Below are 111083 nucleotides of genomic sequence, written 5' to 3' on the forward strand. Positions count from 1 at the left end.
TGGAGGTGATGATGACGATCGGGCGCACCTTGGCGCCGATCGTCTCGCCGGTCTCGTAGACGAAGAACTCCATGCGATCGAGTTCCTGCAGCAGGTCGTTGGGAAACTCGATGTCGGCCTTGTCGATCTCGTCGATCAGGAGCACGACCTTCCTGTCGGCGGCGAAGGCGTCCCACAGCTTGCCGCGCTTGATGTAGTTCTTGATGTCGTTGAAGCGGCCGTCGCCGAGCTGGCTGTCGCGCAGGCGCGACACAGCATCATATTCGTAGAGGCCCTGCTGCGCCTTGGTGGTGGACTTGACGTTCCACTCGATCATCTCGAGGCCGAGGCCGGCCGCCACCTGGCGCGCAAGCTCGGTCTTGCCGGTGCCCGGCTCGCCCTTGACCAAAAGCGGCCGCTCCAGCGCGATCGCCGCATTGACCGCCACCATCAGATCCTTGTCGGCGACATAGGCCGACGTTCCTTCAAACCGCATGCGAAGCTCCAATCTTTCGCCGGAGACACTAGGGAGGTGCGGGCGGTGGGGCAAGCGCAGCATCCCGCCTCGCAAATATCATTGCGCCGGCGGCGCATGGCCATGGCGCATCGCCGCCACAGCGCCTATATTGGCGGGGACGGTCTGCGCCTCGCGGCAGGAGAGCAATATTCCCCGGGGCCTTAACGATCCTTAGGGAGCTGTCCCTGGGAGGACCCGTGGGTTCTTCCATACGGCGCCCACCTACTTTGTAGGTCTCCGGGATCGACTTCTTCACCGGTTGCGTGGATCGTCACCCTCCCCATCCAGATAGAACCTGCCTACCCAGGCCCGAAAAGCGGCGACTTGTGCGTTGCCGTGGCCGCAGCCGGTGTGCCAAACACCTGTGACGACAGGAGAATGGGGCGACCACCGGCATGACTTCCCACCGCGAGATCAAGAAGCAGTTGCGCAAGGAAGCGCTGGCCCGCCGCGACAGGCTCGACGAGTTCTGGCGCATCGAGGCTTCGCTGGAGATGGCCGAGACCGCCCGCGACAACATCCGGTTCGAGCCCGGCACGATCGTTTCCGGCTTCTGGCCAATGCGCTCGGAGGTCGACGTGCGGCCAATGATGTTTGCGCTGCGCGAGCATGGCGCGCGGCTCTGCCTGCCGGCGATCCTCGACAAGCACACCATCGTCTTCCGCGAACTTGTGCGCGGTGCGCCGATGGTCGACATGGGCTTTGGCACGGTCGGGCCGCATGCGGAGGCCGAGGTGCTCGACCCCAGCATCATGCTGGTGCCGCTGGCCGCCTTCGACGGGCGCGGCCACCGCATCGGCTATGGCGCGGGATATTACGACCGGGCCATCGCCAAGCTGCAGGACAAGGGCATCGAGCCGAGGCTGATCGGCATCGCCTTCGACTGCCAGCAGGTCGAGCGCGTTCCCGACGAGAACCACGACGTCATCATCCCCGAAATACTGACCGAAAGCGGGTTGCGCAGATTCGTCTCTGAATTGTAGATGATTTCATGAGACTTCTTTTTCTGGGCGACATGGTTGGCAAGGCGGGCCGCACGGCAGTGTGGGAGCAATTGCCCGGCCTTATTTCGGATTTCCGGCTCGATTTCGTCATCGTCAACGGCGAGAACGCCGCCGGCGGCTTCGGCATCACCGAAGAAATCTTCCGCGAAACCATCAATGCCGGCGCCGACGTCGTGACCACCGGCAACCACGTCTGGGACCAGCGCGAGGCGCTGGCCTTTGCGCCGCGCGAGGACCGCTTCCTGCGCCCGGCGAACTTTCCCAAGGGCACGCCCGGCCGCGGCTCGGGCCTCTACATCGCCAAGAACAGCGCCCGCGTGCTGGTGTCGAACATCATGGGCCGGGTGTTCATGCATCCCGAGCTCGACGATCCGTTTCAGGCCGGCGAGCGCGAACTGTCCGCCTGTCCGCTTGGCGAGCAGGCCGATGCGGTGGTGGTCGACTTCCATGCCGAGGCGACCAGCGAGAAGATGTGCTTCGCCCATTTCGTCGACGGCCGCGCCAGCCTCGTCGTCGGCACGCACACGCACCAGCCGACCGCCGACCACCAGATCCTCAACGGCGGCACCGCCTACCTGACCGACGCCGGTATGTGCGGCGACTACGACTCCTCGCTCGGCATGGACAAGGAGGAGCCGCTCAACCGCTTCCTCTCCAAGGTGCCGAAGGGTCGCTTCGAGGCTGCCAACGGCCCGGCCACCATCTGCGGCGTCGGCGTCGACATTTCCGACCGCACCGGCCTGGCCGAGCGGATCGCGCCGCTGCGCCGCGGCCCCCGTCTCGAAGAAACCGTTCCTTCCTTCTGGTCCTGACATTGACGAGGGGCCGGTGGATGCATACTTGCCCGCAACAAGTCAGCAAATGTTAGAGCGGCCTTCGCGCGGCCAGGTGGCACGCGCAAGGGCCGCTCCAACAATTTTCAGTTGCGCGAGAGCGGCCCACCAGCCGCTCGATTGACATTTAGAAGAACAACGGGGACACGCAGATGATCGAATTCCTGGCGCCATATTTCGCCTTCGTCAACGACCCCACCGCCTGGGTGGCGCTGTTGACCCTGATTGCGCTCGAGGTCGTGCTCGGCATCGACAACCTGATCTTCATCTCGATCCTGACCAACAAATTGCCGGTACACCAGCGCGCCAAGGCGCGGCGGCTCGGCATCGGCGCGGCACTGATCATGCGGCTGGTGCTGCTGGCCACGATTTCCTTCATCGTCGCGCTGACGGCGCCGGTGTTCAGCGCCTTCGGCCACGGCTTCTCCTGGCGCGACCTGATCCTGATCGCCGGCGGCCTGTTCCTGGTGTGGAAGGCGACCAAGGAAATCCACCACTCGGTCGATCCCGAAGACCACAAGGACGAGATGGTGTCGCGGACGCTGCAGCTCTCGATGGGTGCCGCGATCTTCCAGATCCTGGTGCTCGACCTGGTGTTCTCGATCGACTCGATCATCACTGCCGTCGGCATGACCGACGAGATCGGTATCATGTACATCGCCGTGATCGTGGCCGTGACGGTGATGCTGCTGGCGGCGACCCCGCTCGCCACCTTCATCGAGAAGAACCCGACCATCGTCATGCTGGCGCTGGGCTTCCTGCTGATGATCGGCATGACGCTGATCGCCGACGGCTTCGGCTACCATGTGCCCAAGGGCTACATCTATGCCGCCATGGGCTTCTCGGCGCTGGTCGAGGGCCTCAACATGCTGCAGCGGAATCGCCGCAGGCAACAGAACGCCGAAAAGCACTGACACCAAGCCAAACGGCGGGCCAAAAGCCCGCCGTTTTCGTTCCGCGCCAATTTCAGGCCACTGGATTCTGGGCTATGATCTGATTCTGGCGCAGCCCACGCCTCCCCCCTCCATCGGGAAAGTACAGTTCGTGCAGGGTGTCTCGATTTCCGAGCCAACTGTTCGAGCGCTTGCATAAGGAGGGGTTGCGACGACTGCTCGCGATAGGAGGTTCGCCGGATGAAACTTTCCGCACCCATACCGATGCTGAAGCGCAGGGCCAGGCTTCTCGCCAGGACCGGTCATATGCCATTGCACCAGGCGCTCGACCGCGTAGCGGCCGAGGAAGGCTTTGGCGCATGGAGCCTGCTCGCCGCAACGTCGGCGGCGACGCGGCCGGCAGGCAAGCTGTTCGCGCGGCTTGCACCCGGCGATCTGGTGCTACTCGGCGCGCGGCCGGGCCAGGGCAAGACGCTGATGGGGCTCGAGCTTGCCGTCGAGGCGATGAAGGCCGGCCGGCGCAGCAGCTTCTTCACGCTGGAATATACGGAAAAGGAGGTGCTGGACCGTTTCCGCGCCATCGGCGCCGACAGCGCGCAGTTCGGCGAGCTGTTCGACCTCGACAGTTCCGATGCCATCAGCGCCGGGCATATCGCCAGGCGCATGGCATCATCGCCGCGCGGAACCGTCGTGGTGGTCGACTACCTGCAACTGCTCGACCAGAAGCGCGAGAACCCCTCGCTGATGGATCAGGTGCGCATGCTGAGGTCGCTGGCACGCGACAGGGGACTGATCGTCGTCATGATCTCGCAGATCGACCGCTCCTATGATCCGTCGTCGAAATCGGTGCCGGACCTGGACGATGTCAGGCTACCCAATCCGCTCGACCTCAAGCTGTTCGACAAGGCGTGCTTCCTGAGCAACGGCGAGATGCGGTTTCACGCGGCCTGACGAGATCGGGCGGCGACGGGCAATCCCCGCCGCCCGAGACGCTGCCGCCATGCTCACCAGGCGTCGGGTTCGCGCACCATGTGCACGATGTTGGCCGGGTTCATGATCCAACCGCCGCGGAAGCTGTCGCCCAGCGGTTCGATCGGGTCGCAGCGCACCGCGCCCGCATCGCCGAGTTGCCTGAGCGTGCCGGCAAAATCTGGCGTGAACAGTTCCAGCCAGACCTCGGCCTGGCTCATGGTCGGCGCCTCATCGATCCACAGCTGGTTGGGGCCAAGCTTGAAGCCGACGGCCGGCGCCTTCTCCGGAATGCCCTCCAGGCCGACCACGTCGCGGTAAAAGGCAATCGTCGCCTGGTATTGATGGCTAGGCACCTTCATGGCGATGTTGATGCCCCCTTCGATCCTTGCACCCATTGTCTCGCTCCTCACTTGCGTTCGCTGGTCGTCGGCAGTTCGCCGCGCATCTCGGAGGGATAAAAACCCTCGCGCAGGTTGATGCCGTATTCGAGCCAGGCCTTCATCGCCGACAGCATCTCGGCCCAGCCCTCGCAATTGCCGTAGGACGCCTTGCGGCCGACCTGATCCTCGACCCAGCCCGATTCGCCGATGGTGACAAAGGTCGAGCCGTCCTCCAGCACCTCGAAGCCCATCTCGATCCTGGTCTTGTAGGCCGGCTGGCCCTCGGCCACCTCGGCGTCCCAGCGCAACACAATGCGCTTGTCTTGCTCGATCTCCTCGACCTCGACCGGCACCGAGCCCCACCAGGTGACCGTCGTGCCGGCGACCAGCGGCGCGCTGGCGCCGCGGATGGTGGTGAAATAGGCACTGAGCTTCGTCGGATTGACGACCGCGTCGAACACCTCATGGACGGGCTTGGCTATGCGCCCCGAAACCTTGAAACCAAGGGACATTATGATCTCCTCTGCTTGCATCTGGCGATAATGTGTTATAAAAACATAACATGTCAACCGATTCGAAAGACGATAATGTTTTCAAGGCCCTGGCTCATCCTCGCCGGCGCCTGATGCTCGATTGCCTGAAGGATGGGCCGCTTACCACGGGCACGCTGTGCGAACGCTTCGACGACATGGACCGCTGCACCGTGATGCAGCATCTGAAGGTTCTGGAGGAGGCGGAACTGGTGGTGGCGCGGCGCGAGGGGCGCGAGCGCTGGAACCACCTCAATTCGATGCCGATCAAGCTGATCCACGACCGTTGGATCAGCGGATATGCCGGCCACGCAATGAGCATTCTCGACCGGCTGAAGCAGAACCTCGAAGGTTGAGGCGTTCCTCAGCCTTGCAAGGGATGCCGCAAGCTAGGCAACCTTCGCCTTGCGCGCCTCGATGGCGGCGCCATGCGCCTTGCCCCAGTTGGCGAGCGGAACGAGGGCATCGTCTAGCGATTGCCCGAGCGACGTCGCCGAGTATTCGACCCGCGGCGGCACTTCGTGAAACACCTCGCGGTGGACCAGACCATCGGCCTCCATTTCGCGCAGCTGCTGGATCAGCATCTTCTCGCTGATATCGGGCACCAGGCGCTTCAACTCGCCGAAACGGCGCGGTTCGGTGTGCACGAGCCACAGGATCAGCGCCTTCCATTTGCCGCCGATGACCTGGAATGCGGGGCCGAGGCCGCAACTTTCTGGCTGCGTCTTTGCCATGGAATTCCTCAATTCTTACTTTGAAGTCAGTACCTTACAAAATTGTAGGTACTTGTTGGAATGAAAGCAATGCATAGGTTCTGCGGCACGCCGCGAATGCTTCGCGGCCCGATTTCGAAAGGACGAGAAATGGAACCTGTGCTCTTTTACGGCGTGCCCCACGGCTGCTCCTTCGGCTCGATCGTGGCCCTCGAATGGCTCGGCCAGCCCTACCGCCTGCACCGCATCGACATGCTGTCGAAACGCTCCGAAGGCTTTGCCAGGGTGAGCCCGCTCGGCCAGACACCGGCGATGATCGCACCGGACGGCAAGCCGCTGACCGAAAGCCTGGCAATCCTGCACAACATCGCCGCCCGCGGCCTCGACAAGGGGCTGGGCTTCGCCCAGGGCACCAGGGAGTTCGACGACCTCAACTGGATGCTCTCCTACCTGCACACGACCCTGCATTCGGACCTCGGCTATGGCTGGAACGCCTACAAGCTGGACCAGGACGACCATGCCGGCAAGGCGTTCCTGCGCCGCCTCGCCCGCGAAAAGTCGGCCGAAGCCTATGCCTATCTGCAAGGCGTGCTCGAAGGTCGGGAGTGGCTGGCCGGCAACACCAAGACGGTGGCCGACGCCTACTTCATCGGCATCGCGCGCTGGGGCGAGGACCTCGGCCTGTTCGACATCGCCAGGGACTTCCCCGGCATCCACAGGCACATGGCCAGGCTCGAGGCCGATCCGGCAGTGATCTTTGCCCACGCCATCGAGGACGAGACGCCGCATCGATCCTCCGGCGGCTTCCGCGGGCAACTGACCGCGCAGGATCTGGACGCACGACTGGCGGCCTGACCTTGCCTTGGAGACGCTCCCCACGAATCCCATCGGGGAGCGTCCCTGCTTTGGACGCAAGTGGAGCCGGCACCGCCGGGCACGGCGAACGCCCAAACCTGCAGACTCCGATATTCAACATTCCTCATATGCGTTAAGGCGTTTTGAACCCCTTGCTGCAACCATAGGCAACAAGGGACGTCGGCAACACGTATATAGGGTCCTATGTCTGCAACTGAGGCCAAAAGCCGGCTCGCCGCTCCGAACGCGGCGCAGCGGATGCCCGGCATATTGATTGTCGGTGGCGTGGTGTTCGCCGCCGCGCTGTTTGGGATCCTCACGCGGCCGGTAGGCTTTCTCGCCAGCTTCTGGCCAGCCAACGCCATCCTGCTCGGGCTGATGGTGCACAATCCCCGCTATGCCGGCCCGGCCGGCTGGGCGGCCGCCTTCGTCGGCTATGTCATGGCGGACATGCTGACCGGTGGCGGCTGGTACATCACGGCGTGGCTGACCGCGGCGAACATGTCTTCCGCCATCACGGGCTATCTGCTGTTCCGCCTCGTCAGCGACGATGACAGGAAGCTGCAGCGTCCTGTCTCGGTGCTCTACCTCTTCGGCATCTGCTGCATGGCAGCCGTGGCCGCCGCATTTGTGGGCGGCGGGGCGGCGGGCCTGTTGTTCGACCGCACCTTCGCGGTGGGCTTCAAGCTGTGGTTCGTCACCGAACTGGTCAACACCCTGGTGATCCTGCCGGCCATACTGACATTTCCCGGCATTCGGGCGCTCTCCGTCCGCTGGCCTTCCGACGGCCTGTCGCTGGAAACGGTGTTGCATGGCGCGCCATGCCTTGCCCTGATCCTGTCGGTCGCCGCAGGCGTCCTGATCGGCGGTCCAGGCGCGCTGGCGTTCCCGATCCCCGCCCTGCTGTGGTGCGCGCTCACCTACAGCCTGTTCACCACTTCGGTGATGACCCTGCTGTTGTGCATCTGGCTGCTGATCTCGATTCCCGCCGGGCTCGTCGATCTCGCGGCACCGGCGGACCCGATCCGCTCGCTCGACTCGATCCGCCTCGGCATCGCGCTGATGGCGCTCGGGCCGCTGACGGTGGCGAGCATCAATTCCGGGCGCAGGGACCTGATCGCCAGGCTGCAGCACACCGCCAACTACGATGCGCTGACGGGCGCACTGGCGCGCGGCGCCTTCTTCGAGCGCGGGCAAACACGGCTCGACGAACTCATCCAGGGCCACGGCAACATCGCCGTGCTGATGATCGACCTCGACCACTTCAAGCGCATCAACGACGAGCATGGCCACGGCGTCGGCGACGCCGCGCTGAAAGCGTTCTTCCCGCAGGCGGCGAAGAACCTGCGTGCCGGCGACCTGTTCGGGCGATTGGGCGGCGAGGAATTTGCCGTGCTGATGCCCTCGGCGGACATGATCGAGGCGGCGGCGCTGGCCGAGCGCATCCGGCTTGCGGTCGAGGCCACCAAGCTGTCCCTGCCCTCCGGCGAAGCGCTGGAGTTCACGGTGAGCATCGGCGTTTCGGCGCACCGGGCAGACTTCGGCACCTCCATCGATGCGATGCTGGCAGCCGCCGACCAGGCGCTCTACGAAGCCAAGGCCGGCGGACGCAACCAGGTCCGCGTCCGCAACTGAAAGCCCTCAGACGCCTTCCAGAACGATGATCGTTGGCCGCGCCGGCAGCGACCTCAGCGACACCTTGAGCGAGCGGCTGGGGCGGAACTCGACGGCGAACCCATCGCCCATCATGCCGGTGAACTCGCCGATGTCGGTGGAATGGCGGTGCATCGGCAGGATCATCGAGGAATAGAGCCGGGTGGTGATCTCGGTCATCGCGTCGATCGACAGCGTCATGCCGCCGTCGATCGGCACCATCACCACATCGAGCCGCCCGATGGCGCCATAGTGCGCATCCTCCAGCCGGTGGTGCAGGTGGCCGAGATGGCCGATGCACAGACCGGCGACCTCGAAGATGAAGATCGAATTGCCATCGCGTTCCATCTCGTCGAAGCGGCGGATGTCGGTCGGCACGTTGCGGACATAGACGTCGTCGACCACCAGCGCATGCCTGGCCGGGCCTCCGTCTGGGTTCCAGCCGCGCAACACGTGTTCGACGCCCTTGTCGGGGAAATCAGTGTAATGCGTGCGGTGCGCCTTGTTCATGGTGACGATGCGCGGCAGCGGGTTCGAGCCGTAGAGGCCGCTGTAGTCGGTGGCGATGCGCACGCCGCCCGGCGTCTCGATGACATAGGTCGAGTGGCCGGCATAGGTGATGGTGACGTCGCCGTCGACGAATGTCTGCGCCGGGGTGAAGCTGGCATAGCTGGCCCTGGGCAGCGCCTGGGCAATGGCCATGCATTTGCTGGGCACCGGGTCTTCGGCGGCAGCGGCAGGCCGGGCGAGCGCAAACAAGGCGAGCAGGCAGGCGGCGAACAGGCGAAGGGGCATGGCTCTCTCGTGCGTTCGGGGCGTGGCCGCACTATCTCAGCCGAGGCAGACGGCGCGTAGTCACGTTTTCGCGAGTGCCGGAAAGCCCTGATGTCTGGACGTATTGAGCCGATTTATCTATAACGCGGCCCATTCAAACACTGCCGAAGCGACAAACAGGGGTCCCATGGCCGGCCATTCACAGTTCAAGAACATCATGCACCGCAAGGGCCGCCAGGACGCGGTGCGGTCGAAGATGTTCTCCAAGCTCGCGCGCGAAATCACCGTTGCCGCAAAGACCGGCGTGCCCGACCCGACGATGAACCCGCGCCTGCGCCTGGCGGTCCAAAACGCCAAGGCCGTGTCGATGCCCAAGGACAACATCGCGCGCGCCATCTCCAAGGCCTCGATGGGCGACGCCGAGAACTACGAAGAAGTACGCTACGAGGGTTATGGCCCAGGCGGCGTCGCGCTGATCGTCGAGGCGCTGACCGACAACCGCAACCGCACCGCCTCCAACGTGCGCGCAGCCTTCACCAAGGCCGGCGGCGCCATGGGCGAAACCGGCTCGGTGTCGTTCATGTGGGATCGCGTCGGCGAGATCGTTTATCCGGCGACTGCCGGCGACGCCGACAAGGTCATGGACGCCGCCATCGAAGCCGGCGCCGACGACGTGCAGTCGGACGAGGACGGCCACACCATCACCTGCGCTTTCGAAAACCTCGGCGAAGTCTCCAAGGCGCTCGAAGGCTCGCTCGGCGACGCCGAGTCGGTGAAGATTATCTGGAAGCCCCAGAACAACGTGCCGGTCGACGAGGACCGCGCCCAGTCGCTGATGAAGCTCGTCGGCACGCTAGAAGACGACGACGACGTCCAGAACGTCTACGCCAACTTCGAAGTCGACGAAGAAACACTGGCCAAGCTCAGCGCGGCGTAAGCAACATTGCCTTTTCGCGGCGGATCGACTTTCGCCGCGAATGGCTCGCCTCCGAGATGGAGGCCAACACCAGCAAGCCACCGCTGCTCCTCGCCGGCCGGGCCGACAGGAGCGCGCAGCAAGCCAGAGAACAACCTTCGGTCTCGGAGCTGCTCATGACCAACGACACCCTTCCCCGGATCCGCATCACCTATTGCACGCAGTGCATGTGGCTTCTCCGCGCCGGCTGGATGGCGCAGGAATTGCTCTCGACCTTCGGGCAGGAGCTCGGCGAGGTCACGCTGGTGCCGGGCACCGGCGGCATCTTCACCGTCACCTGCAACGGCGAGCTGGTCTGGGACCGCAAGCGCGACGGCGGCTTCCCCGACGCGGCGCAGCTCAAGCAGCTGGTGCGCGACCTGATCGACCCCGAGCGCGATCTCGGCCATTCCGACCGCAAGGGCCACAAGGCCAAGGACCCGGCCTGAACGACCTGGCAGAAACAGGGCCGGCCGAGGGACAGCGCCACAGATAAGTTCCATTTGCTACGCAACCAGGCAGGGGGCCGCGCCGCGTGGTGCGTTTTGCCCGGAAATTCACAGGGACGGGACAGCATTCATGACCACCAGACCGCGCATTGCAGTTCTGTTCGGCGGACGTTCCTCCGAGCACGACGTTTCCATCATGTCCGCAAGCAACGTGGTCAAGGCGATCGACGCCTCCAGCTTCGAAGTCGTGCCCATCGGCGTCGGCCGCGACGGCCGCTGGTTCCTGGCCGAACTCGGCGAGGGCGGCGCCCTGCCCGCCGTGCCGCAAGGCGGCACCGAGGTGGCGCTGGTGCCCGGCGGCAAAGGCCGGCTTGTCGCGCTGCCCAGGGGCGAAGCGCCGTTCGAGCTGCCAGCCGTCGACGTGCTGTTTCCGGTGCTGCACGGACCGTTCGGCGAGGACGGCGCGGTCCAGGGCCTCGCCGAGGTCGCCGACATTGCCTATGTCGGCTCCGGCGTGCTCGGCTCGGCCAACGCCATGGACAAGGACACGGCCAAGCGGCTGATGAAGGAGGCCGGGCTGCCGGTGGCACGCGGATTGACCGTGCATGTCGGCCAGGTGCCGAGCTTCGAGGCAGTGAAGGCCGCGCTCGGACTGCCGGTCTTCGTCAAGCCGGCGCGCCAGGGCTCGTCGGTCGGTGTCAGCAAGGCCGAGACGGCCGCGCAGCTGGAGAAGGCGCTGGCCGAGGCCTTCAAATACGACCGCAAGGTGCTGATCGAGGAGTTCGTCGACGGCCGCGAGGTCGAGTTCGCCGTGCTCGAAGCGCCCGACGGGAAACTGTCCGTCTCCGTGCCGGGCGAGATCGCGCCGGCCGCGAGCCACGGCTTCTACACCTATGAAGCCAAGTACATCGACGCCGATGGCGCCGCACTGCGCATCCCCGCCGACCTGCCGGATGATGCCACCGCCAGGCTGCAGGAAGTCGCCCGCGGCGCCTTCCTGGCGCTGGGCTGCGAAAGCATGGCGCGCGTCGACTTCTTCGTGAAGGCGGATGGCACAGCACTGGTCAACGAGGTCAACACCATCCCCGGCTTCACCAACATCAGCATGTATCCGAAGACGATGGCGGCGTCGGGCGTCGCCTATCCCGACCTCGTCGGCAGGCTGATCGCGCACGCCGTGGCGCGGTGGAAGCGCCAGGCTTGAAGCAAAAAAGGCCGGGGCTGACCCCGGCCTTTTTCTTTCAGGCCGCCCGCGCGAAGGCCATGACGAAGGATGCCAGCGACACCAGGCAGGCGACCGTGCGCACATGGTTCCACGGCAGCCATTCCTGGAGGTAGCGCGCCCACAGGGCAGCACCGTCGGCGCTGGCCGGATCGGCTGCGGCGAGCGCGTCGTTGAGCGGCACGTTGAAGACCATCGTCACCAGGAAGCAGCCCAGGACATAGGCAAGGCCGCCGGCGAGCAGCCAGGCTGAGCCCGCCTCGGTCCAGCCGATGATCGCCTTGGCGCCAAGCGCCAGGGACAGCGCGACCATTCCCATGAACACCGTCATGAACAGCGGGTTGATGATGGTGACGTTGATTGACTGCATGGCGGCGATGCCTTGCGCCGCCGGCAACCTGGCGAACGAGGCCATGATCGTGTTGGAGAAGATAAGGAACAGGCCGGCGGCAACGCCGCTGCCCAGCACGGCGGCGAAGGTGAGCGCCGAAAACAGCATGCCGGTCATTTCGCGCCTCCCCAGACACCCGATGCGGCGGCGGCCCGGGCATAGTCGCGAAAATCGCGGGCCGGGCGGCCGAGCGCCCGCTCGACGCCGGCGCACACATGTTCGTTGCGGCCGTCGAGCACCTCGGTGAACAGCATCATCAGGAGCGCCACGAGATCCGGCGGCAGCCCTTCTGCGGCCGGTCCGGTGGCGAAGTCGGTTGCCGTGATTTCGGTGAAGCGGACGCTCCTCCCGCTGGCTGCGGCAATCTCGGCCACGGCGTCGCCAAAGCTGAGCAGGCGCGGACCGGTAAGCTCGTAGAGCTGGCCGATGTGGCGGTCGTCGGTGAAGGCGGCGACTGCGGCATCGGCGATGTCGTCGGCATCGATGAAGGGTTCGCGTACCGCACCGACCGGCAGTGCGACCTCGCCTGCCAGCACCGCGTCGAGCATGAAGCTTTCGCTGAAATTCTGCATGAACCAGCTGCAGCGCAGCACGGTCCAGTCGGCACCGGCGCGCTTGACCATGTCCTCCGCCCGCTGCGCTTCGGGTTCGCCGCGGCCGGACAGGAGCACCAGCCGCTTCACGCCCATGGCGACGGCGAGGTCGGCGAATGCGCCCACGGTCGCTGCAGCGCCCGGCGCGGCGAGGTCGGGATAATAGGACACATAGACGGCGGCAGCCCCTTCGAGCGCTCTGCCCCAGGTGGCGCGGTTCTCCCAGTCGAAAGCCGGGCTGCCGCCGCGCGATGCAATGCGGACAGCAAGACCTTGCCCCGAAAGCTGGTCGGCGATCCGTCGGCCGGTCTTGCCGGTACCGCCGAGGATCAGAATGGGCCTGGTGGTCTGTTGGAACGTGTTCACTTGGGCCTCCTCTACAAACATGAGCAATCCTCACATTTGCAAATGTGATAAACCCTCATATTATTGCAGTCAAGCGGATTCGCATTCGGACGGAAAGCCATGGACGCGACGGAAGACACAACCAGCCAGGCGCTGCGCCGCGCTCCGAGCCAGAAACGCAGCCAGGAGCGCGTCGAACGCATGTTGCAGGCGGCAAGCGCCCTGATCTCGGAGGGCGGCAGCGACGCGATGCGCATGGGCGAAGTGGCCGAACGCGCCGGCGTGTCGATCGGTTCGCTCTACCAGTACTTTCCCGACAAGGGCGCCATCATCCGCACGCTGGCCGAGCGCTACAACGCCGAAGGCCGCGCCTGCATCGCCGAAGGGTTGGCCGACGTGCGCGACATGGGCGGGCTTGTCGAGGCCTTCGGCGGGCTGATCGACACCTATTACGGCATCTTCCTCGCCGAACCGGTGATGCGCGACATCTGGTCGGGCACCCAGGCCGACAAGGCGCTGCGCGACATCGACCTGCGCGACTCCAGGGCCAATGGCGCGCTGCTGGCCGAAGCATGGCGGCGCGTCGCGTCCGGCGCCAATGCCGCCGAGATCGAACGCAAGGCGTTCCTGATCATGTCGCTCGGCGAAGCGACAATGCGGCTGGCGATTTCGGTCGAGCGAGCGGAGGGCGACGCGCTGGTGGCCGACTACAAGGCGATGGCGCTGCGGGAGATCGCGGCGGTTTAGAGCGTCCTTTGTGCGTCCGAACAGACGCACAAAGGACGCTCTAAGTCTTTGACTCTGCGCATCATGCTTTCCAAAAATCGATCCCGATTCTCGGGCCGATGCGCTATCCGGGCGACGCCGACGGCCACAGTCGGCCCGGAGCGACCATAACTCAGTGGAGCGTTACGGCTGGCCTAAGTATCCGAGTTAAGAAGTCCCGGAGGATTGGCGTGACTTGGTCACGGGGAAGGCGGTGGCCCCCTTCGAGTGTGTGAAGCGTGACTGGCACACCTGCCTGTTCAAGCGCCTTTGAAAATCGTTCCGCTTGATCGACGGATGCGCGATCATCGTACTTACCATGTAGAATTAGGGTTTCCGCTTCAACGCGGTGCGAATGATGGAGTGCGGAGCGATCCGAAAAGGCCTGGTTCGTAGTGCCTGCCTCTGTCTGAATGGCCTGTTGCAAGCCCCTCGGACTGCGTTCGTAGGCTTCTCGCAGATCGTAAACGCCCCCTGTCAGGATTAGCGCCTTAGCCCTTGGACTTTGGTGGCCACCATGGCGGATGCCACAGCCCCTCGACTGTTTCCATAAAGAACTATGCGTTCGGGATCGACCGACGGCTGCTGCTTCAGAAACTCCAAGGTGGCTACAATCGCTTGCTGAGTAGTCGGGCCGCAGAAATCGGCGGGACCGTCTGATGCACCAAAACCCGGTTGCGAGACTGCAGCCGCCGTGACACCGAGACGGGATGAGAAGCGAACCAGAGACCCGTCATCGACAGCCTCTTTTCCGCCTAAGAGAAGTCCACCCTGGTTGCCATGGACGAACAGTATCGCTCCATTCTTGGCCGCAGAGGGTCGAGACTGGAACAGTTCGACGCGAGCGCCATCGCCTCGATCAATGATATGTTGAGTTACCGCCAAGATGACCCCGCCCTCCTCGAACTTACAGGTGAGAATACGGGCGGGCACATTCCAGTCAATGTACGGTGTTCGCGCTTCCAGAGGAAACACAATGACGGTTCAGGCGCAAGGCTGCCACGATCGCGAACATCGTCAGCGTCATTACCGGAATTTTGGCTGGAGTTTCTATTCTAATTCGAATGCGTAAGACGGTTTTGGTGGTGTTCGCTACCTAATATAGGGCAATTGGTGCTCCTCGCATCTTACGGCGAACTGGCAATATACAGGCAGACAGCCCCTCCTTTTTCCCTCGCCACAAAGGGAGGGAGGGCATCGGCGCCATGCCCGTCTTCATGCGGTCGCCGACGCGTAACAAAAAAACCCGCCACGAGGGCGGGTTTTTCGTATTCCGTGACGCAGGGTCGGCTTAGATGCCGAGGCCTTCGTAGCGCTTCTTGAACTTCGACAGACGGCCGCCGCGGTCGAGCAGGGTCTGCTGGCCGCCGGTCCAGGCCGGGTGCGTGGTCGGGTCGATATCGAGGTTCATCGTATCGCCTTCCTTGCCCCAGGTGGAGCGGGTCATGTATTCGGTGCCATCGGTCATGACGATCTTGATGGCGTGGTAATCGGGATGGATATCGGCTTTCATCGCTCTGTTCCTGCTGTCGCGGCGCGGCTTGCGCAGGTATCCTGCGGCGATGCGCCTCTTTCGAAAATTCGAAGCCACGGCTAGATAGGCCACGGCTTCAGAAACGGTCGGCGTGCCTATACATCAGCCGATTTCGAATCACAAGGCCGCGCAGCCGGCAAATGGGCCGCCGCCCAGAGGGAAATATCATGGCGAACACGACAACGGCCGCCAACGAAGAGCGCCGGCGTTCGCTCCGCCCGCTGAGCCGGCTTTCGCCCTATCTCTACCGCTATCCCAGGCTCGTCGTCGGCGCCATCATTTCGCTGGTTGCGGCCGCCATCACCACGCTGACCCTGCCGCTCGCCGTGCGCCGCATGATCGACCACGGCTTCTCGTCGACCGACACGACCTTCATCGCCCAGTATTTCGGCATGCTGGTGGCCATCGCCGCCCTGCTCGCCCTCGCCTCGGCCTGCCGCTACTATTTCGTCATCACGCTCGGCGAGCGCGTCGTCTCCGACATCCGGCGCGACGTCTTCACCCACGTCACCCACCTGTCGCCCGCCTTCTTCGACACGGCGATGTCGGGCGAGATCGTGTCGCGGCTCACCGCCGACACCACCCAGATCAAGGCTGCCGTCGGCGCCACCGCCTCAGTCGCGCTGCGCAACCTGATCCTCTTCTTGGGCGCCCTCGCCATGATGGTGGTGACCAGCCCGAAGCTTTCGGGCCTGGTGATCGCCGCCATCCCGCTGATCGTGCTGCCGCTCGTCGCCTTCGGCCGCTCCGTGCGCCGCAAGTCGCGCACCGCGCAGGACACGCTGGCCGACGCCACCGCCTTTGCCAGCGAGCAGATCGGCGCGATCCGCACGCTGCAGGCCTTCACCAACGAACGCCTGGTCACCGGAAAGTTCGCCGCCGCGGTCGAGACCGCCTTCACCGCAGCCCGCGCCTCGGTGCTGGCGCGCGCGGTGCTGACCTTCTTTGCCATCTTCACCATCTTCGCCTCGGTCGTGGCGGTGTTGTGGTTCGGCTCGCGCGACGTGCTCGACGGCACGCTGTCGGCGGGCACGCTCGGCCAGTTCCTGCTCTACTCGGTCTTCGCCGCCGGCGCGCTGGGCAGCCTGTCGGAAGTGTGGGGCGAACTGAGCTCCGCCGCGGGTGCCGCCGAGCGCATCACCGAGATCCTTGCGGAAGAGCCGACCGTCGCCGCGCCGGCCTCGCCCGTCGCCCTGCCCGCAAAGAGCACCGGCGCCATCGAGTTCCGCGACGTGACCTTCTCCTACCCGGTCAGGCCCGATCGCGCCGCCGTCCATGGCCTAAGCTTTACCGTCAGGCCGGGCGAAACGGTCGCCATCGTCGGGCCATCGGGCGCCGGCAAGAGCACGGTGTTTTCGCTGCTGCTGCGTTTCTACGACCCCGAAAACGGATCCGTTCTGATCGACGGCGTCGACCTCAAGAAGGCCGATCCAGAGGCGGTGCGTGCGCTCATCGCCATCGTGCCGCAAGACGTGACCGTGTTCGCCAGCACGGCGGCCGAAAACATCGGCTTCGGCCGTCCGGGGGCATCGCGGACGGAGATCGAAGCCGCGGCCAAGGCGGCCCTTGCCGACGGCTTCATTGAAAAGCTGCAGGACGGCTACGAAACGCAGGTCGGCGAACGCGGCGTGACCCTCTCGGGCGGCCAGCGCCAGCGCATCGCCATCGCCCGCGCCATCCTGCGCGACGCGCCGATCCTGCTGCTCGACGAGGCGACCTCAGCGCTCGACGCCGACAGCGAAAAGCAGGTGCAGACGGCACTCGAACACCTGATGCAGGGCCGCACCACCATCGTCATCGCCCACCGGCTGGCGACGGTGTTGAAGGCCGACCGCATCCTGGTCATGGATGGCGGCAGCATCGTCGAGGAAGGCACGCACCAGAGCCTGGTCGCCAAGGGCGGCATCTATGCGCGCCTTGCCAGGCTGCAGTTCCACGCCGGTGCCGGCGCCTTCCAGGGCGCGGCGGAGTAGTTCAAGCACCGCCCTTGGCGACTTGCTCGGCAAGATATACATTTCAGTTGTATATCTTGGAGATCGTCATGCAGGTTTCGAAATGGGGCAACAGCCTCGCCATCCGCCTGCCGGCCCAGGTGGTCGAGGCGCTCGATCTCAAGGAGGGCGACGAGATCGACATTCGCGTCGCGGGTGAACGCGCATTCGACATCGAGCGCGACCGCAGCCTTGAGCGCGCCCTCGAACGCATTCGAGCGCTGCGCAAGCCTCTGCCCAAGGGCTGGAGTTTCGACCGCGACGAGGCGAACCTGCGCTAATGGCGGCGCCAGACGAACTGCTCGACACCAACATTCTCGTCTATGCATTCACCACCGACCCGCGCTGCGCGACGGCAGAGAAGCTTTTGGCCAAGGGCTGCCTCGTCAGCGTCCAGGGGCTCAACGAATTCGGGCAGCGGAACGGTGCGGTAGCTGTGGGCGGACGAGACGGTCATCGGGGTACTCTCGTTGCTTGATCGTGTTGGCGGACATTCGGGAAAATGGCTCATGCCGTCAATGGACGGACCTGATCATGGCGGTCAGCCTCGCGCGACGTGCCTTCCAGCGTTGCGGCCCGAGAAGATGCAGCCGCCGAGGAAGGTGCCTTCGAGTGCGTTGTAGCCGTGGTAGCCGCCGCCGCCGAAGCCTGCCACCTCGCCCGCCGCATAGAGGCCAGGGATGGGTTCGCCGGTGGCGTCCAGCACCTGACCGTCAAGATTGGTGTGCAGCCCGCCCAGCGTCTTGCGGGTCAGCACGTTGAGCCGCACGGCGATCAGCGGGCCGTTGTCAGGGTCGAGGATCTTGTGCGGCCTGGCCGTTCGCACGAGGCGGTCGCCGAGATAACGCCGCGCGCCATGAATGGCGGTGACCTGGGCGTCCTTGCAGAACGGATTGTCGATCTCGCGGTCGCGCGCCACGATCTGCGCGTGCAGCCGGTCGTGGTCGATGAGGTCGTTGCCGGCGAGCGCGTTCATGCCGGCAACGAGGTCTCGCAGATCGTCGCGCACGACAAAATCCTCGCCATGCCGCTTGAAAGCTTCGACCGCCGGCGGCGCGCCCCTGGCGCGGCGGCTCTTCAGCACCTCGATCCAGCGCCCGGAGGTGAGATCGGGGTTCTGTTCGGAGCCCGACAGCGCGAACTCCTTCTTGATGATCTTCTGGGTCAGCACGAACCAGGAATAGTCGTGGCCGGTGGACAGGATGCGCCGGAGCGTGCCCAGCGTGTCGAAACCGGGCAGGAACGGCGCCTCCAGCCGCTCGCCAGCCGCGTCGAACCACAGCGACGACGGTCCCGGCAGGATGCGGATGCCATGGTTCGGCCAGATCGGATTCCAGTTGGTCACACCCTCGGTGTAGTGCCACATGCGGTCGCGGTTGATGACGGTGCCGCCGGCGGCCTCGGTGATGCCGATCATGCGGCCGTCGACATGATGCGGCACGCCCGCCACCATCTTCTTCGGCGCCGGACCGAGGCGCTCGACCGGCCATGCCTTGCGGACGAGGTCATGGTCGCCGCCGATGCCGCCCGAGGTGACGATCACCGTGCCGGCGTGGAACTCGAAATCGCCGGTCGCCGCGCGTCCGGACTGCTGGCCGCGCTCGACGGTGGAGGGTTCGAGCATGTCGCCGGCAACGCCGGTGACGGCTCCATTGGTCTTGATGAGGCGACTCGCCCGGTGCCGGAACTTCAGCGCGATGCGGCCGGCAGCCGCGTGTTCGCCGACACGGCGCAGGAAGGGCACAAGCACGCCGGGCCCGGTGCCCCAGGTGACGTGGAAGCGCGGCACCGAATTGCCGTGGCCGTGCGCGCGATCCCCGCCGCGTTCGGCCCAGCCGACGACGGGAAACCAGCGCATGCCCTGGGCATGCAGCCATGGCCGCATCTCGCCGGCGGAAAAATCGATGAAGGCTTCGGCCACCTTGCGCGGCCAGTGGTCTTCCGGCCTGTCGAACTGCGCCGAGCCCAGCCAGTCCTGCAGGGCAAGTTCGCGGCTGTCCCTGATGCGCATGCGGCGTTGCTCGGGACTGTCGACGAAGAACAGTCCGCCGAGGGACCAGAACGCCTGGCCGCCGAGCGAGTTCTCGCCCTCCTGCTCGAGGATAACAACGCGCTTGCCGGCATCGGCGAGTTCTGCCGCGGCGACGAGGCCGGCGAGCCCGCCGCCGATCACGATCGCATCCGCAAGATCCGCCACCTGCCCCTCCCAAAGTCTTTTGGTGTTGCGCGGAGTTTCGGGCAAAGGCCGGCAAGATCAAGCGGAAAGTCGCGATAGTCTGGTACCGTTGGGGCAGTTGGAAGCCCCCTCTCCGGCCGCTTCGCGGCCACCTCTCCCCCACTATGTGGGGGCGAGGAAACCAAGTCTTGCGATGCTGTGCCCTGGCGGTTGGCGATGTTTCTCCCCGGACTTGCGGAGAGAAGTCATCAGCTATGCGCCGTAGCGCTTCTTGAGGTGGCTGGTGAAATACGCCGCGTTCAATCGCTCGCCCGTGGCGCGTTCGAGCAGTTCCGGCGTCGACCAGAGCGAAGCCTGCGACCAGATCTTGTCGCGGCGCCAGTCGTTGACCGTGTCGAAGTGGCCGCGCGCGATCTCTTCGTCGACGGCGGGATGCGCCTTGACGATGGCTGCCCATTGCTGCGCCGCCATCATCGCACCCAGCGTGTAGGACGGGAAATAGCCGAAGGCGCCACCCGGCCAGTGCACGTCCTGCATCGGCCCGTCGGCGGGATTGTCGATGGTCGAGAGGCCGAGATAGTCGCGCATCTTGGCGTCCCATGCCTCGGGCAGGTCCGACACCGCCAGGCGGCCCGAGACGAGCTCCTGCTCCAGTTCGTAGCGCAGGATGACGTGCAGCGGATAGGTGACCTCGTCGGCGTCGACGCGGATCAGGCCGCGCTCGACATGATGGACGTGCGGCAGGATCTCGCCGATCGTCCAGCGCTCGCCGAGATGCTGTTCGACCAGCGGCAACGCCCAATGCCAGAAGGCAGGATTGCGGCCGAGCTGCTTTTCGACGAACAGGCTCTGGCTCTCGTGCACGGCCATGCCGCGCGCCTTGCCGAGCGGCCAGTGCGCCCATGCCTCGGGCAGGTTCTGCTCGTAGAGCGCATGGCCGGTCTCGTGCAGCACGCCCATCAGCGCCGACAGGAAGTCGGTGGTCTTGTAGCGCGTGGTGATGCGCACGTCCGACGGCACGCCGCCGCAGAACGGGTGGTGCGATACCGACAGGCTGCCGCGGGTGAGGTCGAAGCCGACGGCGCCCATCATCGCAAGGCCAAGCTCGCGCTGGCGCTCGACGGCATAGACGCCCGACAGGGCGCGCGACGGGTTTTTGGCGCGGCGCTCTTGCTGCACTGCCAGTGCTTCCGGCACGAAATCCCTGAGGAAGGCCTTGAGGTCGGTGAACACGGGCGTGATGTCGGATGTGCGGTTGCCGGGATCGTACTGCTCCATCAGCGCATCGTAGGGCGCGAGTCCGAGCGCTTCCGAGCGCAGCGTGGCCTCCTCGCGCACCAGCGTGACGATGCCTTCCAGCGCCGGCTGGAAACCGGCCCAGTCGTTCTTGGCGCGCAGGTCGCGCCACAGTTGCTCGCAGCGCAGCCGCGCCGAGGTCTGGCGTTCGACGAACTCCGACGGCAGGCAGGTCATGTTGGTGTACTGGCGGCTGAATTCCCGCAGCGCCGCAGCCTGCTCGTCATTGAGCGTTTCCGCCTCGGCAGCAGCGATCCAGTCGGCGATCTCGGGTGCGGTCGCCTGGCGGTGATGCATGCCGGCGAGCGCCGACAGCGCCTCGGCGCGCTTGGCACCGCCGCCCACCGCCATGTGGGTTGCCTCGTCGGCGCCGAGAATGGCGAGCGCGTGCTCCAGCGCTTCAAGCTTTCGGCCGAGTGCATCGAGTCTTGCGAAGGACATTGCTTTTCCCCTGTCTCAAAATCGCGGCGAGAGGATACCAAACCGTGCCTGTTCGCAAGGCTGTTCAGTTGCTCCACCACTTGCCGGTGCGGCAGCCGGCATGCTCAAGTCGTCTGGAATCGAAGGGGACGGTCATGCTTGCGAACATCCTGGTCGGGCTGGTGGCGCTGATCCACCTCTACATCGTCTATCTGGAAATGGTGCTGTGGGACACGCCGCGCGGCCACAAGGCGTTCGGCCTGAAGCCCGATTTTGCCACCGCCTCGAAGGTGCTGGCCGCCAACCAGGGGCTCTACAACGGCTTCCTTGTCGCCGGCCTGATCTGGGGCCTGTGGCTGGGCACGGCAGGCTTCCAGGTGAAAATGTTCTTCCTGCTCTGCGTCGCCGTTGCCGGCCTTTATGGCGCGGCAACCGTCAGCCGCAAGATCCTCTACATCCAGGCCGTGCCGGCAGCACTGGCGCTCGCCGCGCTGTGGATCGGCTGGTAGCCGGACGCAAAGCCAGGCGCCCCCGACCGGGGACGCCCGACAAGAGCAACAGCAGGTCAGCCGCGGAAGGCGTCCTGGCCGACCTGATCGTCCAGGCCGGAGATCCGCGCCATCAGCTGGTGGTATTCGCCCGCCGGGATCATGCCGCCGTCATGCTTAGAACCTGCGACCGCTTCCTTGCGGATCGCCGCCGCCTGCGCTGCCAGACCGCGGGCCTGTGCCGGCGTGATCAGCTTCAGCTGGCGATCGGATGCGATGCGTGCGTCGGCGTCGCGCAGATCGTTGAGTACGGCGCTGAGCTGTCCGCCGATGGCATAGGTCGTGGGCGCAGGTGCGTCGCTGTCGTCATGGTCCGACGAACGGAAATGCGGCTCATGCATCGGCGCTGCCAGGGCCGAAGCGAAAGGAGCCGAGACGAGGAATGCGGCAAGCGCCGCCTTGAGGGTCAAAGAGCGCATGATTGCGTCTCCCGAACTTGCGGGACCCGCTAGCGCGCGGCGTCCCGTCGATCGCAGCCCGTCAAGTTCCGTCGTGTCGCGACTGGACGTCATCGCCGGCGGTTCCCGGACTGCGGCTGGAGTCTAGGTTCGCGCCGCCGGGAAGCCCAATTAAGAAAAGATAATCTTGGCCCGCCACAATCGCGCGGCCAATGCCGCACCGCCGCCCCGGATGAGGCAGGCTTTTCGCACACGAAATTTTGAGACCGAGCCCGCCTGCGGACTTACCGCTCGGTGAGCTTGAGCTCGATGCGTCGATTCCTGGAGCGCGCTTCGTCGGTGCCGCTTTCGTCCAGCGGCTGGAACTCGCCGAAGCCGGCCGCGACGAGACGATTGGCCGGCACGCCACTCTCGATCAGGAACTTCACCACCGACGTCGAGCGCGCCGAGGAAAGCTCCCAGTTGTCACGGTAGCGCCCGGTGCCGGACAGCGGGATGTTGTCGGTGTGGCCGTCGACGCGCAGCACCCAGTTGATCTCCGGCGGGATTTCCTTCTGCAGCTCGAGGATGGCATCGGCGAGCTTCTTCATCTCGCCCCGGCCCGCATCGTTGATCTGCTCGGACCCCGTCGGAAACAGCACTTCCGACTGGAACACGAAACGGTCGCCGACGATGCGGATGTTTTCGCGGTCGGACAGGATCTCGCGCAGGCGGCCGAAGAAGTCGGAGCGGTAGCGGTTGAGTTCCTGCACGCGCTGGGCCAGCGCCACGTTCAGGCGACGGCCGAGATCGGCGATCTTGGTGTTGGATTCCTTGTCCCGGGTTTCCGAAGCGTTGAGCGCTTCCTCGAGCGCGCCGATCTGGCGCCGCAGGGCGGCGATCTGCTGGTTGAGCAGTTCTACCTGGCTGAGTGCGCGCTGGCTGATCTGGCGCTCGCTGTCGAGCTCGCCGGTCAGCGAACCGATCCGCGCCGTAGCCTCGGCGCCGGCGCCTGATCCCTGGGACAACAGCTGTTCGAGCCGGCTCTTTTCGCTCTCGGCGGCCGACAGCGACGCCTGGAGATCGGCCAGCGTGTCCTCAACGTCCTGCGAGTTGGACTTTTCCAGCGCCAGCAGCTGCGTCAGCTCGTTGATCTGCGAGTTGAGCCGGGTCAGCACCTCGTCCTTGCCGGAGATCTCGCGGCTGAGCAGGAACTGCGCCAGCACGAAAACCGAGAGCAGGAACATGATCGCCAGAAGCAGCGTCGACAGCGCGTCGACGAAACCCGGCCAATAGTCGATGCGGCGGTCGCCCCGCCGCCCACGCGCCAGAGCCACTTAGTGGACTCCCTCTTTCTTGAGGGCGTCGGCGATCTTTTCGAGCGTGCTGCGCATCGCCTTCTGCTCGTCGGACTGGGCCTCGACCCAGTCGCGCATGATCTGCTGTTCGCTGCGCATGTTCTTGACCAGGCCGGAGATGCCGTCGGCGAGGCTGGCCATGGCGGCGGCGATGCGCGGGTTCGACCCACCTTGCTCCTGCATGTTGCGCAGGCGCTCGCTGAGCGCCCTGATCTCGTCCGTGGAGCCGTTCTTGGCGTCGGCGACGACGATGTCGGAGGACAGGTCGGTGACGGTCGACAGCCAGTTTTCCAGTTCGGTATAGAAACGCGTCTGGGCGCGGCCGGCCTGAAGGTCGAGGAACCCCAGCACCAGCGAGCCGGACAGGCCGAACAGCGACGACGAGAACGCCGTGCCCATGCCTTGCAGCGGCGCTGCGAGCCCCGCCTTCAGCGCTTCCAGCACAGCGGCCGCATCGCCCGTGCCGGGATCGAGCGACTGGATGGTGTCGCCGATCGAACCGATGGTTTCGAGAAGGCCCCAGAACGTGCCGAGCAGGCCGAGGAAGACGAGCAGGCCAACGAGATAGCGCGAGACGTCGCGGCTTTCGTCGAGGCGGGTGGCGATCGAATCGAGCATCGTCCGCATCGAACTGGTCGAGAACGCCATCGACGACGACCGGCCGAGCATCGCCTTCATCGGCGCCAAAAGCACCGGTTCGGTGACTTCCGAGCCGGCCCGGAAGGAATTGATCCAGCGCACTTCGCGGAACAGGCGTCCGACCTGGACGAAGGCGAGGCCGATGCCGACGACGAGCACGCCGATGATCAGCCCGTTGAGCCCGGGATTGGTGACGAAGGCGTTGGAAATCTGCCGTGTCAGGATCGCCGCGATGAAGGCGACGATCGCCAGGAAGATGATCATCGTCAGCAGGAACACCTGCGGACTGGACAGGCGATGCGGATCGTAGTTGAGCACATCGGAGCCCTTGCCTACTCCGAGAGATTTCAAGAATGACATCGGCGCCCCGGTTCCAGTTCCGCGCGACCAAGGCGTCGCACATCCATCCGGACACGCAAAGGACGCTTCGCCGCTTTCAATCCACGCATGGTGCTTTCGTGAAGTTGCACCGACGCGTTAGTGGACCACGACTGTAAGCGGAAATGTGACGAAAATGAAAGACGCTTGCGCTTCGTGGCGCGCATCGTCCCGCGATCACAGCCGCGCGACCACCAGAAGGTCGATCATCGCCGCGACATGCAGGCCCGCCCCGGTGATGACGAAGCCATGCCAGAGCGCGCTCTGGAAACGCAGCCGCTGCCAGGCATAGAAGATCACGCCGCAGGAATAGACCATGCCGCCGGCAAACAGCAGCCACAGCGTCGCCGAAGGCAGCGTTGCCACCAGCGGCCGCAGGATGACGACGCCGCTCCAGCCCATGGCGAGGTAGAAGGCGATCGCCAGCCGGTCGAGCCTGCCGGGCAGGAACAGCTTGATCGCCATGCCGGCGATGGCCGCCGACCAGACGATGCCCGCCATCCAGCCGGCCGTGACATGATCGTCGAGCTGGACGAGGAACGGCGTGTAGGTGGCGGCGATCAGCAGATAGATGCCGGCATGGTCAAAGCGGCGCAGCACCCACTTGGCCGGCGAGATCGGCCACAGATTGTAGGCGCACGACACCGAAAGCACGGTCAGCAGCGCCACGACGAAAACCACGGCGGCGAGGTACTCGCCGGTGGCAGTGTAGAATGCGGAGATCGAAAGCAGCACCGAACCGGCGCCGACGGCGAGCAGGATGCCGATCGCGTGGACCACGCCGTCGGCGATGAGTTCGGCACGCGAATGGCTGTAGCGCCCGATGAAGGGCACAGCTGTCTCAGGCTTGCGGAGATTGTCCGTCATCGTTCGTCCCTGCGCCCTCCCTAATATGGGCAGGCGCAGGCACGAAGCGCAAGCAGCGCGCCGCGCGGCGGATCAGCGCGGCGTGACCGGCTTCTTCAGGGTCTTGAGAAGCGCGCGGTGGATGGTCTCGTTGCCGACGACGATCGAGCCGCCATCGAGCATGTCCTGGCCACCCTTGTCGTCGGAGACGAAGCCACCGGCCTCACGCACCAGGAGGATGCCGGCTGCGACGTCCCAGGGCGACAGCGCCGTCTCCCAGAAGCCGTCCATGCGGCCGGCAGCGACATAGGCCAGGTCGAGCGCCGCCGAGCCGAGCCGGCGGATGCCCGCGACTTCGCCCATGACGTTGCGCAGTTCGAGCAGGAAGTTGCCGTGGTGGCCGCGGCCGAGATGCGGCACGCCGCAGCCGATGACCGCATCCGAAAGCTTAGTCCGGCCCGAGACGCGCAGGCGGCGGTCATTGAGGAAGGCACCGCCACCGCGTTCGGCGGTGTAGAGCTCGTCCATCGCCGGGTTGTAGACCACCGCGGCGACGATCTGGCCCTGGCGTTCCAGCGCGATCGAAATCGAAAACACCGGAATGCCGTGCAGGAAGTTGGTGGTGCCGTCGAGCGGATCGACGATCCAGCGGTGCTGGTCGTCCTCGCCGGCGACGACGCCACGCTCTTCCATCAGGAAGCCGTAGCCCGCACGGGCCTTCGACAGCTCGGCAAACAGGATGTCTTCGGCCTTGCGGTCGGCCTGGCTGACATAGTCGCCCGGGCCCTTGAGCGAGACCTGCAGGTTCTGCACTTCGCCGAAGTCGCGAGCCAGCGAGCGGCCGGCCTTCATGGCGGCCTGCACCATGACATTTAGGATCGCTGAACGCGCCATGATCTGGAACTCTCCGTTGCCGTGCTCAATCCGCGCGGCGGACGTAGGTGATCTCGTTGGTATCGACGATGATGCGCTCGCCCGACGAGATGAAGGGCGGCACCAGAACGCGGACGCCGTTTTCGAGCACGGCCGGCTTGTAGGACGAAGCGGCCGTCTGACCCTTCACCACCGGGTCGGCCTCGGTGATCGTCAGCGCCACCTGGTCGGGCAGCGCGATGCCGATCGGGCGCTCGTCATAGAGCTCGACCGTGACCATCATGCCATCCTGCAGGAAGGCGGCACGGTCGCCGACGAAATCCTTGAGCAGTTCGAGCTGCTCGTAGCTTGCGGTGTCCATGAACACCAGCGCGTCGCCCTGTTCGTACAGGAACGAGAAGTCCTTCTGCTCGAGGCGGACCTTTTCGACCGTCTCGGCCGAGCGGAAGCGTTCGTTGAGCTTGGTGCCGTTGATGAGGTTCTTCAGCTCGACCTGGTTGTAGGCGCCGCCCTTGCCGGGCTTGACGTGATTGGTCCTGACCGCCACCCAGAGGCCGCCGTCATGCTCGATGACGTTGCCGGGACGGATTTCGTTGCCGTTGATCTTGGCCATGATTGGATTCCGGAAGAGAGGTTTGCGCCGGAAGGGGCGCTATCGGCGCCTCCAAGACCACAAAATGGCTTTTTAGGCAAGAGAAGTCGCGATTATCGCTGATCTCAGCGGATGCGGTTGGCGCGCTCCAGCGCCTGTTTCATCTCGACGTCGGTCAGGCCGCGCAGGAAGTCGTCCATCTCGGGATCGTTGAGACCGGCGCGGCGGGCATTGATGTACCACGCCCCGGCGAGGATCGGATCGGGATCGATGCCGATGCCGCCCATGTAGAACTTGGCAAGCCGGTTCTGCGCCGCGACATTGCCGCTGTCGGCGGCGAGCTTCATCCAGCCGAAGGCCGACTTCAGGTCGCGGTCGCCGCCGCGACCGTCGGCCATCCACAGGCCAAGATCGAACTGGGCGGTGTCATAGTTCTGGCGCGCCGCGCGCACGAGCATCATGCGCGCCTGCTTGTCGTCGCGCAGCTTGCCGCCGACGCCGTTGGCAAGCACCTGGGCCATCGCATATTGCGCGTCGGCAAGTCCGGTCGCCGCGGCCCGTTCGTAATAGGGCACGGCCTTCTCCAGGCCCCGGCCGCCGGGCTCGCGCTGCACCAGCATCTGGGCATAGTTGAACTGGGCGAGCCGGTTGCCGGCCTCGGCCGCCGCCTGCATCAGCGCGTTGGCAGCCTTGTCGTCGCGGGTGACGTATTTTCCGTCGAGCAGCAGCAGCGCATACTGGAACTGGGCTTCGGGAACGCCCTGCTCGGCGGCGCGCTCGTACCATTTGGCCGCCTCGGAATCGTTGCGCGCCACGCCCAGGCCGCGCGACAGGATCTCGGCGATCAGCGTCTGGGCAGCGGAGTCACCCGCTTCGGCCCGCGGCAGCGCCAGATTGTAGGCCGTCTTGTAGAGCCCGCGCTGGAAGGCGCCATAGGCCTCGTCCGAGTGCTTGCCGCCGAAACGGTTGGGATCGATGCCGTCGGGCGCCCTGGTCGCCGGATTGGCGCCGAGATCCGGCACACCGGGAGCAGCGGGAGCCGGCTGCAAGGCAGGGATCGCCTCCGGCGTCGGCGCGGGTCCGAAGCGACTGGGGTCGACGATGTCGACAGGTTTGCCAAGCGAAGGAACCGCACCCTGGTCGGACGGTGTGACCGGCGCGCTTTCGACGGCAATCGCGGGCTCGAGCCCGAAACCCAGGCACAGAAGTGCGGCAAGGAAGCGCGAACGGTCCATCGTCAACCCTCGAAATGCGGCGCCGTCTCGTCGAGCAGCGCATTGGCGCGAGCCACCGCCTCGCGCGGATCGATGCCTTCGCCGAACACCGCCGACGACAGCGCGACGAATTCCACGCCCGTCGCAGCCACCACCCCGACGGAGGCGAGGTCCGAACCGGCCATGACGATGCACGGGATCTCGATCATCTCGGCCCACCACTGGCCAAGCGAGAGATTGCGCGAATGCGGGTCGGGCTTGTTGTCGTAGCCGAACCGCCCGAAGAAGATGTAGTCGGGACGCTCCTCGCCCAGTTCGAGCGCGTCGTCGCGCGTCTTGGCGCCGCCGACGCCGACCATCATGCGCTCCTGGTAATGCTCGACGGCCTCGGCGAGATCCGCCTTCTTGCCCTCGACATGGATGCCATCGGCATGGATGCGGCCGGCGACGCGGGTGTCGCCGGCGACGACCACGGCCACGCCGGCCTCGCGTGCCGCTGCGGCAACCTTTTCGGCGAAGGCCTGGAACGACACCTCATCGGCGCCCTCGGCGGGGAGAATGAGCGAAGCGACGTCGCCACCGGCAAGTGCGGCCTCGACATCCTGCGGCGGCACCGAGGGCGGCGCAATCAGCACGATGCGGCAGCGATTGGGCGGCGTGTTTGGGTTCATGTTCATCGATCCGGTGCTTGACGCCTATGCAAGGCGATCATGTTTGCATTGGGGCATAGAACAAAGTGCCGCCGTTGAACAGGACAGGCAGCTGAACCCAAGCATATGAAAAGATTGGCGCAGCACTCGCCAACACGCTGCCGTGCGGCTATTGCGGACGCGAAAGGCGGCTGTCCATGATTTCGCTTCTGCTCGATCCGTGGTTTTACGCGGCGGCGGTGCCGGCGGTGATTCTCGTCGGCTTGTCCAAGGGCGGCTTCGGCGGTGCCGTCGGATTCGTCGGCGTGCCGCTGATGGCACTGGTGATGTCGCCGGTGCAGGCCGCCGCCATCCTCCTTCCCATCCTCATCCTGATGGACGTCGTGTCGCTGTGGAGCTGGCGCGGCGTCTTCGACCGCACGATCCTCTGGCAGATGCTGCCGGGATCGATCGTCGGCATCGGCATCGGCTGGCTGATGGCTTCGGTGGTGACCGCCGACAACGTACGCTTCATCGTCGGCGCCATCGCCTTCATCTTCGTTGCCCGCTGGATCTACACCAGCCTGCGCCACGGCGCCGACCACAAGACCGAGCCGAATGGCATCGCCGGCGCCTTCTGGGGATTGATCGCCGGCTTCACCAGCTTCGTCGCCCATGTCGGCGGTCCACCCTTCCAGGTCTACACGCTGCCGCTGCGGATGGACCCCAAGGTGCTGACCGGCACCAGCGTCATCTTCTTCGCGGTGACCAACGCCATCAAGCTGGTCCCCTATTTCGCCCTCGGACAATTCGATACCGCCAACCTCACCGCGTCGCTGGTCCTCATGCCGATTGCCCCGCTGGCGACGCTTGCCGGCGCCTGGCTCGTCAGGCGGATGCGGCCGGAAATCTTCTATCCCTTCACCTACGCCACGGTGGCAATCGTCGCGCTGAAGCTGCTTTATGACGGGATCGCCGAATTCATTTGAGGGCGAAGCAGCCAGTCTCTTATCTTGATCCGGTAGATCAGGGAGAACACCGATGGGTCGGCCATACGAGGAAAACCTCGACAAGAACCCCGCCAATCACCAGCCGCTGACGCCGCTGACCTTGCTCGAACGTGCCGCCAAGACCTTTCCCGACCATGTCGCGATCATCCATGGCGGCCAGCGCCTGACCTACCGCGATTTCTGGCGCCGCTCGCTGAAGCTCGCCTCGGCCCTTGCAGCCAAGGGCATCGGCAAGGGCGACACTGTGACGGTGATGCTGTCCAACACGCCGCCGATGCTGGAAGCGCATTTCGGCGTGCCGATGACCAAGGCCGTGCTGCATTCGCTCAACACCAGGCTCGACGCGGCGATCATCGCCTTCCAGCTCGACCATGCCGAGACCAAGCTCCTGATCGTCGACCGCGAATTCTCCGGCGTGGTCAGGGAGGCGCTGGCGCTGGCAACCGTCAAGCCGCTGGTCATCGACTATGACGATCCCGAATATCCCGCCGATGCCCCCTACCCCAAGGGCGAACCCATCGGCAGCCTCGACTACGAGGCGTTCGTTGCCTCGGGCGAAGAGACCTTTGCCTGGTCGATGCCCGACGACGAGTGGGACGCCATTTCGCTCAACTACACCTCCGGCACGACTGGCAACCCCAAGGGCGTGGTCTACCACCATCGCGGTGCCGCGCTGATGGCCTATTCCAACACCATCCATGCCAGCATGGGCAAGCACTGCGTCTATCTCTGGACGCTGCCGATGTTCCACTGCAACGGCTGGTGCTTTCCCTGGACCCTCGCGGTCCAGGCCGGCACTCATGTCTGCCTGCGCTGGGTGCGCGCCGGGCAGATGTACGCGGCAATCGCCGACCATGGCGTCACCCATCTCTGCGGCGCGCCTGTCGTCATGTCGTTGCTGATCAACACCAGGGACGAAGAAAAGCGCAGCTTTCCGCAGGCGGTGACCTTCAACACGGCAGCAGCCCCGCCACCCGAGGCGGTGCTGTCTGGCATGGCCGATGCCGGTTTCGCCGTTACCCATCTCTACGGCCTGACCGAGACCTATGGGCCGGCCGTCGTCAACGAGTGGCACGGCGAATGGGACGGGCTGGACAAGGATCCGCGCACGGCGAAGAAGGCGCGGCAGGGCGTGCGCTATGCCGCACTCGAAGGCCTGACGGTCATGAATCCCGAGACGATGGAGCGGACGCCCGACGATGGCGAGACCATCGGCGAGGTGATGTTCCGCGGCAACATCGTCATGAAGGGCTATCTCAAGAACGCGAAGGCCACCGACGAGGCCTTCGCCGGCGGCTGGTTCCATTCCGGCGACCTCGGCGTGATGCATCCCGACGGCTACATCCAGCTCAAGGATCGCTCCAAGGACATCATCATCTCGGGCGGCGAGAACATCTCGTCGATCGAGGTCGAGGACGCGCTCTACAAGCACCCGGCTGTCGCCTCCTGCGGCGTGGTCGCCCGCGCCGACGACAAGTGGGGCGAGGTGCCCGTTGCCTATGTCGAGCTGAAACCGGGCAAGGTAGCGACGGAAGCCGAGATCATCGAGCACTGCCGCGGCCTGCTTGCCCGTTTCAAGGTGCCGAAGGCGGTGATCTTCGCCGAGATCCCCAAGACATCGACCGGCAAGATCCAGAAATTCCGCCTGCGCGACATGGCCAGGGGATGACCGGAGCCCCAGCGCCCAGCGCCGTTTCGCCCGTCAGGCCGAGACGGCGGGGGCCGGCCGCAGCCCGTCGAAAGCGGCCCACAGGCCAAGGCCGAGCACGGCGGCCATGGCGAGCAGGATCGGCACGTCCGCCGCTGTCGGCTTGAGCACCATGTCGGCGACGATGACCAGCATCACCGCATAATCGAAGCGCGCCACCTTGAGGATGCGCCGGCCCTGGTCGAGAACGGCGGGCGTGACGCCCTCGCGGGCGATGAGCGCCGACATGCGGTCGGCCGACGGCTTGAACACCAATGTACCGACCAGGAAGGTCGTTGCGTAGCCGGCAAGGCCGATGACGATCCAGAGATCGCGGAAGCCGACCCAGAACCAGCACATGACGAGCCCGAGCAGGAGCGTGACCAGCGATGCCGGCATGAACAGCCGGTTGCCGAGTTCGCCGACCGAACGCATCACCTGCAGCATGCCCTGGGTGTCGCCGGCACGGTCGGCCCGCGCCGCAAGCAGCATGAGCGCGAAGCCGCCGCCGACCCAGAGCACGGCCGCCACGACATGCAGCAGCTTGACGAGAGAATACAAATCCATCTCCGAACCTTTCCAATCCGGTTTCCCGAAAACGCGGCAACCCATCTCTCTGGCGACGCTGATTTTCGGCGCGGCAAATAGCACCGGCGCTGTTTCGCCATTGTGTCGGCGCGGATCGCCGAATGTTTCGGCAGACCCGTCCGAGAGGTTGACGCATTGGCTGATCCACATGACTGCCGGGCTCCAGGCGGACGAGTTGGAGGGGTCTCTACAGCACGGGCGCCGGCCGCTGGCCGGACTGAGGCGAAAGACCCCGGAAAACTGCGGAAATTCCAATCGCCGGACATGGCGACGGTTGGGCAACGGGCCGGAAGGCATGGTATGTTTCACATGCGCCATGGGGACGGCGCGCATCCGGAACCCGGCCGCGGGGAGGCAACGGCTGGCTGATCCAGCTTCCAATGTAACGAGACCGGAAGCATGCCGTGCAGCAGCGCGGCATGCGGCGGAAACACGGCCGGTGCTAATGCGCCGGCACCGACCTGTTCGTCGTCACCAACCCATTCCCTGCGGGGGGAAAAGGCAATCGGAGCAAGGATATGCAAGGGGTAGCACGGAATTTCTTCACGCTCGCCATCGTCTATGCGCTGGCCGGCATGGCGCTCGGCCTGCACATGTCGATCAGCCAGGACCACACGCAGATGCCGGTCCACGCCCACACCATGGTGGCAGGCTGGCTGATGTCGGCGGTGTTCGCCGTCTTCTATCATCTGTTCCCCGTGGCGCGGGACAAGATGCTGGCCAAGATCCATTTCTGGCTGACGGCCATCAGCGGCATCGGACTTCTGGTCGGACTGTTCTTCCTGCTCGGCGGCAATCCCGCGATCGAGCCTGTGGTCGCGATGTCGTCGATGGGCTTCTACGCGGCGATGTTGCTGTTTGCCGTCATAGCACTTCCGGTCGTCTGGAAGTCGTGAGTCGGCGCAGCACCGGCGGGGCGTTCTCCACGGCAGGGTTGTGCCGTGTCGGCACAGTCAACGACAAATCGGCAACGTCCTTAAGCGTCCATTAAGCATTCCAGTTGTTTACTGTGCGTATCCAGTCATCTGGATTCTTACCGAGTGGTTGGAGCCACTTTGTTTGACGCCTCCCTGTTAAACTCCTGAGAGCCGCGCTTTTCCGCGGCTCTTTTTTTTCGCGCGCAGGTCCGTGGAGCGCCCTCCAAAAGCGCTCCAATCCGCCGCGTTAACCCTTTGTTAAACATGCGCTTGCGTTCGCATGAGCGGAAGCGCATTTTCATCGGGCTTGGCGTATAGGAGCGGACCGCGCAGAATCCGTCGCCAAAGACGGGCAGTACGCGGATCAGGGTTGCAGGGTAGCGATGATGAACGAGCCTTCGAGGGAAAGCGGAAATACCATCAAGCTCGCCGAAAGGCGGGTGTTTTCGCCGTCCTTCAAGCCTCTCTACAACGAGGGCATGGGGCTGGTCGAACAGGCCGCCGAGTATCTCGACGGCGCCGGACGCGTCGAGGCCAAGAAGCTGTCGCGGCTTGCCGCCACGCTTTACGCCGCCGAATCGATGCGGCTGACCACGCGACTGATGCAGATCGCATCCTGGCTTCTGCTGCAGCGGGCCGCCAACTCCGGCGAGATGACCCGCGACCAGGTCGCCTCCGAGAAATCGAAGGTACGCCTCGACACCGCTTCCGCCCATGACGACGCCGCCGGCTGGAACGAATTGCCTGCCGATTTCGTCGACCTCGTCCGCCGCTCGCTTCGCCTGCAGGCGCATGTCCGCCGCATGGACGAGGAGATCTATGGCAACGGTGCTACCGTCGTGCCAGTGCAGGCGATGCGCCGCAGCAACCCCGTCTCCGACCAGATCAGCCTGCTCAACACTGCATTCGCCCGCAACTAGGCGCCGGCACAGTCCTCGCCAATGCGGGGATCGTTGCTATTTTGTTCACATTTTTCTGGCGTCCTGCATCCGTGGAGATAGAGTTCGCGGATGAGAGAGACGATTCGCATCATTGGCATCGACCCGGGCCTTCAGCGCACTGGCTGGGGCATCATCGAATCGCTCGGCAACTCGCTGCGCTTCGTCGCCTCCGGCACGGTGCGTTCCGACAGCAAGGCGGCGCTGGCCAGCCGGCTGTGCCAGTTGCACGACGGCCTTGCCGACGTGCTCCATCGCGAGATGCCGCATGAAGCAGCGGTCGAGGCGACCTTCGTCAACAAGGACGCCACCGCCACGCTGAAGCTTGGCCAGGCCCGCGGCATCGCCATGCTGGTGCCGGCCCGCGCCGGGCTGGCGGTCGCCGAATATTCGCCCAACGCCGTCAAGAAGGCGGTGATCGGCGTCGGCCACGGCGACAAGAAGCAGATCGCCATGATGGTCAAGGTACTGTTGCCCAAGGCCGGCTTCGACACCGCCGACGCGGCCGACGCGCTGGCCATCGCCATCTGCCACGCGCACCATCGCCAGAGCCCGGCCTACCGGCTTGCAGCACTTGCCGCGCAGGCTTGATGTTCTTGACTTGTTCCATTCATGGGGACATGCCTTCCCCGTAAGAGAAGGATGATTCCATGCGCGTGACGAGCAAGGGACAGGTGACGATTCCGCGCGACCTGCGCGAAACATTCGGTATCGGCGCCAATACCGAAGTGATCTTCGGCATCGAGGGCGGCAAGATCACCATCGTACCCAAGGACGAGATCAACAGGCTGGCCGACCGCGACCGGCTGGACCGGTTCCTGGCCATTCTCGACCGCCTCGAAGGTGCTGCCGATCAGTCTGCCGGCGCCGACGAGTTGTCGGCCCTGGCGAGGGAACGGTAGCGGCGAGCCCCTGGTTCTGGCGCTGGAGCCGTTACCCGCGGCAGCGCCATGTTCTTGACTTGTTCTCTCACGACACGTAAGTAATACCAACGAGGTATTACCATGCGCGTGACGACCAAAGGCCAGGTGACCATCCCCAAGGAGATCCGCGACCGGCTTGGCATCGAGCCCGGCTCGGAGGTGGATTTCGTGACCGATCAGGAAGGTGCCCGCATCGTCCCGATCCGGCCGGCACAAACGCCCGAGGAAAGGGCGCAACAGTTCAAGCAATGGTTGGATCGTGTTGCAGGTACGGTCGATCTCGGTGGCATGACCGCTGACGACTACATGGAATGGCTGCGGGGGCCGCGTGACGATCTCGACCCTCGTTGACACCAACATCTTCATCGACGTCTTGCTGCCGGAACAACTCAGGGGCGGCTGGTCCGCGAGGCATCTCGAGGTGTGTTTCCATGCAGGCGAAATCGCGATCAACCCGATCATCTGGTCGGAACTCGCATCGCCGGTGCGCGACCAAGCAGGCCTCGAAGGCGCCCTGGCGTGGCTCAAGCCACGTCGCGAACAAATCCCATGGGACGCCGCCTTCCTCGCCGGACTGGCGCATGCGAGATACCGGCGTTCGGGTGGAACCCACGACCGCACCTTGCCCGACTTCCTCATCGGCGCGCATGCGCAGGTGGCCGGACACAGGCTGTTGACGCGCGACGCCACGCGCTACCGCAACTACTTCCCCGACCTCGACATCATCGCACCCGACACCCATCCATGACGGAACGCAGCACATGATCGGCAAATTGAAGGGCACCGTCGACGAGATCGGCGAGGACTATTGCGTGCTCGACGTCCACGGCGTCGGCTACGTCGCTTATTGCTCAGCGCGGACGCTCGCCGCCCTGCCCGGGGCCGGCGAAGCCGCGGTCCTCCATATCGAAACCTATGTCCGCGAGGACATGATCCGCCTCTACGGCTTCAAGTCCGAGCTGGAGCGCGAATGGTTCAGGCTGCTGCAAAACAACGTCCCCGGCGTCGGCGCCAAGGTGGCGCTCGCCATCCTGTCGACGCTGGCGCCGGCCGATCTGGCCAATGCCATCGCGCTGCGCGACATCGCCATGGTCAGCCGTGCGCCCGGCGTCGGCAAGAAGGTCGCCGAACGCATCGTCACCGAACTCAAGAACAAGGCGCCGGCCTTCGCCGGGGAAGCCTCGGGCACCATCGGCCTCAAGCAGGAGCTCGGCGAGGGTGTCGCCCCTGCCCCGATCGCGGATGCGGTCTCGGCGCTGGTCAATCTCGGCTATTCCCGCGACATCGCCGCCAACGCCATTGCCGCCGCCATGAAGACCGCCGGCGACGACGCCGATTCCTCCAAGCTGATCCGTTTCGGCCTGAAGGAGCTGGCGCGGTGATTGCCTTGCCCGCAGACAGGCACCATGCGAGGACGAAGGCATGAACACGCCCACCCGCCTCATCACCCCGGAAAAGCGCGGCGAAGACGCCGACAACAGCCTGCGGCCGCAGACCCTGGACGATTTCGTCGGCCAAGCGGCGGCGCGCGCCAACCTGAAGATCTTCATCGAGGCTGCCAAGGGGCGTGGCGAGGCGCTCGACCATGTGCTCTTCGTCGGCCCGCCCGGCCTCGGCAAGACGACGCTCGCCCAGATCATGGCGCGCGAGCTCGGCGTCAATTTCCGCTCGACCTCGGGCCCGGTCATCGCCAAGGCCGGCGATCTCGCGGCACTGCTCACCAATCTCGAGGAACGCGACGTGCTGTTCATCGACGAGATCCACCGGCTCAACCCGGCGGTCGAGGAAATCCTCTATCCGGCGATGGAGGACTACCAGCTCGACCTGATCATCGGCGAAGGCCCGGCGGCGCGCTCGGTCAAGATCGACCTGGCGAAATTCACGCTCGTCGCCGCCACCACCCGGCTTGGCCTGCTCACCAACCCACTGCGTGACCGCTTCGGCATCCCGACCCGGCTCAATTTCTACACGGTCGAGGAACTCGAACTGATCGTGCGCCGCGGCGCTCGCATTCTCGGTATGCCGCTCGCCGACGACGGCGCCATCGAGATCGCACGGCGCGCGCGCGGTACGCCGCGCATTGCCGGCCGTCTGCTGCGGCGTGTCCGCGATTTCGCAGCCGTCGCCGGCTCGGGTCCGGTCGACCGCCGCATTGCCGACGAGGCACTGTCGCGGCTCGAGGTCGATGCGCTCGGCCTCGACCAACTCGACCGGCGCTACCTGTCGATGATCGCGACGAATTTCGGTGGCGGCCCGGTCGGCATCGAGACCATCGCCGCCGGCCTGTCCGAGCCGCGCGACGCCATCGAGGACATCATCGAGCCCTATTTGATCCAGCAGGGCTTCATCCAGCGCACGCCGCGTGGCCGCATGCTGACGGCGAATGCCTGGAAACACCTTGGCCTCGACGTGCCGAGGGAGCTGTCCGTGCAGCAGATCAACCTGTTCCAGGAAGAGGATTGACACATGCTCGGCTATCGCCCGGGAGTGATAGCCGACATCGTCCGGTTGCACGCCGAATATTACGCCCGGGAATGGGGCTTCGGCTTGCTCTTCGAAGCCAAGGTCGCCGGCGAGTTGTCGGCCTTCCTGCGCGACTTCAGGCAAGGCCAGGATTTCTTCGCCGCCGAATACGCCGACGATGGCAGCCTGCTGGGCACGATCAGCATCGAAGCGTCCACGCCAGTCGAGCCGCTGGCGCATCTGCGCTGGTTCATCACCAGCGACGGCGCGCGTGGCACCGGCCTCGGCCGGCGGCTGATGGAACAGGCCATGGCGCATGTCGGCGCCAGAGGCTTTCCAGGCGTCTACCTCACGACATTCGCCGGGCTCGGCCCCGCGCGCCATCTCTACGAGTCCTTTGGCTTCACCCTCGTTGCCGAGGAGGAGCGCGACCAATGGTCGGGCGGCGTGCGCGAACAGCGTTTCGAGCGACGCCGCACGGGCGCTGGATCTTGATCACACGCCGCGTTTCTTCCAGGGCGGCAGCGACCAGACCTTCTCGGACAGCCTGGGCTTCGGCATCGTGCCGCCGCGCTACAGTGCCTGCTCCACCGGGAACGGCGTCGGCTCCCAGATGCGGGCGAAGCCTTTGGGCAGTTTGGCCATGCGCGCTTCTTCCCAGTTGGCCAGTTGCCGGGCAATAGCAAGCCTGTCGCCTTTGTCGAGCGCCGGCCCGAGCCCATCGACGACCGCCGCCACTTCCGCTTCGGCAAAGCCTGGAATGCACCACAAGGATCGGCCATTCCTGAGATCGTCGAGCTTGGCCCTTGCCGTCTCCAGATCGCCACGCGCCGCATGCAGGCAGGCGCCGCGCAGTTCGTCGATCTCGAAATGGCGATACGGGAGCGGCTTGGTTTCGACATAGGCGACCAGATCGTCCAGCGTCTGGATGCTTCGAAAGATGGGCAGCACCACACTTTCAAGCTTTGAGATGAAGTATTCCGGCATATCGGGATCGTCCCACAGCCAAAGACCTGGGCTGTCCCGATAGAGACGCTCGCCCCAGTTGAGTGGGAAGTTGCCGACTGGTTCGCAGAAATGGGTGACGGCCCATTGGGGGACGACGAAGGAATCGTGGTCACGGCTCAGCATGACAATTCCGCGAAGCACATGCCTGATCGGCTTCATGACAATCCAGCGGCCGATCATCCCGAGATCCGGATGGCGTTTCAGAACGGGGCCGAGACGACGCTTGATGAGTTCCGAAGCGGTCATTCGTAAGGCCTCACTTCGATGATGACGATCGGACGGCCAAGATAGGCAAGCCGCCTCGCAAACTCGATGGCCCGGCTGCGGCTAAGCCCCCGTCTTCCTGTTTTGAGATCATAAACACAGATCGGGCCAACATCTCGATCTTCCAAAACATCGACGCGCACCGCGCTGAAATCGATCACGGTCTCCTCGATTCGTTTCAGCAAAGACTGTTCCGACCTTAGGGTCGGATCGTTGAGAGCTACGATTTTGTTATGTAACCGCGTATGCACTGCCGTGCCGAACACCGTGGCACTCGAATACGGCCCGGCGAGCCTGGCCTCCTGCATCGCTTCGTCCGACAGCCTTTGGACGAGTTCGAGCTTGGTGCAGACCTTCTCCGTCTCTGCGCGCGAGAGTATGCCGACAAAGCTCAACGGCGTCAGCAACGACCCGTTCGGCCGGAATTCCTTGGCCGTAAATGCAAGGCACGCCTTCTGGTCGCGCGTATTGCCAACCGAAAGGTGATTGTAGAGCTGCCGCCCCGCCTCGAAAGCTTGCCGAGCAACCGGCGCATTGACACGTTGAATCACAGGCAGGGACATCGGCCCTGTCGGCGTCCACACCGTTTTGCTGACCGGATTGCCTGCGCCATCCGTCACGGTTTGTGTCGCGCCTTCGGTCTGGAAGACGAAACGCCTTCCTCCGGCCAGGGTCACCGTGTGCCGGACGTGGGGATTTGCCGGGCTATGTCGTGGGCCAGCACGCGTCGCAACGCGTGCTGGCGCTACGCCCACCGCGGCATCCCTACCTGGCGTCTTGATGGGCGGCGTTCCAACTCCACCGGGGTTGCGGTTCGGCCGCGAGCGTCCCGCACCTCCACCGCCGTCCGTCCACTGCCCCCCGTCGGGATCTCCGGCGGGCACGCGCGGTTGGCTTGGATTGAAGCCGGCTTTCAGCCGAAGGCGCAGCAGTTTGATGTCCACGTCAAGCGCAGCATGTCTTGCGCGGAGCTTTCTGAGCGCCTGGTCTTCACTTGTGTTCGTCATGCTCATCCCATCGCCAAACAAAGGCAATGGTACAAGAAAATATTCCTACAATCAATGATAGAAATCAGGACCCAAGTTCACCTCAGCTTCCTGATCGCCTCCAGCACGCCCGGCTCAGCCTTCCGGCCTTCGAATTCATCGACGATGCCGAAGGCGCCGCCATAGCCCCAGATCGACCAGGCAAAGCCATGCGCCTCGGCACGGGCGATCATGTCGCCGACATAGGCAGCACGCCAGGACCCAGGCATGACGAATGGATTGCCGTACTCCTGGCGGATCATGCCGAACTCGCCGAGATAGATGTTCTCAGGCGCAATGCCGTTCTTGCTGGCCCAGTCGGAAACCAGCCGAAACGGCGTATCGAGCAGCGCGTCTAGCTTGGCCTTGGTGTCGAGGGTGGCCACCTGCTCGTCGAGATAGGACAGCAGGCCGGAACGGCGCAGCAGGGGTGCTTCGGACCTGATCTTTTCCCTGACCTTCTCGAGCGCGGTGTCGAGTTCGGCGCGTGGCACGGCATGCGGCGGATAAGGCAGCCCGGTGACGTAGGGAATGAAGTCTCCGGCCCAGGTCGCGCCCTGGTGGGTGAGCAGGAAGGGCGCGTAACTGTGAAAGGTCCAGATGACGTTGTCGTCCGGGATGTCCTTCGGGTCGATGGCCGCGAGACCTTCGGCACTGGCCCAGCAGCCGCCCGACAACACCAGCGTCAGCCGCGTCGCCGAGGCGCGAGCGGCAGCGTAGAGGCGCTTGAGGCGCCCGGGCCAGGCCTTGGTTTGCCCCGGCTCGCAATCGACGACCGGCTCGTTCATCAGTTCGAATGCGACCAGGGCCGGGTCCTCCCCGGCAAGCGTGAGCCCCATCTGGCGGACAAGGTCGACGTAACCGTCGAACAAGGAAGGGTCGTCCATGACCTGGGCCATGCCGATCTTGCGGTTGCCGCCGGCGGGAAAGAGATGGAGATCGACGACCGCCTTGAGCCCCGCCGCATTGACGAGCCGGGCCGATTCCAGAACGCTTTCGAACAATCGCTCGCGCAGCGCCCCGGTCTTTTCCGACAGGAGGACCGAAGGGTCGACGGGAATGCGCACGACGTCGAAACCATCGGCCTTAAGCTGCTCGAAGTCGGCAGCGCCGAGCCGCTTGCGCCATTCGGGAAACGGTAGGATGGCCTCGGCATCGCCCCAGCGGGCCTCGTCCGGCCAGGTGTCCCAGATGTCGAGATTGATGCCGCGCTTCATTGAAAACGTCGCCGCGCCCGCCGCGCAGACCGACAGCGCCAGCGCCAGCAACGCCACGAGTGAGGTCTTGATCATCGCCACTATTGCTGCCATCCGGTTCGCTACAGACAAGACTGGTGCCCAAAAGCCCCGAAAAAGGAAAGTCCCATGGCCGATCATGGTGAAGAAGACGCGCTGGCTGCCGGCCTTTCCGGTACGCTGACGCCATTCGGGCATCGGCTGGCGGCGCGGGTCTATTATGCCGACACCGACTTCTCTGGCGTCGTCTACCATGCGCGCTATCTCGAGTTCTTCGAGCGCGGCCGCTCGGATTTCCTTCGCCTTGCCGGCGTCCACCACACCGAGCTCGCCGACGGCAAGCATGGCGAGAAGATCGTCTGGATCGTGCGCCGCATGGAGATCGACTTTCGCGCCTCGGCGCGGATCGACGACGTGCTGACGATCGACACCCGCACGGTGGAGATTTCGGGTGCCCGTATCACCATGGCCCAGCAGTTGAAGCGCGGCGACGAAGTGCTGGTCGAAGCCAGGGTCGAGGCGGCGATCATCGGCGAAAACGGCCGCCCCAGGCGCTTCCCCAAGGACTGGATCGAAGTCTTCATGCCCGCGGCGTCCTGAAGCGGTCGCATCCGACGCCGATCCGATGTCTGCTGGCATGGCCCAGCACCCTCGAAGAGATGCGCCGATCACAAGATCGTGTGACGCCAGGGCGGCGATTCCGGCCACCAACCCGCCGCAGGCCTTGCTGCGGATGGCGACACGTTAGCGCGGCGGCATATTCCTAACCCATCCTTAACCATAACGGTCCATTAAGGGCTCAGTGAAAGTCGTAAGGATTCCGAGCGGCCTTCCTTTCACCAAATTTCGCCCCGAAAAGGCCGCGAAAGGCGCATTTTGGGGCACTTCCGGAAGCTTCGCGCGAACGGACCACGACGGGATGATGCGCTAGGGCTGGCCGAAAGCCAGCCTCGGAAATCTAAGGACTGTTACACGATGGAAAACCTACCTCTCGCCCAGACCGGCGCGGAATTGTCGATCTGGGCGCTGTTCTGGCAGGCCGGCTGGGTGGTCAAGCTGGTGATGCTGGGCCTGCTCGGCGCGTCGGTGTGGACCTGGGCCATCATCGTCGACAAGCTGGTCGCCTATAACCGCATGCGCGCGGCGCTGAACCGCTTCGAACAGATCTTCTGGTCCGGCCAGTCGCTGGAAGAGCTCTACCGCAACCTGTCGGATCGCAAGACCACCGGCATGAGCGCGATCTTCGTCTCCGCCATGCGCGAGTGGAAGAAGAGCTTCGAGAAGGGCGCCAAGTCGCCGCTGGCGCTGCAGACTCGGATCGACAAGGCGATGGACCTGGCGCTGACGCGCGAGATGGAGCGGCTGGAAGGCCGCCTCGGCTTCCTCGCCACCATCGGCTCGGCCGCCCCCTTCATCGGCCTGTTCGGCACCGTCGTCGGCATCATGACCTCGTTCCAGGCCATCGCCGGCTCGAAGTCGACCAACCTCGCGGTCGTCGCCCCCGGCATCGCCGAGGCGCTGCTGGCCACCGCGATCGGCCTGCTGGCCGCCATTCCCGCCGTCATCGCCTACAACAAGCTGTCATCAGACGCCGGCAAGATCGCCGTCCGGATGGAAGGCTTTGCCGACGAGTTCTCCGCCATACTCTCGCGCCAAATCGATGAAAAAGTCGCGCAGCGGGCCTGAGGAGTAGACCATGGGTATGTCAGTTAGCGCGGGCGGTTCGGGCCGCGGCGGGCGCGGCCACCGGCGGCGCGGCCGCCATCACGGCCTGATGTCCGAAATCAACGTCACGCCCTTCGTCGACGTCATGCTGGTGCTGCTCATCATCTTCATGGTGGCCGCACCGCTGATGACCGTCGGCGTGCCGATCGACCTGCCCGAGACGGCCGCCAAGGCGCTGAACTCGGAAACGCAGCCGATCACCATTTCGATCAACGAAGCCGGCCAGGTCCACATCCAGGAGACCGAGATTCCGATCGACGAGGTTGTCGCCAAGCTCGGCGCCATCGCCAAGGCCGGCTACGAGGAGCGCATCTACGTGCGCGGCGACAAGACCGCCGACTACGGCACGGTGATGAAGGTCATGGCTCGCATCCAGGCCGCCGGTTACAACAAGATCGGCCTCGTCACGCTGCAGGAACAGGACCAGTAGCCCGCAAAATGAAGACCGGCCTCACGACATCTGTGGTTCTGCATGCAGCGATGCTGGGCTTCGGCCTGTTCACGCTGTCGGCGCCCAGCGCCCTCGAAGTCGCCGACGTCGAGGCGTTCCCGGTCGACATCGTGCCGGTGGAATCGATCACCCAGATCCAGAAGGGCGACAAGAAGGCCCCGGCCAACGAAAAGCCGGCGCCCAAGCCGACCAGCCGTCCCGACATCGTGCCCGATGCCCAGAATGTCGGCGACAACAAGATCGACAGCGACAAGCCGGCGACGCCCGAGCCGACCCAGAAGGAGGTCGACGTCGCGGCAGCGCCCCCACCCTCGCCCAAGCCCGAGCCGAAGCCGGCCGAAAAGCCGAAGCCCGAGCCGGCGAAGCAGGCCGAGCCCAAGCCGACGCCCGTGCCGGCGACGGAAGTGACGCCCGAGCCGCAGCCCAAGCAGGATGTCAAGCCGGACCCGGTTGCCGAGACGATCGTCAACGACCAGGCCGAGGCGGAAGCCGTGAAGCTGCCGGAAAACGCGCCGGCGCCCGAAGCCAAGCCCAAGCCGCCCCAGGCCCAGACGGCCAAGACGCCCGACCGCAAGCAGGACGACAAGCAGGCCCAGGAGGCCGCGTCGAAGCCGAAGTCGGAAGAGAAGGAATTCAACGCCGACGAGGTCGCCGCCCTGCTCAACAAGCAGAAGCCTTCGGGCGGCGGCGCCAAGCGCTCAACCGAGCAGGCATCGCTCGGCGGCAAGAAGGACACCGGCGGCAACAAGCTCAGCCAGAGCGAGATGGATGCGCTGCGCGGCCAGATCCAGCGTTGCTGGAACGTGCCGGCGGGCGCCATGGATGGCGGCGCGCTCAAGGTTTCCGTCCAGTTCAAGCTGAGCCAGACCGGCGAGATCGAAGGCCGGCCGGAGATCATCTCCGGCGGTGGCGCCGCCGGCATCGAACGCGCGGCAGCGGAATCGGCCCGTCGCGCCGTGCTGCAATGCGCCCCCTACAATCTTCCCGCCGACAAATACGAAGCCTGGGCGGATGTCATCGTCAACTTCGACCCAAGCGAGATGTTCTGAGCGCCTGGCGCTCACCCGGAACTAAGAGGCCTGTCTTATGAAGCATGTAATCAAAGCGATCCTCCTGATCGGCGCCATGGCGAGCGGCATGACCGCGTTCGCCACCTTGCCCGCTCGCGCGCTGGTCGAGATCGACGTCAACAAGGGCAATGTCGAGCCGCTGCCGATCGCCATCACCGACTTCCTGTCGAGTGACGCGATGGGCGCCGAGATCGCCGGCATCGTCGCCGCTGACCTGCAGCGCTCGGGCCTGTTCGCGCCGATCGACAAGGGCGCCTTCATCGAGAAGATCTCGAACCCCGACGTCGCCCCGCGCTTCGACGACTGGAAGGTCATCAACGCCCAGGCACTCGTCACCGGCCGCGTCAGCCAGGAGGCCGATGGCCGCCTCAAGGCCGAGTTCCGGCTGTGGGACACCTTCGCCGGCCAGCAGCTCGCCGGCGAGCAGTTCTTCGCCAACAAGACCAACTCGCGCCGCATCGCCCACATCATCGCCGATGCGATCTACGAGCGCCTGACCGGCGAGAAGGGCTACTTCGACACCCGTGTCGTGTTCATCGACGAATCGGGCGCCAAGACCGCGCGCAAGAAGCGCCTCGCCATCATGGACCAGGACGGCGCCAATGTGCGCTATCTCTCGGACGGACGTTCGATGGCGATGACGCCGCGCTTCTCGCCGACGCGTCAGGAAATCACCTACATGTCCTACGAGAGCGGCCAGCCGCAGGTCTATCTGCTGCAGATCGAGACCGGCCAGCGCGAACTCGTCGGCAATTTCCCCGGCATGACCTTTGCGCCGCGCTTCTCGCCCGACGGCCAGAAGGTGATCATGAGCCTGCTGCGCGACGACGGCAATTCCAACGTGTTCTCGATGGACCTGCGCAGCCGCACCACCACGCGCCTGACGAACTCCAGCGCCATCGACACCTCGCCGTCCTATTCGCCCGACGGCTCCAAGGTCGTCTTCACCTCCGACCGTGGCGGCCAGCCGCAGATCTACGTCATGGGCGCCGACGGCTCGGGCCAGACCCGCGTCTCCTTCGGCGGCGGCAGCTATTCGACGCCGGTATGGTCGCCGCGCGGCGACCTGATCGCCTTCACCAAGCAGTCCGGCGGCCAGTTCCAGATCGGCGTGATGAAGACCGACGGCTCGGGCGAACGCATCCTGTCGACCGGCTTCCAGCAGGAAGGCCCGACCTGGGCGCCGAACGGCCGCGTCGTGATGTTCTTCCGCGACCAACCCGGCGGCGGCGGCCCCAAGCTCTATTCGGTCGACCTGACCGGCCGCAACGAACAGGCGATCCCGACCTCGGGCTTCGCCTCCGATCCGGCCTGGTCGCCGCTGCTCGACTGAACAGCCGCCGGTTAACCACGCGCCATCAGGCGCGACCAAAAGGACCAGGCGGCGTCAAATGCCCAATGACGCCGCCTTTCTGCCGCATTTCCGCCTAGGGTGCGCGGCGAAATGCACGTTTGACTGCAGCCGCTGCGGGGACGCAAAGGGCGAGCGGAAACTGAATTTTAACCACGTTTCTTGAATGCCGGTTAACTGCAACGTGGTTACTGGATGTTCAACGAAATCACTCGAATGCGAAGGAGAGGCGGGATGCGCCGTATCGCGAAATTTGCAACCAACCCCGTGGTCGTGGCGCTCGTAGCTTCGCTGGCGATCGCCGGCTGCGCCTCGAAGAAGACCCCCAACAATGCGGCCGACCTCGGCCTCGGCGGCGGCGCCGGTGCGGCGACCCCGGGCTCGTCCCAGGACTTCACCGTCAATGTCGGCGACCGCATCTTCTTCGACACCGACTCCTCGTCGGTTCGTGCCGACGCGCAGGGCATCCTGAGCCGCCAGGCACAGTGGCTGAACCAGTATCGCCAGTATGCGATCGTGGTCGAAGGCCATGCCGACGAGCGCGGCACCCGCGAGTACAACCTGGCCCTGGGCGCCCGTCGCGCCGCGGCCACCCGCGACTACCTGATCTCGCAGGGCGTTGCCTCGAACCGCCTCAAGACGATCTCCTACGGCAAGGAACGTCCGGTCGCCGTCTGCGACGACATCTCCTGCTGGTCGCAGAACCGTCGTGCCGTCACGACGCTCTCCGGCGCCGGCAGCTGAGCGGCCAAATAGCGACACAGTCGAACGAAAGGCGGTCTTCGGGCCGCCTTTTGCTTATCGGGGCCTTTGAAACAAAATTTGGCCGAAGTCTCCGGTCCTGATAAACGACGAGAGCGCATCGGCGCGAAACAACCATTTCCGTTCCACGGCGAGAGGCTAATGCATTTTCGATCAATCCTGAGTGGCACGCTTGCCATCTTCCTATTGTCCGGGGCCGCGGCGCATGCGCGCGACGGCATCGGCATCGACCTTCCGAAAATCGGCCTGCCGGGCGTCTTCGGCAGCAAGACTGAGAACCACGAAGCCCCGATCCAGCTTGCCCAGGCAGGCGATCCGCGCGTCACCACGCTTGAAGAAGAAATCCGCAAGCTCAACGGCAGCATCGAGGAACTGAACTTCCAGATCCTGCAGATGCAGGAGCAGATGCGGAAAATGCAGGAAGATAACGAGTTCCGCTTCCAGGAACTCGAGGGCGGCGGGCAAAAGAAGTCCGACGCCTCCGGCACCACCAACAACAGCTCGATCGTTGAGGCGCCCACGGCGCCTCAATCGGGTCAGGCGCAGGCCGCCGCACCCGCCACCAACGGCCAGAGCGTCGAGGACGTCATCGTCGATTCCGGCACCGGCGAACCCGGCACCACCATCGAGGGCGGCGGTACGGGCGCCCCACCGCGGACCTTCGGCACCATCACCGTCGACAAGAACGGAAATGTCGTTTCCGACTCGATCGACCAGCAGGCGGCAACGCCGGCGCAGCCGCAGGCCCCGGCCGCCGCACAGCCGGCACAGCCCAAGGCCAATGGCACGGCGGTGGCGGCACTGCCCTCTACGGACGACCCCGACGAGCTCTACCGCAATTCCTATCAGTTCGTGCTTTCCGGCGACTACACCACCGCCGAAGAAGGCTTCCGCGACCATATCCAGCGCTTCCCGGCCGACCCCAAGACGGCGGATGCACGCTTCTGGCTCGGCGAGTCGCTGCTCGGCCAAAAGAAATACCGCGACGCTGCCGAAATCTTCCTCAGCGCCAGCAAGGAATACCCCAAGTCCAAGAAGGCCCCCGAAATGATGCTGAAGCTCGGCGTTTCGCTGGTCGGCCTGAAGCAGCGTGAAGTTGCCTGCGCCACCTTCGGCGAAATCGGCAAGCGCTACCCCAATGTCTCCGGCGCGATCAAGGAGCGGGTCAAGCAGGAACGGGCCCTCGCCGCGTGCTGACGCAGCCCACCGGCACCGATTTTTTCCCAGACTTTTCCGGTTTCGACTTCGCCGCGCATACGACCATCGTCGCAGCGGTTTCCGGCGGCAGCGATTCGACCGCCCTGCTTCTCCTTCTCCAAGCCCATCTCGCCCGGCACGCGCCTTCGACGCAGCTGATGGCCGTCACCGTCGACCACGGGCTCCGGCCCGACTCGGGCGCGGAGGCCGAACAGGTGGCACGGCTTTGCGCGTCCCATGGCATCGCCCACCGCACGATGCGGTGGCGCGGCGACAAACCCTCGACAGGCATCCCGGCCGCGGCACGAGACGCGCGCTACGATCTCCTGGCCGAGGCCGCGCGCGCGGCAGGCGCAACGGTCGTCGCCACCGGGCATACCGCCAACGACCAGGCCGAGACGGTGCTGATGCGGGGCATGCGCGGCGCCGGGCGCGGCAGCGCCGGCATGGCGCCGGCAACCCTGTTCGATGGCGGCATCTGGATCGTCCGGCCGCTGCTCGGCCAACGCCGCGACAGGCTGCGCGCGGCACTGAGCATACGTGGCATCGGCTGGCTCGACGACCCGACCAACACCGACCTCGCCTATGAGCGCCCGCGCGTGCGGCTGTCGCTCGGCGACGAAGGCAGAGAACGTATCGAACAGGCCCTTGCAGAAGCGCAGCAAGCTGGCGAAACGCGGACCGAACTCGGCGAGCGAGCGGCCAAGCTGATGGCCGGGCTGGCAGGCAAGGTGGCCCCGGGACTGCTCCGCCTCGATCCTTCGTTCCTCCACGCGCCCGACAGGGACGCGGCATGTTACGCCCTGCGCATCCTGATCGCGGTCGCCGGTGGCGTGCCTCACCTGCCCGACGAGACCCGCGTCCAGGGCCTGCTGGCGCGTCTGGCGAACAATATTGCGGCCGACAAGCCGGCCCGCGCCACATTGTCGCGCGCCCTGGTCGATGCACGCCGGACCGGGATCTTCGTCCTGCGCGAGGACCGCGGCCTGCCGGCGCCTGCCACGCTCGCCGGCGGCATCTGGGACGGCCGCTACAGGCTTAAGCCAGTAGAACAGGGAACCGGTTTGGCGGTCGCGCCTGTCGGTCCAATCACGGCGAGGACGTTGCCGGTCGAGGCGACGGCGCCGGAAAGTCTTGTCCGGTCCGCACTTGCGGCCGAGCCGGCATCGTGGCGGGGGGAAGCCTTCGCCGGCTTGCTGTCACGGGAAGGTACCAACCCGGTTGCCGCGCCCTGGGCGCGGTTCCTGCCGGCCTTTGATCTCGCCCCTGCGCGGGCTCTCCAAAATTTGATCGGCACCGCATATGTCCCGGCCCCGCCATGCCGTGGCCACATTGGCGTTGGAGCTTAACCGAGACTTAGGGACGCGCTTGGCAATGTGGCAGCCCGTGCCTATGTTAGGGGCAAGCTTACTCACACCATGCGCGTTCTCTCGCGGACGCCAACGGGACATTCGATGAATCCGAACTATCGCAACTTCGCGCTGTGGGCGATCATAGCCGTTCTACTCATCGCCCTGTTCAATCTGTTCCAGACCCCGCAGACCCGCGGCGCGTCGAGCGAAGTGGCCTATTCGCAGTTCCTCCAGGATCTGAATTCGGGCCGCGTCAAGACGGTGACGATTGCCGGCGACCGCATCAGCGGCACCTATATCGACAACTCGACAGGCTTCCAGACCTACTCGCCCGGCGACCCGACGCTGGTGTCGCGGCTTGAGGAAAAGAACGTCACCATCAACGCCCGCCCCGAGAATGACGGCTCCGGCTCGATCTTCTCCGTGCTGTTGTCCTGGCTGCCGATGATCCTGATCCTCGGCGTGTGGATCTTCTTCATGCGCCAGATGCAGTCCGGTTCCGGCCGCGCCATGGGCTTCGGCAAGTCGAAGGCCAAGCTCCTGACCGAGGCGCATGGCCGCGTCACCTTCGGCGACGTCGCCGGTGTCGACGAAGCCAAGGAAGACCTCGAAGAAATCGTCGAGTTCCTGCGCGACCCGCAGAAGTTCCAGCGCCTCGGCGGCAAGATCCCGCGCGGCGTGCTGCTCGTCGGCCCTCCCGGCACCGGCAAGACCCTGCTTGCCCGCTCCGTCGCCGGTGAAGCCAATGTGCCGTTCTTCACCATCTCCGGTTCGGACTTCGTCGAGATGTTCGTCGGTGTCGGCGCGAGCCGCGTCCGCGACATGTTCGAGCAGGCCAAGAAGAACGCGCCCTGCATCATCTTCATCGACGAAATCGACGCCGTCGGCCGCCATCGTGGCGCCGGCCTCGGCGGCGGCAACGACGAGCGCGAGCAGACGCTGAACCAGTTGCTGGTCGAGATGGACGGCTTCGAAGCCAACGAGTCGATCATCCTGATCGCCGCGACCAACCGGCCCGACGTTCTCGATCCCGCGCTGCTGCGTCCGGGCCGCTTCGACCGTCAGGTCGTGGTGCCGAACCCCGACATCGTCGGCCGCGAGAAGATCCTCAAGGTTCACGTCCGCAACGTGCCGCTGGCGCCCAATGTCGACCTCAAGACGGTCGCCCGCGGCACCCCCGGCTTCTCCGGCGCCGACCTGATGAACCTCGTCAACGAATCCGCCCTGATGGCAGCGCGCCGCAACAAGCGCCTCGTCACCATGCAGGAGTTCGAGGACGCCAAGGACAAGATCATGATGGGCGCCGAGCGCCGCTCCTCGGCCATGACCCAGGCCGAGAAGGAGCTGACCGCCTATCACGAATCCGGCCACGCCATCCTGGCGCTCAACGTGCCGGCCGCCGACCCGCTGCACAAGGCGACCATCATCCCGCGCGGCCGCGCGCTCGGCATGGTCATGCAGCTGCCGGAAGGCGACCGCTACTCGATGAGCTACAAGTACATGATCTCGCGTCTCGCGATCATGATGGGCGGCCGCGTCGCCGAGGAGTTCAAGTTCGGCAAGGAGAACATCACCTCGGGCGCGTCCTCCGACATCGAGCAGGCGACCAAGCTGGCCCGCGCCATGGTCACCCGCTGGGGCTTCTCCGACAAGCTTGGCCATGTCGCCTATGGCGACAACCAGGAAGAGGTGTTCCTCGGCCATTCGGTGGCGCGCACGCAGAACATCTCGGAAGAGACCGCCCAGATCATCGACGCCGAAGTGCGCCGCCTCATCGACGAGGCCTATTCGACGGCCAGGACCATCCTGACCAAGAAGAAGAAGGACTGGATCGCACTCGCCGAGGGCCTGCTCGAATACGAGACGCTGTCGGGTGAGGAGATCAAGCAGTTGATCGCCGGCAACAAGCCCGCCCGCGACATGGGCGACGACACGCCGACTTCGCGCGGCTCGGCCGTTCCCAAGGCCGGCTCGACCCGCGGCAAGAAGAAGGGCTCGGAGCCCGAAGGCGGCATGGAGCCCCAGCCGTCGAGCTGAGGCGCTGAGCTTCGCTGAATGCAAAAACGCCGCCGAGGAGACTCGGCGGCGTTTTTTTAATAACTGGCAAGCTGGGATTTGGAGCAGAAACGTGATGATATCCCAGTATGTATGCTGATCTCAGTATCCTCTACTGCGCCAACAAATCCTTTCCGGCCCCAAATCAGTGGCAATTCAGAAACGCCGATTGGATGGCTTTTGTATCGCCTCTCGATGTAGATGGGGCAACGATAGAAGGTCTGCAGTTCCGCGCCACGGCCATGCGAATAAGGCCGGATGAATTCGTCTCATTCCAACTCGAATACTATCCGCCGCGGCGGCAGCCAAAGGGCGGCCCATTTGCGCGAGTTGAATGGCGGCCACTTCGTGGTCACAACAACAAGATGATTGGCCCGCTGGAATTTCGCAACAAGGTCCAAAAGTGCACCCACCATCACGAATTCTGGCTCAACTGGCAACACAACCCAAACAGCGTCCGTAAGGGCGCATTGGATATCGCCGTCCCAGTTGAACCGGAACCAACCTATGAGGACATCGTTGCGTTTGTGGGCAAAGAGTTTAGCATCTCCAACATAGACTGGTTGCCGATACCGACTTGGTCGGGAGCCATGTTTTGAGCAAGCCCATGATTGAACTCGTCAATGAAACCAATACCGCGATCGATGTAGCGGTCAGAGAGATCGTTTCCACCGCTCATCGTTCAGAGGGCTCGTATGTGAGCCTCCCGCTGCTTTACCCAAGTGGCTCAACCGTTGTTGTGCGCGTGTCTGGTGGCCCAGCAAGATTTCTTGTTACTGACTTCGGTATGGGACACACCGAAGCAGAGATGATGGGCTGCGATCGAATTTACGTCAGGCAGGCTAGGGCCATCGCGGAGCGATCAGGCGTAGGCTTCGACGAGGATGCCTTCTTTGCAGTGCAGGTTAGCCAAGAGCAACTTGCTGGCGCTATCATAACAGTCGGGAATTGTTCGTCTGAAGCGGTAGCCGTTAGCGCATTCAAGCTGGCCGAAAAGGCAGCTACCGACGCATCCGAGTTCCTAATCTCAAAGCTCGAAACAGCATTTGGTCACGCCCAAGTTTCTCGCAAGGAGAAACTGGTGGGAGCCTCCAACCATGAATGGGAGTTCGCGGCAGCAGTCAAAGATGGTCGGCGTACAAGCCTGTTCGAATTTGCCACAAAGCACCCAAACTCAGTCGCCAATGTGGCCATGAAAATGGGCGACATTGCCCTTCTTGGCCACGCGCCACGGCGTATTGTGATGGTTCACAGCAAGGTCGAAATGGGCACATACTTGGGGGTTCTGGCGCATTCTGCGAGCATCGTTGAGGAAACGGTCTCTGTGGATCAGATACGCAAGCTAGCTGAGGCGGCATAAACGCCTCGGTCAGCACGCGCTAAGAGCTACCTTCCAACTCGGGATACCCCCTCCGCAAAAACCCCAACCCTTTTCTAAGCTTTTGTGACATAAAATCACCAAATGTGATGCGTTGGTCGGCCCAGCTTGTGGCAATGCAATCGCGGGTGGACTTCACGGGGACAGGCTAGACATGGCTGGACGCTATTTCGGCACCGACGGCATTCGCGGACGGGCCAACAAATTTCCGATGACGGCAGAGATCGCGATGAAGGTCGGCATGGCTGCCGGCCTGTCGTTCCAGCGCGGCAACCACCGCCACCGCGTGGTGCTGGGCAAGGACACGCGGCTGTCGGGCTACATGATCGAGAACGCGCTGGTGGCCGGGCTGTGCGCCGCCGGCATGGACGTGTTCCTGCTTGGCCCGATCCCGACGCCTGCCGTTGCCATGCTGGTGCGCTCGCTGCGCGCCGACATCGGCGTCATGATCTCGGCCTCGCACAACCCCTACCACGACAACGGCATCAAGCTGTTCGGCCCTGACAGCTACAAGCTCTCGGACGAGATCGAGGAACGCATCGAGGCGATGCTCGACCAGGACGTCGAGGCGCTGCTGGCCGATTCAGACGGCCTCGGCCGCGCCAAGCGCGTCGATGGCGTGCATGACCGCTACATCGAATTCGCCAAGCGCACCCTGCCCCGCTCGATGTCGCTGTCGGGCCTGCGCATCGTCGTCGACTGCGCCAATGGCGCGGCCTACAAGGTGGCGCCCGCGGCATTGTGGGAACTCGGCGCCGAAGTGATCGCCATCAATGTCGAGCCCAACGGCTTCAACATCAACGCCGAATGCGGCTCGACCCATCCGGCCGGCCTGCAGAAGAAGATCCATGAGGTCCGCGCCGACATCGGCATCGCGCTCGACGGCGACGCCGACCGCGTCGTCATCGTCGACGAGAACGGCACCATCGTCGACGGCGACCAGATCATGGCACTGATCGCCCAGTCGTGGCAGCAGAGCGGCCGCCTTGCCGGCGGCGGCGTGGCCGCTACCGTGATGTCCAATCTCGGCCTCGAGCGCTATCTCGGCGACCTCAACCTCGAACTGCACCGCACCAAGGTGGGCGACCGCTATGTCGTCGAACAGATGCGCGCGCACGGCCTCAACATCGGTGGCGAACAGTCCGGCCACATCGTGCTGTCGGATTTCTCGACCACCGGCGACGGGCTGGTGGCAGCGCTCCAGGTGCTGGCTTGCATCAAGCGCTCCAACAAGCCGATGAGCGAACTGAGCCGCACCTTCGAGCCGGTGCCGCAACTGCTCAAGAACGTGCGCTTCTCCGGCGGCAAGCCGCTCGAGGAAGCGCTGGTCAAGGCGGCGATCGAGGACGGCCGCAACCGGCTCGGCAAGACCGGCCGACTGGTGATCCGCCCCTCGGGCACCGAACCGCTGATCCGCGTCATGGCCGAGGGCGACGACCCGCAGCTGGTCGAGACCGTGGTCAACGACATCGTCGGCGTCATCGCCGAGAGCCGCTCGGCCGCCTGATACTTCCAACAACTTCGCCGATCCAAGAAAGCCCGCCTCGTGCGGGCTTTTTTGCTGTCGCGGACGCCGCTCGCGCAGTCCGGCAACCATGAGGCGCAAGAAAACGTAGTTAATCGTCAGGGTTAAGCAGCCCTTAACCTATACCAAGCATTATCCATCCCGGTTAGTCATGGTCGGGCGCGTTGCGGGTCCGCAGGTATGGGGTTTTAATCATGCGCATTTTTGGAAAGAAGGCGTTCGCCGCCGCGCTGCTTGCCAGCGTCACTGCCCCGGCATTCGCCGCGGACATGCCCGAGCCGGTCATCGAGATCGAACAGCCATCCTATGGCGGCTGGTACCTGCGCGGCCACATCGGCATGAGCAACCAGCGTATCAAGCGGCTTGAATCGGAGCTGTTCGCATTCCCGGATGCTCATGGTTGGCATGACGAGGGCACATTCGGCGCCGCCCCGACCTTCGGTGTCGGCGTCGGCTACCAGTTCAACGATTTCCTCCGCGGCGACCTGACCGTCGAATACCGTGGCAATTCCGAATTCAGCGCCCTGGACTGGCAGGACAATGCCGGCGTCATCACCACCAACGACTACCGCGGCAAGAAGTCGGAATGGCTGTTCCTGGCCAACGCATATGCCGATCTCGGCGACTTCTATGGCGTGACTCCTTATCTCGGCGCCGGCATCGGCGCTTCGCGGAACACCATCTCAAGCTTCCGCGATATCAACATCATCAACGGTGGCGGCGCCTACGCGGACGACAAGTCGCGCTGGGATCTCGCCTGGGCGCTGCATGCCGGTGTCGGCATCAAGGCAACCGAGCGCATGACCATCGACCTGGGCTACAGCTTCCTTTCGCTCGGCGACGGCCAGACCGGTGAGCTCAAGAACGATGACCCGGCCGAGCCGTTCCCGCCTGCCGGCAACAGCGGCATCCGTTTCAAGGACATAACCTCGCACGACTTCAAGCTCGGCGTCCGTTATTCGCTGAACTGACCGCCCCGGCGTCATCACGACGCGTGGAGCCCGATCTGCACAAACCGCCCGGCCCTGCCGGGCGGTTTTTCGTTGGCCGGTTGCCGAGCCGCGCTAACCACCTGTTATCCTTAACCGTGACTTAACCTCTATGGTTAACAATGGCTCGAACGGCTGCTGGATTTTCGGGCAACACCCCGGCGCCATTTCGGGAGAATGCGATCATGACAATGAAGTCTCGCATAGCGCTGGCGCTGGCTGCATCCGCGATGTGGCCGCTGGCGGCAAGTGCAGCCGATTACGATCCGCCTGTCGTCATCGAAGAAGCGCCGGAATATGTCCCGGTCGAGGTCGGCTCCGGCTGGTACCTGCGCGGCGATATCGGCTACAATTTCAGCGACACGCCCTACCAATTCACCCTGCTCGGCGAGGAAACGCGCAACATCCACGTCAATGGCAGCATCGGCGCCGGCTACCATTTCAGCGACTTCCTGCGCGGCGAACTGAACTTCGGCTTCGTTTCCTACGACAAGCTCGATGTCGCCAGCGGCGGCAGCCAGGTCAATTTCGAAAACAACGTCTGGAACGGCATGGCCAACGTGTATGCCGACCTTGGCACCATCGCCGGCTTCACGCCCTATGTCGGCGCAGGCGTCGGCCTGATCTATTCGAGCACCACGCTCGACTACAGTGTCCTGCCCGGACCGGTCACGTTCAACCTCGACGACACCCAGTACAAGGTCGCCTATTCGGTCGGCGCCGGCATCAACTATCAGGTGGCGCAGAACACCTCGGTCGACGTCGGCTACCAGTACCTCACCGCGCCCGACCTCGAATATGTCGACATCGACACGCTGACAGTGAAGAAGGGCGTCGACTACCATCAGGTCAAGGTCGGCCTGCGCTACGATCTCTGGTAGGAGTCCCATCGATCAAGCCTTTCAAAAGGCGGCGGGTTTTGGCCCGCCGCCTTTGCATTTGGAAAACTGTTCCAGATGCGACGTTCAATTTCCTCTTGACGCCGAGGGCCTCTGATAATATCGCCGTCCGTGGGCCACCCCTCCCCAACGAGGGGCCAACTATCTGGAAGGATAGAACCACGATGACGATCGTCACCAAGCCCGGACTCCGTCCGGCAAACCCCAATTTCTCCTCAGGTCCCTGCGCAAAACGTCCCGGCTGGTCGCTCGCCGCGCTCGCTGACGCACCGCTCGGCCGTTCGCACCGCGCCAAGATCGGCAAGACCAAGCTCGAGCAGGCGATCGAGCTGACCCGCGAAATCCTCAAGGTTCCCGCCGGCTATCGCATCGGCATCGTTCCGGCCTCCGACACGGGCGCCGTCGAGATGGCGATGTGGTCCCTGCTCGGCGGGCGCGGTATCGACATGGTCGCCTGGGAATCGTTCGGCGCCGGCTGGATCACCGACGTGGTCAAGCAGCTGAAGCTCGAGGACGTTCGCAAGTTCGAAGCCGCCTATGGCGAGCTGCCCGACCTTTCCAAGGTCGATTTCGACCGCGACGTGGTCTTCACCTGGAACGGCACGACCTCGGGCGTGCGTGTCGCCAACGGCGACTTCATCCCGGCCGACCGCAAGGGCCTGACCATCTGCGACGCCACCTCGGCCGCATTCGCGCAGAACCTCGATTTCGCCAAGCTCGACGTCGTCACCTTCTCCTGGCAGAAGGTGCTCGGCGGCGAAGGCGCCCACGGCATGCTGATCCTCAGCCCGCGCGCCGTCGCGAGGCTCGAAACCTACAAGCCGGCCTGGCCGCTGCCCAAGATCTTCCGCATGACCTCGGGTGGCAAGCTGATCGAAGGCATCTTCAAGGGCGAGACGATCAATACGCCGTCGATGCTCTGCGTCGAGGATTACATCGACGCGCTGAACTGGGCCAAGGGCCTGGGCGGGCTCGAAGCTCTAGTCGGCCGCGCCGACGCCAACTTCGCCGCAATCGACACCTTCGTGCAGAAGGCGGGCTGGCTCGCCAACCTGGCCGTCGTGCCGGAGACGCGCTCGAACACTTCGGTCTGCCTGTCGATCGTCGACCCTGAGGTCGCCGCGCTCGACAAGGACGGCCAGGCGGCCTTCGCCAAGGCCATGGTGTCAGCGCTTGAAAAGGAAGGCGTTGCCTTCGACATCGGCGCCTATCGCGACGCGCCTCCCGGCCTGCGCATCTGGGCCGGCGCCACCGTCGAGACATCGGATCTGGTGGCGCTGATGCCTTGGCTCGACTGGGCCTTCGCCAACCAGAAAGCCGCGCTCAAGGCTGTGGCTTGACGCAGCACACCCTCCCCTTTCGAGGGGAGGTGGCGAACGAAGTGAGCCGGGTGGGATCCTGTCCACCCGCTCCATTCCCAAGAAATTCTCGGGCCGCACCGCCTCGACAACCCACCCGGTCGCTGCGCGACCACCCTCCCCTCAAGGGGGAGGGAACCAGAGCCAAGGACCAGACCCATGCCCCGCGTTCTCGTTTCCGACAAACTCTCCACCACCGCCGTCCAGATCTTCAGGGACCGCGGTGTCGACGTCGACTACCTGCCGGACCTCGGCAAGGACAAGGAAAAGCTGCTCGAAGTCATCGGCCAGTATGACGGCCTCGCCATCCGCTCTGCCACCAAGGTGACCGAGAAGCTGATCGCCGCTGCGACCAACCTCAAGGTCGTCGGCCGTGCCGGCATCGGCGTCGACAATGTCGACATCCCGGCCGCGTCGCGGCGCGGCATCATCGTCATGAACACGCCCTTCGGCAACTCGATCACCACTGCCGAGCACGCCATCGCGCTGATGTTCGCCGTTGCCCGCCAGTTGCCGGAAGCCAACGCCTCGACGCATGCCGGCAAGTGGGAAAAGAACCGCTTCATGGGCGTCGAGATCACCGGCAAGACACTCGGCCTGATCGGCTGCGGCAACATCGGCTCGATCGTCGCCGCCCGTGCCGTCGGCCTCAAGATGCATGTCGTCGCCTTCGACCCGTTCCTCTCCGAGCATCGCGCCGAGGAGCTTGGGGTCGAGAAGGTCGAGCTCGACGAGTTGTTTGCCCGCGCCGACTTCATCACCCTGCACACGCCGCTGACCGACAAGACGCGCAACATCATCAACGCCGACGCCATCGCCAAGATGAAGGCCGGCGTGCGCATCATCAACTGCGCCCGCGGCGGCCTGATCGTCGAGAAGGACCTGATCGCCGGGCTGAAGAGCGGCAAGGTTGCGGGCGCCGGCATCGACGTGTTCGAGGTCGAGCCGGCCGAGAGCAACGAATTGTTCGGCATGGACAACGTCGTCTGCACGCCGCATCTCGGCGCCTCGACCTCCGAGGCTCAGGAAAACGTCGCCCTGCAGGTTGCCGAACAGATGGCCGACTACCTGGTCAAGGGTGCCGTCACCAACGCCATCAACATGCCGTCGATCACCGCCGAAGAAGCTCCGCGCCTGAAGCCCTTCGTCAAGCTTGCCGAGGTTCTGGGCGCCTTTGTCGGCCAGGTGACCGAAGATCCGATCACCGAGGTCGAGATCCTGTTCGACGGCCAGACCGCGCAGATGAACACCAAGGCGCTGATCAGCGCAGCGCTCGCAGGCCTGATCCGCCCGCAGCTCTCCGATGTCAACATGGTGTCGGCGCCGATCATGGTGAAGGAGCGCGGCATCATCGTCGCCGAGGTCAAGCGCGACAAGTCGGGCGTCTTCGACGGCTACATCAAGCTGACGGTCAAGACCGAGCACATGACCCGCTCGATCGCCGGCACCTGCTTCTCCGACGGCAAGCCGCGCTTCATCCAGATCAAGGGCATCAATCTCGATGCCGAGGTCGGCCAGCACATGCTCTACACCACCAATGCCGATGCGCCGGGCATCATCGGCCTGCTCGGCACCGTCTGCGGCGAGAACGGCGTCAACATCGCCAACTTCCAGCTCGGCCGCGACCGCCCGGGCGGCGATGCCATCGCCCTGCTCTACCTCGACGCGCCGTTCCCCGAGGACGTGCTCGCCAAGGTGCGCGACCACATGTCGATCGACTCGGCCAAGCGCCTGCAGTTCGACGTCAACGGCTTCTGAGCGGCCGGCAAGCATTGCCTCCCAAGGCTGAAGAGGGCGCGGCCAGGTCCGCGCCTTTTTCTTGCGCCCGAAGCGTGGAGATCACGGTAGCCGTCTTCAATCGGCCGCGGAGCCGCCAAGGCCATACTGGGCAGCCATCTTGCGCCCGCTGTGCTCGGCCATCCAGATGCCGCCGAACACAAGTGCGATGGCCAGCGCATGGTAGCCCTGGAAATCCTCGCCGAGGATCAGGACCGACAGCAGCGTCCCGAAGATGGGAACCATGTTGATGAACAGCCCGGCACGATTGGCGCCGATCAGTTCGACGCCTCTGATGTAGAATATCTGCGCCATGATTGATGGAAACAACACGACGTAGGCGGTGAGCGCCCAGCCATTGAGATCGGGCGCGATCAACCGGTCAGTAGCGATCTCCCACGCCGTGAACGGGATCGACGTGACGAAGGCCGACGCGGTAAGCACGATCATCAGGCTTTGCCAGTGGATGTCGGGTTTGAAACGCAGCGCGACCGTATAGCCGCTGTAGACCAGCACCGCGACCAGCATCAGCGCGTCGCCGAAGTTCAGGTCGAGCGCCACCAGGTTCGAGAGGTCGCCATGGCTCGCGGTCAGCGCGACGCCGAGCAACGACAGCAGGAAGCCGAGGATCTGGCCGGGCGCGACGCGCATCCGGAACAGCAGAAAATTGGCGGCGAAGATCAGCATCGGCATGCCCGCCTGCTCGATGCTGGTGTTGATCGCCGTGGTGAAATTCAGCGCGGTGTAGAGCGCCGCGTTGAACACGGTGAAGCCGAGCGCGCCCAGGCTGGCGAGAAGCCAGATGTGCTTGCGGACGACCGGCCAGTCGGCGCGCAGCCGCGGCCAGCCGATGGCGGCAAGCATGGCAGCCGCGAAGGCCCAGCGCATGGTGGTGAACAGCATCGGCGAGACGTGGCCGACCGCGAGCTTGCCCGCCACCGAGTTGCCGCCCCAGAACAGGGTTGTCAGCAACAGCAGGACGTAGGCATTTCGGAACATCCGGACAAACTTTCGCAGGCGGCGGGCCATGCCCCGGCCTAAGTGGCCGATCCCGGCAAGTAAATGCCTCCAAAGCCAGAATTTGTTGTGCCTGAGGCGGCAAAGAAAGGTCGCGCTTGCAATTGCTTGGCGTTATAGAGGCCTGTCATTTTGCACTGTTCGCGGCGCTGCCCGCGATGTCGGAAGGAAAATATCATGGCCAATGTGGTGGTCGTCGGTTCCCAGTGGGGCGACGAAGGCAAGGGCAAGATCGTGGACTGGCTGTCCGAGCGCGCCGACGTGGTGGTGCGTTTCCAGGGCGGACATAATGCCGGTCACACGCTGGTGGTCGACGGCGTGGTCTACAAGCTGTCGCTGCTGCCTTCCGGTGTCGTGCGCGAGGGCAAGCTGTCGATCATCGGCAACGGCGTGGTCTTCGATCCGCACGCCTTTGTCGTCGAATTGGAGAAGATCCGCGCCCAGGGCGTCGAGATCGGCCCCGACCGCCTGAAAATAGCCGAAAACACTGCGCTTATCCTGTCCCTGCATCGCGAGTTGGATGGTTTCCGCGAGGACGCCGCCTCCAATTCGGGCACGAAGATTGGCACGACCCGTCGCGGCATCGGCCCCGCCTACGAGGACAAGGTGGGACGCCGTGCGGTGCGGGTGATGGACTTGGCGGATTTGGAAACACTGCCCCACAAGGTCGACCGGTTGCTGACCCACCACAACGCGCTGCGCCGCGGCCTCGGCCATGCGGAAGTGACGCATGACGCCATCATGACCGAGCTGACCTCGATCGCCGACAAGATCCTGCCCTACATGGACCGCGTCTGGAAGGTGCTGGACGACAAGCGCCGTGCCGGCGAGCGCATCCTGTTCGAGGGCGCGCAGGGCACGCTACTCGACATCGACCACGGCACCTATCCATTCGTCACCTCGTCGAACACGGTGGCCGGCCAGGCAGCGGCCGGGTCGGGCGTCGGCCCGGGCGCGATCAACTATGTCCTCGGCATCACCAAGGCCTATACGACGCGCGTCGGCGAAGGCCCGTTCCCGACCGAGCAGCAGAACGAGATCGGCGAATTCCTCGGCACCCGTGGCCACGAGTTTGGCGTCGTCACCGGGCGCAAGCGCCGCTGCGGCTGGTTCGACGCCGTGCTGGTGCGCCAGGCGGTTGCTGTCAACGGCATCAAGGGCATCGCCCTGACCAAACTCGACGTGCTCGACGGCCTCGACGAGATCAAGGTCTGCACCGGCTACATGCTCGATGGCGAACTGATCGACTACCTGCCGGCGAGCCAGGGCGCGCAGGCACGGGTCGAACCGGTCTACGAGACGCTCGAAGGCTGGAAGGGAACCACCGCCGGCGCCCGCAGCTGGAACGCCCTGCCGGCCCAGGCAGTGAAGTATGTACGCTACATCGAAGAGCTGATCGGCGCGCCCGTGGCGATGCTTTCCACCAGCCCGGAGCGGGAGGACACGATACTTGTGACCGACCCGTTTGAAGACTAGTTTTGGCAGCTTTCCGGCGGCTTCGGCCGCCGGTCGCGGCGCGGCCCAGAAGAAGAGATAGGTCGACGAGAGAATGGCAGACTTCGTAGCGGTCCTGAAGAAGACGCTGGATGGCATGGGCGACACCACGCCGGCGATGCGCGCGCGGGTGTATGAAAAGGCCCGCAGCACGATCGCAGCCAAGCTCGCCGCCTTAGACCCGCAGCCGCCTGCCGCCGTCGCCGAGCGGCAGTCGAAATCGCTCGAGGATGCCATCGCCACCATCGAGGCGACGTTCACGGCAAAGCCGGTCGAAGACGATCCGCTGGCCGAGCTCGAAAACGTCTTCACCTCGATCGCCCGCAACAAGGACCAGCCAGCCTACAGCCGGCCCGCGCCCGAGCCGGTGGTCGCCCGCCCCGTAACGCCGGTGGCGCCACCGCCTGCCGCCGCCCCTGCGCCGACCTTTGAACCGCAGGCGCGCGAGCCGCTGCCTGAATTCTCGCCCAGCCACGATTTCGTTAACGAGGGCCCCGAAGCGGACGGCGACGATCGTTTCGGCAACGAAGCGCCTGACGATGTCGATCCTTTCCAGAACACCCGGCAACGGCCGCGCAAGCGCGTCAGCGGCGGCCTGATTGCCGCTGCCCTGGCTGTCGTGGTGATTGGCGGCGGTGGCTATGCCTTGTGGTCGAATCGCGACGCGTTCGTCGGTTCCGGCGACGACAAGCCGGCGACGACCGCGCCTGCGAACGAAACGGCCACCCCTCCGCCCGCCAGTGGCAGCCAGAACGCCCAGACGCCTGCCAATGGCGAGCCGGGCAAGTTCACCCAGCGCATGACGGCGGACGGCAACGAAGTCGACCCAGGCCCGGCAAGCGGCAGCAACGGCGTCGGCGAAGGCACCTCTGTCGCCGCCCTGACGCAGCAGCCGCCGGCAACACCGCCGACTGCCGCCGAGCCGGACCAGCCCGCGCCAGAGACGCCGGCAACGACGCCTGCCCAGGGCACGGCCCCGACGCCGCCCGCGGCCAGCGAGAACGCGCCAGTGGCCGTCGGCCAGAAGGCGATCTTCTATGAAGAACGCACCAATGTGGCGCAGGGCTCGGCCGAACCCGGCGCGGTCGTCTGGACGGTGGTGCAGGAATCTCCCGGCGGCGACCTGCCGCCCGAGCCGGCAATTCGTGCCGAGGCGACGATTCCCGGCAAGGATATCCAGCTGCGCATGACCATCCGCCGCAACGCCGACAAGACGCTGCCGGCAAGCCATATCCTCGAGATGATCTTCCTGACGCCTGACGGCTTCGAAGGCGGCGGCATCGAAAACATCCTGCGCGTGGCGATGAAGAGCTCCGAACAGGACGCCGGCAACTCGCTGCTCGGCATTCCGGCCAAGATCGCCGACGGCTTCTTCCTCGTCGCCCTCAACGACACCAAGGCTGAAGTCGACGCCAACCTGAACCTGCTGCGGCGCCAGAGCTGGATCGACGTTCCGGTGGTCTACAAGTCCGGCCGTCGCGCCCTGTTCACCCTGGAAAAGGGTATCCCGGGCGACAAGGTGTTCGAAGACGCGATGAAAGCCTGGCAAGCCAAGGCAGCGGGCTGACGCTCGGCGCGGGTTCGCAGTCTGAAGCGGACGTCAGAAGCCCTGGAACACCATGTCCAGAGCTTCTGTGATTTTGTCGTGACTTGCAATCAGGTTCGCTTGCGACGCACCCAGGCGTGCCCTAGGCACGGTTGCAATCAAGTGCGTGAACATCGCGTATTGTTTGCCGTCAATCACGAATATCGGATTGAGCCGTCGCACCAGTGCCAACCTTTCCGAGATGGGCACGAGAGGCACAACAACGCGCGTGCTCAGATCCTCGAGCAAGTCCGTCTGAACATTCAGCAGATAACCGACGCCAACTGGATTGAGAAAGACATCGTATCTTGCCATCAGAACTGCCGGAATTCTTCCAGCGGCAGTCCATTCTCCTCGACATATCTATTCAGGCCCTCAATGGCCTCGCGGTTCTCGATCTTCCAGAGCCGCGACTTTTCCTCCGAAACCGCTTTCCGGAGCGCGTCTTCGGCAAGCTGGGACATGTTCAGCCCGAGGGCTTTGGCCTCTTCGACCAGGGCGGCATCAATGGTCACGTTGGTCGGCTTGCGAATGGGTTTGGGAGCTTTCTGAAGCATATCGGCACCTCGATCCATGCGCATAACATATGCGCATCAGCCGGGAGCCGCAATCAGCCTAGCCTTCAAGCTCCTCGCGCAGCATTTCCAGCTCCAGCCATTCCTCTTCCAGGGCGGCGAGCGTGACGCGTTCCTTGTCGAGGGCGGCGATGGTCTTCTGGAAGCCGTGGGGGTCGCGTTCGTAGAAGGCCGGATCGGCGATCTGGTTTTCCAGCCGCGAGATCGATGCGGTCACCGCCTCCATCTTCTTGGGCAGGTTGTCGAGGGCAAACTTCTGCTTGAACGACAACTTCTTGGCCGGCCCTTTCAGGGCCTCGGCCTCGTTGCGCGATGAACTCGCTGCTTCGGCATTCGCCTTGCGCGACTTGCGGTCGTCGAGCCTGGTGCCGCCGCGCTGGGCCAGCATGTCGGAATAGCCGCCGGCATACTCGACCCATTTGCCGTCGCCGTCCGGCGCGATGATGCTGGTCACGGTGCGGTCGAGGAAGTCGCGGTCGTGGCTGACCAGGATGACGGTGCCGGCGAACCCGGCGACCAGTTCCTGCAGCAGCTCCAGCGTCTCCATGTCGAGGTCGTTGGTCGGCTCGTCGAGCACCAGCAGGTTGGCCGGGCGGGCCAGGACACGCGCCAGGATGAGCCGGGCGCGTTCGCCGCCGGAGAGTTCGCGCACCGGCGTGCGCGCCTGCTCGGGCTTGAACAGGAAGTCCTTCATGTAGGACACGACGTGGCGCTGCTCGCCATTGATGACGAGGTTTTCGCCGCGGCCATCGGTGAGGTAGCTGGTCAGGGTTTCGTTCGGGTCGACCGCCTCGCGCTTCTGGTCGAGCGTGGCGATCTCCAGGTTGACGCCGAGCCGGATGCTGCCGGCATCGGACTCCATCTCACCGGTCAGCATCTTGAGCAGCGTCGTCTTGCCGGCGCCGTTGGGACCGACGAGGCCAATCCGGTCGCCACGCTGGATGCGGGTCGAAAAGCCCTTCACCACCGTCAGGTCGCCGAAGCTTTTGTCGATGTTCTTGGCTTCGATGACGAGCTTGCCGGATTCGGCCGCATCGCTGGCCACCATCGTCGCCACGCCCTCGGCGCCGCGGTGACTGCGGAACTTCTGGCGCATCGTCTGCAGTTCGCCGAGACGGCGCATGTTGCGCTTGCGCCGCGCCGTCACACCATAGCGCAGCCAATGTTCCTCGCGCACGATCTGGCGGCCGAGCTTGTGCTGGTCGCGCTCCTCTTCCTCGAGAATCTGGTCGCGCCATTCCTCAAAATGGGCGAAACCGCGGTCGAGCCGCCGCGTCTGGCCGCGGTCGAGCCAGACCGTGTTGCGGCTGACCCGTTCGAGGAAGCGGCGGTCGTGCGAGATCAGGATCAGCGCCGAGGAGGTGCGGATGAGCTCTTCTTCCAGCCACTCGATGACGGAGAGGTCGAGATGGTTGGTCGGCTCGTCGAGCAGCATGATGTCGGGCTCGGGCGCCATGACGCGGGCGAGTGCCGCACGGCGCGCCTCGCCGCCGGACAGGTCGCCGGGACGCTCCTCGCCGCTGAGGCCGAGATGGTCGAGCAGGTAGGTGGCGCGGTGCGCATCGTCGGCAGGCCCGAGACCGGCCTCGACATAGGCGCGCACGCTGGCGAAACCGTCCATGTCGGGCGCCTGCGGCAGGTAGCGGATCGTCGCCGAGGGCTGGCGGAACACCTCTCCGTCAGTCGGTTCGACCATGCCGGCGGCGATCTTCAGCAGCGTCGACTTGCCCGATCCGTTGCGGCCGACAAGTGCGATCTTGTCGCCCGTCGAGGCCGACAGTGCCGCGCCGTCGAGCAGCGGCACGCCGCCAAAGGTCAGGCGGATGCCGTCGAGATTGAGAAGCGGAGGGGCCATGTTCAGAAATCCGAGGCAGGAAAGGGATGGGCAAGGAGCAGCGCACGGCCACTGCCGAGCGAGACACGCAAACTGCCGCGCACCTCGTTGGAAAGCGTCAGCGACGAGCCGAAGGGCACCTCGACGCTATCGAGCGGCCATTTGGCACCCTCTTCGGTGAGTCCGGAAAGCTCGGAAAAGGCGAGCACCGAAAACAGCGTGCCGTCGTCATAGTCGAAGCTGGACGTACCGGGCAAAAGCGGATGCGCCTCCTGGCGGCCGCTGGTCAGCAGCACTTCGGTGCCGGCTTCGGCAAGGCGCAGCGCCAGCGCAAGATGAAGAAAGGCGTGATCGGCCCGCGCCCCGCCAAAGGCACCGACCAGCACCATCGAGGTCGCCCCGCTGGCTAGCGCGGACGCGATCGCCAATTCACCGTCGGTCTTGTCCTTGTCGGCGGGAAACTTCTCGCGCGGCACGGAAGCGAAGGTCGGTTCGATCTCGGCGGGTGCCGAGTCGAAATCACCAAGCCAGAGTTCCGGCAGCAGGCCGAGCGTTGCGGCATGACGCATGCCGGAGTCGGCCGCGATGACGCGGCTGCCCGCGACCTGACGGTCGAGGCGCGGCGTGCGGAAAAGCTCGCCGCCGAGAAGGAGGGTGAACCGGGTCATGGCAAGCGCATTACCAGCCCGGCAGCCGAAACGGAAGGCCGCGAGACCGCGTGTGGCCGGCAAACTACCGCTTGCACGGCCTGTCGCACGGCCCTATTTGTGGAACCGCTCTAACGGGGTGCCTGTCGCGCGCAAGCGGGCCGGCTGAGAGGCATGGAGAGATCCGGCCAACCCGCTGAACCTGATCCGGTTTGTACCGGCGGAGGGATTAGATGCTTCGGACGCCCGGCGCTTCAAATTCCCTTTCAACACCAATGAAGGAGGCGCCGATGCGCTCGCCCGTTCTGTCCCTGACTTCCGCCCTGGCGTTCGCCGCCATCGCCTTTCCGGCGACCGCCGAGGGCAAGCTCACCGTCTACACTTATGAGAGCTTTACCGCCGAGTGGGGCCCCGGCCCCCAGGTCAAGAAGGCCTTCGAGGCCGAATGCGCCTGTACCGTCGATTTCGTCTCGGTCGCCGACGGCGTGGCCCTGCTCAACCGCGTCAAGCTCGAAGGTGCGGCCACCAAGGCCGACATCGTGCTCGGCCTCGACACCAATTTGACCGCCGAGGCCAAGGCAACCGGCCTGTTCGCGCCGCACGGCGCCGCGGGAGAGAACGTCAAGGTTCCCGGCGATTGGTCCGACGACACCTTCGTGCCTTACGATTACAGCTATTTCGCCGTCGTCTATGACACCGACAAGCTGAAGACCCCGCCGAAAAGCCTGAAGGAACTGATCGAGGGCGACCCCGAGCAGAAGATCGCCATCCAGGATCCGCGCACTTCGACACCGGGCCTCGGCCTGCTGTTGTGGATCAAGTCGGTCTATGGCGACAAGGCGCCGGAAGCCTGGGCCAAACTCAAGGGCCGCGTGCTGACCGTGACGCCGGGATGGAGCGAGGCCTATGGCCTGTTCACCAAGGGCGAGGCGCCCATGGTGCTGTCCTACACGACGTCGCCGGCCTACCACATGGTGGCGGAAAGCACCGAGCGCTACCAGGCCGCGACCTTCGAGGAAGGCCACTATTTGCAGATCGAGGTCGCCGGCATCACCACCACGGGTGCCAAGAACCCGCTGTCGGAGAAGTTCATGGCCTTCATGACCGGCCCCGGCTTCCAGGATGTCATCCCCGAAACCAACTGGATGTTGCCTGCCGGCAAGACCGACAAGCCGCTCAGCCCGGCCTTCGACAAGCTCGTGAAGCCGGCCAAGACGCTGCTCTTCAGCGCCGACGAAGTCGCCGCCAACCGCAAGGCCTGGGTCGACGAATGGCTCGGCGTGATGAGCAAGTAGGCACTGTCGACTTGTGATGGATCTGCTTGAATACCCCCCTCCGGCCTGCCGGCAATCTCCCCCGCAAGGGGGGAGATTGGCTGTGGCACGGCCATCGCCAATCCAAGAAGTTGTCGGTGGTGGATGGGCGTCCAAGCTGCCGATCTCCCCCCTTGCGGGGGAGATGGCCGGCAGGCCAGAGGGGGGTGCGAAAGATTGCTACCCCGATCGACCTCACGGTCTACGTCCTGCAGCGTTCGGCACATCATGCCACTAGCTCGCGACCCCCGCATTGCCGCCGGCGTCATCGCGCTGGCGGCGATCGGCATCCTGGTCGGCGGCGCCTTCGTCGGGCTCGGCATCGAGGCCTGGCGCAATCCTGAAGGCGCCCTTGCCGCCATCGATCCCTACCTTCTGCGGGTCGCGCGCTTCACGCTGTGGCAGGCGATGTTGTCGACCTTGCTGTCGGTTGCGCCTGCGATCCTCGTCGCGCGTGCCCTGTCCCGGCATCCTGAGTTTCCCGGCCGCGGTCTGATCCTGCGCCTGTTTGCCGTGCCGCTGGCGTTGCCGGCGATCGTCGCTGCCCTCGGCATCCTGTCGCTCTACGGCCGCGCCGGCTATTTCGCCGAACCGCTGACGGCGCTGACCGGCGGCACATGGCCCGGCATCTATGGCCTGTCGGGCATTCTGGTCGCCCACGTCTTCTTCAACCTGCCGCTGGCGACACGCCTGATGCTCGAGGCCCTGCAGACGGTGCCGGCCGACCAGTGGCGGCTGGCGAGCCAGCTCGGCATGGGCGCGCAGTCAAGCTTCCGCCTGATCGAATGGCCTGCGCTGCGCGCAGCCCTGCCCGGTATCGCCGGGCTGGTGTTCATGCTGTGCATCACCTCCTTCACCATCGTCTTGACGCTCGGCGGCGGACCGGCTGCAACCACGCTGGAAGTGGCGATCTACCAGGCGCTGCGCTTCGATTTCGACCCTGCCCGGGCGGTTGCGCTCACCGTGTTGCAGATCGCGCTGACCGCCGTCGTCGTCCTGGCCCTGATGCGGCTCGGCGTCAACACCACCGGCGACGCCAACCTGCCGGTGGCACGGCGCAGCTTCATTCAGGCGAACGCCGGCGAGGCGACCTTCAATGCAGCGGCTATCCTCCTGGCTCTCGCCTTCGTCGGCGGGCCGATGCTGGCGACCGTTGCCGCCGGGCTCGAGGCTGATCTCGGCCGGCTGGCCGGAGAGGCTTCCGTCCAGCGCGCGACGCTGACCAGCATCGTCCTGGCGACACTGTCGGCGACGCTTGCGGCGATGCTGGCCCTGGCGCTGGTGACGGCACGCCGGGCGCTCGCGACAGGCCGCAACAGCCGGAAGAAGTCGATCCTCGAACGCTTTACCGACACCGGCGCCAGCTTCGTGCTGGTCGTGCCGCCGATCGTCATCGGCGCTGGCTGGTTCGTGTTGGTGCGGCAGTCGGTCGACGTCTTCGCGCTGGCCCCCTTCATGGTGGTGACGGTCAATGCCGTGATGGCGATGCCGTTTGCCGTCCGCGCCATTCGCCCCGCCCATGATGCGGCGAGCGAGCGCCACGAGCGGCTTTGCGCCCAGCTTGGCATATCCGGCTGGAACCGGCTGCGGCTGATCGACTGGCCGGTGCTCCGGCGTCCGCTGGCCACCGCGTTCGCCTTTGCCATGGCGCTGTCGCTCGGCGACCTCGGAGTCATCGCCCTTTTCGGCAGCGACGCCGTGCAGACGCTGCCCTATCTTCTGCTCGCCCGCATGGGCAGCTATCGCACCGACGACGCGGCCGGCCTGGCACTGATGCTCGGGCTGTTGTGCCTGGCCTTGATGATGCTGGCCGACCGCCTCGGCAAGGAGACACCCAGATGACCAGTGCGGCCGTGCACCTCGACCAGCTGGTGTTCAGCTATGCCGACACCATGGTGCGCTTCGACGTGACGTTCGCGCCCGGCGAGATCACTGCCATCATGGGGCCGAGCGGCGCCGGCAAGTCGACATTGCTCAACCTCGTCGCCGGCTTCGAGACACCACGCGAGGGCCGGGTGCTGATCGGCGACATGGATGTGACGTCGGCGCCACCAGCCGACAGGCCTGTGTCGATGGTGTTCCAGGAGAACAACCTCTTCGCCCACCTCGACATCGCCAGCAATGTCGGGCTCGGGCGCTCGCCTGCCTTGCGCCTCAGCGCGACGGACAAGCAGGATGTGGCAACGGCCCTGGCGCGCGTCGGGTTGGCGGGCATGGAGCATCGCCTGCCCCGCGAACTGTCGGGTGGCGAACGCCAGCGCGTCGCCCTGGCACGGGTTCTTGTGCGCGACCGCCCGATTCTCCTGCTGGATGAACCCTTTGCCTCGCTTGGACCAGCCTTGCGCGACGACATGCTGGAGCTTTTGACCAGCGTCCAAGCAGAACGCGGCATGACCGTGCTTTTCGTGACACACCAACCCGAAGATGCGCGAAAACTCGCTGAAAACATGGTTTTCGTCGAAGGTGGAAGGGTCGCGGCGGCAGGAAAGACTGCGGATTTCTTTAAGAGTTCTGGACCTGACGCCTTCAGACACTATATCGGCAATGAACGGCAGTGACACGTTCACGCCGCGTTGCCCGGAAGCGGACATAATTTACAGCCAAATCGCCATATTCGCGGCGGCGGCCTTATTGTGTCGGCAAGGCGAGTGTGGCTACGTCCACACGATGCGGGCCGGCATCTGCTTCGCCCGCATTTGTTGAATTTGAAAGGACGCGAGCTCTGCCCATCTGCCGCGACGGACTGACCGGGACGATAACGCCACGCTGCGCGCGACTTGCCGTCGCCGTGGCGCTGTCGGCGTTTGTCGCCGGTTGCCAGGTGCTCAACTCTTCGGATGTCCGCGAATCCGGTTTCCAGCCGTCCAACAATCCGGTGACGGTCGACAACGTCTCGCGCAACGACAAGCTCGCCGAGATCGCCAAGGCCCAACACCCGCGCATCCTCGCCACCTATGGCGGCGAATACTCCGACCCCAAGCTGGAGCGCATGGTGGCCAAGGTCGTCGGCAGCCTGACCACGGTGTCGGCCAACCCGAACCAGACCTATCGCATCACCATCCTCAATTCGCCCAACGTCAATGCCTTTGCGCTGCCGGGCGGCTATCTCTACGTGACGCGCGGACTTCTGGCGTTGGCCAACGATTCGGCCGAACTGGCCGCCGTCATCTCGCACGAGATGGGCCACGTCACCGCCAACCACGGCGTCCAGCGCCAGCAGAAGGAAGCCGAGGAAGTGCTGGCGACCAAGGTCGTCACCGACGTGCTCGGCGAAAGCCCGACAGCCAAGGCGGCCTTGATCCGCGGCAAGCTGCGCCTTGCCCAGTTCTCGCGCAACCAGGAGCTCGAGGCCGACGGAATCGGCATCAAGATGAGCGGCCAGTCGGGCTATGATCCCTTCGCCGCGGGCCGCTTCCTGCAGTCGATGGCCGCCTATAGCGACCTACGCGCGGTCAGCGGCGCCACCGACGCCAGCCTCGACTTCCTCGCCAGCCATCCCAACGCGCCGCAGCGCATCGACCTTGCCCAGCGCCACGCCCGCCAGTTCGGCGCGCCCGGCATCGGCAAGCGCGACCGCGATTCCTTCCTCGCCGGCATCGACGGGCTTCTGTTCGGCGACACACCCGACGAAGGCTACGTCCGCGGCACCACCTTCCTACATCCCAAGCTCGGCATCTCGTTCTCGGTGCCGCAGGGCTTCATCATCGACAACACAGCCGCCGCAGTGACCGCGACGGGTCCGGGCAACATGGCCATCCGCTTCGACGGCGTAACCATCGACGGCAAGCTGTCGCTGCCCGACTACGTCAAGAGCGGCTGGGTTGCCGGGCTAGATCCGGCAAGCGTCCGCTCGGAGACGATCAACGGCAACGAGGCAGCGTTTGCCCGCGCAAGCGCCGAAGGCTGGCAATTCGACATCATGGTGATCCGCGCCGGCGCACAGGTCTACCGCCTGCTGACGGCCGCACCGACAGCCAGCTCCAACCTCGATACGGTCGCCCGCTCGGTGAGCTCCAGCTTCCACGTCATGACCGCGGCGGAAAAGGCTTCGCTCAAACCGCTGCGCATCCGCGTCGTCACCGTGCAAGCAGGCCAGAACATGGGTTCGCTCGCCGCCAGCATGGTTGGCGTCGACCGCAAGCTCGATCTGTTCAGGGTGCTGAACGCCCTTGCCCCCGGTGCCACCGTTTCGGCCGGCGACAAGGTCAAGATCGTCACCGACCGGTAGTCGCCCGGAGTAATTCCAAAGAGGGAAAAGCTCTAGGCGGCCAGAAACGCCGAGTTTTGCCGCACCAGGGCCGACTTCAGCTTTTCCATGGCGCGGGTTTCGATCTGCCGGACCCGCTCCTTGGAGATGCCGAGCGACGTGCCCAGCTCTTCCAGCGTGGCGCCCTCCTCGCTCAGCCGGCGCTCCTCGATGATCTGAAGTTCGCGCGCGTTGAGCACCCCGAGCGCATCGTGCAGCCAGCCAGAGCGCCGTTCGATGTCAATCGCATCGCCGACGAGTTCATCCGGCAACGGATCGTCGGAGACCAAAAGATCCATGCGCTCGCCGCCATCGCCATCGTCGCTCAGCGGCGCGTTGAGCGACGTGTCGGGCACCGAAAGGCGCATGTCCATCATCGCCACGTCCGCCTCCGACACGCCGAGCGCGAGGGAAATTTCCTGGTAAGCCGAGCTGTTGCCGAGCGGGCCGCCGCCCTGGGCAAGACGGGCGCGCATGCGGCGCAGGTTGAAGAACAGCGATTTTTGGGCCGAGCTCGTACCGCCCCTGACGATTGACCAGTTGCGCAGGATGTAGTCCTGCATCGATGCGCGAATCCACCAGCTGGCATAGGTCGAAAAGCGCACCTCACGCAGCGGATCGAAGCGCGCGGCAGCCTCGAGCAGCCCGACATGGCCCTCCTGGATGAGATCGCCCATCGGCAGCCCGTAGCGCCTGAACTTGACCGCCATGGCGATGACGAGACGCATGTGGGCGGTGGTGATGCGGTTCAACGCATCCTGGTCGTGCTGCTCTTTCCAGCGGATCGCCAGTTCCAGCTCTTCGCCGCGCTCCAGGTAGGGTGCGCGCGACGCCGCCCTCAGCATCATCTGCTCGCCGGCAAGGCCTGCCCGATCCATATACATGCTTCGCCCCTTGGTTCGTGAGCAAGCCGGGCGCACCATGAATGCGGATGCTGCCCCGCAAGGTCATTAACGCAAGATGCCGGACAATGTTCCGCGACGACCCGGCTTGAGGCAGGCACGTAGATTCAGATTCCGAGATTGATCGATAATTGAAATTTCATTCCTTATCTTGAGCGCCGGCATCTGCGAGATTGGACCCAATCACAACTTCGCCGGCCATCGTCGCCGGCCTAAGATCGGGATCGCATGAAATGAACTGGTTGAAATCGCTGGCCGTTGCCGCAACGCTCCAGATCGCAGCCGTGGGTGCAGGCCACGCCGGTGAGAACCTCAATGAGATCAAGGCTGCCGGCGTGTTCAAGATTGGCACCGAAGGCACCTATGCGCCTTTCACCTATCATGATGCCTCGGGCGCCCTGGTCGGCTTCGACGTCGAGATCGGCAAGGAGATCGCCAAGCGCCTCGGCGTCAAGGCCGAATTCCTCGAAGGCAAGTGGGACGGCCTGATCGCCGGCATCGACGCCAAGCGTTATGACGCCGTCATCAACCAGGTCGGCATCACCGAGGCGCGCAAGGCCAAGTACGACTTCTCCGAACCCTACATCGCCTCCAAGGCCGTGCTCATCGTCAGCGGCAAGAACGAGGACATCAAGGGTTTCGCCGACCTCAAGGGCAAGAAGTCGGCCCAGTCGCTGACCAGCAATTTCGGCAAGATCGCCGAGGCCAATGGCGCCGAACTCGTCGGCACCGATGGCTTCGACCAGTCGATCCAGCTGGTGCTGAACGGCCGCGCCGACGCCACCATCAATGACAGCCTGTCGTTCTACGACTTCAAGAAGAACAAGCCCGACGCCGACGTGAAGATCGTCGCCGAGGAAGAAAAGGCCGACTTCTCCGGCGTTATCGTGCGCAAGGGCGAGCCGGAACTGGTCGAGGCGATCAACAAGGCACTGGCCGAGATCAAGGCCGATGGCACCTACAAGAAGATCTCCGAGACCTACTTCGGCGCCGACGTCTCCCAGTAACCGCATCGCCCATCGGCTGCGCTGACCCGCGGTCGATGGGCATGATTTTTCCACCTCTCATTTTTCCCATGAACTTGCCCGGAAAATCTGCGATTTTCCGGGCTCGTTTGTTGTGGGGAGGGAGCGTTCATCTTGCCACACTGGCTGCAACTGATGCTGGACTCGCTCGGCCCACTGTTGTGGGCCGCGCTCATTTTCACCGCGCCGCTGACGCTTCTCTCCTTCGCCTTTGGCCTGGCGGTTGGCCTCGGCGCCGCCCTTGCCCGCCTGTTCGGCCCGGCCTGGCTGTCGGCGATCGTGCGCTTCTACGTCTGGATCATCCGCGGCACGCCGCTGCTGGTGCAATTGTTCCTGATCTTCTACGGCCTGCCCAGCGTCGGCATCGTGCTCGACGCCTTTCCGGCGGCACTGATCGGCTTCACGCTCAATGTCGGCGCCTATTCCTCCGAGATCATCCGCGCTGCCATCAGCTCGGTCGCCAAGGGGCAATGGGAGGCCGCCTATTCGATCGGCATGACCTGGAGCCAGGCAATGCGCCGGACGATCCTGCCGCAGGCCGCGCGCGTGGCGGTGCCGCCGCTGTCCAATACCTTCATCTCGCTGGTCAAGGACACCTCGCTGGCCGCCGCCATCACCGTGCCGGAGATGTTCCAGGCGGCGCAACGCATCGTCGCCACCACCTATGAGCCGCTGATCCTCTATGTCGAGGCCGCGATACTCTATCTCGCCATGAGCTCGGTTCTGTCCTCGCTTCAGGTCCGGCTCGAAAAGCGGCTCAACAGATATGGCGGCTTCCTGGAGGCGCGGACATGATCGGGCTGTCGCACATCGTCAAGCAATTCGGCGACAACACCGTTATCAAGGACGTCTCGGTCGACATCCAGGAAGGCAGCGTCACCGCGCTCGTCGGCCCCTCGGGCGGCGGCAAGAGCACGCTCTTGCGCTGCATCAATCTGCTGGAGGTCCCGACCTCGGGTACGGTGCGTGTCGGCGACGACGCCATCGAATTCAAGCCCGACGTCAAGGTTCCGACACGGGCCATCCAGCAGTTGCGGCGCCAGACCGGCATGGTGTTCCAGAACTTCCAGCTGTTCCCGCATCGCACGGCGATCGAAAACGTCATGGAAGGGCTGGTGACCGTGCTGAAATGGCCGGAGGCCAAGGCCCGCGAACGTGCCCTCGCCTTGCTCGAAAAGGTCGGCATGGCGCACAAGGTCGATGCCTGGCCGGCAACGCTGTCCGGCGGCCAGCAGCAGCGCGTGGCAATAGCACGCGCGCTAGCGCCGTCACCAAAGGTGTTGCTGTGCGACGAGCCGACCTCGGCACTGGATCCGGAACTCGCCCAGGAGGTGGTCGACGTGCTTGGCCAGCTGGCGCGCGAAGGCACGACCATGGTGATCGCCACACACGACCTGCGCCTGGCCTCGAAGATCGCCCACGAGGTGGTGTTCCTCGAGGCCGGAACGGTGGTCGAGAAGGGCCCTGCGAGCGAGGTGTTCGGCAATCCGACGCATCAGCGCACCAAGCGCTTCATCGCGACGATCACGCATCAGCACGAGCACGGCAAGGGCGGCGAAGGCTGACGTGACTGCACCCGCCTGAAACAAAAAACCCGGCCAGTGGCCGGGTTTTTCGTAGTTCTCGGAGGCATGCCAGATCAGGCTGCTTCTTCCTGCTCGGCGTCGGCTTCCTCGTTGTCGGCCTTGGCGCCGCGCTTCGGACCCTTGTTGAGGTTGGCCTCGATCAGGCGAACGGCTTCGGTTTCCGACAGGCGGTTGACGGCTGCCAGTTCGCGCGCCATGCGGTCGAGCGCTGCTTCATAGAGCTGGCGCTCGGAATAGGACTGCTCCGGCTGATTGTCGGCACGGTAGAGATCGCGCACGACTTCCGAGATCGAGATCAGGTCGCCCGAATTGATCTTCGCATCGTATTCCTGGGCGCGGCGCGACCACATGGTGCGCTTGACGCGGGCACGGCCCTGCACGACCTTCAGGGCACGCTCGACATAGTCGGTCTCGGAGAGCTTGCGCATGCCGATCGAGGTCGCCTTGGCGACCGGCACCTTCAGGCGCATCTTGTCCTTCTGGAAATCGATCACGAACAGCTCAAGCTTGTGTCCCGCCACTTCCTGCTCGTCGATGGAGACGATCTGGCCGACGCCATGCGCCGGGTAGACAATGTACTCGCCGGTCTTGAAACCGTGACGCGCTGCGGATTTCTTCTGCGGGATGGAAGTTGCCATACGCCCTGAACTCCTTCTTGTAACACCGGCCCGCCGAGGCCGGCTGAACGAGGATGGTCGGCAAACGCGACCTTGTGCCGCACGACAATCGATCCCCAACCGGGAGAGCTTGAACCGGTAAACCGCTAAAGCAGCGGCCTCCGGCCCAGATTACTCTGGTCCGAATTGGGGCTGTCACCTTTCAGTGATTTAGGCTTCGCGCCATAGATCGACGTTGTGTCATCGGCATGTTGATCTAGCTCTAACACAAAAAGTCGGAAGAATCAAGGTTTTGCTGCATGCGCGAAGAGCGCACGGCGTCAAGTGCAGCCGGCGACGCGCAAAGCCACGATGCAGTGAGCTAGTATGGCAGCTTTCAGTTGCCTTCGCCGGGCGCCTCGGAGAAGTATTGCTCGAACTTGCCTTCAACGCCGTCGAATTCCTTGGCTTCGGGCAGCTCGTCTTTCTTGACGGTCAGGTTCGGCCACTTGCTGGCGTATTCGGTGTTGATCTTCAGCCATTTGTCGAGCCCCGGCTCGGTGTCGGGCTTGATCGCATCCGCCGGGCACTCGGGCTCGCAGACGCCGCAGTCGATGCATTCGTCGGGATGGATGACGAGCATGTTCTCGCCTTCATAGAAACAGTCGACCGGACACACCTCGACGCAGTCGGTGTACTTGCACTTGATGCAATTGTCGGTGACGACGTAGGTCATGAGGCAGGCTCCGGGACTTCCCGTATTTCATATCTTTCGGTGAGGTATCCCCTTTAAAGGGGTCTTGCAAGGGCGGCTATTCCGCGCGGGCGGCGCTTGGCGGAACGTAATTCTCAATGTGAGGGCGGAGCCTTCCGCGGCTTTGCGTCACTCGCTGCGCAGCCGGTCGGTGGCCCGCCTTTCCTTCTTGGTCGGGCGTCCGCTTCCGGCCTCGCGCACTGGCGGCAGGGCATCGGGCGGCGCCTGGTCCTTCGGTGTCGGAACGGGCGACAGGTCCTCGTAGAGCTTGCGAGCCTCTTCAGCCGGCCCGCGCCGCTCGCCAGGAAGCAGAATCTTGTAGACCAGGATGCGACGGTCGAGCGTGATGGTCAGCACGTCGCCCGACTTGACGATGTCCGAAGCCTGGCCGAGCTTCTGGCCGTTGTTCCTAACACCGCCACCCTGCACCAGCTTGGCTGCAAGCGAACGCGATTTGACCGCGCGCGAGAAGAACAGCCACTTGTCGATGCGCTGTCTTCCCTCGCCGGCCAAAGGAGCTACTTCTTGAGCTGGTCGCGCAGCGCGGCGAGCTTGGCAAAGGGCGAATCGGGATCGATGCGCACCGGACGCTCTTCGCGTGGCTTTTGCTGGAACGCCGGCTTGCCCTTGAAGCCATTGCGGTCGCCCCCATGCTTCTCGCCCTGCGGGCGCTCACCGCGGCCACGATTCTCGTGGCGCTCGCCCTGCGGCTTGCCGCCGGGCTTGCGATCGAAGCGCGGACGACCGCCATCGCGGCCTTCGCCACCTTCGCGTCCACGGTTGCCCTCGCCCTGACGGCCCGCCGGAGCGCCGGCTGCGCGCGGTTCGCGCTGCCCGCCACGCGGACGGTTGTCCTGGCGATGGCGCGGACGCTGCTCGAAGCGGCCCTGGCGCCACAACAGGATGGGCTTGGGCTCTTCCGCAGGTTCGGATGCTTCCGCGGCAGCGACTTCGGCCGGTGCGACGGCAGCGACTGGGACTTCGACGGGCGCGTCTGCAACCATCGGGATGTCGGCAGTGGCTGCCTCGGGCTCGGCTGCCGCGGCGGCTTCCGCCGCTGGCTCAGCCACCACTTCGGCAACGGACTCGGCAACGTCCTCGACCTGTTCGGCAACGGCTTCCGGTGCCTGTCCGGCATCCGAAGCCTGCACGGCATCGGCGGCGGCTTCGGCAAAGGCCTCCGTCGAAACCTCGGTGGCTTCGCCGCTGTCGGTTGCTGCAGCCGCTGCGGCCTTGGTGGCCATCGCCTGCGCTGCAGCTTCGCGCGCGGCGGTGTCGATCGTTTCGAGCTTTTCCTTGACCTCGACAGCCGGCTTGGGTTCGGCGCGATAACCGAGGCCCTTGAGGATTTCTTCCATGTCGTCGCCGGTGGCGCCGAGGATTGACATCATCTGCGGCGTGACGATGAACGCGCTGCCGTCATAGGCGCCCTCAGGCCGGGCGCCGGTGCCCTGCTTCCAGGCAAGCGCCGGGCGGATGAGGTCGGCGAGACGCTCGAGGATGTCGACACGCACGGCGCGGCGGCCGAGGTTGCGGAAGCCGGCAAGCTTGTAGAACGTCTTGTCGAAGGCCTGGTCGATGACCACCGAGGTGCGGCCAGCCGCCAGCGCATGGACGACATCGCCGAAGCCCGGCTTGTCCTTGCCGTCGTTCTTGAGCGCCCACAGCAGCGTCACCAGACCGGCGGGCGCGGGCTTGATCAGTGCCGGGACAAAGACGTGATAGGCGCCGAAGCGCACGCCGAGGCGGCGAAGTGCGGCGCGGCCTTCCTGGTCGAGCGACTTCACGTCCTCGGCGATGTCGCGGCGATTGATCAGGCCGAAATTCTCGACCAGCTGGAAGGCGATGCCACGGCCGATGCCGGACAGCTGCTCCGCAGCCTTGAGATCGACCAGCGGCTTGAGCAGCGACTCGACCTGGAAATTGACGAAGCGCTCGGCGCGCGCGGCGACCTTGTCGCGGGACGGGCCGGTCAGCTGTTCGTCGGCCAACAGCACGACGCGCGGCTTCAGCGCATCCTCGCCTTCGACCAGCGTGCCGATGGGCGCGCCGATCCAGCGCAGCACGCCGTCCGAGCCAAGCGCGATGTCACCATTGGGCGACGTCGCGAAACGTTCGGCGCGTGTGTCGAATTCGGTTGCAAGCGCCTTCTGCGCTGCCGTGCGCACGGCCTTGGCGTCTTCTCCGCCCGCGCTCTGGTCGGCGGTGAAACGGAACCCTTGCAGTTCGCCGACATGGTGGCCCTCGACGAGGACGGTTCCGGACGGGCTGATTTCGGCTTCAAGCATAGTGTTTTCTCTAAGGCGGCGCATGAGGACGGAAGTCCTGCGGTCTACAAAGCGTTTCGTCAACCGCTCATGCAGTGCATCCGACAATCTGTCTTCGATGTCGCGCGTTTTTTCTTGCCAGTGTGCCGGATCGGCAAGCCAGCCAGGGCGGTTTGAGACGAATGTCCAGGTCCGGATCTGTGCGATCCGATGTGAAAGCGTGTCGATGTCGCCCTCGGTGGAATCGGCACGGCGCACCTGTTCGGCCATGTAGGTCTCGTCGACATGGCCGCGCCGGGCGAGATCGTCATACATCGAAGCGATCAGGTCGGCGTGCTGGGCCGGTGCGATCCTGCGGTAGTCGGGCAGCGCGCAGGTTTCCCACAACAGGGCGACACGCTCGCGATTGGTGGCGAGCGACCGGATGTTTTCATCGCGCGACAGATGGTCGAGCGCCTGGGCGTCGACAGCCGGCAAAGCGCGCGTCAGGCCCTCGACCGGCGCCACGGTGTCGATCGAGCGCTTGAGCGTATCGAGGCTGGCGAAATCGAAACTAGCCGTGCGCCACTGCAGCACCTTGACCGGCTCGAAGTCATGACCCTCGATCTTTTCGATCAGCTCGTCCTCGAACGGATCGACCTGGCCGGTGACGCCGAAGGTCCCGTCGCGCAAATGGCGCCCGGCACGGCCGGCGATCTGGCCGAGCTCGGCGGCGGTGAGCTGCCGATACTGGTAGCCGTCGAACTTGCGGTTCTGGGCAAAGGCGACGTGGTCGACATCGAGATTGAGGCCCATGCCGATGGCATCGGTGGCGATCAGGTAGTCGACGTCGCCGTTCTGGTAGAGCTCGACCTGGGCATTACGGGTGCGCGGGCTGAGCGCGCCGAGCACCACCGCTGCACCACCCTGCTGCCGGCGGATGAGCTCGGCGATGCCGTAAACCTCGTCGGCGGAGAAGGCGACGATGGCCGAGCGCCGCGGCAGCCGCGTCAGCTTCTTGGAACCGGCATAGGCGAGATGCGACAGCCGTGGCCGGGTGACCACCGACACACCCTTCAACAGCTTCTGCAGGATGCCGTGCATGGTGGCGGCACCGAGAAGCAGTGTTTCCTGCTTGCCGCGCAGATGCAGTATGCGGTCGGTAAAGATGTGGCCGCGCTCGAGGTCGCCGGCAAGCTGGACCTCGTCGATGGCGACGAAGGCGGCATCCGTCTGGCGCGGCATGGCCTCGACGGTGCAGACCGAATACCTGGCGCCGGCAGGCAGGATCTTCTCTTCGCCGGTGACCAGCGCCACCTTGTGGGCGCCGACCTTCTCGCAGAGCCGGCCATAGACCTCGCGGGCGAGCAGCCTTAGCGGCAGGCCGATGATGCCGCTTTCATGCGCGACCATGCGCTCGATGGCGAGATGGGTCTTGCCGGTATTGGTTGGCCCCAGAACCGCCGTGACATCGCGGCCTGACAGGATCAGCGGGTCGTTCTGCCTGGAGTGAACATTCATACTGGAACTGCCCTCGGCGCCGGGACAGCCCGGCGTTGCGCCGCCTGTCGCGACGAGTGGACACATAGGGATTTGCAAGCCGAAGCGAAAGCGGAATGTTCCAGATTTAAGAGTTGGAACGAGTCTGGAACGAATCAGCGACGAATCACTGACTCCAGCTGATTCAGGTTTTGTTCACCCCAACATATTGATGCCGGCCCTGCAAGCCGCACCACATGCAGAATCTGTAAAGTGGCCCGTTTCCTGCTTTCGCCACCCCTCCGTTAACCTTTGCCGGCCAAGCGAAGATAGCTGCGCGTCAACCGAGTGCAAAATAATGAATTTGTTGACCTTTCCTAGCACCGGGTTAACAGCCGGAGCTGCCGGAAGCAGCATTTCGTTAAGATTTGAACCAAATGCGGAACGAACAGGCGACGAATCACTGTCCGGGCAGATTTCCCGGTTTGTTCACCACTAGATGTAGTGCCGGGTCAGTTTCTCCACCTATTATCCACAGCCTGTGCACAGAACACTCCACAGCACCTTGATCGCCGCATTAACCTTTGCGTGCCATCTAGGCACACCCGTGCTTCAGCGAAAATACCTGTGATTGCATTACGTTAAGGGAACCACACCCGTTGCACCCGGGAGCGGAGCGTGTCTCCATTGCGGCGTTGAGTCTGCGCGGCGGGGGATGCCCAGGCGGGGCCTCCGGAAAATGCGGCGCACCACGCAGGCGCACGATATCGGAGGGAATATCATGTCCAAACGTCTGTTCGCCGAATTCCTCGGCACATTCTGGCTCGTCTTCGGGGGCTGCGGCAGCGCTGTCCTGGCTGCAGCGTTCCCCGAACTGGGTATCGGTTTCTCCGGCGTTGCGTTGGCGTTCGGCCTCACGGTGCTGACTATGGCCTATGCGGTCGGCGGCATTTCCGGGGGGCATTTCAATCCAGCTGTCTCGGTCGGCCTGATGATGGCCGGGCGTTTCGAAGCCAAGGACCTGGTCCCCTACGTCATCGCCCAGCTGATCGGCGCGGTCGCGGCTTCGACGGTGCTGTACCTCATCGTCAGCGGCAAGGCTGATTTCGCCGGCATCGGCGGCTTTGCCACCAACGGCTATGGCGACGCCTCGCCGGGCAAATTCGGCCTGTCCTCTGCGTTGATCATCGAGGTCGTGCTGACCTTCATGTTCCTGATGATCATCCTCGGCTCGACCAGCGAGCGCGTTCCGGCCGGCTTTGCACCGATCGCCATCGGCCTCGCCCTGACGCTGATCCACCTGATCTCGATCCCGGTCACCAACACGTCGGTCAATCCGGCGCGTTCGACCGGCCCGGCGCTGTTCGTCGGCGGCGTCGCCCTGCAGCAGCTCTGGCTGTTCTGGGTCGCCCCGATCGTCGGCGCAGCCATTGCCGGCATCGCCCACAAGTCATTATTCGGCGACAAGTAGCCGATCCATCGCCAAGAACGGAAACGGCGCCTCGCGGCGCCGTTTTCTTTGTCGGATAGAAGCCGCCGATCAGGCGAAATACTGGCCGCCATTGGCCGACAGCGTCGCGCCGGTGACGAAGCCAGACTCTTCGGAGGCCAGGAACACCACGCAACGCGCGATCTCCTCCGGCTCGCCGAGACGGCCGACCGGAATCTGGGCGATGATCGATTCACGCACCTTCTCGGGAACCGCCATAACCATTTCGGTTGCGATGTAGCCGGGGCAGATGACGTTGACGGTGATGCCGGCGCGTGCGCCTTCCTGGGCCAGCGCCTTGGTGAAGCCGATGTCGCCGGCTTTCGACGCGGAGTAGTTGGCCTGGCCGGCCTGGCCCTTCTGGCCGTTGATCGAGGAAATGGTGATGACGCGGCCGAATTTGCGGTCGCGCATGCCGCTCCACAATGGATGGGTCATGTTGAAGGCACCGTTCAGGTTGGTGTCGATGACCTCCTTCCACTGCTCGCGCGTCATCTTGTGAAACATCGAGTCGCGCGTGATGCCGGCATTGTTGACCAGCACCGAAACCGGGCCGAGATCGGCCTCGACCTGCTTTATGCCGGCTTCGCAGGCGTCGTAGTCGGCGACCGACCATTTGTAGACCGGGATGCCCGTCTCGGCCTTGAACTTCTGCGCGGCCTCGTCGTTGCCGGCATAGTTGGCGGCAACCTTGTAGCCTGCGTTCTTCAGCGCGACCGAAATCGCGGCACCGATGCCGCGCGATCCGCCCGTGACGAGTGCAACCTTGCTCATGCGATTCCCCTTTTCTGCTGCTTTGTAGCCTGCCTTCACGCCAGGCTTTAGAGGCAAAAAGGGCGGCACATTGGCCGCCCTTGTCTTGTTTTCCGAGTTACATCGCCTCGACGCACATCGCGACGCCCATGCCGCCGCCGATGCACAGGGTCGCGAGACCCTTCTTCGCGCTGCGTCGCCGCATTTCATGAACCAGCGTGTTGAAGACGCGGGCACCGGAAGCGCCGACCGGATGGCCGATGGCGATGGCGCCGCCATTGACGTTGACGATCGCCGGATCCCAGCCCATGTCCTTGTTGACCGCGCAGGCCTGTGCCGCGAACGCCTCGTTGGCCTCGACGAGGTCGAGGTCGCCGACCGACCAGCCGGCCTTTTCAAGCGCCTTGCGCGAAGCCGGGATCGGGCCCGTGCCCATGATCTGCGGGTCGACGCCGGCGGTTGCCCACGAGACGATGCGGACCAGCGGGGTGAGGCCGCGGCGCACGGCTTCGGCTTCGGTCATCAGCACGACCGCGGCAGCGCCGTCATTGATGCCGGAAGCGTTGCCGGCGGTGACGGTGCCTTCCTTGTCGAAGGCCGGGCGCAGCTTGGCAATCGAATCCAGCGTCGCGCCATGGCGGATGTATTCGTCCTGGTCAACGATGGTGTCGCCCTTCTTGCCCTTGATGGTGACGGGCACGATCTCGTCGGCAAAACGGCCGGCCTTCTGGGCGGCTTCGGCCTTGTTCTGCGAGGCGACCGCGAACTGGTCCTGCTCGTCGCGCGTCAGCTGCCACTGGCGGGCGACGTTCTCGGCGGTGTTGCCCATGTGGTAGCCGTAGAAGGCGTCGGTCAGGCCGTCCTTGATCATCGTATCGATCATCTTGAAGTCGCCCATCTTCACGCCGCCACGCAAGTGCTGGCAGTGCGGTGCCATGGACATCGATTCCTGGCCGCCGGCGACGATGATCTTGGCGTCGCCCACGGCGATCTGCTGCATGCCGATGGCGATGGTGCGCAGGCCGGAACCGCAAAGCTGGTTGAGGCCCCAGGCGGTCGCTTCCTGCGGCACGCCTGCAGCCATGGCCGCCTGGCGGGCCGGGTTCTGGCCGGCACCGGCAGAAAGGATCTGCCCGAGGATGACTTCGTCAACCTCCTTGGGGTCGACGCCGGCCCGGGCCAGAACTTCCCTGACGGCGATGGCGCCCAATTCGTGCGCCGGGGTGTTGGCGAAGGCACCGTTGAAAGAGCCGACCGGCGTACGGGCGGCGCTGGCGACGACGATGGAGGACGAGGCGGACATGTTTCTCTCCAGACTTCGTGAGGCGAAATGGTTTATGCGCGTCGAAAACATTGGCAGTCACGACTTTTCTTGCCCGTTCCAGGACCCGAGTCAAACCGGAAAATCGCCTGCCGACGCATGCTGCGGCCACGTTTCAGAAAATGCTGCGCAGCATTTTTTTGCCGGCTTGGGCCGGTTCGGGATTCTTGCACTGCACAAATTACTTGGATTTGCCGTTGCTTTGCGCTTATCCTCATCACCGGCGAAATGTTACCGGCTGCTTACATGGCATACCGGTCTTCCGGGGGAGGATGCTGATGCCTGCTAAAGATGCGCCAATCGTCATAAAGAAATACGCCAACCGGCGGCTCTACAACACCGGCACGAGTACTTATGTGACGCTCGAAGACTTGGCCGAGATGGTCAAGAAGGGCGAAGAATTCACAGTACAGGATGCCAAGACCGGCGAAGACATCACCCATCCTGTACTGACGCAGATCATCTTCGAACTGGAGAACAAGGACGGCCAGAACATGCTGCCGATCCCGTTCTTGCGGCAGTTGATCTCTTTCTACGGCGACCAGATGCAGATGGTCGTGCCGAGCTTCCTCGAACAGTCGATGCTTGCCTTCTCGAAGGAACAGGAGCGTTTCCGCGAGCAGATGAAGTCGACCTTCGGCAAGACGCCGATGGACGTGATGAAGGGCGCGACCCCGATGAAGGCGCTCGAGGAGCAGACGCGCCGCAACATGGAATTGTTCCAGAACGCGATGCGCATGTTCACGCCCTTCCCCGCTCAAGGCGCCGGCCCCGCTCCCGCCGAACCCGCCAGGAAAGACGCACCGGAAAAGCCGGACGAGCTGAAGGAGCTCAAGGAACAGCTTGCCGCGATGCAGCGCAAGATCGACTCGATGGGATGACACCCGGACCGCCTTGGCGGATCGAACGCCCGCCGGACGTTTCAAGCCGCGCCCGGCCCCTACCCTTTGGGCGAGAGATTTTCAACCTGACGCAGGGTTTTGCTCGGCCGTCCAAGCGTGTTTGCTAGGCGCTCAACAATGGAGGACCCTGCAAATGACCGAACTGACGCTGGCCAAGGCCAACGCCATCATCGCCACCGCGTTCGAACTGGGCGGCAAGAACAACTTCAAGCCGCTCGGCATCGCCGTGCTTGACGCCGGCGGCCACCTGCTGGCCTTCCAGCGCCAGGACGGCTCTCCGTTCATCCGCGCCGAAGTCGCCTCGGGCAAAGCTTATGGCGCGCTGGCAGTAGGGTCGAGCTCGCGTGCACTCGGCGTCGCCGCCGTCGAGCGGCCGCATTTCTTCCAGGGGCTTTCTGCCGTCTCAGGCGGCAAGATCGTGCCGGTACCGGGCGGCGTGCTCATCCGCAACAGGGATGGCGCCGTGCTCGGCGCGGTCGGCATTTCGGGCGATACGTCGGACAATGACGAACTGGCCGCGATGGCCGGCATCGAAAGCGCCGGCTTCGTCGCGAAAGTCTGACCTGACGCGCGTCCCCCCATGGGGGCGCGCCTCTACTCGCGACCGAAAGTGACGTCGCGACCGGCGGAACGAAGGGAAACCGAGAAGCCCGCCAGCACATCCAGCAACGCGATGACCATCAGGGTGAAGAACACCGGGTGCGCGGCCCCGCGCACCAGCAGGAACTCGACCAGGAACGCGACGAAGACGAAGGTCGACAGCAGATGGTCGACCACCGACGCGTTGGTCGTGCGCGTCGACTTGACGATCTCGACGAACAGCAGCAGCAATCCGACGACGACCAGCAGGTTGCCCAGCGTCAGCGTGAAGACGCCGCCAGACATCATGTTGAGCGACAGGATCTCCCCCGCCCACGGATCGCCATTGACGCCGCTGCCGAACAGGCCGGCGAGGCCGACGTTGAACAGGATGAAAGGGATGATCAGAAGAGGAATGCCCGCGAGCATGGACCGGTCTCCGCGTTGCGCCGGCATCTTCTAGAATCCCCGAACGCCCTGGCGTCAAGAGATTTCAGCACCGTCCGGACACGCAAAAAGAAAGGACCGGCTTGAGCCGGTCCTTTCTTGATAGACGTGCTGGGGAAAAGCGGATTGGCTTTTCCCCGGGGAAAGCTGTCTCAGCTTTCCTTCGGCGTCAGAACCTGGCGACCGCGGTACATGCCGGTCTTCAGGTCGATGTGATGCGGGCGGCGCATCTCGCCGGAATTCTTGTCCTCGACATAGGTCGGGGCCTTGAGCGCGTCGGCCGAGCGGCGCATGCCGCGCTTGGACGGGGAGGTTTTTCGTTTCGGAACAGCCATGGAAATACTCCACCAATCGGTCAAATGACCCCGACCGCCCTCGTGAAAGGGCCGCATCCGGGGCCGGAATCTGAGAAAGTTGGCGAGGCTATACACGGCGAGACGGAACTTGACCAGCCCGAAGCGACTCTTTTTTCGGTCCCGGCCTGCGTCATCCTAGTTCAGGCACTGGACATAGGCACCGGCCTTGCCGGCCCGGCGCTCGATGACCGTCGCCAGTCGCCGCAGTCCGGGGCCGGGCTTGGCCGGGTTGCGTGCCGCGGGATTGGGCAAGGTCACCGCAAGCAGCGCCGCCTGGCGGCGGGAAAGCTCGCTCGCCGGCTTGCCGAAGTAGTGCTGCGAGGCGGCCTCGATGCCATAGATGTTGGGTCCCCATTCGGCGATGTTGAGATAGATCTCCATGATGCGCCGCTTCGGCACCAGCGCGTCGAAATAGATCGCCAGCGGCAGCTCGACCACCTTGCGCAGGAAGGAGCGGCCGTTCCACAGGAACAGGTTCTTCACCGTCTGCATCGGAATGGTCGAGGCACCGCGGGTCGCCTCGCCGTCCAGGGCATCGCTGATGACGCCCTTGAGTTCGCCCAGGTCGACGCCGCGATGGCTGCAGAACTGCCCGTCCTCCGACATGATGACCGAATGCGCCAGCACCGGCGCGATGTCGTCGAGCGCCACCCATTGCCGGTCGTACCCTTGGAGGGTGACGAGGTCCTTGATCATCAAGGTGGAGATAGGACGAACGACGGGCGGCATGTAGAGGACGGTCAGCACGACCGGCAGCGCGGCCATGATGGCAACGGTCAGCACGCCGAGCCGCACCCAGCGGCGCAGGCCTCCACGCGAGAAGATCCCGCGTCGTGCAGCTGCCATGTCCAGCCTTTCGGTTTCCGGCTCTATGATCGGTTCCGCCAACCCGTCCGCCCTTGCCTCTCAGCCTTTCGGCATAAAGGCGCTTGGCTTCTTGCGCAACGTCTGACTGTCGGCTACCGCTCGCCGCCATGACGAACGACAGCCATATCCTGTTCGAAACCGCCCTTCGCATACGCGCCGACGCCGTCGAGGCCGAGCTCCGGCTTCTGCTCGACGAACGCATCCTGCCCGGCGAGATCGCGCGGCCCGGACATCTGATGGCCGCCATGCGCCACGGCGCACTCAATGGCGGCAAGCGGCTGAGGCCATTCCTGGTGCTGGAGAGTGCGGCGCTGTTCGACGCCGACGCAGAGGCAGCACTGCGCGTCGCAACCGCGCTCGAATGCGTGCACTGCTACTCGTTGATCCACGACGACCTGCCGGCGATGGACGACGACGACCTGCGCCGGGGCCTGCCGACCGTGCACAAGGCCTTCGACGAGGCGACCGCCATCCTGGCCGGCGACGGCCTCCTGACCCACGCCTTCGACATCATCGCCGACGAGGCCACGCCGCTGCCGGCGGAACGCCGGGCAGCGCTGGTGCTGGCGCTGGCGCGCGCCGCCGGCCCGGGCGGCATGGTCGGCGGCCAGGCGCTCGACCTCGACGCCGAGCGCAACAAGCCCGACGAAGCCGGCATCATCCGCCTGCAGGCGATGAAGACCGGCGCGCTGATCCGCTTCGCCTGCGAGGCCGGCGCCATCATTGCCGGCGCATCCGTTGCCGACCGCGAAAGGCTGTCCGAGTTCGGCTCGGCGATCGGCCTTGCCTTCCAACTCGCCGACGACCTGCTCGACCTCACCGCCGATGCTGAAACCATGGGCAAGGCGACCGGCAAGGATGCGGCCGCAGGCAAGGCGACGCTGGTATCGCTGCACGGCGCCGACTGGGCACGATCGCAGCTGTCCGGCCTGGTCAGTCAGGCCCATGCCTTGCTCGAACCCTTCGGCGAACGCGCAATCATGCTCAAGGCCGCAGCAAGTTTCGTCGCCGAACGCAACAGCTGACCCGGCAACGGTTCTTGAGGAACTACTTAAATACCCGGTTTTGGCGGGTCAGAAACTCTTAATGTTAATGGTGTCTATTCCGGCTCTGTAAAATTGTGCGTATGTGTTGGGGTTGCGCATGCCGGAGCACTCGTCGTTCATCCGTTCGGTACGGATCAGATATCTTTCGGGCCTGCTGATCTTCGCGCTCACCTCCATGGCCGTGATGATGGCCTTCAGCCAGGGCAACGCTTACCGCCGCGACGTCGATGCCATCGCCACCGAGCTCCTGTCGTTCACCCGCGACCTGCGCAACGCCACCAACTTCGCCGAAACCACGACCACTGCCTGGCGCCCCGAAACCCGCGACGCGCTGGCGGCTGCCGGGCGCAACCATGCGGCACGGCTCGAAGCCGGTATCGACAGCCTGACCGGCGCCATCAATGCGGTACGGCCAAGGCTGGCCCAAAGCTCGTTGCGCGAGATCGACAGCGCCTCGGTCAATGGCGACTTGTTTTGGTCGGCACGCGATATCGCCAGCAATCTCGGCGCCTTGGCGACGGCCCAGAGCCCCGACGAATGGAGCTATCGCGAGATCCGCAACCAGAACGACCTGTTCGCCCAGCCGATGCTGCTGCGCGCCAGCGGTGCGATGGAAAAGGAACGCCGCTTTGCCGAGACCCGCAGCGACAGGCTGCTGATGACCGCGGCCGCACTGCTGATGCTGGTCATCGGCGGTGTCGCGGTCTGGGTTTTCCGGCCGATGGAACACGCCATCCGCAAGGCATTTTCCGAAAGCGCCGAGTCGCTGTCGAAGGCGGAGGCCGCCGACCGCGCCAAGTCGGAATTCCTCGCCAACATGAGCCACGAGATTCGCACGCCAATGAACGGCGTTCTCGGCATGGCCGAACTGTTGGCGCGAACCGACCTGACCCCGCGACAGAGGACCTTCACCGATGTCATCGTCAAGTCGGGCAACGCGCTGCTCACCATCATCAACGACGTGCTCGACTTCTCCAAGATCAACGCCGGCCAGCTGACGCTCGACCCCGCCCCGTTCCATCTCGGCGAAGCGGTCGAGGACGTCGCGACACTGATCTCGGCGCGCGTCGCAGAGAAGAACCTCGAACTCATCGTCCGCATCGACCCCGGCCTGCCGACGCATGTGACAGGCGACGTCGGCCGCTTCCGGCAGATCATCACCAACATGGTCGGCAACGCGGTGAAGTTCACCGAGCGCGGTCACGTCCTGGTCGACGTCTCCGGCGAACTTGTCGGCGAAACGGTGGCGCTGAAGGTGCGCGTCGAAGACACCGGCATCGGCATTCCCGCCGACAAGCTGCAGAGCGTGTTCGAGAAGTTCGCCCAGGTCGACGGCAGTTCGACCCGCCGCCACGAAGGCACCGGCCTCGGCCTTGCCATCGCCGCCCGCCTCGTCGACCTGATGAGCGGCCATATCGGCGTCGAGAGCGAGCTCGGCAAGGGCTCGGTATTCTGGTTCACCGCCCTGCTGCCGCTCTACGAGGCGCAGCAGGCGAGCAGTGGCGTGCCTGTCGATGTCACCGGCGCACGCGTGCTGGTCATCGACGACAACCCGGTCAATCGCGAGATCCTGCTCGAGCAGCTCAAGAGCTGGGGCTTCGACTGCGCCGCCGCCGAAAGCGGCGCCATCGGCCTTGCTTTTCTCGACCGTGCCGCCCAGCTCGGCGCCAGCGTCGATTGCATCATTCTCGATTACCAGATGCCGGGCATGAACGGCGCCGACGTCGCCAAGGCGATCGCCGCAGACAGCCGCACGGCCTCCATTCCCGTGGTGCTGCTGACCTCGGTCGACCAGGTCGATTTTGGCCGCATGGTGCTCGATTTCGGGATCGCCGCGCATTTGACCAAGCCGGCGCGCTCGGCCGTGCTGCTCGGCACGGTAATTGCCGCGGTGCAGAAGGCGCGCTCGCAGGCGGGCCGCACCGAGTTCGTGCGCGAACCCATCCGCCAGGCGCCGCCGGCCTTCACCGTCATCCGCGGCCCGGCGCCGGCGCCGCTCACCCAGCCCGAACCGACACCACTGCAGAATGGCGGGCTCGACGTGCTGGTGGCCGAGGACAACGAGGTCAACCAGCTGGTCTTCGGCCAGATCCTCTCCGGCCTGGGCCTCAGCCACCGCATCGCCGGCAACGGCCGCACGGCGGTGGAGATGTACCGTACCTTCAAGCCGAAGCTGATCCTGATGGATGTCTCGATGCCGGAGTTGAACGGCTACGAGGCGACACGCGCCATCCGCGCCGAGGAAGCGGCCAACGGCACCCGCACGCCGATCATCGGCGTGACCGCCCATGCGCTGAAGGGCGACCGCGAGAAATGCCTCGACGCCGGCATGGACGACTACCTGCCCAAGCCGGTGTCCCCGGACAAGCTCGGCGCCAAGATCGGCACCTGGCTGAGCGAGAGCGCCGAGCTTGTGCAGTCGGCCTGACGAGCAGATCGACCGGCGTGGGCTGCCGCGCCTATATGACTTTCCTATTTCTTGGGGCGTTGGCCTCTCTCGAATCCTGATGCTGCGGCTTCTAGCTTCCTGAGCATGCCCGGACGTCGGCAATTCCTGCCGCGCCGGCGCAAGCAACAAGGGAAGACCGAGATGCTTCGCACCCACATTCCAGACAGGTTCGCCAGCTCCGACATTGCCGACACGACCAGGCCACAGGCCAAGCCCGTCACCGGCCAGACCGAGCCTTTCATGTTCACCCGCCTGTTCTTCGTCACCGGCGTGCTGCTCGGCGCACTGGCGCTGGCTGCCATGCTGTCCAGCTGACCGCCGGCCATGAATATCTCCGACGTCCTGCAGCCCGACGACGTCATTCTTGGCCTTCAGGCCGAGGGCAAGACGAGGCTCCTCAAGGAAATGGCCCGGCACGCCGCAGCGCGCACCGGCGTCAGCGCCGCCGAAATCACCACAGCGCTGTCGTCACGCGAAAAGCTCGGCTCCACCGGACTGGGACAGGGCATTGCCATTCCGCATGCAAAGCTGCGCGGCCTGCAGCGACCGTTCGGAGCCTTTGTCCGGCTGGCAACGCCCTGCGATTTCGAGGCCATCGACGACCAGGACGTCGATATCGTCCTACTCCTGCTTTTGCCGGAAGCAGCACCGCCGGAATATCTCAATCTGCTGTCGAGGATCGCTCGGATGCTGCGCGAGCCCGGCCTGGTGGCAAAACTCCGCCAGGAAAACGATGCGGCCGTCATTCATCATCGTCTGCTCGCCACCGAGCGAACGCCATCAGCCGCGTGACGCGCTTCAGCGGTTCCTGACGACGAGGCAGGAACCGCCGGCGCCGCGCAGCTTCTGGCAAATGACCGCGGCCTCGCCGCGATCGTCGGCGCCGATGCGGACAGTATAGATGCCGCGGCGGCCGATCGGCGTCCGCACCCGGCTGACGACGGGATCATGTGACGAAAGCAGCGCCGGGAAGCGCCTTTCGAGGCGCTGCCACTGCTTGATGGCGGCCGAGCGCCGGAAATTGCCGGCGACCTGGATGCCCCAGGGCTTCACATGCACGTTCGCCATGGCCACCGTTGCCGACATGATGACCGGCAAATTGCGGCAGGCGACGAGGAACGCCATTTTCGAATCGAGCGGCCGGTTGGTGCCGGCATAGGTCTTGTCCGAAAAATTGTCTGCCGGCTCCCCCATGATGTCGAGCACGTAGTCCTCGGTTTCGAGCGGCAGGAAACCGCCCGACGCCAGCCAGCGGGTGACGCGGTTTTCCCCCGCATTGTAGGCCGCGGCCGCCAGTCCGAGATTGCCGAAGCCCGACTTGAGTTCTCCGAGATAGCGCGCCGAGGCGGGGATCGCCTGGTCCATGTCGAACGGATTTGCCAGGCCGCGCATGCGGGCGGTGCCGGGCATGAACTGGGCAATGCCCTCAGCGCCGGCCGGACTGACCGCGTTTGGATCGAAGCGGCTTTCCTTCCAGATCAGCCGGGCGAAGAATTCGCTGGGCAAGCCATGGCGCTTGGCATGGGTGTCGATCAGGTCGCAGACGCGGGCGACATGATCCTTCTTGCGCGAGCGCGGCGGGTCGGCGAGCGTTGGCGCGCACAGGGCCACGGTGACGAGGAAAGCCAGCGCTGTCCCCACCAGGCTCCGCATCGCTATTCGGCGGCTGCCCTGCCGCCGCCGAAGCGCCGGTCGATGTAGTCGGCAACCATCTTCTCGAAATCGGCGGCGATCGACGGCCCGCGCAGCGTCGCCGCCTTCTTGCCGTCGATGAAGACGGGCGCGGATGGCGTCTCGCCGGTGCCGGGCAGCGAGATGCCGATGTCGGCATGCTTGGATTCGCCGGGCCCGTTGACGATGCAGCCCATTACCGCGACCTTGAGTTCCTCGACGCCGGGGTATTTCTCGCGCCACACCGGCATGTTCTTGCGCAAGTCTTCCTGGATGGTCTGCGCCAGTTCCTGGAACACGGTCGAAGTGGTGCGCCCGCAGCCCGGGCAGGCCGCCACGATCGGCACGAACTGGCGGAAGCCCATCGTCTGGAGCAGTTCCTGCGACACCTGCACCTCGCGGGTGCGGTCGCCGTTCGGCTCGGGCGTCAGCGAGATGCGGATGGTGTCGCCGATGCCCTGCTGCAAGAGGATGCCCATGGCCGCCGAAGAGGCGACGATACCCTTGGAGCCCATGCCGGCCTCGGTCAGGCCGAGATGCAGCGCATGGTCAGAACGGGCGGCAAGCATGGTGTAGACGGCGATCAGGTCCTGCACCTGGCTGACCTTGGCCGACAGGATGATCTTGTCGCGCGGCAAGCCGATTTCCTCGGCGAGATCGGCCGAGATCAGCGCCGACTGCACGATCGCCTCGCGCATCACCTGGTTGGCGGTGAGCGGAGAACCCTTTTCCTGGTTCTCGTCCATCAGCCTGGTCAAGAGGTCCTGGTCGAGCGAACCCCAGTTGACGCCGATGCGCACCGGCTTGTCGTGGCGGATCGCCATCTCGACGATGTCGGCGAACTGCTTGTCCTTCTTGTCCTTGAAGCCGACATTGCCCGGATTGATGCGGTATTTCGCAAGCGCCTCGGCACAAGCCGGATGATCGGCCAGGAGCTTGTGGCCGATGTAGTGGAAGTCGCCGACCAGCGGCACGTCGATGCCGAGGCGGGCCAGCCTGTCGCGGATGTGCGGCACGGCGGCAGCGCTCTCGTCGCGGTCGACGGTGATGCGCACGATCTCGGAGCCGGCGCGGTGCAGGGCGGCCACCTGCGCGACAGTCTTGTCGATGTCGGCGGTGTCGGTGTTGGTCATCGACTGCACGACGACGGGTGCCTCGCCGCCGACGATCACGCCGCCGACGCTGACACCGACCGACTGGCGGCGGGGGAACGGAGAAGAAAAGTAGCCGGTCATCGGACGGCCTTTTTAAGCTCGAGGTATCAGCGCCTGAGGTGGCGCGCGCTGGTTGCGATGTCAATATCGCAGGAGGTCGCGCCCGCCAAGGGCGACGCTGTCTAGCCTGCGATCACGATGATTTCGGGGCTGTCGGCATGTAGGGGCGAGCGATCCCAATCGCCATACCAGTCGACGTTTGCGAAACCTGCACCGGCAAGCGCTTGCGCGAGTTGGTCGCGCTCGATGAAACGCAGCATGCTCGGCGTCACCACCCTGTCGCCATCGGCAAATCCGAAATGCGTCTCGTAACGGACGAGCTGGCCTTCGACCGAGGTCACGTCATAGTGCACGGCCACTGCCCCGAGGCCATCGACCTCCACCTGCTTGGACGTTTCCGCAGCCGTCCATTCTTGCCATTCGCGCGCCGCCGGATTGCGGGTCTCGAACGCCAGCCGGCCGTTCGGCGCGAGATGACGGCGCAGATTGCCGAGCATCGCAGCGATGGCATCGTCGGTCAGGAAAACCTGGAACACGTGACCGGTCATGACAACCAGGTCGAAGCGCGTTTCCGTCACAAGGCCCGCAGCATCGCTTGCGATCCAGTCGACCAGGTCGCCACCGGGTCGCGAACGGGCGATGGCCAGCATGCCGGCGGCCGGATCGGCACCGGTCACCTTGTGGCCGCGGCGCGCGAACTCGACGGCGAGCAGGCCGGTACCGCATCCCATGTCGAGAATGGTCCTTGGCCTCTCGCCGGCGACATCGAGATAGAAGTCGGTATCCCTGCCTGGAGGATTGAGGGCGTCATAGACGGAAGCAAGGCGCAGGTCGCTGTAGCTCTGGTCGGTCATGGCGCGATGAGTGGCCAACAGCACTGTCCTTGTCAACGAACATGGAGGACCGGTTCGACCTCGCCGACCGGCTTAACAGCAACGGCGATTGGGCTATGATGGGCCATTCCATTGGGGGATGCCATGCCGATGATGCTTCGCGGACCCGCACTGTCGCTCGCCCTTGCGGTGGGCCTGTTTGTCGCCGGACAGGCCCTTGCCCAGGCCATCGAGCCCGGCAAGGAGGGCGAGCTTGCCAATTTCATTCCGCCTCAGGCGGGCGCCCGCGCCTGCTTCAGCCGTGTCTACGATGCCGCGCATCTGAAGAGCCACCCGAAGCAGCAGGTGACGGAAATGCAGTTCCACATCGCCTACTACATACACGATCCGGACGAGTTCGCGCCCAAGGGCCAGCGCAACTACTACTTCCAGCTTCTGGCCAAGCTGCGCGACGCGCAACAGGGCAGGCCCCTGACCGCCATGGGTGAATGCAGGGCGACAAAGGACGGCAAGTCGATCTTCTGTGGCGTCGACTGCGACGGAGGCGGCGTGATCGTTAAGCGAAGCGGCGCCGACAAGGTGCTGGTCGATCTCGAGGCAATGGGACGCCTGCGCATGACGCTCGACTGCGGCGAGGATGAGGCCGATGCGTTCGAGCTGACGCCGGGCGCGGACGACAACCGTTTCCTGCTGTCGAAAATGCCTCAGGCCGAGTGCCCCGCCTACGACGACTGGTAGGGTTCCAAGGGCCGCTCGTCCCGCAATTTCACGAAACCGTGCTGCGGCAATGCTTTTATTGCGCCGCACAGCACGTATATGTTGCATCGCAATATAGGCATTCCGGAAGGACCCATTCGACATGACCACGACCAGAACCGCCATCGTCACCGGCTCGACCTCCGGCATCGGCCTCGCCATTGCCGAGGCTTTCGCCAGGGACGGCTTGAACGTCGTCCTCAACTCCTTCTCGGATACGCCAGCCGACCACGCGCTGGCGGAAAAGCTCGCCAAGGAACACAAGGCTGCTGTCGTCTACATCAAGGCCGACATGTCCAAGGGTGCGGAGTGCCGCGACCTCGTCGCCAAGGCAGCCGAACGCTTCGGCTCCGTCGACGTTCTGGTCAACAATGCCGGCATCCAGCATGTCGCGCCGGTCGACGAATTCCCGAGTGAAAAATGGGATGCGATCATCGCCATCAACCTGACCTCGGCATTCCACACGACTGCCGCAGCGATCCCCCTGATGAAGAAGGCCGGCGGCGGCCGCATTATCAACGTCGCCTCCGCCCACGGCCTTGTCGCCTCGGCCTACAAGTCGGCCTACGTCTCAGCCAAGCACGGCATCATGGGCCTGACCAAGACCGTCGCGCTCGAAGTCGCGCGGGAGAAGATCACCTGCAACGCCATCTGCCCCGGCTATGTGCTCACCCCTCTGGTCGAGGTCCAGATCCCGGACCAGATGAAGGCGCACAACATGGACCGCGAGACGGTGATCCGCGAGGTCATGCTCGACCGCCAGCCGACCAAGGAGTTCGCCACCGTGGAGCAGATCGCCGCGACGGCCGTCTTCCTCGCCTCGCCGGCGGCAGCCCAGGTAAACGGTACCCACATCTCCGTGGACGGCGGCTGGACAGCGCAGTGACGGGCAGCAAGGAACAGGCCGCCATGGCTGGAAACGGCAAGGCGGAGGAGAAGAAGCCGATCAATGTCGCCCTGCAGGGCGGCGGCTCGCACGGGGCCTTTTCCTGGGGCGTTCTCGATCGCCTGCTGGAAGACGGACGGCTCGACATCAAGGCGGTGTCGGGCACCAGCGCAGGTGCGATGAACGCGGTGGCCCTAGCCGACGGCTGGGTGCGCGGCGGCGCCGACGGCGCCCGCGCCAAGCTTGCCGACTTCTGGCGCGCGGTGGCTCGCAAGGGTCGCTTCAGCCCGGTCCAGCGCTCGCCCTGGGACATGTTGTGGGGCAACTGGTCTGTCGAGAACACGCCCGGCTACATCTGGTTCGACACCATGTCGCGCGTGTTGTCGCCCTATGTCGCCAACCCGTTGAACCTCAACCCGCTGCGCGACGTCGTTGCCCAGGAGATCGATTTTGGCAACGTGCGGGCCTGCAAGGCGATCGACCTGTTCATCTCGGCCACCAACGTCGAGACCGGCCAGTTGCGCGTCTTCAGCGACGGCGAGATAGACCTCGACACCGTCATGGCATCGGCCTGCCTGCCGCAGATCTTCCAGGCCGTCGAGATCAATGGCGTGCCCTACTGGGATGGCGGCTACGGCGGCAACCCGGCGATCTATCCGTTCTTCAAGGCCAACGACAGCGACGACGTGCTGCTGGTCCAGATCAACCCGGTGGTCCGCGAGGCGGCGCCCAAGACCGCCAACGAGATTCAGAACCGCATCGACGAGATCACCTTCAACGCCGGCCTGCTGCGCGAATTCCGGGCGATCGCCTTCGTCAAGGAACTGATCGCCGCCAGGCGCCTGCCGGAAGGTGAATTCCGCGACATCCGCATGCACCGGATCGATGCCGACGAGGCGTTCAAGGACCTGTCGGCTTCGTCCAAGATCAATGCCGAATGGGCGTTCCTCGAATATCTGCGCGACCTCGGCCGCACCGCTGCCAGCGACTGGCTCGAAGACAACTTTGATTCGGTCGGCAAGCACCCCACGCTCGACCTGTCCGGGCAGCTCGACGATGGTTTCAAACCGCTCCGCGGCCCCTCCGTCGGCCGACGCGTGCGTGAATTCCTGGCCACAAGAACGAGGCCGGCAGCCGTCAGGAAACACAACTAGGCCGCGAAAAGCGGGCTTTCGGCAGCAACAACCGCAGCGTGCTGACATATCCTGCCAGTTTTGTCAGGATGATATTTCCATTACTTTTTATCACTATTTTGCGATGCACATTTGATGTAGAAGACGCCCTTCCGCCCCTTTGCCCCCGTGGCGGATTGAATGCGGCATTGCGCGCTACCATATCGGGACGACGCGCCAAGCAAGATGGCGGTGAGCCGTAGCCGTCCTTAACGGAAAACGACAATGTCGAAGATTAGGTTCCATAAGCTTGCAGCCTTGGTCGTGCTCGTCGCATTCGCCGCCTGGATGGGCACCGGCGAATTCTCGTCGGTAGGCAGCGCCCAGACATCCCCTGACGAAAAGCCGGCTCAGGCCGAACAGCCCAAGGCACCGCTGCGCACCGTGATGGTGGTGGCACCGCCGCGCCTTGACCATGCTCGCGCCATTCGCGTCTCCGGCCAGACCGAAGCCGACAAGCGCGCGACGCTGGCGACGCGCGCCGCCGGCATCATCGCCGAACTGCCGGTCAGGCAGGGCGACCACATCAAGCAGGGCGATCTCGTCCTGATGCTCGACGCCGAGGAAAAGGCCGCGGCTGCCGAGACGGCGAAGGCCGTGCTCGCTCAGCGCAAGGCCGAATGGGAAGCGACCCAGAAGCTGATGAAGGCCGGTTCGGTGGCCAAGCTGCAGGCCGACGGCGCATGGTCCAATTACCAGACCGCGCTGTCGCAGTTGCAGGCAGCCGAAGCCGAACTGTCGCGCAACCAGATCAAGGCGCCTTTCGACGGCGTCGTCGACCGTGTCGCTGTCGAGCTCGGTTCGTCGGTCGTCCAGGGCGGCGAAGTGGCGACGATCCTCAGCCTCGATCCGATCCTCGCCAAGGGCGAGATCAGCGAGCGCGACCTGCGCTACGTCAAGATCGGCGACGAGGCGGAAGTCAAGCTGGTCAACGGCGAGGTCGTGACGGGCAAGGTGCGCTACATCAGCCGTGACGCCACGTCCCAGACCCGCACCTTCCCGGTTGAAATCGCCATCCCGAACGCCGATGGCGCCATACCCGCTGGCATGACCGCCGAAATCACCGTGCGCGCCAAGCCGGTGGACGCGGTGATGCTGCCGCGCTCGGTGGTGACGCTGAGCGAAAACGGCGACCTCGGCATCCGCGCCATCGACGCCGCCTCCAAGGTGGTCTTCTATCCGATCGACCTTGTCGACGACACGCAGAAGGGGCTGGTGCTCGGCGGCATTCCGGCCGCGGCACAGATCATCATCGCCGGCCAGGATCTGGTCAAGGAAGGCGACGAGGTGAAGGCCGAGCCGGCCAGCGAAGCCGTGCTCAAGAAGCTCGCCGAAGACGCGACCGGGACGCAGTAAAAAATGGATATCGTCAAGCTTGCGATCCGCAATGCGCGACTGACCCTTTCGGTCCTGCTGTTCCTCGTCATCGCCGGTACGCTCGCGTATCGCGCCGTGCCGAAGGAAGCAGAGCCGGACGTCGCCATTCCCATCATGTATGTCAGCCTCGTCTATCAGGGCATCTCGCCTGAGGACGCCGAGCGCCTGCTGCTGAGACCGGTCGAGTCACAGCTCAAGAACCTCAAGGGCCTCAAGGAGATGAGGTCCAACGCCTATCAGGGCGGCGCCAACGTCATCGTCGAGTTCGACCCGTCGGTGGATCTGGGCGATGCGCTGATCGACACCCGCAACAAGGTGCAGGACGCCAAGCGCGACCTGCCGGCGGGCGTCGAGGAGCCGACGGTCAACGAGGTGAACCTGTCGGAATTCCCGGTCCTGGTCGTCACCCTGTCGGGCGACGTGCCCGAGCGGGCGTTGACTGCTGCCGCCAAGCGGCTGCGCGACCAGATCGAGGAAGTGCCCGGTGTGCTCGAAGGCACGCTGCAGGGCTCGCGCGACGAACTCGTCGAGGCGATCATTGATCCGGTCAAGCTGTCGTCCTATGGCCTGCAGCTCGACCAGATGATCCAGGGCATCAGCCAGTCCAACAGCCTCGTCGCCGCTGGCGCCATCGAAGGCTCGGAAGGCAAGTACGCCGTCAAGGTGCCGGCGCTGATCGAAACGCCGGAGGATGTGGCGCGGCTGCCCGTGGTGGCGACGCCGAATGCCGTCGTGCGCGTCCAGGACCTGGCCACGGTGCGTTCGACCTTCAAGGACGCCGAGACGATCACCCGCCTCGACGGCAAGCCGGCAATCGCGATCGAGGTCAAGAAGCGCATCGGCGCCAACATCGTCGAGACGATCGACGGCGCAAAGGCCGTCGCCGACGCGTTCGTCAAGACCGCGCCGGAAGGCATGAAGGTCACCTACACCCAGGACAAGTCGGTCTTCGTCAACCAGTTGCTGAACGACCTGCAGAACCACGTCCTGATTGCCGTCATCCTGGTCTTCATCGTCATCCTCTATGCGCTGTCGGGCCGGGCTTCGCTGCTGATCGGCCTCGCCATCCCGTCATCCTTCCTGATGGGCATCCTGGCTCTGGCGCTCATGGGCTACACGATCAACATGATCGTGCTGTTCAGCCTGATCCTGGCCGTCGGCATGCTGGTCGACGATGCGATCATCGTGACCGAGTTTGCCGAACGGCGCATGTCCGAAGGCATGCCAAAGGAAGAAGCGTTCGAGCTGGCCGCCAAGCGCATGGCCGGCCCGGTCATCGCCGCCACCATGACCCGCATCGCGGCGTTCTCGCCGCTGCTGTTCTGGCCCGGCATCATCGGCGACTTCATGAAGTACCTGCCGATCACGCTGATCGTCACGCTTGCGGCGTCGATGGCCTACGCGCTGATCTTCGCGCCAACAATCGGCGCCCTGTTCGCCAAGGCACCGAAGCATCACGAAGAAGACCTCAAGGACGGCGTCTACATGGGCGTCGTCAAGAAGGCGGTCACCTACCCGATCACCGCGCTGGTGCTGACGGTCGCGCTGCTGACCGGCGGCACCTATGCCTATGTCAAGTTCGGCAACGGCGTGGAGTTCTTCCCGACGGTCGAGCCCGACTATGGCCTGCTCTATGTCCATGCGCGCGGCAACCTCTCGCTCGACGAGATGGACGCCGCCACGCTCGAGGCTGAAAAGCGGATCCTCGGCTGGCCTGGCATCAAGTCGGTATACACCCGCTCCGGCAAGAGCCGCGGCGGCCAGGACATCCCCGAGGACGTCGTCGGCGTAATCCAGTACGAGTTCGTTGACTGGCGCGAACGCAAGTCGGCGCACGTCATCCTCGACGAACTGCGCGCCACGATGGCCGGCATTCCGGGCGTCGACGTCGAAGTCCGCGTTCCAGACGCGGGCCCGCCGACCGGCAAGGCGATCCAGGTCCAGCTCGCCGCCGTCGACCCGACCGGCCTCAACGACTACGCCAAGGACGTTGCCGCGGCGGTCGCCAAGGTACCGGGCGTCATCGACATCTCCGACGGCCTGCCCCCGCCCGGCATCGACTGGGCGCTGGAAGTCGACCGTTCCAAGGCCGCGCAGTATGGCGTCAGCCCGACTGCGGTCGGCACCGTCGTGCAGCTGGTGACCACCGGTCTCAAGCTCACCGACTATCGCCCGGCCGGCGCCGACGATGCTGTCGACATCCGGCTGCGCCTGCCGGAAGACCGCCGCACGCTTGCCGCGCTCGACCAGCTGCGCATCGTCACCCCTCAGGGTTCGGTGCCGATCTCGAACTTCGTCTCGCGCAAGCCGGAGCAGACCGTCGGCGTCCTGAACCGTGTCGACGCCAAGCGCACGATCACCATCCAGGGCAACGTCGCCTCCGGTTATCAGGTTGCTGCGGTGCAGGCCGAGGTCAGCAAGGTGGTCGAGCAGATGGCCCAGCCCGGCATCGACTGGAAGCTGGCCGGCTCCAACGAGGACAGTGCCGAGGCCAGTGCCTTCCTCGGCAATGCCTTCGGTGCGGCGATCTTCCTGATCTTCATCGTGCTGCTGGCGCAGTTCAACAAGTTCACCAGCGTCATCCTGGTGCTGACCTGCGTTGTCATGGCGACGGTGGGAGCGCTGCTCGGCATGCTGTTGACCGGCCAGTCCTTCGTCATCGTCATGTCCGGCATCGGCATGATCGCGCTGGCGGGCGTGGTGGTGAACAACAACATCGTGCTGATCGACACCTATGACAGGTTGCGCGACGAAGGCTGGAACAAGCTCGACGCCGTGCTCCAGACCTGCCGCGAGCGTGCCCGTCCGGTTGTGCTGACGGCGTTGTCTGCGATCCTCGGCGTTCTGCCCATCGCCTTCGGGCTTGGGCTGGAGATCTTCCACCATGAGACGACGATCAATGCGCCGTCGACCCAGTGGTGGATCGCGCTGTCGTCGGCCATCGTCTTCGGCCTGTCCTTCGCCACGGTCCTCACCCTGGTGGTGACGCCGGCAATGCTGATGGTGTTTACCCGCGAGAAACGCAAGCCGGGCCAGCGCGGCTGGTTCAGCAGGCTGTTCAGATGGGGCAAGGATCGTGTTTCCAAGGGGACTGCCGCGCCGGCGGACTCCAAGGATGAACCTGCAGTGGCCTTCCCCAAGGCCGCCGAATAACCAGTCTACAACTGGATCGAAAAAGGCCGCCCGGAACGACCGGGCGGCCTTTTGCGTTGCTGCCTTGATGCAACACGAATATTGCGAGGCACGACAATGACCATTTCGACGCTGCTTCTGATCATCCTGATCCTGATCCTGCTCGGCGCAGTGCCCGCATGGCCCCATTCCCGCGGCTGGGGCTACGGCCCCTCCGGCATTGTCGGCGTCTTGCTCGTCGTGCTTCTGGTGCTGATGCTGATGGGCCGCGTCTGATAGCGCCGACCGGCGTTGCCGCGACGGCTATTCAGCCGGAGCAGTATGAGGCATCGCCCTGAAATCGGCATGGCGGGCGAGCCCCGCCATAAGGCAGACTACCACCAGCAACCCCGACAACGTCACGAAGACCGGCGCGAAGCCGACATGTCCGGCAACGAACCCGATCCCCGAGGGAGCAACCAGGATGCCCGAATAGCCCATCGTCGTGACGACGCTCATGCCGATATTGGACGGCACGCCGGGCTGGTTGCCGGCAGCGGAAAAGGCGATCGGCACCATGTTGGCGACGCCCAGGCCGCAGAAGGCGAATGCCGCGATCGCCACCCACGGGTTTGGCGCCAGGCCTGCGGCAAGCATGCCGCATGCCGCGATGAGCGCCGAGACGCGCAGCGTCGTCACCGCGCCGAAACGATTGCGCACGCCGTCGCCGAGGAATCGCATCAGCGCCATGATGCCCGAGAAGGCAGCGAAGGCGAAACCGGCAGTGGCGATATCGGCGCCGAGTTCCTGCTTGAGATAGAGTGCGGCCCAGTCGAGCACCGCCCCTTCGGGGATCATCGAGAACAGCGCCATGATGCCGACGAGGTAGATCGTGGGCAGCCGCGGCAGGCGGAAATGATGGTGCTCATGCGCCACCGGCTTGTCCTCGCCGATCAGGTGAGGCAGGGCGAATGCCGTCATCGCCGCAGCGGCAACGGTGACGAACATCGCATGCGGCAGATGGCCGAAACTCAGGATGAAGAGACCGCCAAGTCCGCCTCCGGCAAAGCCGCCGAGGCTCCAGAAGCCATGCGACGACGACATGATCGCGCGAGACAGCTTTCTTTCAACCGCAACCGCATTCGCGTTCATCGCCACGTCCATGGCGCCGATCGAACCGCCGAAGATGAACATGGTCACCGCCGCCACCCAGACATTTGGCGACAGCACCACCAGCAGCAGGGCAAAGACCACGATCCACGCAAAGCCGATCACCACCGGCCGCGAGCCGCGCTTGGTCATCAGATAGCCGGAGAAGGGCATCGCCGTCAGCGCGCCGAGACCGAACACCAGGATCAGCAGGCCGAGCACGAACTCGCTGATCTCCAGCCGCGTCAGCAGCAGCGGGATCTGCGGCGCCCAGCTTCCGGTGATGAAACCGTTGATGAAGAAGGCGGCGGCTACGGCCCAGCGGGCCCGGCTAGCGGTGGTGGTGTTGGGAGCGTCCATCGCCGCGTCTCCTAGCACATGGGTCCTGCGCCTGAAATCGATTTCAGGTCGGCGTGACCGAAGGATTCGAAATGTTACCGCGCTCGCGCCGGGCAGCATCAGCAGGATTGCGTCGGTGGTCATCTTTAAATCGATTTAGATACAGATCAAGGCGTAGCTGCGCGCAATCATTGGGCCAGCCGGTTAACCAAGGTTAACGATTGCCCGAATTCCGTCCAATAGCCGTTGTACGCGAACCTCTGAGGAATGGCGGCGGACAGGCAACACTCTCCGCTCGCGCGCTTGGTTCCGCTCTATGCATGCTTGCGCGGGTTGGGGGTCGATGCCGGCTGGACGCCGGGTCGCACCGTTGTGGAGTGTTGTACCATGAATACCCTTGCTTTCCGGCGCGCCGGAACATCAAGCCGCCTGGTTGAACAATTGCGACAGTCGGGCGCCAGCCTGCCGGGACCAAACCTGTCCAGATCAGGCGTCGCGCTGATTGCGGGCGCAACCGTTGTGGCGGTCGCGCTAGCCGGCTTCCTGATCATCGGCGCGTCGGAGCCCGACCCGACCCAGACGGCAGCCGTACCGCCACGCGTCACGTTGCCCCAAACAGCAAGCGCCGCGCCGCCCGTTGCGCGTGACGAGAAGTCGGCTGCCGCCGTCGAGCCTCGCCAGCCCGCGAAATCCGCACTGTCAGCGGCCCCGCCGATTTCAGGGGAAACGCCCAAGGCCCACTTCAGTCCTTCGCCGCCTGTCGCGGCCAACCTGCCGGACAGCGCGGCCGGCCCGGACGAGCGCAGTGGCGGCCCGGTAGCCAACGCGGGCTTGGCCGCGGCCCCCGACACCGCCGACACGGCGTCGATTGCGCCTGACGGCTTGCGTGGATCGCTCGATGTCCAGGTCGCGGAAACGGAAGCCGAAATAGCGATGCTCGAAGCATCGACCGGCATGGTCGATGCCAATGCGGTGGGCGCCATCGAGCCTCCCCTGCCCGAACTGAGCCCCGCCAAGGCCGCCAAATACGCCAACCTGCGCGACGGCCCGGCCGATGAAGCCAATGTGATCGTCGTGGTACCGGCCAATGCCGCCATCGAGGCCGAGACAAGCTGCAACTGGTGCACGGTCGTCTACAACGGCCAGCGCGGCTATATGTTCAAGAGCCTGATCCGCCGCAGCGTCAAGGAAGAGGCCGCCGCTGGCCAGGGGTTGTTCTAGACTAGGACGCGAGACAGGCCGGGCGACGAACGTCCCCGGCCTGCATTTGTCAGCCATAGACGACGAGCAGGTCCTTGGCGTCGATCTGGTCGCCGGCGCGCACAAGCACTTCGGCGATCGTGCCGTCGCGCTCGGCGTGCAACGCCGTTTCCATCTTCATCGCCTCGATCGACAGCAGCACGTCGCCGGCCTTGATCGGCTGGCCGGCCGCAACCGCAAGCGTCGACACCACGCCGGGCATCGGCGCGCCGATATGGGCATCGTTACCCGGTTCGGCCTTGCGCCTTGCCTTGGAAGCGGATGCGCCATGCGCCCGGTCCGGCACCTTGACGCGGCGCGGCTGGCCGTTGAGTTCGAAGAACACCGTCACCATACCCTTTTCGTCGACATCGCCGACGGCAAGGCAGCGGATGACCAGCGTCTTGCCCTTCTCGATGTCGACGAAGACCTCGTCCTCCGGCTTCATGCCGTAGAAATAGGTCGGTGTCGGCAGCACGCTGACCGGACCGTAGGTCTCCTGGGCGTTGGCGAAGTCCGAAAACACCTTCGGGTACATCAGCCAGGAGGCGAACTCGTTTTCCGAGAGCTTGCGGCCGAGCTTGGTCTCGATGTCGCTACGGTTGGCCTTGAGGTCGGCAGCCTTGAGCAGCGAGCCGGGGCGCGCGGTAATCGGCTTCTCGCCCTTCAGCACCTTCTTCTGCAGTGCTGCCGGCCAGCCGCCGGGCGACTGGCCTAGGTCGCCGCGCAGCATCGATACCACCGAATCCGGGAAGGCGATGTCCTTGGCCGGGCTCTCGACATCGGCAACGCTGAGTTCCTGGCTCACCATCATCAGCGCCATGTCGCCGACGACCTTCGACGACGGCGTGACCTTGACGATGTCGCCGAACATCAGGTTGACGTCGTGATAGGCCTGCGCCACCTCGTGCCAGCGGGTTTCCAGGCCGAGCGAGCGTGCCTGCTCCTTGAGGTTGGTGAACTGGCCGCCCGGCATCTCGTGCAGATAGACTTCGGAGGCCGGCCCCTTCAGGTCGCTCTCGAAGGCGGCATACTGGTTGCGCACCGCTTCCCAGTAGAACGAGATCCGGCGGATCCATTCCGGAGCCAGGCCCGGATCGCGATCCGAGCCGCGCAGCGCCTCGACGATCGAGCCCAGGCAGGGCTGCGAGGTGTTGCCGGAGAAGGCGTCCATCGCCGCGTCGATGGCGTCGACGCCGCTCTCGACAGCCGCCAGAACGGTTGCCGCCGACAGGCCCGACGTGTCGTGGGTATGGAAGTGGATCGGCAGGTCGGTCGCCTCGCGCAGCGCCTTGAACAACACGCGTGCCGCCGCCGGCTTGAGCAGGCCGGCCATGTCCTTGACGGCGATGATGTGGGCGCCGGCGGCTTCGAGTTCCTTGGCCAAGCCGACGTAATATTTCAGGTCGTACTTGGCGCGGTTCGGGTCGAGAATGTCGCCGGTATAGCAGATGGCCGCCTCGCAGAGCTTGCCCTCGGCGCCCACGGCATCCATCGACACGCGCATGTTGTCGACCCAGTTCAGGCAGTCGAAGACCCGGAACAGGTCGACGCCACCGGCCGCCGCCTGGCGCACGAAATGCTGCACGACATTGTCGGGATAGTTGGTGTAGCCGACGCCGTTGGCGCCGCGCAGCAGCATCTGCAGCAGGATGTTCGGTGCCGCCTGGCGCACCTTGTCGAGCCGCTCCCATGGATCTTCGGTCAGGAAGCGCATGGCAACGTCGAACGTCGCCCCGCCCCAGCATTCGAGCGACAGGAGCTGCGGCAGCGCCCGTGCGTAGGTGCCGGCGATCCTGGCAATGTCATGGGTGCGGACGCGGGTGGCGAGCAGCGACTGATGGCCGTCGCGCATCGTCGTGTCAGTGATCAGCACCTGCTTCTGCGCCCGCATCCATGCGGCAAACTTCTCCGGACCGAGATCGTCGAGCCGTTGCTTGGAGCCATCGGGAACCGGGCCGGTGAACCAGGGCACCACCGGCGCAGCCGCTTCCGGATTGGGCAGTGCGCGGCCACGCGTTTCCGGATGGCCGTTGACGGTAACGTCGGCGAGATAGTTGAGCAACTTGGTGGCGCGGTCCTGGCGCTTGACCTGGGCGAACAGCTCCGGCGTCGAATCGATGAACCTGGTGGTGTAGGAATTGTCGTGGAACGCCGGGTGCGTGATGATCGCTTCGAGAAAGGTCAGGTTGGTTGCAACGCCGCGGATGCGGAACTCGCGCAGCGCCCGGTGCATGCGCGCGATCGTCTCGTGCGGCGTCGGTGCCCAGGCCGTGACCTTCTCGAGCAGCGGATCGTAGAAGCGGGTGATGACCGCGCCCGAATAGGCCGTGCCGCCGTCGAGCCGGATGCCGAAGCCGGTCGCCCCGCGATAGGCGGTGATGCGGCCATAGTCGGGGATGAAGTTCTGCTCGGGATCTTCGGTGGTGATGCGGCACTGGAGCGCGTGGCCGTTAAGCCTGATGTCGGCCTGGACAGGCACGCCCGATTCCGGCGTGCCGATCGCAGCGCCGTCGAGGATGTGGATTTGCGCCTTGACGATGTCGATGCCGGTCACCTGCTCGGTGACGGTGTGCTCGACCTGAATGCGCGGATTGACCTCTATGAAGTAGAATTTGCCGGTATCGGCGTCCTGCAGGAACTCCACCGTGCCGGCGCCGATATAGCTGGTTTCCTTGGCGATCTTCAGCGCATGGCCGCAGAGCTCCTCGCGCAGCGCGTCGGAAAGGTAGGGTGCCGGCGCGCGCTCGACGACCTTCTGGTTGCGCCGCTGGATCGAGCAATCGCGCTCGAACAGATGGACGGCATTGCCGTGCGTGTCGCCGAGGATCTGCACCTCGACATGGCGCGCACGCTCGACCAGCTTCTCGAGATAGACCTCATCCTTGCCGAACGCAGCCTTGGCCTCGCGCTTGCCTTCCATCACTTCACGAACGAGGTCGCCCTCGCTGCGGATGGCGCGCATACCGCGGCCGCCACCGCCCCACGACGCCTTGAGCATGACCGGGTAGCCGATCTCGGCGGCCAGCGCCTTCACCGCCTCCATGTCGTCGGGCAGCGGATTGGTGGCCGGAACCACGGGCACGCCCACTTCGATGGCGAGGTTGCGCGCGGCGACCTTGTTGCCGAGCCGGCGCATCGTCTCCGGCTTCGGGCCGATGAAGGTGATGCCGTTGGCAGCGCACGCCTCGGCGAATTCCGGGCTTTCCGACAGGAGCCCGTAGCCGGGGTGAATGGCGTCGGCGCCGGACAGCTTGGCGACGCGCATGATCTCGTCGATCGACAGGTAGCTCTCGATCGGTCCCATGTCTTTGGCGAGCCAGGGGCCGCGGCCGACCTGATAGCTTTCGTCAGACTTGAACCGATGCAGCGAGTATTTGTCCTCTTCCGCCCAGATCGCCACGGTTTTGATGCCCAGCTCGTTGGCCGCGCGGAAAACGCGAATGGCAATTTCGGATCGGTTGGCGACGAGGATCTTGCTGATCGGCACGAAAACACTCCAGAAACCGGATATTTAAGAGGCCGCGAATGATTAGCGGGAAAATGCTGCGGTGCAACCGAAATCACACCCTCTTAAATCGATTTAATTTCCGTAGCGTCAGATGGCCATTTTTTCCACGGCCATAAAAAATGCCCGACGCAAAGCGCCGGGCATTCCTTGGTCAGCTGTGCTGGAGAATTACTTCTGCTGCACGTAGGTGTACTTGCCGTCGGCACCCTTCTGCCACTCGTACATGACGTAGCCGGGAAGCTTCGGATCGCCCTTCTCGTCGAAGGAGATGTCGCCGAGCGCCGTCTTGAACGGGCCCTTCTCCTTGAGAGCCTTGGCCACTTCCTGCGTGTCGGTCGAACCGGCGGCAGTTGCGGCCGCTGCGATCGACTGCATCGCGGCGTAGGAGTAGAGCGTGTAGGCTTCCGGCTCGAAGCCAGCGGCGCGGAACTTCTCGACCAGATCCTTGTTCTCGGGGATCAGGCGCGGGTCCGGACCGAAGGTGTTGAGCGTGCCGGCAACGGCGTCGCCAGCGATCGAGGCGAGTTCGTTGGAGACGATGCCGTCACCCGAAACGAGCGTTGCCTTGAGACCCTGGTCAGCCGACTGGCGGATGATCAGGCCGGCTTCGGTGTGAAGGCCGCCCCAGTAGATGATCGAAACGCCGGCTTCCTTCATCTTGGCGATGAGCGCCGAGAAGTCCTTGTCGCCGATGTTGACGCCTTCATACATGACTTCGGTGACGCCGGCGGCGTTCATCGCCTTCTTGGTTTCGTCAGCGAGGCCCTGGCCGTAAGGCGTCTTGTCGTGGATGACGGCGATCTTGGCGTCCTTGAACTTCTCCGCCAGATAGGCGCCGGCAATGCCGCCCTGCTGGTCGTCGCGGCCGCAGGTGCGGAACACGTTCCACAGGCCACGCTCGGTGAAGGTCGGGTTGGTTGCCGCCGGGGTGACTTCGAGGATGCCGTTCTCGGCGTAGACTTCCGAGGCCGGGATCGAAACGCCCGAGTTGAAGTGGCCGACCACGAACTTGACGCCGTCAGCGACGAACTTGTTGGCAACCGAGATGCCCTGCTTCGGATCCGAGACGTCGTCGCCGACGACAAGCTTGATCTGCTCGCCGTTGATGCCGCCGGCCGCGTTGATGTCGGCGACCGCCTGTTCAGCGCCCTTCTGGAGCTGTGCGCCAAAGGCCGCGTTCGGGCCGGTGATCGGACCGGCGACGCCGACCAGGATATCGGCCCATGCGCTGCCGCTGAACGCCACGAGCGCGGTCAGTGCAACAGCCGACAAAAGTGACTTTTTCATAGAAACACTCCCATTAATTGAGTGGGCGTGGAGTTTCTTTCGTGCGATGCCCACCCATATCGCAGAAAGGTGAGTTTGCCGATTTTCCGGCAGTTGTCACGCCGATTCATTGGCGAATCGGCGCCGATATTGAAGTTCTGACGCTCAGGACTTCGATCTCCAAGAAAGCGGCGATACCTTTTCATAAAGCCAGTTGTATTGCGTCACCATCTGGTTGGTGCGGGTGTATTTATATCCAAGGAATGCGAACGCCATCAGCACGATAGTGTCGACAATGTAATATTGCAGCGTGAACATCGTGCCATCGAACAAGGCGTGGTGGATGAAGCGCACCGCGATGCCAAGTCCCAGGATGTAAAGCACCAGCTGGCCGTAGCTGCGCCATGTCTGGGCGCAGGCACGGCCGGTCATCCAGGCCGCCCAGCCGCCGAGCAGGCAGGTGACGAAGAAGAACTGCCAGATCGAGGGTTCCTCGTAGAGAATGCCCTGCATGATGGAACCTCCTAGTGACGCCCGCCTTCGAGATAGGCGGCGCGAACCTCGGGATCGGCGAGCAGGTCCTTGCCGGTACCGCTCATCGTGACGACGCCATTGACCATGACGTAGCCGCGCGTCGCGAGCTTGAGCGCCCCGAAGGCGTTCTGCTCGACGAGGAAGACGGTCAGGCCCTGGGTGCGATTGAGCTCGCGGATGGCGTCGAAGATCTGCTTGACGATCAGCGGTGCCAGACCCAGCGACGGCTCGTCGAGCAGGAGCAGCTTGGGCCGTGCCATCAGCGCACGGCCGATGGACAGCATCTGCTGCTCGCCGCCGGACAGCGTGCCGCCACGCTGGGCGATGCGCTCCTTGAGCCGGGGGAACAGCGCGAACACCTTCTCGACGTCCTCATCGAAGAATTTGAGGTTGTCGAGGCTGGCGCCCATCTGCAGGTTTTCCATCACCGTCATGCGTGGAAAAATGCGCCGTCCCTCCGGCGACTGCGCGATGCGCAGCCGGGCGATCTCGTGCGTCGGCAGATCGGTGATGTCAGTGCCGCCGAAGGTGATGGTGCCACGGCGCGCCCGGGGCGTGCCGAAGATGGTCATCATGAGCGTCGACTTGCCGGCGCCGTTGGCGCCGATCAAGGCGACGATCTCGCCCTCGTTGACCGTAACGTCGACGCCGTTAAGCGCACGGATGTTGCCGTAGTAGGTCTCGACACCCCTGATGTCGAGCAAGCTCTTACCCGCCGTCACTTGCCACCTCCGCGCTTGGCTTTCGCCGGCTTGGCCGCTTCACGCGCCAGCGCCTTGGCCTGCCCCACCCAGTCTTCACGCTCGATCCGGCCGTCGAAGGCGAGATAGGCCTCCGCCGCCGCGATGTCCGACTTCTTCCACGCCGCCACCTGGTCGAAATGGAAGATGCCGTGCTCGTTGAGCTTCTTTTCGTTCACCGGTCCGATGCCCTTGATCAGGATCAGCCGGTCCGGCACCCCACCGCGCGGAGCGGCGAGCACATTGGCGATCGTCTTGGCAGCCGGAGCCTTGGCTGCGGGCGCCTTGCCAGCCGCCTTATGTTTTGCGGCTGCGCCCTTGGCTGCTGGCGCGGGTTTCGGCGATGCCTTGGCCGCAGCAGGAGCCGCCTTGGCTGCCTTCGGAGCCTCGGCCTTTGCCGGCTTGGCAGCAGCCTTTGGAGCCGCGGCTGCAGGCTTTGCCGCTGCCTTCGGCGCTGGCGCCTTGGCAGACTTGGAAGCAACCTTCACCGGCTCGGTCTTGACCGCGGCAGGCTTGATCGGCTTGGCTGATGCCTTGGCGGCAGGCGCGGGCTTCGGTGCCGGGGCCGCCTTTGCCGCGTCGGCCTTCGCCGGCTTGGCCGCTGCTTTCGGAGCCGCCGCTGGTTTCGTCGCGGCCTTCGGGGCCGGCGCCTTGACCGGCGTGGAAGCAACCTTCGCCGGCTCTGCCTTCACCGCGGCCGTCTTTGTCGGCTTGGCCGGCGTCTTGGCGGCCGGGGCCGTTGCCTTGGCCGCCGGAGCCGCCGCGGTCTCGGCCGGGGCCTTCGCCTTCGCAGGCGCGGGCGCGGCCATCAGGCCGGCAGGCGGGGTGGCCGCCGACTTGGCTTTGGGCGCCTTCGCCGGAGCCGTCTTTGTCGCCGGCTTGGATGCGGCCTTGGCGTCGCGCGCCTCGACCTGTCCCGCCTTCGACGCACCCTTGGAAACGGTCACGATCTCGCCGTGTCCGTCGCTGTGGCTGATCGTATCGCTGACCGGCCCTGCCATCATCGAGGACGACGAACTCGGGCCATGCGACGGATCGGGCACGCCCTCCAGTTCCTCGATCACCTGCTCGTCGCCAACCTCGATCAGCACCTCGCTGACCTCTTCGTCGTCGACGCCGAGATAGGCTGCAATCACC

The 111083-nt window shown here is 64.6% G+C and carries 111 protein-coding genes, 1 other RNA gene, 3 pseudogenes and 1 riboswitch (2 of these 116 running past the window's edge); of the genes and pseudogenes, 67 read left to right on the forward strand and 48 right to left on the reverse strand.

Annotated features, from left to right (window positions below):
- Positions 1-475: the 5' portion of a MoxR family ATPase gene (locus tag ASC75_RS10890; RefSeq protein ID WP_055974424.1), read on the reverse strand. Its footprint begins 365 nt before the window's first position; only the first 475 of its 840 coding nucleotides appear in the window; the start codon lies at positions 473-475; its stop codon lies beyond the left edge, outside the window.
- A 138-nt stretch (positions 476-613) separates the two neighbouring features.
- On the opposite strand from ASC75_RS10890, the gene ssrS reads away from it, so the two are divergent.
- From ssrS to ASC75_RS10910, 5 genes are all read left to right on the forward strand, one after another.
- Positions 614-770: non-coding RNA, 6S RNA (gene ssrS / locus ASC75_RS25415), on the forward strand.
- 121 nt (positions 771-891) lie between these two features.
- Positions 892-1479, forward strand: coding sequence for a 5-formyltetrahydrofolate cyclo-ligase (locus ASC75_RS10895; protein ID WP_055974428.1), 588 nt, complete (start codon positions 892-894; stop codon positions 1477-1479).
- 8 nt (positions 1480-1487) lie between these two features.
- Positions 1488-2312, forward strand: a complete 825-nt coding sequence (locus ASC75_RS10900) for a TIGR00282 family metallophosphoesterase (RefSeq protein WP_055974431.1) — start codon at positions 1488-1490, stop codon at positions 2310-2312.
- A 173-nt stretch (positions 2313-2485) separates the two neighbouring features.
- Positions 2486-3247 (forward strand): TerC family protein, encoded by a 762-nt coding sequence (locus tag ASC75_RS10905; RefSeq protein ID WP_055974434.1) that lies wholly within the window; start codon positions 2486-2488, stop codon positions 3245-3247.
- 219 nt (positions 3248-3466) lie between these two features.
- Positions 3467-4177 carry a DNA helicase gene (locus ASC75_RS10910; protein ID WP_055974437.1) on the forward strand — a complete coding sequence of 237 codons (711 nt, stop codon included), beginning with the start codon at positions 3467-3469 and terminating at the stop codon, positions 4175-4177.
- Positions 4178-4230: 53 nt separating this feature from the next.
- Here the strand turns inward: ASC75_RS10910 and ASC75_RS10915 are convergent, their stop codons facing one another.
- Entirely contained in the window at positions 4231-4593 is a 363-nt protein-coding gene (locus ASC75_RS10915; protein ID WP_055974439.1) for a hypothetical protein, read from the reverse strand.
- Positions 4594-4604: 11 nt separating this feature from the next.
- Complete coding sequence (locus tag ASC75_RS10920) at positions 4605-5090, reverse strand: SRPBCC domain-containing protein (protein ID WP_055974442.1); 486 nt, start codon at positions 5088-5090, stop codon at positions 4605-4607.
- A 50-nt stretch (positions 5091-5140) separates the two neighbouring features.
- Between ASC75_RS10920 and ASC75_RS10925 the strand changes: the two genes are divergently transcribed.
- Positions 5141-5464, forward strand: a complete 324-nt coding sequence (locus ASC75_RS10925; RefSeq protein ID WP_055974445.1) for a metalloregulator ArsR/SmtB family transcription factor — start codon at positions 5141-5143, stop codon at positions 5462-5464.
- A gap of 33 nt (positions 5465-5497) precedes the next feature.
- Here ASC75_RS10925 and ASC75_RS10930 read toward each other — a convergent pair whose 3' ends face one another.
- Positions 5498-5842 carry a helix-turn-helix domain-containing protein gene (locus tag ASC75_RS10930; protein ID WP_055974448.1) on the reverse strand — a complete coding sequence of 115 codons (345 nt, stop codon included), beginning with the start codon at positions 5840-5842 and terminating at the stop codon, positions 5498-5500.
- Between the two features lie 129 nt (positions 5843-5971).
- Here ASC75_RS10930 and ASC75_RS10935 point away from each other — a divergent pair, with 129 nt between their 5' ends.
- Positions 5972-6676, forward strand: coding sequence for a glutathione S-transferase family protein (locus ASC75_RS10935; RefSeq protein ID WP_055974451.1), 705 nt, complete (start codon positions 5972-5974; stop codon positions 6674-6676).
- Between the two features lie 258 nt (positions 6677-6934).
- Positions 6935-8311: a GGDEF domain-containing protein gene (locus ASC75_RS10940; RefSeq protein ID WP_055974454.1), complete on the forward strand. Its 1377-nt coding sequence runs from the start codon at positions 6935-6937 to the stop codon at positions 8309-8311.
- Between the two features lie 6 nt (positions 8312-8317).
- Here ASC75_RS10940 and ASC75_RS10945 read toward each other — a convergent pair whose 3' ends face one another.
- Entirely contained in the window at positions 8318-9124 is an 807-nt protein-coding gene (locus tag ASC75_RS10945; RefSeq protein WP_055974457.1) for an MBL fold metallo-hydrolase, read from the reverse strand.
- Between the two features lie 166 nt (positions 9125-9290).
- Between ASC75_RS10945 and ASC75_RS10950 the strand changes: the two genes are divergently transcribed.
- The 3 genes from ASC75_RS10950 (at position 9291) to ASC75_RS10960 (ending at position 11711) form a co-directional block, all read left to right on the forward strand.
- Entirely contained in the window at positions 9291-10040 is a 750-nt protein-coding gene (locus ASC75_RS10950) for a YebC/PmpR family DNA-binding transcriptional regulator (protein WP_055974460.1), read from the forward strand.
- A 155-nt stretch (positions 10041-10195) separates the two neighbouring features.
- A complete protein-coding gene (locus ASC75_RS10955; protein ID WP_055975417.1) occupies positions 10196-10507 on the forward strand; it encodes a SelT/SelW/SelH family protein in 312 nt (103 codons plus the stop codon).
- Between the two features lie 130 nt (positions 10508-10637).
- Positions 10638-11711, forward strand: coding sequence for a D-alanine--D-alanine ligase family protein (locus ASC75_RS10960; protein WP_055974462.1), 1074 nt, complete (start codon positions 10638-10640; stop codon positions 11709-11711).
- Positions 11712-11748: 37 nt separating this feature from the next.
- On the opposite strand, the gene ASC75_RS10965 is transcribed toward ASC75_RS10960, so the two are convergent.
- Entirely contained in the window at positions 11749-12237 is a 489-nt protein-coding gene (locus ASC75_RS10965) for an anthrone oxygenase family protein (protein ID WP_055974466.1), read from the reverse strand.
- The gene (locus ASC75_RS10970; RefSeq protein WP_055974475.1) at positions 12234-13100 is read right to left on the reverse strand and encodes an NAD(P)H-binding protein; all 867 of its coding nucleotides are present in this window, start codon (positions 13098-13100) and stop codon (positions 12234-12236) included. Before ASC75_RS10970 ends, ASC75_RS10965 begins: the two co-directional genes overlap by 4 nt.
- A gap of 78 nt (positions 13101-13178) precedes the next feature.
- Between ASC75_RS10970 and ASC75_RS10975 the strand changes: the two genes are divergently transcribed.
- Entirely contained in the window at positions 13179-13805 is a 627-nt protein-coding gene (locus ASC75_RS10975; protein ID WP_055974477.1) for a TetR/AcrR family transcriptional regulator, read from the forward strand.
- A 151-nt stretch (positions 13806-13956) separates the two neighbouring features.
- Here ASC75_RS10975 and ASC75_RS25420 read toward each other — a convergent pair.
- Positions 13957-14711 (reverse strand): annotated as a pseudogene (locus ASC75_RS25420) (prolyl oligopeptidase family serine peptidase).
- 403 nt (positions 14712-15114) lie between these two features.
- On the reverse strand, positions 15115-15336 hold the full coding sequence (gene rpmE, locus ASC75_RS10980) for a 50S ribosomal protein L31 (RefSeq protein WP_055975420.1): 222 nt from the start codon (positions 15334-15336) through the stop codon (positions 15115-15117).
- Positions 15337-15524: 188 nt separating this feature from the next.
- Here rpmE and ASC75_RS10985 point away from each other — a divergent pair, with 188 nt between their 5' ends.
- The 3 genes from ASC75_RS10985 to ASC75_RS10995 all read left to right on the forward strand — a co-directional run bounded on the left by ASC75_RS10985 (position 15525) and on the right by ASC75_RS10995 (position 17826).
- A complete protein-coding gene (locus ASC75_RS10985) occupies positions 15525-17330 on the forward strand; it encodes an ABC transporter transmembrane domain-containing protein (protein WP_055975424.1) in 1806 nt (601 codons plus the stop codon).
- A 68-nt stretch (positions 17331-17398) separates the two neighbouring features.
- Positions 17399-17629 (forward strand): AbrB/MazE/SpoVT family DNA-binding domain-containing protein, encoded by a 231-nt coding sequence (locus ASC75_RS10990; RefSeq protein ID WP_055975427.1) that lies wholly within the window; start codon positions 17399-17401, stop codon positions 17627-17629.
- Positions 17629-17826 (forward strand): hypothetical protein, encoded by a 198-nt coding sequence (locus ASC75_RS10995; RefSeq protein ID WP_055974480.1) that lies wholly within the window; start codon positions 17629-17631, stop codon positions 17824-17826. The genes ASC75_RS10990 and ASC75_RS10995 overlap by 1 nt, the downstream gene beginning before the upstream one ends.
- Before the next feature lie 63 nt (positions 17827-17889).
- On the opposite strand, the gene ASC75_RS11000 is transcribed toward ASC75_RS10995, so the two are convergent.
- A complete protein-coding gene (locus ASC75_RS11000; RefSeq protein ID WP_055974482.1) occupies positions 17890-19545 on the reverse strand; it encodes an FAD-binding dehydrogenase in 1656 nt (551 codons plus the stop codon).
- A gap of 231 nt (positions 19546-19776) precedes the next feature.
- Entirely contained in the window at positions 19777-21261 is a 1485-nt protein-coding gene (locus ASC75_RS11005; protein ID WP_055974489.1) for a carboxypeptidase M32, read from the reverse strand.
- Positions 21262-21395: 134 nt separating this feature from the next.
- On the opposite strand from ASC75_RS11005, the gene ASC75_RS11010 reads away from it, so the two are divergent.
- Entirely contained in the window at positions 21396-21749 is a 354-nt protein-coding gene (locus tag ASC75_RS11010; protein ID WP_055974492.1) for a DUF1304 domain-containing protein, read from the forward strand.
- A gap of 56 nt (positions 21750-21805) precedes the next feature.
- On the opposite strand, the gene ASC75_RS11015 is transcribed toward ASC75_RS11010, so the two are convergent.
- The 8 genes from ASC75_RS11015 to ASC75_RS11050 form a co-directional block, all read right to left on the reverse strand.
- The gene (locus ASC75_RS11015) at positions 21806-22207 is read right to left on the reverse strand and encodes a hypothetical protein (protein ID WP_055974495.1); all 402 of its coding nucleotides are present in this window, start codon (positions 22205-22207) and stop codon (positions 21806-21808) included.
- Positions 22208-22470: 263 nt separating this feature from the next.
- Positions 22471-23502: a peptidoglycan -binding protein gene (locus tag ASC75_RS11020; RefSeq protein WP_055974497.1), complete on the reverse strand. Its 1032-nt coding sequence runs from the start codon at positions 23500-23502 to the stop codon at positions 22471-22473.
- Positions 23503-24522, reverse strand: a complete 1020-nt coding sequence (locus ASC75_RS11025) for a MotA/TolQ/ExbB proton channel family protein (RefSeq protein WP_055974501.1) — start codon at positions 24520-24522, stop codon at positions 23503-23505.
- Positions 24523-24717: 195 nt separating this feature from the next.
- Entirely contained in the window at positions 24718-25407 is a 690-nt protein-coding gene (locus ASC75_RS11030; RefSeq protein WP_055974504.1) for a hemolysin III family protein, read from the reverse strand.
- 72 nt (positions 25408-25479) lie between these two features.
- Positions 25480-26280: an inositol monophosphatase family protein gene (locus ASC75_RS11035; RefSeq protein ID WP_055974506.1), complete on the reverse strand. Its 801-nt coding sequence runs from the start codon at positions 26278-26280 to the stop codon at positions 25480-25482.
- A gap of 25 nt (positions 26281-26305) precedes the next feature.
- A complete protein-coding gene (efp, locus tag ASC75_RS11040; RefSeq protein WP_055974510.1) occupies positions 26306-26872 on the reverse strand; it encodes an elongation factor P in 567 nt (188 codons plus the stop codon).
- A gap of 104 nt (positions 26873-26976) precedes the next feature.
- Complete coding sequence (locus tag ASC75_RS11045; protein ID WP_055974513.1) at positions 26977-28086, reverse strand: tetratricopeptide repeat protein; 1110 nt, start codon at positions 28084-28086, stop codon at positions 26977-26979.
- Positions 28087-28088: 2 nt separating this feature from the next.
- Positions 28089-28742 carry a thiamine phosphate synthase gene (locus tag ASC75_RS11050; protein WP_184117374.1) on the reverse strand — a complete coding sequence of 218 codons (654 nt, stop codon included), beginning with the start codon at positions 28740-28742 and terminating at the stop codon, positions 28089-28091.
- A gap of 170 nt (positions 28743-28912) precedes the next feature.
- Here ASC75_RS11050 and ASC75_RS11055 point away from each other — a divergent pair, with 170 nt between their 5' ends.
- Positions 28913-29683 (forward strand): sulfite exporter TauE/SafE family protein, encoded by a 771-nt coding sequence (locus tag ASC75_RS11055; protein WP_055974516.1) that lies wholly within the window; start codon positions 28913-28915, stop codon positions 29681-29683.
- Positions 29684-29735: 52 nt separating this feature from the next.
- The gene (locus ASC75_RS11060) at positions 29736-31373 is read left to right on the forward strand and encodes an acyl-CoA synthetase (protein WP_055974519.1); all 1638 of its coding nucleotides are present in this window, start codon (positions 29736-29738) and stop codon (positions 31371-31373) included.
- 33 nt (positions 31374-31406) lie between these two features.
- On the opposite strand, the gene ASC75_RS11065 is transcribed toward ASC75_RS11060, so the two are convergent.
- Positions 31407-31958, reverse strand: a complete 552-nt coding sequence (locus tag ASC75_RS11065) for a DUF2269 family protein (protein ID WP_055974522.1) — start codon at positions 31956-31958, stop codon at positions 31407-31409.
- 539 nt (positions 31959-32497) lie between these two features.
- On the opposite strand from ASC75_RS11065, the gene ASC75_RS11070 reads away from it, so the two are divergent.
- The 9 genes from ASC75_RS11070 (at position 32498) to ASC75_RS11110 (ending at position 37715) form a co-directional block, all read left to right on the forward strand.
- Positions 32498-32875: a hypothetical protein gene (locus ASC75_RS11070; protein WP_055974525.1), complete on the forward strand. Its 378-nt coding sequence runs from the start codon at positions 32498-32500 to the stop codon at positions 32873-32875.
- Positions 32876-33282: 407 nt separating this feature from the next.
- Positions 33283-33816, forward strand: coding sequence for a DUF1465 family protein (locus ASC75_RS11075; protein WP_055975432.1), 534 nt, complete (start codon positions 33283-33285; stop codon positions 33814-33816).
- A gap of 90 nt (positions 33817-33906) precedes the next feature.
- Entirely contained in the window at positions 33907-34425 is a 519-nt protein-coding gene (gene ruvC / locus ASC75_RS11080; protein WP_055974533.1) for a crossover junction endodeoxyribonuclease RuvC, read from the forward strand.
- A 59-nt stretch (positions 34426-34484) separates the two neighbouring features.
- Positions 34485-34736: an AbrB/MazE/SpoVT family DNA-binding domain-containing protein gene (locus tag ASC75_RS11085; protein WP_055974536.1), complete on the forward strand. Its 252-nt coding sequence runs from the start codon at positions 34485-34487 to the stop codon at positions 34734-34736.
- A 102-nt stretch (positions 34737-34838) separates the two neighbouring features.
- Complete coding sequence (locus ASC75_RS11090; RefSeq protein ID WP_055974539.1) at positions 34839-35108, forward strand: AbrB/MazE/SpoVT family DNA-binding domain-containing protein; 270 nt, start codon at positions 34839-34841, stop codon at positions 35106-35108.
- Entirely contained in the window at positions 35086-35505 is a 420-nt protein-coding gene (locus ASC75_RS11095) for a type II toxin-antitoxin system VapC family toxin (protein ID WP_055974542.1), read from the forward strand. Before ASC75_RS11090 ends, ASC75_RS11095 begins: the two co-directional genes overlap by 23 nt.
- A 13-nt stretch (positions 35506-35518) precedes the next feature.
- Positions 35519-36139, forward strand: coding sequence for a Holliday junction branch migration protein RuvA (gene ruvA, locus ASC75_RS11100; protein WP_055974545.1), 621 nt, complete (start codon positions 35519-35521; stop codon positions 36137-36139).
- A 40-nt stretch (positions 36140-36179) separates the two neighbouring features.
- Positions 36180-37220 carry a Holliday junction branch migration DNA helicase RuvB gene (gene ruvB, locus ASC75_RS11105; RefSeq protein WP_055974548.1) on the forward strand — a complete coding sequence of 347 codons (1041 nt, stop codon included), beginning with the start codon at positions 36180-36182 and terminating at the stop codon, positions 37218-37220.
- Positions 37221-37223: 3 nt separating this feature from the next.
- Positions 37224-37715 carry a GNAT family N-acetyltransferase gene (locus ASC75_RS11110; RefSeq protein WP_055974551.1) on the forward strand — a complete coding sequence of 164 codons (492 nt, stop codon included), beginning with the start codon at positions 37224-37226 and terminating at the stop codon, positions 37713-37715.
- A gap of 78 nt (positions 37716-37793) precedes the next feature.
- Here ASC75_RS11110 and ASC75_RS11115 read toward each other — a convergent pair whose 3' ends face one another.
- The 3 genes from ASC75_RS11115 to ASC75_RS11125 form a co-directional block, all read right to left on the reverse strand.
- Positions 37794-38474 (reverse strand): hypothetical protein, encoded by a 681-nt coding sequence (locus tag ASC75_RS11115; RefSeq protein WP_055974554.1) that lies wholly within the window; start codon positions 38472-38474, stop codon positions 37794-37796.
- Positions 38471-39505: a hypothetical protein gene (locus ASC75_RS11120; RefSeq protein ID WP_156381201.1), complete on the reverse strand. Its 1035-nt coding sequence runs from the start codon at positions 39503-39505 to the stop codon at positions 38471-38473. Before ASC75_RS11120 ends, ASC75_RS11115 begins: the two co-directional genes overlap by 4 nt.
- A gap of 71 nt (positions 39506-39576) precedes the next feature.
- Complete coding sequence (locus ASC75_RS11125; protein WP_055974561.1) at positions 39577-40827, reverse strand: cellulase family glycosylhydrolase; 1251 nt, start codon at positions 40825-40827, stop codon at positions 39577-39579.
- A 54-nt stretch (positions 40828-40881) separates the two neighbouring features.
- Here ASC75_RS11125 and ybgC point away from each other — a divergent pair, with 54 nt between their 5' ends.
- From ybgC to serA, 16 genes are all read left to right on the forward strand, one after another.
- A complete protein-coding gene (gene ybgC / locus ASC75_RS11130) occupies positions 40882-41352 on the forward strand; it encodes a tol-pal system-associated acyl-CoA thioesterase (protein WP_055974564.1) in 471 nt (156 codons plus the stop codon).
- Between the two features lie 375 nt (positions 41353-41727).
- On the forward strand, positions 41728-42438 hold the full coding sequence (gene tolQ / locus ASC75_RS11135) for a protein TolQ (protein WP_055974568.1): 711 nt from the start codon (positions 41728-41730) through the stop codon (positions 42436-42438).
- Positions 42439-42448: 10 nt separating this feature from the next.
- Entirely contained in the window at positions 42449-42907 is a 459-nt protein-coding gene (tolR, locus tag ASC75_RS11140; protein WP_055974571.1) for a protein TolR, read from the forward strand.
- 8 nt (positions 42908-42915) lie between these two features.
- Entirely contained in the window at positions 42916-43977 is a 1062-nt protein-coding gene (locus ASC75_RS11145) for a hypothetical protein (protein WP_055974574.1), read from the forward strand.
- Between the two features lie 76 nt (positions 43978-44053).
- A complete protein-coding gene (gene tolB / locus ASC75_RS11150) occupies positions 44054-45331 on the forward strand; it encodes a Tol-Pal system beta propeller repeat protein TolB (RefSeq protein WP_244487824.1) in 1278 nt (425 codons plus the stop codon).
- A 252-nt stretch (positions 45332-45583) separates the two neighbouring features.
- The gene (gene pal / locus ASC75_RS11155; RefSeq protein WP_055974579.1) at positions 45584-46093 is read left to right on the forward strand and encodes a peptidoglycan-associated lipoprotein Pal; all 510 of its coding nucleotides are present in this window, start codon (positions 45584-45586) and stop codon (positions 46091-46093) included.
- Positions 46094-46252: 159 nt separating this feature from the next.
- Positions 46253-47308, forward strand: coding sequence for a tol-pal system protein YbgF (gene ybgF / locus ASC75_RS11160; protein ID WP_055974582.1), 1056 nt, complete (start codon positions 46253-46255; stop codon positions 47306-47308).
- A complete protein-coding gene (tilS, locus tag ASC75_RS11165; RefSeq protein ID WP_244487810.1) occupies positions 47302-48657 on the forward strand; it encodes a tRNA lysidine(34) synthetase TilS in 1356 nt (451 codons plus the stop codon). Before ybgF ends, tilS begins: the two co-directional genes overlap by 7 nt.
- 105 nt (positions 48658-48762) lie before the next feature.
- A complete protein-coding gene (gene ftsH / locus ASC75_RS11170) occupies positions 48763-50697 on the forward strand; it encodes an ATP-dependent zinc metalloprotease FtsH (protein WP_055974585.1) in 1935 nt (644 codons plus the stop codon).
- A gap of 107 nt (positions 50698-50804) precedes the next feature.
- Positions 50805-51314 carry a hypothetical protein gene (locus ASC75_RS11175; RefSeq protein WP_055974588.1) on the forward strand — a complete coding sequence of 170 codons (510 nt, stop codon included), beginning with the start codon at positions 50805-50807 and terminating at the stop codon, positions 51312-51314.
- Between the two features lie 8 nt (positions 51315-51322).
- Positions 51323-52075, forward strand: a complete 753-nt coding sequence (locus ASC75_RS11180; protein WP_156381202.1) for a hypothetical protein — start codon at positions 51323-51325, stop codon at positions 52073-52075.
- Between the two features lie 172 nt (positions 52076-52247).
- The gene (glmM, locus tag ASC75_RS11185) at positions 52248-53600 is read left to right on the forward strand and encodes a phosphoglucosamine mutase (RefSeq protein WP_055974593.1); all 1353 of its coding nucleotides are present in this window, start codon (positions 52248-52250) and stop codon (positions 53598-53600) included.
- Between the two features lie 212 nt (positions 53601-53812).
- Entirely contained in the window at positions 53813-54589 is a 777-nt protein-coding gene (locus ASC75_RS11190; RefSeq protein WP_055974596.1) for an outer membrane beta-barrel protein, read from the forward strand.
- A 203-nt stretch (positions 54590-54792) separates the two neighbouring features.
- Entirely contained in the window at positions 54793-55488 is a 696-nt protein-coding gene (locus tag ASC75_RS11195; RefSeq protein ID WP_055974599.1) for an outer membrane protein, read from the forward strand.
- 182 nt (positions 55489-55670) lie between these two features.
- The gene (locus ASC75_RS11200; protein ID WP_055974601.1) at positions 55671-56846 is read left to right on the forward strand and encodes a phosphoserine transaminase; all 1176 of its coding nucleotides are present in this window, start codon (positions 55671-55673) and stop codon (positions 56844-56846) included.
- A 177-nt stretch (positions 56847-57023) separates the two neighbouring features.
- A complete protein-coding gene (gene serA / locus ASC75_RS11205) occupies positions 57024-58622 on the forward strand; it encodes a phosphoglycerate dehydrogenase (RefSeq protein ID WP_055974604.1) in 1599 nt (532 codons plus the stop codon).
- A 96-nt stretch (positions 58623-58718) separates the two neighbouring features.
- On the opposite strand, the gene ASC75_RS11210 is transcribed toward serA, so the two are convergent.
- On the reverse strand, positions 58719-59639 hold the full coding sequence (locus tag ASC75_RS11210) for a DMT family transporter (RefSeq protein ID WP_055975438.1): 921 nt from the start codon (positions 59637-59639) through the stop codon (positions 58719-58721).
- A gap of 195 nt (positions 59640-59834) precedes the next feature.
- Here ASC75_RS11210 and ASC75_RS11215 point away from each other — a divergent pair, with 195 nt between their 5' ends.
- Together ASC75_RS11215 and ASC75_RS11220 are read left to right on the forward strand one after the other, a co-directional pair.
- Positions 59835-61133 (forward strand): adenylosuccinate synthase, encoded by a 1299-nt coding sequence (locus ASC75_RS11215; RefSeq protein WP_055974609.1) that lies wholly within the window; start codon positions 59835-59837, stop codon positions 61131-61133.
- Between the two features lie 73 nt (positions 61134-61206).
- Positions 61207-62718: a hypothetical protein gene (locus ASC75_RS11220; protein WP_055974613.1), complete on the forward strand. Its 1512-nt coding sequence runs from the start codon at positions 61207-61209 to the stop codon at positions 62716-62718.
- A 33-nt stretch (positions 62719-62751) separates the two neighbouring features.
- On the opposite strand, the gene ASC75_RS11225 is transcribed toward ASC75_RS11220, so the two are convergent.
- From ASC75_RS11225 to ASC75_RS11240, 4 genes are read right to left on the reverse strand one after another with little or no spacing between them, the layout of a single operon-like run.
- A complete protein-coding gene (locus ASC75_RS11225; RefSeq protein ID WP_055974616.1) occupies positions 62752-63051 on the reverse strand; it encodes a CcdB family protein in 300 nt (99 codons plus the stop codon).
- Entirely contained in the window at positions 63051-63293 is a 243-nt protein-coding gene (locus ASC75_RS11230; RefSeq protein ID WP_055974619.1) for a type II toxin-antitoxin system CcdA family antitoxin, read from the reverse strand. Before ASC75_RS11230 ends, ASC75_RS11225 begins: the two co-directional genes overlap by 1 nt.
- Before the next feature lie 58 nt (positions 63294-63351).
- A complete protein-coding gene (locus ASC75_RS11235; protein WP_055974622.1) occupies positions 63352-65166 on the reverse strand; it encodes an ABC-F family ATP-binding cassette domain-containing protein in 1815 nt (604 codons plus the stop codon).
- Between the two features lie 2 nt (positions 65167-65168).
- On the reverse strand, positions 65169-65813 hold the full coding sequence (locus tag ASC75_RS11240) for a thiamine diphosphokinase (RefSeq protein ID WP_055974625.1): 645 nt from the start codon (positions 65811-65813) through the stop codon (positions 65169-65171).
- A gap of 104 nt (positions 65814-65917) precedes the next feature.
- A riboswitch (TPP riboswitch) is annotated at positions 65918-66038 on the forward strand.
- 44 nt (positions 66039-66082) lie between these two features.
- On the opposite strand from ASC75_RS11240, the gene thiB reads away from it, so the two are divergent.
- The 4 genes from thiB (at position 66083) to ASC75_RS11260 (ending at position 71333) form a co-directional block, all read left to right on the forward strand.
- The gene (gene thiB, locus ASC75_RS11245) at positions 66083-67087 is read left to right on the forward strand and encodes a thiamine ABC transporter substrate binding subunit (protein ID WP_055975442.1); all 1005 of its coding nucleotides are present in this window, start codon (positions 66083-66085) and stop codon (positions 67085-67087) included.
- Positions 67088-67333: 246 nt separating this feature from the next.
- Positions 67334-68947 (forward strand): thiamine/thiamine pyrophosphate ABC transporter permease, encoded by a 1614-nt coding sequence (thiP, locus tag ASC75_RS11250; protein ID WP_055974629.1) that lies wholly within the window; start codon positions 67334-67336, stop codon positions 68945-68947.
- Positions 68944-69663 carry a thiamine ABC transporter ATP-binding protein gene (gene thiQ / locus ASC75_RS11255; protein WP_055974631.1) on the forward strand — a complete coding sequence of 240 codons (720 nt, stop codon included), beginning with the start codon at positions 68944-68946 and terminating at the stop codon, positions 69661-69663. The genes thiP and thiQ overlap by 4 nt, the downstream gene beginning before the upstream one ends.
- A 263-nt stretch (positions 69664-69926) precedes the next feature.
- A complete protein-coding gene (locus tag ASC75_RS11260) occupies positions 69927-71333 on the forward strand; it encodes a M48 family metalloprotease (protein WP_244487811.1) in 1407 nt (468 codons plus the stop codon).
- 32 nt (positions 71334-71365) lie between these two features.
- On the opposite strand, the gene ASC75_RS11265 is transcribed toward ASC75_RS11260, so the two are convergent.
- Positions 71366-72235, reverse strand: coding sequence for an RNA polymerase factor sigma-32 (locus ASC75_RS11265; protein ID WP_055974634.1), 870 nt, complete (start codon positions 72233-72235; stop codon positions 71366-71368).
- Positions 72236-72486: 251 nt separating this feature from the next.
- Between ASC75_RS11265 and ASC75_RS11270 the strand changes: the two genes are divergently transcribed.
- The 3 genes from ASC75_RS11270 to ASC75_RS11280 all read left to right on the forward strand — a co-directional run bounded on the left by ASC75_RS11270 (position 72487) and on the right by ASC75_RS11280 (position 74843).
- Entirely contained in the window at positions 72487-73260 is a 774-nt protein-coding gene (locus ASC75_RS11270; RefSeq protein ID WP_055974636.1) for an amino acid ABC transporter substrate-binding protein, read from the forward strand.
- A 132-nt stretch (positions 73261-73392) separates the two neighbouring features.
- Positions 73393-74073 (forward strand): amino acid ABC transporter permease, encoded by a 681-nt coding sequence (locus ASC75_RS11275; protein ID WP_055974639.1) that lies wholly within the window; start codon positions 73393-73395, stop codon positions 74071-74073.
- Positions 74070-74843, forward strand: coding sequence for an amino acid ABC transporter ATP-binding protein (locus ASC75_RS11280; protein ID WP_055974642.1), 774 nt, complete (start codon positions 74070-74072; stop codon positions 74841-74843). The genes ASC75_RS11275 and ASC75_RS11280 overlap by 4 nt, the downstream gene beginning before the upstream one ends.
- 74 nt (positions 74844-74917) lie before the next feature.
- Here ASC75_RS11280 and ASC75_RS11285 read toward each other — a convergent pair whose 3' ends face one another.
- From ASC75_RS11285 to ASC75_RS11300, 4 genes are all read right to left on the reverse strand, one after another.
- Positions 74918-75502 (reverse strand): CarD family transcriptional regulator, encoded by a 585-nt coding sequence (locus ASC75_RS11285; RefSeq protein WP_055974645.1) that lies wholly within the window; start codon positions 75500-75502, stop codon positions 74918-74920.
- A 355-nt stretch (positions 75503-75857) separates the two neighbouring features.
- Positions 75858-76196, reverse strand: a complete 339-nt coding sequence (gene fdxA / locus ASC75_RS11290; RefSeq protein WP_055974648.1) for a ferredoxin FdxA — start codon at positions 76194-76196, stop codon at positions 75858-75860.
- Between the two features lie 147 nt (positions 76197-76343).
- On the reverse strand, positions 76344-76727 hold the full coding sequence (locus ASC75_RS11295) for an RNA-binding S4 domain-containing protein (RefSeq protein WP_055974651.1): 384 nt from the start codon (positions 76725-76727) through the stop codon (positions 76344-76346).
- Between the two features lie 5 nt (positions 76728-76732).
- Positions 76733-79981, reverse strand: coding sequence for a helicase-related protein (locus ASC75_RS11300; RefSeq protein WP_055974654.1), 3249 nt, complete (start codon positions 79979-79981; stop codon positions 76733-76735).
- A 739-nt stretch (positions 79982-80720) separates the two neighbouring features.
- Here ASC75_RS11300 and aqpZ point away from each other — a divergent pair.
- Complete coding sequence (gene aqpZ / locus ASC75_RS11305; protein WP_055974657.1) at positions 80721-81410, forward strand: aquaporin Z; 690 nt, start codon at positions 80721-80723, stop codon at positions 81408-81410.
- 69 nt (positions 81411-81479) lie between these two features.
- On the opposite strand, the gene ASC75_RS11310 is transcribed toward aqpZ, so the two are convergent.
- Together ASC75_RS11310 and ASC75_RS11315 are read right to left on the reverse strand one after the other, a co-directional pair.
- Entirely contained in the window at positions 81480-82202 is a 723-nt protein-coding gene (locus ASC75_RS11310) for a beta-ketoacyl-ACP reductase (RefSeq protein ID WP_055974660.1), read from the reverse strand.
- Positions 82203-82299: 97 nt separating this feature from the next.
- Positions 82300-83484 (reverse strand): acetyl-CoA C-acetyltransferase, encoded by a 1185-nt coding sequence (locus ASC75_RS11315; protein WP_055974663.1) that lies wholly within the window; start codon positions 83482-83484, stop codon positions 82300-82302.
- On the opposite strand from ASC75_RS11315, the gene ASC75_RS25970 reads away from it, so the two are divergent.
- From ASC75_RS25970 to ASC75_RS11325, 3 genes are all read left to right on the forward strand, one after another.
- Positions 83465-83791: a hypothetical protein gene (locus tag ASC75_RS25970; RefSeq protein WP_156381203.1), complete on the forward strand. Its 327-nt coding sequence runs from the start codon at positions 83465-83467 to the stop codon at positions 83789-83791. The two genes, ASC75_RS11315 and ASC75_RS25970, sit on opposite strands and share 20 nt — an antisense overlap.
- On the forward strand, positions 83781-84383 hold the full coding sequence (phaR, locus tag ASC75_RS11320) for a polyhydroxyalkanoate synthesis repressor PhaR (protein ID WP_055975448.1): 603 nt from the start codon (positions 83781-83783) through the stop codon (positions 84381-84383). Before ASC75_RS25970 ends, phaR begins: the two co-directional genes overlap by 11 nt.
- A gap of 154 nt (positions 84384-84537) precedes the next feature.
- Positions 84538-84966 (forward strand): heme-binding protein, encoded by a 429-nt coding sequence (locus ASC75_RS11325; protein ID WP_055974666.1) that lies wholly within the window; start codon positions 84538-84540, stop codon positions 84964-84966.
- Positions 84967-84998: 32 nt separating this feature from the next.
- Here ASC75_RS11325 and ASC75_RS11330 read toward each other — a convergent pair whose 3' ends face one another.
- The 3 genes from ASC75_RS11330 to mtgA form a co-directional block, all read right to left on the reverse strand.
- Positions 84999-85412: a hypothetical protein gene (locus tag ASC75_RS11330; protein ID WP_055974670.1), complete on the reverse strand. Its 414-nt coding sequence runs from the start codon at positions 85410-85412 to the stop codon at positions 84999-85001.
- Between the two features lie 170 nt (positions 85413-85582).
- Positions 85583-85765, reverse strand: coding sequence for a 50S ribosomal protein L32 (gene rpmF, locus ASC75_RS11335; RefSeq protein ID WP_008834724.1), 183 nt, complete (start codon positions 85763-85765; stop codon positions 85583-85585).
- Positions 85766-85921: 156 nt separating this feature from the next.
- Entirely contained in the window at positions 85922-86632 is a 711-nt protein-coding gene (gene mtgA, locus ASC75_RS11340) for a monofunctional biosynthetic peptidoglycan transglycosylase (protein ID WP_055975451.1), read from the reverse strand.
- A gap of 128 nt (positions 86633-86760) precedes the next feature.
- On the opposite strand from mtgA, the gene ASC75_RS11345 reads away from it, so the two are divergent.
- The 4 genes from ASC75_RS11345 to ASC75_RS11360 all read left to right on the forward strand — a co-directional run bounded on the left by ASC75_RS11345 (position 86761) and on the right by ASC75_RS11360 (position 90940).
- Positions 86761-87678, forward strand: a complete 918-nt coding sequence (locus tag ASC75_RS11345; protein ID WP_055974672.1) for a polyprenyl synthetase family protein — start codon at positions 86761-86763, stop codon at positions 87676-87678.
- A gap of 118 nt (positions 87679-87796) precedes the next feature.
- Positions 87797-90127, forward strand: a complete 2331-nt coding sequence (locus ASC75_RS11350) for a response regulator (protein WP_055974676.1) — start codon at positions 87797-87799, stop codon at positions 90125-90127.
- Between the two features lie 162 nt (positions 90128-90289).
- The gene (locus ASC75_RS11355; protein WP_156381204.1) at positions 90290-90463 is read left to right on the forward strand and encodes a hypothetical protein; all 174 of its coding nucleotides are present in this window, start codon (positions 90290-90292) and stop codon (positions 90461-90463) included.
- A gap of 9 nt (positions 90464-90472) precedes the next feature.
- Positions 90473-90940, forward strand: coding sequence for a PTS sugar transporter subunit IIA (locus ASC75_RS11360; protein ID WP_055974682.1), 468 nt, complete (start codon positions 90473-90475; stop codon positions 90938-90940).
- A gap of 6 nt (positions 90941-90946) precedes the next feature.
- Here the strand turns inward: ASC75_RS11360 and ASC75_RS11365 are convergent, their stop codons facing one another.
- The 3 genes from ASC75_RS11365 to ASC75_RS11375 form a co-directional block, all read right to left on the reverse strand.
- Positions 90947-91789, reverse strand: coding sequence for a lytic transglycosylase domain-containing protein (locus ASC75_RS11365; RefSeq protein WP_244487812.1), 843 nt, complete (start codon positions 91787-91789; stop codon positions 90947-90949).
- 14 nt (positions 91790-91803) lie between these two features.
- The gene (gene ispG / locus ASC75_RS11370) at positions 91804-93054 is read right to left on the reverse strand and encodes a flavodoxin-dependent (E)-4-hydroxy-3-methylbut-2-enyl-diphosphate synthase (RefSeq protein WP_055974689.1); all 1251 of its coding nucleotides are present in this window, start codon (positions 93052-93054) and stop codon (positions 91804-91806) included.
- Positions 93055-93155: 101 nt separating this feature from the next.
- The gene (locus ASC75_RS11375) at positions 93156-93905 is read right to left on the reverse strand and encodes a class I SAM-dependent methyltransferase (RefSeq protein ID WP_200943450.1); all 750 of its coding nucleotides are present in this window, start codon (positions 93903-93905) and stop codon (positions 93156-93158) included.
- A gap of 105 nt (positions 93906-94010) precedes the next feature.
- Here ASC75_RS11375 and ASC75_RS11380 point away from each other — a divergent pair, with 105 nt between their 5' ends.
- The 6 genes from ASC75_RS11380 to ASC75_RS25430 all read left to right on the forward strand — a co-directional run bounded on the left by ASC75_RS11380 (position 94011) and on the right by ASC75_RS25430 (position 101465).
- Positions 94011-94604: a hypothetical protein gene (locus ASC75_RS11380; RefSeq protein ID WP_055974695.1), complete on the forward strand. Its 594-nt coding sequence runs from the start codon at positions 94011-94013 to the stop codon at positions 94602-94604.
- A 121-nt stretch (positions 94605-94725) separates the two neighbouring features.
- Complete coding sequence (locus ASC75_RS11385; RefSeq protein ID WP_055974698.1) at positions 94726-95508, forward strand: 3-hydroxybutyrate dehydrogenase; 783 nt, start codon at positions 94726-94728, stop codon at positions 95506-95508.
- A gap of 23 nt (positions 95509-95531) precedes the next feature.
- The gene (locus ASC75_RS11390; RefSeq protein ID WP_055975455.1) at positions 95532-96662 is read left to right on the forward strand and encodes a patatin-like phospholipase family protein; all 1131 of its coding nucleotides are present in this window, start codon (positions 95532-95534) and stop codon (positions 96660-96662) included.
- 243 nt (positions 96663-96905) lie between these two features.
- A complete protein-coding gene (locus ASC75_RS11395) occupies positions 96906-98036 on the forward strand; it encodes an efflux RND transporter periplasmic adaptor subunit (protein ID WP_156381205.1) in 1131 nt (376 codons plus the stop codon).
- 3 nt (positions 98037-98039) lie between these two features.
- A complete protein-coding gene (locus ASC75_RS11400) occupies positions 98040-101210 on the forward strand; it encodes an efflux RND transporter permease subunit (RefSeq protein ID WP_055974700.1) in 3171 nt (1056 codons plus the stop codon).
- A 96-nt stretch (positions 101211-101306) separates the two neighbouring features.
- A complete protein-coding gene (locus tag ASC75_RS25430; protein WP_082496519.1) occupies positions 101307-101465 on the forward strand; it encodes a DUF3309 family protein in 159 nt (52 codons plus the stop codon).
- Between the two features lie 27 nt (positions 101466-101492).
- Here the strand turns inward: ASC75_RS25430 and ASC75_RS11405 are convergent, their stop codons facing one another.
- On the reverse strand, positions 101493-102677 hold the full coding sequence (locus tag ASC75_RS11405; protein ID WP_055974704.1) for an MFS transporter: 1185 nt from the start codon (positions 102675-102677) through the stop codon (positions 101493-101495).
- Positions 102678-102959: 282 nt separating this feature from the next.
- On the opposite strand from ASC75_RS11405, the gene ASC75_RS11410 reads away from it, so the two are divergent.
- On the forward strand, positions 102960-103877 hold the full coding sequence (locus ASC75_RS11410; RefSeq protein WP_162244915.1) for an SH3 domain-containing protein: 918 nt from the start codon (positions 102960-102962) through the stop codon (positions 103875-103877).
- A 49-nt stretch (positions 103878-103926) separates the two neighbouring features.
- On the opposite strand, the gene pyc is transcribed toward ASC75_RS11410, so the two are convergent.
- The 6 genes and pseudogenes from pyc to ASC75_RS26950 all read right to left on the reverse strand — a co-directional run.
- Positions 103927-107385: a pyruvate carboxylase gene (pyc, locus tag ASC75_RS11415; RefSeq protein ID WP_055974709.1), complete on the reverse strand. Its 3459-nt coding sequence runs from the start codon at positions 107383-107385 to the stop codon at positions 103927-103929.
- A 189-nt stretch (positions 107386-107574) separates the two neighbouring features.
- Entirely contained in the window at positions 107575-108693 is a 1119-nt protein-coding gene (locus ASC75_RS11420) for a branched-chain amino acid ABC transporter substrate-binding protein (protein WP_055974711.1), read from the reverse strand.
- Positions 108694-108837: 144 nt separating this feature from the next.
- A complete protein-coding gene (locus tag ASC75_RS11425; protein WP_055974715.1) occupies positions 108838-109185 on the reverse strand; it encodes a DUF6867 family protein in 348 nt (115 codons plus the stop codon).
- 11 nt (positions 109186-109196) lie between these two features.
- Entirely contained in the window at positions 109197-109928 is a 732-nt protein-coding gene (locus tag ASC75_RS11430; RefSeq protein WP_055974718.1) for an ABC transporter ATP-binding protein, read from the reverse strand.
- Positions 109925-110197, reverse strand: a pseudogene (locus ASC75_RS26945) (ABC transporter); the annotation flags it as partial. The pseudogene ASC75_RS26945 and the gene ASC75_RS11430, both read right to left, overlap by 4 nt.
- 816 nt (positions 110198-111013) lie before the next feature.
- Positions 111014-111083: pseudogene (locus ASC75_RS26950) on the reverse strand (ABC transporter ATP-binding protein) (its annotated part continues 782 nt past the right edge of the window); the annotation flags it as partial.

This window comes from Aminobacter sp. DSM 101952, assembly GCF_001424795.1.
In the GTDB taxonomy this organism is placed as follows: Bacteria; Pseudomonadota; Alphaproteobacteria; order Rhizobiales; family Rhizobiaceae; genus Aminobacter; species Aminobacter aganoensis.

What these genes read in the sequence shown, in the direction of transcription:
- tolQ (WP_055974568.1), top strand. Translation starts at nt 41,728, where the DNA reads ATGGAAAACCTACCTCTCGCCCAGACCGGCGCGGAATTGTCGATCTGG.
- ASC75_RS11325 (WP_055974666.1), top strand. Translation starts at nt 84,538, where the DNA reads ATGACCGAACTGACGCTGGCCAAGGCCAACGCCATCATCGCCACCGCG.
- ASC75_RS10945 (WP_055974457.1), bottom strand. Translation starts at nt 9,124, where the DNA reads ATGCCCCTTCGCCTGTTCGCCGCCTGCCTGCTCGCCTTGTTTGCGCTC.
- ASC75_RS11330 (WP_055974670.1), bottom strand. Translation starts at nt 85,412, where the DNA reads ATGCTCGCGGGCATTCCTCTTCTGATCATCCCTTTCATCCTGTTCAAC.
- ASC75_RS10925 (WP_055974445.1), top strand. Translation starts at nt 5,141, where the DNA reads ATGTCAACCGATTCGAAAGACGATAATGTTTTCAAGGCCCTGGCTCAT.
- ASC75_RS10965 (WP_055974466.1), bottom strand. Translation starts at nt 12,237, where the DNA reads ATGACCGGCATGCTGTTTTCGGCGCTCACCTTCGCCGCCGTGCTGGGC.
- mtgA (WP_055975451.1), bottom strand. Translation starts at nt 86,632, where the DNA reads ATGGCAGCTGCACGACGCGGGATCTTCTCGCGTGGAGGCCTGCGCCGC.
- thiB (WP_055975442.1), top strand. Translation starts at nt 66,083, where the DNA reads ATGCGCTCGCCCGTTCTGTCCCTGACTTCCGCCCTGGCGTTCGCCGCC.
- ASC75_RS11175 (WP_055974588.1), top strand. Translation starts at nt 50,805, where the DNA reads ATGTATGCTGATCTCAGTATCCTCTACTGCGCCAACAAATCCTTTCCG.
- pal (WP_055974579.1), top strand. Translation starts at nt 45,584, where the DNA reads ATGCGCCGTATCGCGAAATTTGCAACCAACCCCGTGGTCGTGGCGCTC.
- rpmF (WP_008834724.1), bottom strand. Translation starts at nt 85,765, where the DNA reads ATGGCTGTTCCGAAACGAAAAACCTCCCCGTCCAAGCGCGGCATGCGC.
- tolB (WP_244487824.1), top strand. Translation starts at nt 44,054, where the DNA reads ATGGCGAGCGGCATGACCGCGTTCGCCACCTTGCCCGCTCGCGCGCTG.
- ASC75_RS11230 (WP_055974619.1), bottom strand. Translation starts at nt 63,293, where the DNA reads ATGCTTCAGAAAGCTCCCAAACCCATTCGCAAGCCGACCAACGTGACC.
- ASC75_RS10960 (WP_055974462.1), top strand. Translation starts at nt 10,638, where the DNA reads ATGACCACCAGACCGCGCATTGCAGTTCTGTTCGGCGGACGTTCCTCC.
- ruvB (WP_055974548.1), top strand. Translation starts at nt 36,180, where the DNA reads ATGAACACGCCCACCCGCCTCATCACCCCGGAAAAGCGCGGCGAAGAC.
- ASC75_RS10940 (WP_055974454.1), top strand. Translation starts at nt 6,935, where the DNA reads ATGCCCGGCATATTGATTGTCGGTGGCGTGGTGTTCGCCGCCGCGCTG.
- ASC75_RS11075 (WP_055975432.1), top strand. Translation starts at nt 33,283, where the DNA reads ATGAACGAGCCTTCGAGGGAAAGCGGAAATACCATCAAGCTCGCCGAA.
- ASC75_RS11200 (WP_055974601.1), top strand. Translation starts at nt 55,671, where the DNA reads ATGACGATCGTCACCAAGCCCGGACTCCGTCCGGCAAACCCCAATTTC.
- ASC75_RS11070 (WP_055974525.1), top strand. Translation starts at nt 32,498, where the DNA reads ATGCAAGGGGTAGCACGGAATTTCTTCACGCTCGCCATCGTCTATGCG.
- ASC75_RS11045 (WP_055974513.1), bottom strand. Translation starts at nt 28,086, where the DNA reads ATGGACCGTTCGCGCTTCCTTGCCGCACTTCTGTGCCTGGGTTTCGGG.
- glmM (WP_055974593.1), top strand. Translation starts at nt 52,248, where the DNA reads ATGGCTGGACGCTATTTCGGCACCGACGGCATTCGCGGACGGGCCAAC.
- ASC75_RS10955 (WP_055975417.1), top strand. Translation starts at nt 10,196, where the DNA reads ATGACCAACGACACCCTTCCCCGGATCCGCATCACCTATTGCACGCAG.
- ASC75_RS11210 (WP_055975438.1), bottom strand. Translation starts at nt 59,639, where the DNA reads ATGTTCCGAAATGCCTACGTCCTGCTGTTGCTGACAACCCTGTTCTGG.
- ASC75_RS11035 (WP_055974506.1), bottom strand. Translation starts at nt 26,280, where the DNA reads ATGGCGCGTTCAGCGATCCTAAATGTCATGGTGCAGGCCGCCATGAAG.
- ASC75_RS11265 (WP_055974634.1), bottom strand. Translation starts at nt 72,235, where the DNA reads ATGTATATGGATCGGGCAGGCCTTGCCGGCGAGCAGATGATGCTGAGG.
- tolR (WP_055974571.1), top strand. Translation starts at nt 42,449, where the DNA reads ATGGGTATGTCAGTTAGCGCGGGCGGTTCGGGCCGCGGCGGGCGCGGC.
- ASC75_RS11180 (WP_156381202.1), top strand. Translation starts at nt 51,323, where the DNA reads ATGATTGAACTCGTCAATGAAACCAATACCGCGATCGATGTAGCGGTC.
- ASC75_RS11055 (WP_055974516.1), top strand. Translation starts at nt 28,913, where the DNA reads ATGATTTCGCTTCTGCTCGATCCGTGGTTTTACGCGGCGGCGGTGCCG.
- ASC75_RS11015 (WP_055974495.1), bottom strand. Translation starts at nt 22,207, where the DNA reads ATGCGCTCTTTGACCCTCAAGGCGGCGCTTGCCGCATTCCTCGTCTCG.
- ASC75_RS11220 (WP_055974613.1), top strand. Translation starts at nt 61,207, where the DNA reads ATGGCAGACTTCGTAGCGGTCCTGAAGAAGACGCTGGATGGCATGGGC.
- ASC75_RS10950 (WP_055974460.1), top strand. Translation starts at nt 9,291, where the DNA reads ATGGCCGGCCATTCACAGTTCAAGAACATCATGCACCGCAAGGGCCGC.
- ASC75_RS11280 (WP_055974642.1), top strand. Translation starts at nt 74,070, where the DNA reads ATGATCGGGCTGTCGCACATCGTCAAGCAATTCGGCGACAACACCGTT.
- fdxA (WP_055974648.1), bottom strand. Translation starts at nt 76,196, where the DNA reads ATGACCTACGTCGTCACCGACAATTGCATCAAGTGCAAGTACACCGAC.
- ASC75_RS10935 (WP_055974451.1), top strand. Translation starts at nt 5,972, where the DNA reads ATGGAACCTGTGCTCTTTTACGGCGTGCCCCACGGCTGCTCCTTCGGC.
- ASC75_RS11240 (WP_055974625.1), bottom strand. Translation starts at nt 65,813, where the DNA reads ATGACCCGGTTCACCCTCCTTCTCGGCGGCGAGCTTTTCCGCACGCCG.
- ASC75_RS11385 (WP_055974698.1), top strand. Translation starts at nt 94,726, where the DNA reads ATGACCACGACCAGAACCGCCATCGTCACCGGCTCGACCTCCGGCATC.
- ASC75_RS11215 (WP_055974609.1), top strand. Translation starts at nt 59,835, where the DNA reads ATGGCCAATGTGGTGGTCGTCGGTTCCCAGTGGGGCGACGAAGGCAAG.
- ASC75_RS10915 (WP_055974439.1), bottom strand. Translation starts at nt 4,593, where the DNA reads ATGGGTGCAAGGATCGAAGGGGGCATCAACATCGCCATGAAGGTGCCT.
- ASC75_RS10975 (WP_055974477.1), top strand. Translation starts at nt 13,179, where the DNA reads ATGGACGCGACGGAAGACACAACCAGCCAGGCGCTGCGCCGCGCTCCG.
- ASC75_RS11010 (WP_055974492.1), top strand. Translation starts at nt 21,396, where the DNA reads ATGCTTGCGAACATCCTGGTCGGGCTGGTGGCGCTGATCCACCTCTAC.
- ASC75_RS11380 (WP_055974695.1), top strand. Translation starts at nt 94,011, where the DNA reads ATGCCGATGATGCTTCGCGGACCCGCACTGTCGCTCGCCCTTGCGGTG.
- ASC75_RS11395 (WP_156381205.1), top strand. Translation starts at nt 96,906, where the DNA reads ATGTCGAAGATTAGGTTCCATAAGCTTGCAGCCTTGGTCGTGCTCGTC.
- ASC75_RS10900 (WP_055974431.1), top strand. Translation starts at nt 1,488, where the DNA reads ATGAGACTTCTTTTTCTGGGCGACATGGTTGGCAAGGCGGGCCGCACG.
- rpmE (WP_055975420.1), bottom strand. Translation starts at nt 15,336, where the DNA reads ATGAAAGCCGATATCCATCCCGATTACCACGCCATCAAGATCGTCATG.
- phaR (WP_055975448.1), top strand. Translation starts at nt 83,781, where the DNA reads ATGCCTGCTAAAGATGCGCCAATCGTCATAAAGAAATACGCCAACCGG.
- ASC75_RS11025 (WP_055974501.1), bottom strand. Translation starts at nt 24,522, where the DNA reads ATGTCATTCTTGAAATCTCTCGGAGTAGGCAAGGGCTCCGATGTGCTC.
- serA (WP_055974604.1), top strand. Translation starts at nt 57,024, where the DNA reads ATGCCCCGCGTTCTCGTTTCCGACAAACTCTCCACCACCGCCGTCCAG.
- ASC75_RS25970 (WP_156381203.1), top strand. Translation starts at nt 83,465, where the DNA reads ATGGAGGACGAGGCGGACATGTTTCTCTCCAGACTTCGTGAGGCGAAA.
- ASC75_RS11405 (WP_055974704.1), bottom strand. Translation starts at nt 102,677, where the DNA reads ATGGACGCTCCCAACACCACCACCGCTAGCCGGGCCCGCTGGGCCGTA.
- ASC75_RS11060 (WP_055974519.1), top strand. Translation starts at nt 29,736, where the DNA reads ATGGGTCGGCCATACGAGGAAAACCTCGACAAGAACCCCGCCAATCAC.
- ASC75_RS10895 (WP_055974428.1), top strand. Translation starts at nt 892, where the DNA reads ATGACTTCCCACCGCGAGATCAAGAAGCAGTTGCGCAAGGAAGCGCTG.
- ispG (WP_055974689.1), bottom strand. Translation starts at nt 93,054, where the DNA reads ATGACCGGCTACTTTTCTTCTCCGTTCCCCCGCCGCCAGTCGGTCGGT.
- ASC75_RS11360 (WP_055974682.1), top strand. Translation starts at nt 90,473, where the DNA reads ATGAATATCTCCGACGTCCTGCAGCCCGACGACGTCATTCTTGGCCTT.
- ASC75_RS11190 (WP_055974596.1), top strand. Translation starts at nt 53,813, where the DNA reads ATGCGCATTTTTGGAAAGAAGGCGTTCGCCGCCGCGCTGCTTGCCAGC.
- ASC75_RS11285 (WP_055974645.1), bottom strand. Translation starts at nt 75,502, where the DNA reads ATGGCAACTTCCATCCCGCAGAAGAAATCCGCAGCGCGTCACGGTTTC.
- ASC75_RS11315 (WP_055974663.1), bottom strand. Translation starts at nt 83,484, where the DNA reads ATGTCCGCCTCGTCCTCCATCGTCGTCGCCAGCGCCGCCCGTACGCCG.
- aqpZ (WP_055974657.1), top strand. Translation starts at nt 80,721, where the DNA reads ATGTCCAAACGTCTGTTCGCCGAATTCCTCGGCACATTCTGGCTCGTC.
- efp (WP_055974510.1), bottom strand. Translation starts at nt 26,872, where the DNA reads ATGGCCAAGATCAACGGCAACGAAATCCGTCCCGGCAACGTCATCGAG.
- ASC75_RS11270 (WP_055974636.1), top strand. Translation starts at nt 72,487, where the DNA reads ATGAACTGGTTGAAATCGCTGGCCGTTGCCGCAACGCTCCAGATCGCA.
- ruvC (WP_055974533.1), top strand. Translation starts at nt 33,907, where the DNA reads ATGAGAGAGACGATTCGCATCATTGGCATCGACCCGGGCCTTCAGCGC.
- ASC75_RS11125 (WP_055974561.1), bottom strand. Translation starts at nt 40,827, where the DNA reads ATGGCAGCAATAGTGGCGATGATCAAGACCTCACTCGTGGCGTTGCTG.
- ASC75_RS11145 (WP_055974574.1), top strand. Translation starts at nt 42,916, where the DNA reads ATGAAGACCGGCCTCACGACATCTGTGGTTCTGCATGCAGCGATGCTG.
- ASC75_RS11300 (WP_055974654.1), bottom strand. Translation starts at nt 79,981, where the DNA reads ATGAATGTTCACTCCAGGCAGAACGACCCGCTGATCCTGTCAGGCCGC.
- ASC75_RS11390 (WP_055975455.1), top strand. Translation starts at nt 95,532, where the DNA reads ATGGCTGGAAACGGCAAGGCGGAGGAGAAGAAGCCGATCAATGTCGCC.
- ASC75_RS10995 (WP_055974480.1), top strand. Translation starts at nt 17,629, where the DNA reads ATGGCGGCGCCAGACGAACTGCTCGACACCAACATTCTCGTCTATGCA.
- ybgF (WP_055974582.1), top strand. Translation starts at nt 46,253, where the DNA reads ATGCATTTTCGATCAATCCTGAGTGGCACGCTTGCCATCTTCCTATTG.
- ASC75_RS10985 (WP_055975424.1), top strand. Translation starts at nt 15,525, where the DNA reads ATGGCGAACACGACAACGGCCGCCAACGAAGAGCGCCGGCGTTCGCTC.
- ASC75_RS10930 (WP_055974448.1), bottom strand. Translation starts at nt 5,842, where the DNA reads ATGGCAAAGACGCAGCCAGAAAGTTGCGGCCTCGGCCCCGCATTCCAG.
- ruvA (WP_055974545.1), top strand. Translation starts at nt 35,519, where the DNA reads ATGATCGGCAAATTGAAGGGCACCGTCGACGAGATCGGCGAGGACTAT.
- ASC75_RS11115 (WP_055974554.1), bottom strand. Translation starts at nt 38,474, where the DNA reads ATGACCGCTTCGGAACTCATCAAGCGTCGTCTCGGCCCCGTTCTGAAA.
- ftsH (WP_055974585.1), top strand. Translation starts at nt 48,763, where the DNA reads ATGAATCCGAACTATCGCAACTTCGCGCTGTGGGCGATCATAGCCGTT.
- ASC75_RS10910 (WP_055974437.1), top strand. Translation starts at nt 3,467, where the DNA reads ATGAAACTTTCCGCACCCATACCGATGCTGAAGCGCAGGGCCAGGCTT.
- thiP (WP_055974629.1), top strand. Translation starts at nt 67,334, where the DNA reads ATGCCACTAGCTCGCGACCCCCGCATTGCCGCCGGCGTCATCGCGCTG.
- thiQ (WP_055974631.1), top strand. Translation starts at nt 68,944, where the DNA reads ATGACCAGTGCGGCCGTGCACCTCGACCAGCTGGTGTTCAGCTATGCC.
- ASC75_RS11195 (WP_055974599.1), top strand. Translation starts at nt 54,793, where the DNA reads ATGACAATGAAGTCTCGCATAGCGCTGGCGCTGGCTGCATCCGCGATG.
- ASC75_RS11110 (WP_055974551.1), top strand. Translation starts at nt 37,224, where the DNA reads ATGCTCGGCTATCGCCCGGGAGTGATAGCCGACATCGTCCGGTTGCAC.
- ASC75_RS10970 (WP_055974475.1), bottom strand. Translation starts at nt 13,100, where the DNA reads ATGTTTGTAGAGGAGGCCCAAGTGAACACGTTCCAACAGACCACCAGG.
- ASC75_RS11030 (WP_055974504.1), bottom strand. Translation starts at nt 25,407, where the DNA reads ATGACGGACAATCTCCGCAAGCCTGAGACAGCTGTGCCCTTCATCGGG.
- ASC75_RS11235 (WP_055974622.1), bottom strand. Translation starts at nt 65,166, where the DNA reads ATGGCCCCTCCGCTTCTCAATCTCGACGGCATCCGCCTGACCTTTGGC.
- ASC75_RS11005 (WP_055974489.1), bottom strand. Translation starts at nt 21,261, where the DNA reads ATGTCCTTCGCAAGACTCGATGCACTCGGCCGAAAGCTTGAAGCGCTG.
- ASC75_RS11065 (WP_055974522.1), bottom strand. Translation starts at nt 31,958, where the DNA reads ATGGATTTGTATTCTCTCGTCAAGCTGCTGCATGTCGTGGCGGCCGTG.
- ASC75_RS11225 (WP_055974616.1), bottom strand. Translation starts at nt 63,051, where the DNA reads ATGGCAAGATACGATGTCTTTCTCAATCCAGTTGGCGTCGGTTATCTG.
- ASC75_RS25430 (WP_082496519.1), top strand. Translation starts at nt 101,307, where the DNA reads ATGACCATTTCGACGCTGCTTCTGATCATCCTGATCCTGATCCTGCTC.
- ASC75_RS10905 (WP_055974434.1), top strand. Translation starts at nt 2,486, where the DNA reads ATGATCGAATTCCTGGCGCCATATTTCGCCTTCGTCAACGACCCCACC.
- ybgC (WP_055974564.1), top strand. Translation starts at nt 40,882, where the DNA reads ATGGCCGATCATGGTGAAGAAGACGCGCTGGCTGCCGGCCTTTCCGGT.
- ASC75_RS11350 (WP_055974676.1), top strand. Translation starts at nt 87,797, where the DNA reads ATGCCGGAGCACTCGTCGTTCATCCGTTCGGTACGGATCAGATATCTT.
- ASC75_RS11400 (WP_055974700.1), top strand. Translation starts at nt 98,040, where the DNA reads ATGGATATCGTCAAGCTTGCGATCCGCAATGCGCGACTGACCCTTTCG.
- ASC75_RS10990 (WP_055975427.1), top strand. Translation starts at nt 17,399, where the DNA reads ATGCAGGTTTCGAAATGGGGCAACAGCCTCGCCATCCGCCTGCCGGCC.
- ASC75_RS11310 (WP_055974660.1), bottom strand. Translation starts at nt 82,202, where the DNA reads ATGAGCAAGGTTGCACTCGTCACGGGCGGATCGCGCGGCATCGGTGCC.
- ASC75_RS11120 (WP_156381201.1), bottom strand. Translation starts at nt 39,505, where the DNA reads ATGAGCATGACGAACACAAGTGAAGACCAGGCGCTCAGAAAGCTCCGC.
- ASC75_RS11345 (WP_055974672.1), top strand. Translation starts at nt 86,761, where the DNA reads ATGACGAACGACAGCCATATCCTGTTCGAAACCGCCCTTCGCATACGC.
- ASC75_RS11085 (WP_055974536.1), top strand. Translation starts at nt 34,485, where the DNA reads ATGCGCGTGACGAGCAAGGGACAGGTGACGATTCCGCGCGACCTGCGC.
- ASC75_RS11050 (WP_184117374.1), bottom strand. Translation starts at nt 28,742, where the DNA reads ATGAACATGAACCCAAACACGCCGCCCAATCGCTGCCGCATCGTGCTG.
- ASC75_RS11425 (WP_055974715.1), bottom strand. Translation starts at nt 109,185, where the DNA reads ATGCAGGGCATTCTCTACGAGGAACCCTCGATCTGGCAGTTCTTCTTC.
- ASC75_RS11355 (WP_156381204.1), top strand. Translation starts at nt 90,290, where the DNA reads ATGCTTCGCACCCACATTCCAGACAGGTTCGCCAGCTCCGACATTGCC.
- ASC75_RS11090 (WP_055974539.1), top strand. Translation starts at nt 34,839, where the DNA reads ATGCGCGTGACGACCAAAGGCCAGGTGACCATCCCCAAGGAGATCCGC.
- ASC75_RS11420 (WP_055974711.1), bottom strand. Translation starts at nt 108,693, where the DNA reads ATGAAAAAGTCACTTTTGTCGGCTGTTGCACTGACCGCGCTCGTGGCG.
- ASC75_RS10920 (WP_055974442.1), bottom strand. Translation starts at nt 5,090, where the DNA reads ATGTCCCTTGGTTTCAAGGTTTCGGGGCGCATAGCCAAGCCCGTCCAT.